Below are 107,636 nucleotides of genomic sequence, written 5' to 3'. Positions count from 1 at the left end.
TAATCCTCCTTGTGGATCGAATCCGCCCTGTTGACCGAATCCTCCTTGTGGATCGAATCCTCCCTGTTGACCGAATCCTCCTTGTGGATCGAATCCTCCCTGTTGACCGAATCCTCCTTGTTGGCCGAATCCTCCTTGTGGATTGAATCCTCCTTGTTGGCCGAATCCTCCTTGTGGATCGAATCCGCCCTGTTGACCGAATCCTCCTTGTGGATCGAATCCTCCCTGTTGACCGAATCCTCCTTGTGGATCGAATCCGCCCTGTTGACCGAATCCTCCTTGTGGATTAAATCCGCCCTGTTGACCGAATCCTCCCTGTTGACCAAACCCTCCCTGCGGGCCGAATCCTCCCTGCGGGCCGAATCCTCCTTGCGGGCCGAATCCTCCTTGCGGGCCGAATCCTCCTTGCGGGCCGAATCCTCCTTGCGGGCCGAATCCTCCTTGCGGGCCAAACCCTCCCTGCGGGCCAAACCCTCCCTGCGGGCCAAACCCTCCCTGCGGGCCAAACCCTCCCTGCGGGCCAAACCCTCCTTGCGGGCCGAATCCCATGTGCCCACCGTGTCCCATCTGCGGGCCAGCCAATCCTGGTCCGCAGCCACAGTCCTTTGGAGACTGAATCATCGGTGATACCATTTTCGGCATGAGCGGCATATTCATATTGTCCTCAGGTGATTCAAAATCTGCCATTGCCCCTTGAACCTGTGGAGCAGGCATTTGTCCTTGCGGCATCATGGGATGGGGCATTTGATGCTCCATAACCCCCTGGACTTGGGGGAATACACCATGGTGAAATCCATAAGGTTCACATAAGCCTGAACCAGGATAGACCGGAGAAATTGGAACAGGCTGCATTGGTGGACAAGGATGATGCATCGCTGGTGCTGTCTGCGGATATGGAAGCGGTGCTGGCATATTTTCCGCCCCTTTTACGGAATGAGGCATATTTCCCATTTCCGCCGCAGCTTGATTTGGCATATTTGGCATATTAGCAAAAGAAGGAGATTCCAGTCCATCCTGGTAAACAGGGCTGTCTCCCATTGGCATTTGATAACCTGGAAATGACTGAGCTCCCTGAACTTGGGGAGCCCCCCCCTGGTATGGATTTCCTGAACCTTGCATTCCAGGTGACATTGGATTAAAGCTATGTGGATAAGGAATCATGGATTGTTCAAAACCTCCCTGGTTGAATGGCATGGATGAGGATTCTTCCCCATAATCGGCCATTGGCTTGCTTTCGGATTTTACCGTTGGAAACATATTTACTGATTTTGGCGGCAGCTGTGGTTCTTTTGGAAGCGGCATTTGCTGCTGAGGCATCATATTGGCCATATTGTCCATGTAATAATTGTTCATATCACTTTCCTGGATGATAGGCTGGGGCATTTTAGGAGCAAAGGACTTAATCGGCAATTCGATATTTGCTGGCTCATTAGGCATTGGTTTTGCTTCTTGCTTTGGCATTTCCATAATCGGCTTTGGTGCCGGCATCTGCTGCTTTGCTTCTTGCTTCGGCATTTCTTTAATCGGTTTTGGCGCAGGCATCTGCTGCTTTGCTTCTTGCTTCGGCATTTCCTTAATCGGTTTTGGCGCAGGCATCTGCGGCAGCGGTTTTGGTACCGGCTTCGGCATTTCCATAATCGGCTTTGGTGCCGGCTTCGGCATTTCCATAATCGGCTTTGGCGCAGGCATCTGCGGCAGCGGTTTTGGCGCCGGCTTCGGCATTTCCATAATCGGTTTTGGCGCAGGCATCTGCGGCAGCGGTTTTGGCGCCGGCTTCGGCATTTCCATAATCGGCTTTGGCGCAGGCATCTGCGGCAGCGGTTTCGGCTCCTCCTTTGGCATTTCCTTTACTGGCAGAGGCTGCTGCTCTTCCTTTTTCGGCGGAACTATCTGCTTTTCTTTTATTATAGGCTGCTCTTTGATTGGCATTTCTTTTTTGCTTCCCATATTGATCTTTGCCTGCGGTCCCCCTCCAGGGATCGGCGCTTCTTTTTTTATGGTTCCCCCTGTGGTTGGGACCTTTATCTTCATTCCGGGCATAATCATATCAGGGTTGCTGAGCTGTGAGTTCATCTTTTTCAGCTCTTCAAAGTTCACGCCGTACTTTTTGGCGATCTTCCAAAGAGTATCCCCTTTCTGTACGATATGGATCTTCACTCTGATTTCCCTCCTATGGCATAAGTCCATATAGTGTATGACCGTGTAGGCATTTTGCTAATAAAGCTCAAAAAAACTTATGCTTCTCTAGCCATGTATATGTTTATTAAGATAAATTAAAGCTTTTCCAGGTAAATTCATCAATGATCCTAAAAAAAAATCCCTCCAAAGGAAGGATTTCTAAGATAATTCAAGCATCCTGTTCAATGCTTTTTTAGCGTTATCGGCAATGTGGCCATCCACTTCAATTCTATTATGTGAACTCCCTAGTTCAATTGCTTCCAGGCACCAAACCAGGTGCGGAAGATCAATCCGATTCATGGTCAGGCACGGGCACATATGAGGATTTAATGAGATAATTTGTTTATCAGGATGTTCCTGAATAATTCTGTTGACCAGATTCATTTCTGTTCCAACAGCCCAGGATGAACCCGAAGGCGAGCCATAAATGGCGTCAATAATATAATTAGTGGAACCAGCCATATCTGACAGGGCAACTACTTCACGTCTGCATTCGGGGTGAACTATAATCTTCATATCAGGGTACGTTTCTCTGACCTGACGAATATTTTCTACAGTAAAATTCTCATGGACAGAGCAATGCCCTTTCCATAAAATGACTTTTACCTCCTCGATCAAACCTGAAAATTCGAGCTCATTGGAAATTGGGTTCCACACCGCCATTTCATCGAGGCCAATCCCTATGTTATAGGCGGTATTCCGTCCAAGATGCTGGTCTGGCAGGAACAAAAGCCTTTCTTTCTTTTCAAAGGCCCACCTGACCATCTTCTCGGCATTCGAAGAAGTAACGGTAGCCCCTCCATGTTTTCCAACGAATGATTTTATTTCGGCAGTTGAATTTACATAAGTCAAAGGGAGAATGGTATCACCAAATAACTCAGTCAGTTTGTTCCAGGCCCTTTCCGTCTGAAAAATATCAGCCATATCCGCCATGGAGCAGCCTGCTCTCATATCAGGCAGGTAAACCTTTTGCTCCTTGGTTGTCAGGATATCGGCTATCTCTGCCATAAAATGAACACCGCAGAAAACAACATGTTCCGCATCTTTATTTTCTGCTGACAGCTGGGCAAGCTTTAGCGAATCCCCAGTGGCATCGGCAAATTGGATCACTTCATCCTTTTGATAATGATGGCCAGGGATAAAAAGCTTTTTGCCAAGCTTCCCTTTAATTTCCCTTACTCTTTCTTCAAGCTCTTCCGTTGTCATATTCCGGTATTTCTCAGGCAAACTAATAGGACGGGAGTCCAGTAAATCAAGCATATTCATTTTCAGCTATCCTTCCTTCCTATATATTTACTTTTACACTAATATCCAGTGCCTTTAGGGTGTGAGTCAGGAATCCCAGGGATATATAATCAACTCCCGTATCCCTGTAGGATGCCAAAGTATCAAGGGTAATCCCTCCGGAAGCCTCGGTAGCTGTTCCTTCCGGGACCAGTTTAATCAATTCCCTGATTTCCTCGGGGCTCCGATTATCAAACATGATGCAGTCGGCTCCGCATCCTACAGCTTCGAGTACTTGATCCTGTGTTTCCGTTTCCACTTCAATCTTCACCATATGACCCGCTTTTTCACGGACTGCTTCTACAGCCTTAGTGATGGATCCCGCAAAACTGATATGATTATCCTTGATCATCACGGCATCATAAAGGCCATAACGATGATTGTAGCCCCCGCCGCAGCGGACTGCGTATTTCTCCATCATTCTTAAGCCCGGAGATGTTTTCCTTGTATCACAAATCCTCGTTCGAGGGCTCCCAAGGACCTCCACTGCTTCCCTGGTTTGGGTCGCAATGCCGGACATCCTCTGAACAAGGTTAAGGATCACTCTCTCTCCCTTAAGAAGTTCGGAAATTTCCCCTGTTACATAGGCCAGTTTTTCACCTGTTTCTACTGGACGCCCCTCAGAAGCCAATATCTTGATTTCTGCGTCTGGATCCATAACCCGGAAGCCGGTTTTTATCACTTCTTCCCCACAAAATATACCTGGAGCTTTTGCAATAAAAACAATCTGGCCTTTTCCTGCTTTTCCAAATATCAGATCACTTGTAACATCCCTGTCCCCGATATCTTCAAGAAAGAATTGTTCAAGTTGTAATCGCAGTTTTAATTTGTTCACTGTTACCACCCTTTTTCCTTTTCCTTTTAAGTACGATCCTTTTTTTCATCCAGCTGGTATTGTCTTCACCGGGATAGTCGATCCGATAATGTCCCCCTCTGCTTTCTGTACGGGCTAATGCAGCTTCATTCACCAGCCAGGCGGTAATGATCATGAAAATCGTTGAAATTTTTTCAGGTTTATAGGCTTCGAGACAGACATCAAGCAATTCTTCCACCTGAAAGGACTCAAGCCATTCTTTCTGGAGGGTCAGCTTTTGCCTTTCGCGGACGATTCCTGTCCGTTCCATCATCTTTTGCCGTAGCTCCCATTTTTCAGGCAGCGACATAAGAGGACTGCGATGTGTTACTGCAAGAGGAACGGCTCCTAACCCATGGCTTTTACTGTACGGCTGCCGATTGATCCATTCACCCAGCCTTCTGCCAAAAACCATTCCTTCCAGCAGCGAATTGCTGGCAAGTCGGTTCGCTCCATGGACCCCCGTGCAGGCGGCCTCTCCTATGGCATATAAGCCCTCTATTGTTGTCCTTCCTATATCGTCAGTCCTGATTCCTCCCATTAGAAAATGGCTCCCTGGCGCAACTGGTATTCTACCGGAAGAAAGATCCAATCCTGAATTCATACAGAGTTCCGAAACAGTCGGAAATCGTCCCCGAAAGTTCGGTATTTGGGAAATATCAAGATAAACTTGTTCACCCCGATTTAAATATTCATAGATGGTTTGCGACACAATATGGCGCGGCGCTAAATCAGCGAGCGGATGAACGCCTTCCATAATAAAACGCCCATCTTCAGTCACAAGCTTTGCTCCTTCTCCGCGCACCGCTTCGGATACAAGTCCCTTCGTCTCCCCATCAACAAAAAGGAGGGTAGGATGAAACTGAATAAATTCCATGTCTTCCAGCTCTGCTCCCGCGATAAAGGCAAGCGCCAAACCATCACCTGTTACAGTCTCTGCATTGGAGGTGAAACTATATAGCTGCCCGCAGCCTCCTGTAGCTAATACAACATGATCACTTAAGAATATTTCAGTGGAGCCATCAGGCAGCATTCCTTTCGCCCCTATGCAGATCCCCTCATCACTTAAGATCAGTTCGTATACAAAAATCTCCTCTTTTACAGAGATATTGCTCCCTAGCTGTTCAGAAAGGAATTTTACGATTTCCCTGCCTGTAGCGTCACCGCCGCTGTGGACAATCCTTTTTTTCGAGTGTGCCCCTTCCATGCCTAAAAGCAGCTTACCGTCCTCATTTTTGTCAAATGGGCACCCCCCCTCCAAAAAACCTTTTATTAATTCAGGAGCCTCTCTGGTCATCTCCAGAGTTCTTTGAGACTCATTGTGAAACCTGCCTGCTTCGACCGTATCAATATAATGTAAGTAAGGATCATCATTTTTCCCAAGGGCTGCCGCAACGCCTCCCTGCGCTTTATGAGAATTGCTGTTTAAAAGCCCCGACTTTGTGAGAACCATCACATTCAAGTCACTTCTTAAGGTACTTGCCAGCTGTAAAGCAGCAATTCCGCTGCCTACAATCAACACATCTGATTGTTTCATAGTTTTATGGCCTCCTGATTTTACAGGTGTCTTGACACCTATATTTACATAGAATTAAACTAATGACAAGATATTTTTCTATATTAGGAGCGATTGGATGAAATATTTTGATTATGCTGCTACATGTCCCCTTGATCAGGAAGCGGCTGAGCTTTATGTTAAAGCGGCCACTGATTACTACGGAAACAGCCAGAGCCTGCATGATATTGGAAGCTCTTCCGCCGAGCTCCTGAAAACGTGCCGCCGGACAATGGCAAGTATTCTTGATGTAGAGCCTACAGGAGTATTTTTTACCTCTGGGGGATCTGAAAGCAACTTCTTGGCAATCCATGCACTATTATCGGCCAAGAGGAAATCCGGCAGGCATATAGTTACAGGAATGGCGGAGCATTCCTCCATTACAAATGTAATGAAGAAGCTTGAAGAGGACGGTTATGAGGTAACCTACCTTCCACTGAACTCAAACGGCCTAATTGAGACCAGGCTTTTGGAGGAGGCTCTCAGAGAGGATACTGTCCTTGTTTCTATTCAGCACGGAAATCCGGAAATTGGTACATTGCAGCCTCTTAACGAAATCGGCTCTATCTGCAGGGATAGAGAAATACTTTTCCATAGTGATTGTGTCCAGACCTTTGGAAAGACTAGGATAAAAGAAGCAGCATCCATGGTCGATGCCCTGTCCCTTTCAGGGCATAAAATATATGGGCCAAAAGGTACGGGGGCAGCTTACGTTAATCCGCGCATTGGCTGGAAGCCCTTCATTCCCGGCACCAGTCATGAAAGCGGGTTCCGGCCTGGAACGGTTAATGTGCCGGCCATCCTTGCGCTGACCGCCGCGGCTCAAAAAGCAGAGACAGTGCTTTGCGAAGCGATGGAACAACATTTGGTTTTAAGGAAACTTTTTATGAAGGGCTTGTCTCCTCTAAAAAATCAGGTAACCATCTATGGAACAGACGAGAAGCAGCAGCTCTCCGGGATTATCGGAATGAGGATTCATGGACTCGAAGGCCAATGGGTAATGCTTGAATGCAATCGACAGGGCTATGCCATTTCAACCGGTTCGGCTTGCCATACAGGGCTTCTTGCACCATCAAAGACGATGGCTGCCATGGGTATTGAAGGTAAACAGGCAAAAGAGTTTTTCAGGATTTCTTTTGGGAGACAGACACAAAAAGAGGATGTTTCGGGGCTTTCCGCCTTTCTTGCTAAAACGGCGGTTAAAAACAGATATAATTAACTTCGCTGAGGTATTATGGTAGAATAATAAGCAATGATTGGAAATAGGAGGAAGCCATGAGAGAACAAAAAGTACTAGGAGAAGAACGGCGATCCCTTATTCTGGATATACTGCAAAACACAAGGTCACCGGTCACAGGGAGTGAACTCGCAGCCAAAACCAATGTCAGCCGCCAGGTGATCGTAGGAGATATCACCTTGCTTAAGGCAAGGAACGAACCAATACTTGCGACCAGCCAAGGCTACCTTTATATGCCTTCCACGACCCAGAATGTTCTTGCTGAACGGACAATAGCCTGCTGCCATTCTCCCGAAAAGACAGAGGAAGAATTAAACTTACTCGTCGACCACGGTGTAACGGTAAAGAATGTCCGTATTGAACACCCTGTGTACGGGGATTTAACAGCTTCTATCATGGTTGCTAACCGAAAAGAAGTAAAACAGTTCATGGAAAAAATCAAATCGACAAAAGCAGGGTATCTTTCTGAGCTGACAGACGGAATCCACTTACATACCATTGCCGCACAATCCGAAACAATACTGGATGAGGCCGAAGCCGCAATGAGAGACGCGGATTTCCTTGTTGATCTGGCCTAAAAAAGAGGCTGACACCTGTCAGCCTCTTTTTTACTTGCCTGCATTTATACCTTATAGGAAGGGTAGCTTCCGAGTACCTTTACGGAGCAGCCTAATGCTTCGAGCTCAGCAATGGCCCCCGGGATCAGGACTTCATCCATTCCTCTTTCGATATCGATAATAAAAAAGTAATTCCCAAGTCCTGTCTTTGTAGGTCTTGATTCTATCTTCGACAAGTTGAGATTCCTCCATGAAAAAGCAGAAAGCACCTGATGCAGTGCCCCTGTCCGGTCAGAAGGCAATGTTACCACAAGTGTAGTCTTTTCCCCATGACTGCCCAGTGAAGTTCCCGCAGCCCCTTTTTCCATTTTGGATAAAATGATGAATCTGGTGTGATTATGGCTGTAATCATGAATGTTTTCTTTCACAATCTCCAGGCCATATTCTACCGCGGCAAGCCCATTCGCGATTGCAGCAGCATGGATATCCGGGTGCTCCATTACATACTTCGCCGCAGCAGCCGTTGAAGTCATCCGTTCACTTGCCACTCCCTTCAATTCCCGGTGAAGGAACTTATGACATTGCGCAAGCGCGTGAGAATGACTAAAAATTACTTCTGTTCGCTCCCATTTATCCTTATTATCCGGGTGGACCATCAAATGCTGTTTAATTGGAGTAGTAGCCTCTCCGACAATAAATAATGGCACTTCATGGATGAGGTAATCCAATGTAATGTTGACTGAGCCTTCAAGAGCATTTTCTACTGGCACTACAGCGAAATCGACATCCCCTGCCGCTGCCGCATCAATGCATTCAGGAATCGTAACAAAAGGTATTGCATCCTCTTTTGGAAACAATTGCCTGACAGCCAGATCCGTAAACGTAGCTACAGGCCCCAAAAAAGCTATCTTCACTATTTCTCCCTCCAATATGTACACAGCGACGGCTTCTATTTTTCTTATCCATTACGGTTATTGCCGTCCATTATATCTAAAGAGTTTTAAGCCCCTGTTCCCAGAACCTCTACTTTATCCACAAATTCGAGGCGTCTGAGCATGGCAAGCAGTTCATCCATTGCTACGCCCATATCAGAGACATTCAAGCTTAAAGTCACATTCGCCTTTCCTTGCAGCGGGATCGTCTGATGAATCGTCAGCACATTGCAGCCAGCCATTGCCACGATCCTCAGGAGTTCTGACAACGTGCCTGAACGATCTTCCAGGTGAAAAAACAAAGTAATGATCCGTTCGTTCACAACTGTATGGAAAGGGAAGACGGTATCGCGATATTTATAAAAAGCACTCCTGCTTAAATCAACTCGCTGTACCGCATCCCAAACCGATTCGGCTTTTCCGCGCTCAATCATTTCCTTGGCTTCAAGCGTTTTTTTCATAGCCTCCGGAAGCACATCTTCTCTAACGAGAAAGAATTTCTTATCGAAATGGTTCTGCTTCATTTCTCCACCCCGTAGTTATTCAACGAATTCAAATTCGTATTTAAGGATGCGGACTGTATCTCCGTCCTTGGCCCCTCTTTCCCTGAGAGCATCATCTATGCCCATGCCCCGCATTTGCCGGGCAAATTTCCTTGTTGATTCTTCACTGGCGAAATTCGTCATTTTGAAGAGCTTCTCAATTGTTTCTCCCGAGATGACAAAGGTACCATCAGGATCTCTGGTAATCGTAAACTTATCCTGATCTTCTTCATGGCGGTAGACTACCCTGTTAACTCCCAAATCCTCTTCAACTTCTTCAAACAACGGAAATTCCGCTGTATTCTCCAGCAGGTCTGCGGTGGCAAACAGCAGGTCACGGAGTCCTTCGCGTGTGAATGCCGAAATTGGAAACACAGGATAATCATCCGTCAATCTCTCTTTAAAAGCGGCAAGATTTTCCTCAGCATCCGGCATGTCCATCTTATTGGCCACGATTATTTGGGGCCTTTCCGATAACCTTAGATTATATTCCTTAAGTTCCTTATTGATCGTCAGGTAATCCTCATATGGATCACGGCCCTCTACTGCAGCCATATCAAGCACATGGACGATAACTCTTGTTCTTTCAATATGTCTAAGGAATTGATGGCCAAGGCCAACTCCTGAATGAGCCCCTTCAATCAAACCAGGCAGATCGGCCATGACAAAGCTTCGTCCGTCTTCGGTTTCAACCATGCCCAGGTTAGGAACAATGGTAGTAAAATGGTACTCCGCAATTTTCGGCCTCGCTGCTGAAACCACTGAAAGCAGCGTTGACTTTCCAACACTAGGGAAACCAACAAGACCCACATCTGCAAGCAGCTTTAGCTCAAGAACAACATCCCGTTCCTGGCCTGGTTCCCCGTTTTCGGAGAGCTCCGGAGCCGGATTTGCAGGTGTGGCAAAGCGGCTGTTGCCTCGGCCGCCACGGCCTCCTCTTGCAATTATCGCCTGCTGGCCATGTTCGGTCAGGTCCGCAATTACTTCGCTTGTAGCTGCGTCTGTTACGACAGTTCCAGGAGGAACCTTTACAATCATGTCCTTTGCATTTTTCCCGTGTTGATTCTTTGACATTCCGTGTTCACCGCGCGGAGCTTTAAAATGACGCTGGTAGCGGAAATCCATTAGTGTGCGGAGACCTTCCTCGACCTGGAAAACAACATTGGCTCCCCTTCCGCCATCTCCACCAGCGGGTCCCCCGTTCGGGACATACTTTTCACGGCGGAAAGCAACCATTCCATTGCCTCCATCTCCGCCCTTAACATATATTTTTACCTGATCGACAAACATGTATTTATTACCACCTGTCTTTATTGTTAATATGTGCCTTTGCATGCACTACTTTATTATCTTTCCCCCATTGGGGCTTTTGTAAAAACTTCAATCGAAAGCTCATCTTCAGTCATCCCTGTTAGATGGACTTCCATCGAAGAGCTGACTGGTTGTTCTAAAAAGCGTTTAAGGGATGACGTATCTGTTATTATTCCGCTAAAATCAAAAAAGAAACGGGTTCCCTCTTCATGGGGATGAATGGTCACGGACAGATGATTCTCCTGGAATTTTTCAATGGACGCATCAAAAACTTCAAACAGCTGGTTCGTCCATTTGGCTAACTGCACATCATCCATGCGATGGATGTAGGGACAATCGGCCACCTCATATTCAAGTTGGAAGAAATGATTTTCCCAATTGCAGGTTAACAACGAAGAGGCAAATTGAGGGAGGTTAAGATTCGTAAGTTTTGTTTCCTGCCTGGCTTCAATGATAATTTCTTCAATGATATCTTTTACCCTGTCCACTTTGTTCAAGGAAAGATTGCCCTTGATTAATTGTAACTTATTCAGCCAATCATGACGCGCATGGCGCAAAACCTCGATAGTGTCCCACTCTTTTCTCATATAATAACTCCTAATCCTATAAAACTGCTTTTTGTTAGTATAACAAAAAAGATTGCTAAGTAGAGAAAAATTAGGTTTAATTTGAAGTGTCTGGAAATCCTGATGAGTAAAAAAGAAACCCTAACCGCTCTGGTCAGGGTTTCTTTGCTTAAACTTAAGCTTCTTGCGCAGCTGGGTATACACTTACTTGTTTGCGGTCACGGCCAAGGCGTTCGAATTTAACAACGCCATCAACCTTAGCAAAAAGTGTGTCATCTCCACCTTTACCCACGTTTACACCTGGGTAGATTTTTGTTCCGCGCTGACGGTAAAGGATAGAACCACCGGATACGAACTGGCCATCTGCACGCTTAGCGCCTAGGCGTTTAGCTTGAGAATCACGTCCGTTCTTTGTAGAACCTACTCCCTTTTTGGATGCGAACAATTGAAGATCCAATTTTAGTAACATTTATTCCACCTCCTGCTTTTTGAAGGTAATTTTTATGTGTTTCCCATATTCTTCTTCAATCGTCTGCAATGATATGACCATTCCCTCAAGAAGAAGCTGAACTTTCTCATTTATTCCATCCGGAAGATCTTCCGGCAGTGAACAGAGGAGAAAGCCATCATCCCCCTGATCAATAATAGGAGTGACGCCTGTTATGGCATGCACTGCATTAATTGCCCCGATTGACACTGCCGATACGCCTGCACAGACGATATCCTTGCCTCTATCGGCGAAAAATGCATGGCCGCTTATTGCAAATGATTGAATGGTACCGGACTCTGTACGATAAATCGCAGCATGTATCATCCGTTATTCAGCCTTAAGCGTTGATTGCTTCAATCACTACTTTTGTATATGGCTGACGGTGACCTTGCTTCTTGCGGTTGTTCTTTTTCGCTTTGTATTTGAAAACGATGATTTTCTTTTGACGGCCCTGCTTTTCAACTTTAGCAGTAACAGTAGCGCCTTCAACAACCGGGCTTCCTACTTTAACGTTATCGCCACCAACGAAAAGAACTTTGTCAAAAGTAACAGTTTCGCCTGCTTCTGCGTTAAGCTTTTCGATGTAGATTGCTTGTCCAGCTTCTACCTTGATCTGCTTGCCGCCTGTTTCGATAATTGCGTACATTCCACGTGCACCTCCTCTTAAACTAAGACTCGCCATCTACAGGCGTTTGCAAACGCAAAGCTTACTACCTGTTCTGTGCGGTTGTAGCATGGTGCGCTACAAACAATAACATTAAAAATATTATCATACCATCTTATTAGTGTCAATATACTTTCCTGGTTTATTGGGAAGCTTTTTCCGACAGTTCTTTTATCGTTCCAAGCTGCCGAATTTGATATTCAGGTTTATCTGATTGCTGTACCGTAAAATAGATTTTAAGCCCAATTGTATCCTCCAGCCTCGATCTATGATGATTGTTTTCACCTGAAAATACGTCAATTACCGCCCGGGTTGCTGAAACTAAAACGGCATCGTGATCAGCATGCCGATGCTCCCACAGCTCCCTTTCCAGACGGAAAGCCATTGTTTCAGCGCTCAGCACTTTGCCGGTTCCTCCGCAGGTTTGGCATCGGTCGGTTAACGCCTCGGAAATGGAGTTTTTTGTTTTTTTCCTGGTCAGCTGCAGGATGCCCAGATCAGTGAACCCTGCAATTCTTGTTCTCCTTTGATCTTCAGCAAGCCCTTTCTCCACTCGCCTGAGCACCTTTTCCCTGTCCCGGGAATCTTTCATGTCAATGAAATCAATCAGGATCATCCCCGCCAAATCCCTCAGACGGATTTGGCGGCATACTTCCTCTGCTGCCAGCTTGTTTGTTTCCAGAACCGTTTCCGCCAAATCACCCTTGCCCGAGAACTTTCCAGTATTTACATCAATTATTGTGAGCGCTTCTGCTTCATCAAAAATCAGATAAGCCCCATTGTCCAGCCAGACCACCTTCTTTAGCGCTCGATCGACCTCTTTTTCAATTCCGTAATAGGAAAAAATACTGACATCCTGGTGATGATAATATAGTTCGACCTCTTTCTTACTTGCTGTGCAGAAAGTCTCCAGCTTTTTCTTCAGGCCCTGGTCGTCCAAAACGATTTCCGCCGTTTCCATCCTTTCAATTTCATCTGACAGTTCCTCATAAAATAAATCTTTTTCAACAACCAGACCGGGCTTCTTCATATTTTTAGCCTGCAGGAATATTTCTTTGTATTGTTGCCTAAGCAGTTTAAGCTCTGTCTCGAGAGCTGCTTCACTCGCAGTGATGGCGGAAGTCCGAAAAATGAGCCCTTCTTCCTCCGTTTTAATGGAATTTCCAAAATCACGCCATCTCTTCCTCAGAATGGGGTCCCCCACCTTTTTAGAAATCGCCACATATTTGCCGGATGGCATGTAAATTAAATGGTTCCCCTGCAGTTCAATAATCCCCGTCAGCCTTGCCCCTTTGGTACCCGCAGCATCCTTTTCAATCTGAACAAGCAATTTTTGACCCTGGTGCACATACCCTGAAATGCTTCGGTTCCGTTTTTCCTCTTTGCTGCCCCTATCCAGAACATAGGCAGGAATTTTATCCCGATACAAAAATCCATTCTTTTCCCCACCGAAATTGACGAAGGCAGCATTCATCCCCGGCACCACTTTTTCGACTGTCCCGAGGAATACATTGCCTACCAAGACCTCATGGCCAGGCTGTTCTATATAAAGCCGTTCAAGCCTCCCGTTTTTCAGGAGGGCAAACCGTTTTTCCCTAGTTAAAGAATTAATGATTAACTTATTCACAAAACTTCCCCGCTTTTTAAAAAGAAATAAGCAAGGACTGCGGCCCCTGCTTCCTCATTATCTATTTAAGGTTGTGTAAATGCAAATTAATAAAGGTAAAGCAATTCTCCGATTTTTGCTTTTGTTTGCTTCTCTGCAAAGTAAGCATGAAGGAGTTCATTTTCGTCCAGGGACGCTTCCACTCCATCCTTCTTCTTTACAATGACAGGGTGCTTGCAGCCCCGCTGGAATCGTTCCAGCACGGAAGAAAGCTCCTCGTCTTCAGAGACATTGAGTGGTTTCAGCAGCCTAAAATCACCCTGGTTTCCATAATATCTTTCCATCAGAAAGCGGATAAACACATAACGCCTATGCCTCCATTCATAATATAAAGAAAAGATCAGGAAGCCGATAATGATCCAGACATTAAGTGTGAATGGTCCAGTAAACATAATGGCAAGCATGAAAATTCCAAGTGCCGCGGCAGAAATGCAGATGGTCTGCATGTGTGCCTCCGGAAAAGCTTTCCGAAAACTCAACAGCAAAAATACCAGCTTTCCGCCATCAAGCGGCCATATTGGAAGAAGATTAAATAGCAGGACCATTAGGTTAAACTCCAGGAAACGATCATGCCAATACGCAGGTACGAGCCCTGCAGAAAATAACCCATACGAGACCCCCAGCATCCATATATGCTGTATGGGCCCTGCCAGTACAACCACTGTTTCCTGATAAAGCGAGCGATTCCCGTGTTCATCCATTTCGGCCACACCGCCGAATGGCAAAAGGGAGATTTTTTTAATTCGCCACGAAAAAAAAGAAGCTGCGGCTGCGTGTCCCATCTCATGGATAAAAATGACCAACAGCAGCAGCGACAGCTCGATAAAATGGGCAGTTGCAATTGCCAGTGCAACAACAACCCATAACAAAGGATGAAAGTGGATTTTAGTCAATAGACTTATGGTTTTATTCAAACTTGATCACCCCAATGGGATCAACAAAATCGTCACCTTTTTTTATGGCAAAATAAAAGGATGCTTTTTCACCATCATTTGCATTTGAAGCTTTTCCAACCTTGGCTCCTTTTTCAATATATTCATAAACATTTACATCAAAACCACTTAAGTTTCCGTACCATGACTCACTTTTATCTGCATGCTGGATAATAATCGTCTTTCCGAATCCTTCCTTTGTTCCTGCAAACCGGACAAGCCCCTCGCTCATCGCTTCAACCGATGCATCCTTGCCTGTCTCAATGGTGATTTTTTGACCATTATCTCCGAAATCTTCCAGTATTTTTCCCGAGGCAGGCAGGGCATATTGTGTACCCTGGGTTTCTGTATTGTTTTCTGCTTTATTTACTGGAAGAAGGGCCAGCGGCTTGCCAAACTGTTTTTCATACCAATCAGAAACAGCGGCAAATTGAAATTCAGTTTCCATTGTCGCCTTTACAAATGTTTTTACCGGTTGGGCCTTTTCAGCTTCACTGCGGAAGAGAATGGCCACTATTAATACTAAGCAGGCTGAAGCCAAAATTTTAAATAAAAATATTTCCTTTTTAAAAAGCGGATGGCCTCCTTCACCAGGACCAACATCATAAGACGGAAGTTTTTCAAAACCGTAAAGCTCCTCGGCCTGAGGCAGCGGCCGGGTCTGGATGCGGCCCTCCAGCCTCTCCTTATCTTTTTTGCGTTTTAAAATCCTTTTGCGGATATCATCAGCTCTTGACCCCATAAGTTTCCCCACCATTCCCTCTTGGACAGTTTGTACATGTCTATGAGGAATATGAGACAAGTATGACCGGGGAAACAAAAAAACCCGGAACGGATTCCGGGTTAAAATTATGTATCCTTAGCGGACACCAAAAAAACGTTTGATTTTCGAGAAGACGCCCTGATTGGTATCTTCCAATTGCTGAAGCGGAACCGCCTCCCCAAGGATTCTCCTGGCAATATTGCGATAGGCAATTGAAGCCTTGCTGTTGGGATTCAACGCAATCGGCTCTCCATGATTCGATGCTTTGATGACTTCATCATCATCTGCAACAATCCCAATTAAATCAATGGAAAGGTGGGTCGTTATTTCATCAACATCGAGCATATCGCCATTCTTCATCAGGTGGTTACGGATCCGATTGATGACAAGCTTTGGAGCTTCCACGTTTTCTTCCTTCTCCAGAAGCCCTATAATCCTGTCGGCGTCACGTACCGCCGAAACCTCAGGGGTAGTGACCACAATCGCTTTATCCGCACCGGCAACGGCATTTTTATACCCCTGTTCAATACCTGCTGGGCAATCGATAATGATATAGTCGTAATCCTGCTTAAGTTCATCGACCAGCTTCTTCATTTGTTCGGGCTGCACAGCTGTTTTATCTGTTGTCTGGGCAGCAGGCAATAAATAAAGCTTGTCTTCAAAACGTTTGTCCTTTACTAAAGCCTGATGAATCTTGCACCTTCCCTGAACCACGTCAACAAGATCATATATAATACGATTCTCAAGGCCCATAACCACGTCAAGATTACGCAACCCGATATCAGTATCGACGAGACAGACCTTTTTGCCTTGCAGAGCCAAAGCTGTCCCTATATTGGCTGATGTTGTTGTCTTGCCCACCCCGCCTTTTCCGGATGTAATTACGATTGCTTCTCCCACTCTAGCGGCCCCCTTCAAATCTCGTTAAATTAGGTCTTTGCTGTATTAATACTTGTAATCTATCAATAATGATCTGACGGTTTTCAGATATAAAAGCACATTCCATGACACGTGCTTCATCGTCGGAATTATGGTCAGGTGCACGATTAATGCAATCACCAATCCGCAGCTGGGAAGGTTTCATTACTGATGCAGCGATGACCGCCTCTTCGTTTCCACCCGAGCCTGCATGCGCGATTCCCTTTAATGTGCCCATAATGAAGATATTCCCGCTGGCTTTAACCGTCCCGCCCGGATTGACATCCCCAATCAGCAGCAAATCACCGGAAACCTCAATCACCTGTCCCGATCGGATAACGCGTGCTATAGACACAATTTCATTTTCATCTTTAAGCTGTTCCGCCTCTTCTCTTGTAAGCACATTCGTTTCAATTTCTTCGACAATAAGGTTCCGTTTTTGACGGATTAACTCCTTCAATTCCTCCTGCTGCTGTTCAGTCAAATATCGATTGCCGACTGTAACTTTTACAGATAAGAGCTTATCTTCCTCCTGTATCCGGCTGGAGTTGGATAGTTTTCGATCCAGCTCTTTTTTCAGCTCATCATAGGAACAGGTATCATCAAGATGGAGTGTTAGTCCATCTTTCGTTCCTTTTATTGTCACATTTTGCGATTTCTTCATACAGGATGTTCACCTCAATGGTAAAAGAAATTCGACATTAGCATTTCGAAATCCTTTATTAGAATGGCCAAGGAACTGAATTTTCTCTTGGCCAGCAGAAGTTGGTCTTAATCATTCCGCAATGAATCACTAAACTTTTCAAACAGCCTTTTAAGTGGATAAGCTGACAAAATGATAAAAACTAGGTTCAAAATCAATGTCGGAATCAGTCGTATTTTCGAAAAGCTGGAAAAATCCATATCAGTAATATGGATTAGCAGATTCATCTGGTACACGCCTGCCTCAAGCAAAGCCACACAAATAATTGAAACAAAGCTTACGACGAGGATGTTTGTCTGAAGTATCCTCATAAAGCCCGAGAAAATATAGGCACTCAACGGAAACATGAATAAGTAGATTCCGATGATTTCTGTATACACCATGTCGTAAAGCAGCCCAAAAATAAAGCCATAGATAAGTCCGTGCTTAACGCTTCCATACATTGTAAGGAAAAAGATGGATATAATTAAAAAGCGGGGCACAAAAACATATCCCTCTTTAAATAAATCACCTGGCACAAGCTGGACAAACAGGCTTTCAAAGACAAAGAGAAAAGTCAGGAGGAGCGGGACCCAGAAACGTTTCATAGATCTTCCTCCTCCTCAACCTCGTCATTTTCAATTTCTTTGGGAATCTCCATGCCTCTTTTCAGAACCATTACATGCTCGATATTATAAAAATCTGCTGATGGCTTAATATACGCGGTCTGATTCAATCCAAATTCATCCGGTACCACCTTCAGCACTTTCCCGATCGGAACGTCTCCCGGGAAAACGCCGCCCATGCCGGAGGTTACCACATTCTGGTCTTTTTTTATCTTCGCATCAACAGGGAGTCCTTTTAAAAGAAGCCATTCATTTTCTTTATCGTACCCTTCGATCGTTCCGTAGAGCTTCTTGTCTCCCTGGAGAGCAGCGGAAATTCGGTTAGTTGGATCAAGTGCACTCAATAATTGGACAGTCGAAGTAAAAGGAGTGGTACTTTTCACTTTCCCTATTAACCCTCGGGAAGTCATGACTGCCATATTCTTTTGAACACCATGAGATTTCCCTTTATTGATTATGATCATTTCATGCCAAAGGCGGTCTGGGCTTCGGGCAATCACTGTTGCCTGCAGGGGATCATAATCACGAAGGGAATCTTTTTTATCGAGGATTTCCTTTAGCTCGGTGTTCTCTTTTTCAAGGGAATAAACCTTCGCCTCAAGGCGGGCCATATCATCCAAATGCTTCTTTAATTCTTTGTTTTCGTCATATGTATTTTGCAAGTCTTTCAGGTTCTCAAAAAAGCCGGCAAAATAATGGGCCGGCCGAGACACCATGGACTGCACCCATCCGGTCGTATCTTTAATAAACTGCTCCGGCAAGGTCAACTGATCACGATCCCTTAAGGAAAACCCAATCAATGCCACGAGAATAATAATGCTGACAAGCAAAATAATCAGGCGTTTATTAAGAAAAAACTGTGGCATTACTTCTTACACCTCTAATCTAATATCTGGCATCAGGCACTTTCCTGCTTTCTAGCAAAAGCGGAAAAGTGCCCTGCCTCATTTATCTGGATTCTTTTGCCTTGTTTTTAAATAAGTCAATATGGTCGAGTGCTTTTCCGGTTCCAACAGCTACACAATCAAGCGGATCTTCGGCAATCAGTACAGGCATCTTTGTTTCTTCTGCAATCACTTTATCCAGATTGCGAAGCAAAGCCCCGCCGCCGGTTAGGACAATCCCGCGATCCATGATATCGGCTGCAAGCTCAGGCGGTGTATTTTCAAGGGTGAGCTTTACGGCATCGACAATAGCATAAACGGTATCATGCAGGGCTTTGGAGATTTCATCTGCGGTAATTTCAATGGTTTTCGGCAGACCCGTCAACAAATCACGGCCGCGGATTTCCATGTTCTCAATTCCCTCAGGTTCACCAGCAGCGCCAATTTCCATTTTAATGGCTTCTGCCGTACGTTCCCCAATCATCAGATTGTAGTTCTTGCGAATATAATTGATGATGGCATCGTCCATTTCATCTCCGGCAATGCGTATAGATTGAGAGGTTACAATTCCCCCAAGCGAGATAATCGCAACTTCGGTGGTCCCACCGCCGATATCCACTACCATGCTGCCTGTCGGTTCCCAAACTGGCAAATTTGCACCAATTGCAGCAGCAAAAGGCTCTTCAATTGTAAAAGCATCCCTGGCACCAGCCTGACGGGTTGCATCAATGACAGCTCTTTCCTCAACCGCTGTAATTCCGGATGGCACACATACCATTACATAAGGCTTGCCAGCGAACAGACCTTTGTTTTTAGTTGCTTGTTTAATATAGTACTTCATCATGGTTTCTGTTGTTTCATAATCAGCAATGACCCCGTCCTTCATCGGGCGTAGGGCAACAACATTCCCCGGTGTCCGGCCAATCATATTCTTGGCGTCGTTCCCAACAGCTACGATTGATTTCGTATCGGTTTGAAATGCCACAACTGACGGTTCTCTAACCACAATGCCTTTTCCTTTTACGTAAATAAGCGTATTAGCAGTCCCAAGGTCTATTCCCAGGTCTCTTGTCCCAATTCCTAGCATGCTTGTATCTCCCTTTCTCAACAAAAATGCAATTAAAGTTTCAGTATCTATGGTAGCAGCAATCTCATTATAAGCAGCTGAATGTTCCTGCAGGTCCTGTATGATGGCCTGCAAAAACCATAAAATATATTATATCGCAACGTTAGCTAAAATCATAGTATCAAACATACCCTTTTTCCTTCAGGCTGACATATTTATTGTCACCGATAATTAAATGATCAAGGAGCTCGATACCGATCATTTTCCCGCACTCAACGAGCCTTTTGGTCACTTCTATATCCTCGCGGCTTGGAGATGCGTCTCCGCTGGGGTGGTTATGGGCGCAGATGACGGAAGCAGCTGCCCGGCGGACTGCTTCACGAAACACTTCCCGTGGATGTACAATGGAAGCATTCAGACTTCCGATGAAGATGGTCTGACGGTGAATGACTTGGTTTTTTGTATTCAGATACAAACAAACGAAGTGCTCCTGAGATAGAAATCTCATATCATTCATCAAATATTTTGCTCCATCTTCCGGTGACCGGATGACATAGCGGTCATCGTGAGTATGTGTCGCCAGCCTTCTGCCAATTTCAATTGCCGCAAGCAGATGAATCGCTTTGGCGCTGCCAATGCCTTTTATGGCTGTCAGTTCTTCAAGCGTTGCATCCTTTAAAAGCCTTAGACCTTCAAATTCGGCGAGAAGCCGGTTTGAAAGCTGGAGGACAGATTCCTTTTTAGTTCCCGTTCCTAATATTAGGGCAATCAATTCGTGGTTGGAAAGGCTTTGGGGACCATTTTTTATAAATCGCTCCCTTGGCCGCTCATTTTGAGGATAATCCTTGATCATAATGGTTTCAGTGTGCATGAATAATACCTCCCTGCCGGTTGCCTACAGGGAGCAATAAGAAGAAGCTGAACTGGCGGCCTACATTTTATATGGGAGAATGAACCCGGCTTTCTGCAGTTCCCGAATGGTCCTTGATACAGGCAGCCCAACGACTGTATAATAATCACCTTTTATTTCCCTGACCAGGAAGCTGCCAAACCCCTGGATTCCATATCCCCCTGCCTTATCAAATGGTTCGCCGCTTCTGATGTAAGTTTCTATCTCTTCTAATGAAAGCTCCCAGAAAGTCACATCGGTTTTTTCATAGAATTGAATTTCTTTATTTGTAGAAGAAATGATTGAAACCCCTGTATAGACACTGTGGGTTTCTCCAGATAATCCTTTAAGCATATGAAAAGCTTCTTCCTTGCTGGCAGGTTTCCCCAGGATTTCCCCACCGAGAACAACTACTGTGTCTGATCCAATGACAAAAGCATCCTGATGGCGGTTTGATACGAAACGGGCTTTTCTGGCAGCCAGCTCCATTACTGCTTGTTTTGGACTTAAATCTGCATCGAAGCTCTCATCAACATTACTGCTGGAGATTTCAAATGTTAAGTGGAGATTTTCTAGAAGTTCTTTTCGCCGTGGAGAGGATGAGGCTAAAATGAGGCGTTGCATAACATCACCTTTCTTGATTTTTGTTTGGGAGATACAGTCTTATCGTAACAAACTTGGCAACTACTAACAATCATAACCGCCAAAACAGGACAAAAAAATCAAGGGTCTGTCGAAGAATACGACAGACCCTGTTATTTTGATGTATTTCCCAGAAAATATACTAAAAAAGACAAAGATTCAGAGTGAAATTGTGCTATTTAGCAATTTTCCCCCACTCAGCCAGCACCTTAAGATTTGCCTTTTGTACTTCGTCCTTTTTGTTTTCATCTTTTGTTTTTTGATAGCTTAAAAATGCCGTCGATGCAGACTCTAGATTTGCCTTCAACGCGATAACCTGTTTATTCTTTACTTTACCATTCGATATTTTGTTCAATTTTTCCAGTTCCGATTCCACAGCCTTTATTGAATCAGCGTCCGCCGAGTCAATTTTGGTCAATTCATGAAATAATCCCGGGGCTGCATTCAAAATGGCACCTTCTTCTTTTCCTATTTCGCTAATTTTTGTTCCTGGTATTTCCAGCTGTTTCGCAAATACATCAGCCCCCTTGGCTTTAAAGTCGCTTCCGTATGCTTTTGCCTGCTCAAGAGTATCTGCAGTCGCTAAATAGATGGCAAACTGTCCGTTAGTTGAAATAGACTGGGAATGGATTCCCTTGCCTTCCAATGCATTAATTGCAGCTTCGGCCGCCCCCTCCGACGAAAAGACTCCCCCCTGGACGACGTGAGCCGAGATGGCTGGAAGTTCTATTGTCTCTGTGGATTTTTCACCAGGATCAGCTGGAGCTTCGGAAGCTGGAGCAACAGGCGATGTTTGGGCTGGCTGAACTTTATTGGAAGGTTCCTCTTTTACTGTATTAAGAATCATAAGCCCAAAGCTTGTCCCTACCAAAATTGCAAGAAAAATATTCAGTGCAATACGCGGAAAGATGCCGCTTGGTTTTCTGTTCTTTAGTGCTGCAGTCTGCTTTATCCCTTTTGGCTTCTCCGAAATCTCGGTGATTTTATATTCTTTCAATTCATCCTTGTTGACAGGGTCTGGAAGAATCCAGTCAAAATCATCCTCTGCTGGTTCCTGGGAAGCCGCTGTTTCCACCCAGCTCATTTCCTTTTCGCCCGGTATTGCCTGTTTCTCCCGGTTAACATTTTCTTCTTTCCCCGGTTCCCCGTTACGCTGATGGCGGTCCTTGCCGTTAATCTTGATTGTGATCGTTTTCTGCTTGTCCAAGTCAGTCCCTCCTGCATTTGGCACATAAATTTGTTTCATCCTATCATATGAATTAAAAAAAAGAACAAGACTTTTGTCGTCTTGCCTACTAATGCTTTCGTCAAATTTTTTAATAGAACCGCTGCTATAGCCAGGAACCTATGAGATAAGGAAACCGCACTGTATAGCAGCAACGCAGCTTCTGAGTTTACCATTGGTATAGAAAAGCGCCCTGAAGAGCCTGTTGCTTCCTCTTAAAAATAACAGCCCTCTTCAGGCAGCAGACTGTACCAGGAAGCTACAGCATATTCAAATAAATCCCGGCAATTTCTTCACCAAAAAAATAGGCAGCGAGTGTGCCAAGCGCAATAAACGGTCCAAAGGGAACAGGCTGGTCCCTCCCAACAACCCTAAGCAGCATTCCCATCATCCCGAATACAGCCCCAAGGAATACGGAGAATAAAAAGGAAAGGAGCATGATTTTAAAACCAACAGCCAGTCCAATGACAGCAAACAGTTTAATATCTCCGCCCCCCATTCCTCCCCGGCTCACCACTGCTATTAACAGCAGGAGAAGCAGTCCTGATGGAGCTCCAATAAAAGGATCCCACCATGGAGTAAGGGGAATGAATACCCGCTCAACGAACAGGAAGCCTCCAAACACTAGCAGAACTTTATCGGGAATAATCATATAAGCAAGGTCAGACACGGTTATAATCATAAAAAGCGAAATGATTGTCAGAGCTGCGATAAGTTCCTGGTTCCAACCAATCATGATTCCAGCGCCAGCAAAAAGAAGACCTGTTATAAGCTCCATTACCGGGTATACAGGCGAAATCTGCGCCTTGCAGCGGCAGCAAGATCCCTTTAGAAATATGTATGAGAGGACGGGAACAAGCTCTTGTGGTGTCAGCTGATGCCCGCAGTTTGGGCACTCCGACCTCGGTGCTGCAATGGACATTCCTTTAGGAACGCGAAGGCCAATAACGTTAAAAAAAGAACCGAGGGCTGTTCCATATATAAATAGAATTAATTCCATCATCACCTGTAAATCCTGCACAGTGAGCGTAACATCTGAGAATGGGTAAGCTTTACAAGAGGGGGTAGGTAAATGGTTGGAAAAGAAGAAGATTTGTAAATGAAGCAGAAAATCGTGGGCACTTTGACTGAGACTCGGATAAGGAAATCGGCAAAACGATATAGAGCAATAGAAATGACCCGAGCCCCAACATCATAAGGGTTTTGAATGATTGGCATCTAGTAACTCCTTTCTATTTTCCTAGTGTTCTTTCACTCCCTATTATATGTCTTCTGCCTTTATTTGGCCTGCGCATTCTGCTCCCTGGATTAAAAAAAATGTGTGCAATAAAAAATCGCACACATTTTTGTCACTTCTTGTCAAGTAGTTCCTTTATGAAAGGCTTTGCCTCTGAAAGGAAATATAATGATCCGGTAATTAAAAGTAAATCCTTCTGATTGCGGTTTGTAATTGCCTGTTCTAAAAAGGACTTCCAATCTTCTTCCACCCGTTTATTGAGTGACTGACTTATGTCAAAAAGCTCTTCCGCCCCTGCTGCTCTAGGAAAGTCAAAGCTGGTAAATACAATATCATCGGACAGGCTGTCAAGCTTTGCTATCATTCCATCCAATTTCTTATCTTTCAGTGCCCCGAACAAAATTTCCTTGTGTTTATCACGGTAACGGGACTCCACTTCCTTCGCCAGTGCCTCGATTCCCTCTTCATTATGTGCTCCATCAATCACCACCAGGGGACTTTCCGATAAAACCTCGAACCGTCCCGGCCAATAGGCGTTATTCAAGCCGTCTCTTATATCCTGCTCCTCAATCAAAAAGGAATAATAGCTACTCAGGATTTGTGCTGCCATCACTGCAAGAGAAGCATTTGCTGCTTGATGTTCACCCATCATCCTTAATTCCAGTTTTCCATACGATCCAAACAAGCTCTGAAAGTCAAACCTTGTCCCCTTTTGCAGCGGTAGAGCGGAATCAACTGTAAAGTCCTTTCCTAACTGGTACAGAGGGGCTTTTATAGCTTCGGCCCGTTCTTTTATAACCGATAATGCCTCTGGCTGTCTGACTCCTGAAATGATGCTGACACCATTTTTAATAATACCTGCTTTTTCAAAAGCAATCTCTTCGATGGTGTCCCCAAGAATGCTCGTATGATCCATCCCGATACTCGTAATGATTGACAGCAGCGGATGAATGACATTGGTCGAGTCAAACCTTCCGCCAAGCCCGACTTCATAAATTACTACATCACTGGGCTGAATATGAGCAAAATAATACATCGACATTGCCGTGATGACCTCAAATTCAGTGGGTCCGCCAAGCTCTGTTGATTCCAGTTCATCGGCAAGCGGCTTGATGACATTGACCAGTTGAACGATTTCTTCGTCACTTGCTGCTTTTCCATTTATAGAAATACGCTCATTAAAATGTTCAAAATAGGGTGAAGTAAAGGTGCCAACGTGGTAGCCCGCTGCCTGGAGGATGGAGCTTAAGAATGTAACTGTGGACCCTTTGCCGTTTGTTCCTCCAATATGTATCGTCTTTAACTTTCTTTCTGGATGCTCAAGCCTTTCGAGCATCCATTCCATGCGCCTCAAGCCTGGTTTTATTCCGAGCCTTAACCGGGAATGGATCCAGTCTACGGCTTGTCCATAGGAAGTAAACATGTCTTCGCCCCCTTGGAAATACATAAGAATAGGAAGACGAACCAACCCTGGCACGCCTTCCCCTTTTCGTTTTTTATCCTTTTAACTCCTGGATGCGTGCCTCAACCGCTGCACGCTTTTCGGTATAATCCTTTTCTTTTGCACGTTCTTCTTCTATTACTTTTTCAGGAGCCTTTTTCACGAATCCTTCATTGCTAAGCTTTTTCTGAACGCGTTCCACTTCTTTATTTAATTTTTCCCTTTCCTTTTCAAGGCGGGCAATTTCTTCCTCGATATTAATTAACCCTTCAAGCGGAAGGATGATTTCAATTCCCGTAACGACCGCTGTCATGGCTTTTTCAGGGGCTTCCACAGCAAGGCCCATTTCAAGCTGTTCCGGATTGCAGAAGCGTTCAATGTAAGCACGGTTTTTTTCTACACTCTCAAGGATATTTTCATCCTTGGCTTTCAGGAACATATTGATTTTTTTGCTGAGCGGCGTGTTAACCTCCGCACGGATATTCCTAACGGAACGGATTATTTCAACCAGCAGCTTCATCTCAGCAGCTGCTGCTTCGTCGGTCAAGCTTTCATCCACTTTAGGCCATTGCGCTACTGTAATCGATTCCCCTGCGTGCGGCAGGTTTTGCCAGATTTCCTCTGTAATAAATGGCATGAATGGATGGAGCAGGCGCATAGTATGATCGAGTACATAAGCCAAAATAGATCTGGTTGTTCTTTTGGCTGCTTCATCTTCTCCGTAAAGCGGAAGCTTAGCCATTTCAATGTACCAGTCGCAGAAATCATCCCAAATGAAATTATAAAGGACACGGCCAACCTCTCCAAACTCATAGCGGTCAGAAAGCCTTGTTACAGTTTCAATCGTTTCATTGAGCCTTGTAAGAATCCATTTATCCGCAACCGACTTTTCTCCTGACAAGTCAATTTCTTCATACTTCAGACCGTTCATATTCATCAGGGCAAAGCGGGATGCATTCCAAATCTTATTGGCAAAGTTCCAGGTAGCTTCTACCTTTTCTATGGAGAAACGTAAATCCTGGCCAGGCGAACTTCCTGTTGAAAGGAAATAACGGAGCGAGTCCGCACCATACTTATCAATCACGTCCATAGGATCAACGCCGTTGCCGAGTGATTTACTCATTTTACGACCTTCGGCATCACGAACCAGTCCATGAATAAGAACATCCTTAAATGGGCGTTCCCCAGTGAATTCCAGCCCCTGGAAGATCATTCTGGATACCCAGAAGAAAATAATATCGTATCCAGTTACTAAAGCTGCAGTAGGATAATATCGTTTGAAATCCTCTGATTCACTCTCCGGCCAGCCCATCGTTGAAAAAGGCCAAAGTGCCGAGCTGAACCAAGTATCCAGAACGTCATTATCCTGGTTCCAGTTCTCGATGTCACTTGGCGGCTCATGATCCACATAAACCTCTCCTGTTTCTTTGTGATACCAGGCTGGGATGCGGTGGCCCCACCAAAGCTGTCTTGAGATGCACCAATCACGAATATTTTCCATCCAGTGAAGATACGTTTTTTCAAACCTGTCAGGAACAAAACTAACCTTGCCTTCCTTTTGCTGAAGGGCAATTGCTTCATCTGCCAATGGCTGCATTTTTACAAACCACTGTGTGGACAGGTATGGTTCAACAACAGCCCCGCTCCGTTCAGAGTGGCCTACTGAGTGCTGATGCTCTTCAATTTTAAAGAGGACATCCTGTTCCTGCAGGTCTTTCACAATTTGCTTGCGGCAATCGAAGCGGTCCATGCCTTGATACTTCCCGGCATTTTTGTTCATTGTTCCATCCTCATTCATGACAAGGACTCGTTCAAGCTCATGGCGGTTTCCAATTTCAAAGTCGTTAGGATCATGTGCAGGAGTAATTTTCACTGCTCCGGAGCCAAACTCCATATCCACATAGTCGTCCCCTACAATTGGAATTTCCCGTCCGACAATTGGGAGGAGGACCGTCTTTCCGATTAGATGCTTGTAGCGTTCGTCTTCCGGATGGACCGCAACCGCAGTATCACCAAGCATGGTTTCAGGACGTGTAGTGGCAACCTCTATATGGCCAGAACCATCTGCAAGCGGGTAGCGCATATGATAGAAGGCACCCTGTACATCTTTGTAAATGACCTCTATATCTGACAATGCCGTTTTCGTCGAAGGATCCCAGTTAATAATGTATTCACCACGATAGATCAAACCTTTTTTATAAAGAGAGACAAAGACTTCACGAACAGCCTTGGATAACCCTTCATCCAATGTAAAGCGCTCACGGCTGTAATCCAGTCCGAGTCCAAGCTTTGACCACTGCTGGCGGATATGCTGTGCATATTCATCTTTCCATTTCCAGGTTTCTTCCACAAATTTTTCGCGCCCAAGATCGTACCGGCTTTTTCCTTCATTCCGCAGCTTCTCTTCTACTTTCGCCTGTGTGGCAATTCCAGCATGATCCATGCCAGGAAGCCATAACACATCATAACCCTGCATGCGTTTCATCCTGGTTAAAATATCCTGAAGCGTCGTATCCCATGCATGGCCCAGATGCAGTTTTCCTGTTACATTCGGAGGCGGGATTACAATTGTGTACGGCTCCTTGTCTTTATCATCCTTCGCTTCAAAAAACTTCCCATTCAGCCACCAATCATATCTTCCCTGCTCAATCGATTGCGGATCATACTTTGTTGGCATCTTAATTTCTTCTGTTCCCATTCAAGTTCCTCCTTTTACCCGTTAACCCCAAAAATAAAAAAAACCCATTCGTCATAAAAGGACGAATGGAGTTGTTTCGCGGTACCACCTTTTTTCCAATCTAAAAACGATTGGCTCTTGAGCAGATAACGGATTCTATCCGTCCTCAACTACACAGACTGTTAAAGTCCTTTCCCCGAGGAAGCTCCAGGGTGACCTTCCGACAGCCTGCTTAGGAAATCTTCCAGCAAATGATTTCCCTCTCTTAAAAGCAGGATCTTAGTCGTACTCTTCCCTGTCAACGCTTTGATAATGAAATTATATTGTTATACTACCCAAAAAAGGTTCAATACGTCAATATTCATTTCCGTTTTTTCTTTATTTTATACAATATCAGCTTCTGTACCATTTCTAGCACTTTTTCTTATTTATAAACATATGATGATAAAAAGGATTTCAGGGAGGATAAAGTCTTGAAGAGAAGATATAGCCCGTATACGCTTCCGCGTTGGCTGAGAACGGTAAGAAGTGTCTGTGGACAGTTCGCAGTTCCCTTTTGCGTATTCCAGGGAATCAGAACCATTTTTTTTCCGACGACTTTCGATGTCCTGCTGCTGTCCATTTTTATCCTTATTGCTTTAGCTCTGCACTTTGAGGTGATTTAAAAGAGCCCAGTTGTTATCAACTCTGGGCTTCTTCCTGCTGAGCCTGTGCCTGCTGCTTTCTTTCTCTTTCGATTTCTTCAAGCCTCATGGCCACATATTCGATATTTTTTAAATGCCAGTATTGTTGCTGCAGCTTCTGTACAAGCTTGCGCTCATCAGCCAGTTTCTTCTTTAAATGGTAAGCCTCGGCGGTTCGGATCATTCCCGTTGGATAGGCAAGGTAGCTTAAAAACAGCAGTCTCTCTTCCTCCTTAAATGGAAAATATTTTAAATAGTTTTGAATCCATTCAACGCATTCCTCTGATCTTTTTGGACGAGTCTTTAGAGACCGTGCCAGGAAGGGAAGGAGGTCCTGGATGGGAGAACCAAGCCTTGCATTTTCAAAGTTGATAAAATAACCGTACCCTTTATCATCATAAAGAAAATGCTCTGTTGATACCCTTCCATGAAGGAGAACCATTCTCCCTTTTTTCTGGTCCTTTGTTTTTTCCTGCCAATTTGTGAGCTTTTCCTTCGCGAATCCCATGGCCTGGCGAATATTGTTATAGTAAAGGCAGAAAGTAAGCTGGAGGGGGGACATATACCATTCATTCTCACAGTCCTCGATAAACCCGGTCAGAAACTCCTCGTCCTTTTCCCACTGCTTTATCGTCTTTTCATAGTGATTTTTTCTGTCCTCCTGGCTGATCGCTACTTCCCTGGCCGAAAGGGTATGCATACGTGCTAATTCCCTTAAAAGCTGAAAGGGCCGTTCTGTGCGGTTTTCTTTTTCTTCATCGGAAAGCCAGGGCATTAAATAATATAAAGATTTTCCACTGAAAACAGCATATCGTCCATCCGAAGCAGGATATACGGGAACAATCCGGTTATATCCTTTTTGGTACAGCAACTGAATATGCCGGATAAAATCAATTCCAGAATGGGGGTCTATTTTTTTTAATGCAAAGGTTCCAGCACTTGAGTACACTTTTTTAATCCTGCCAAATTCTTCAATGAAAGCTGGGCGGATTCCATAGTGGCTCAAGATAGCTGCTTCTTCCTGATGCAATTGGCGATTGTCCATTGTTTTCACTCACCTTCATCGATTCCCACTTCAAGCTCAAAAAAAAGAGTTGAGCAGGTCTGTTAACCTGCCCATCCATTTCATTGTATTGTTACAGCAAAAGAAGCTTATTTTCCGCCTTTTGCCGCATATTCGGCAGGAACATACAAGACCTGGCCTTCTGCAACATCCTGATCCAGCCCAAGGTGATTGACATTTAAAAGCTGCTGTACACTTACCTCATAACGTTCTGCGATGTGCTGTAGTGTATCACCTTGCTGGACAATGCATACTCGGATCTTTGCAACCTCGGATTCCTCTTTGCGGGCCAAAAATTCTGCAATTGACAGTCCTTTTTTCTTCGAGATTTTCTTGCCGGTTGCTTTAGGTTCATCCTGAGACGGCGAACTGGAGCTTTCCTCCTGCTGCTGAGCCTTTTCATTAATGATTGGACCGCTCTGTTCCATAACCGGCTCTCCCTGGAGCTCTGGCCCTGTCTCAGGTTCACTTACAGATTCAGTTTCAGCTTCAGTTTCAGTTTCAGTTTCAAGCAGAGGTGCTTCCTCATCATCTTTTCCTTCATTCAACGGCGGTTCCTCCGGCTTTGGCTGCGCTAGCCCTTCATTCCGGTGGCTGACCATGTCAGGCTGTTTGGTTTGCTGCTCTTCCCCTCTTTCCTGGGAAGAAAAAGCTGATACTTTCTCTTCGTTTCGGACATTGTTCAATTCCGGGGTGTTTTCTTTTATCTGTTCCGCTTCAGGTTCTTTTCTCGCTTCCGCCTTAAAAGGGGCAAATAACTCATTAAGGCTCTCTGCTTCTTTTAAAGAAGCAGATTCTTCTTCTGCCACTGAATGATCAGTTAAATCCGAAAGCTCCGGAGGAACCTCCTGTTCTCTTTTCAAGTAATACGGCTCTAAGTCTTCTTCCGCTTCAACAGGCCCTTCCAGTTCTTCTTCGCGCTCATCACTCCCATGCTGCTGATCGCCATATAAGCCCGTTATTGCTAATTCGGCGGACAGTTTCAGGCTGCCGCGCTCAGGAAAGTCATAATCGAATGATTCCACAGAAATATCAATATCATAAATGCTCTCGATCCGGTTCTGCGGAATAGTAATGTCCACTGGAAACCGATGAAGAAATTCGAGATATCCTTCTTCTCTTTCCATGACCGAGTGTATCTGTCTGGTTCCCGCTTCCAGTTCCGTCCCGTCATCGTCTGTCTGATCAGATTTATATTCGCCTGTTAATTCCAGCGAACCTTTAATCGTTACATATTGATCATTTTCTTGGATGGTGATATTTGGGTCAAGCGAAATTGAAACAAGCTCTGCGACTTCCTGTCCTCTTTGGAACCAAACCGATTCCTCTAAGGAGAAACGCAGGCAAGATTGATTTCCCGTAGACAAAGCGACTCCTCCCTTCATTTCATAAGCATAAAATCACTATGTCATTAAACTGTATGATTAGTAGGCTTTTTTTATGATAAAAACGGACCGCGACAACAGTAAAAAACCCATATCCAAGAGGATATGGGCTTAAACCTGAGGGCAGCGACACTTTTAACCTTTAAGTTTTGAAAATGCATGTTCTGCAGCTTCAATGGTCTTCTGAATATCTCCTGCAGAATGTGCAGTTGAAAGGAATAGACCTTCAAATTGCGATGGAGGAAGGAATACCCCCTGATTCGCCATTTCACGATAATAGGCAGCAAAGTATTCCAGGTTAGAGGATTTTGCGCTTTCGTAATTGATGACATCCTCATTTGTAAAGAAAAAGCCAATCATGGAGCCTGCCCGATTAAAGGATATAGGTATATCATATTTTTTGGCAGCTGAGGAAATCCCGGCTTCCAGGGCATCTCCTTTTGACTGGAATTCATGATATGTTTCTGGTGTAAGCTGAGATAAAGTTTCATAACCGGCTGTCATGGCCAGCGGGTTACCGGACAAAGTGCCTGCCTGATAAATTGGGCCGCTTGGGGCAATTTGTTCCATGATTTCGGCTTTTCCTCCATATGCTCCAACAGGAAGCCCTCCACCAATCACTTTCCCAAGGCAGGTTATGTCGGGTGTTACATTGAAGTGACCCTGTGCACAATGATATCCAACCCGGAAGCCTGTCATGACTTCATCAAAGATAAGGAGAGCACCATTTTCCTTAGTCACCTCACGCAATCCTTCAAGGAAGCCTGGCAGCGGAGGCACTACACCCATATTCCCGGCGACAGGCTCAACAATCACACATGCGATGTCTTCGCCGAACTGCTCAAATGCAAACCTGACACTTTCAAGGTCATTGTAAGGAACGGTAATCGTATTGCTGGCAACTCCCTCTGGAACTCCCGGGCTGTCTGGAAGCCCTAGTGTTGCAACTCCCGACCCTGCCTTTATAAGCAATGAATCGCCATGTCCATGGTAACAGCCTTCAAACTTGATGATCTTGTTCCTGCCTGTATATCCGCGGGCAAGACGAAGGGCGCTCATAGTTGCCTCGGTTCCCGAGGAAACCATCCGCACGATTTCAATCGATGGCACGCGCTCAATCACAAGCTCTGCCAATTTATTTTCCATAACAGTGGGAGCACCAAAGCTTGTCCCCATTTCAGCCACTTTTTTGATTGCCTCGACCACTCGGTCGTTGGAATGACCTAGAATTAACGGCCCCCATGACAATACATAATCAATATATTCATTGCCATCAATATCATATATTTTTGAACCCTTGCCTCGTTCCATGAAGATCGGATCCATCTTGACCGATTTAAAAGCGCGGACAGGACTGTTGACCCCCCCAGGCATTAATGCTTTTGCCGTTTTAAAAGCTTCAATAGATTTCTCGTATGACCGCATCCAAAAAACTCCCTTCTGGGTTAAACAATATTACTGTTCCTTTAGCCAGCGGGCGGCATCTTTTGCATGATAAGTAATGATAAGGTCGGCACCCGCACGTTTCATGCCTGTAAGCATTTCCATCACAATGCCTCGTTCGTCTATCCAGCCGTTCTGAGCCGCAGCTTTTACCATCGAGTATTCTCCACTGACATTGTAGATGACAACAGGAAGATTAAAGTTGTTCTTTACATCCCGGACAATGTCCAAATATGGCATGCCTGGCTTTACAATAAGGAAATCAGCACCTTCAGCCACGTCGGATTCCGCTTCCCGCATGGCTTCCAGACGGTTCGCCGGATCCATTTGATAGCTTTTGCGGTCCCCGAATTGCGGTGTGCTTTCGGCTGCCTCACGGAAGGGGCCATAGAAAGCGGAAGCATATTTTACTGCATAGGACATCACCGGAATGTCCTCAAATCCAGCTTCATCCAGGCCAGCCCGAATGGCAGCGACAAAGCCATCCATCATGTTGGACGGCGCAATAATATCCGCTCCGGCCTGTGCCTGACTTACCGCTGTTTTAACCAGGAGCTCGAGGGAAGGGTCATTCTTCACGTTGCCATTTTCGATTACACCGCAGTGCCCGTGGCTTGTATATTCACAAAGGCATGTATCAGCAATAACCACAACCTCTGGAAAATGTTCCTTAATAAATCGGGTTGCCACTTGGACAATTCCATGTTCATGATAGGCTTGAGTGCCGCATTCATCCTTTTCGTCCGGGACACCGAACAACAAAACTGACTTAATGCCCAGCTGGACTACTTCATCCATTTCGGCTCTTAGGTTGTCTATTGACAAATGATAGACTCCCGGCATTGAAGAAACCTCGTTCCGTACACCCTCGCCTTCCACCACAAATAATGGATAAATTAAATCATCCGTCCGAAGGTGATTTTCCCTGACAAGGGATCGGATTGACGCCGTACTGCGAAGGCGACGATGACGAGAGAATTGTAAATCATTCATGTTTACTCCTCCAATTAGCATTACTTATTTAAGTATTCAATGATACTGTCGAGCATATCTGCTGCTGTATACCTTTTGGGACAAGCATGGACCGTAAGTCCATATTGCTCAGCTCTTTTTCTGGAAACCGGTCCAATACAAGCAATCACACATTGGTCGATAACCGATTCCAGCTGCTGTCCTTTCACTGTTTCAATGAAATGGTCGATGGTTGATGGACTTGTGAAAGCAAGGATATCCAGTTCTCCTTCTAAAAGGATGTTTGCAAGCCTGGATTTGCTTTCCTCAGGCATATAGGTTTCATAGATGATAAGTTCATCGACATGGGCCCCTTTTTCCACAAGTGATGAAGCAATGTATTCCCTTGCTAAATTCCCTTTGGGGATAAGGACCCTTGCCCCTTCGCTTACATGGTGCAAAAACTCTTTTACAAATCCTTCTGCCACAAATTCCTGCGGTGCAAACTCGACAGGAATATTTTCCCTTTCGGCAGCTTCCTTTGTTTTATCACCAATGACAGCAACCTTAGGAAGGCCTTTTCCGCTGCCATAAAAAGAAAAAAACGTCTCGACCGTTACAGAGCTAGTAAAAATTATCCAGTTATAGGTATGTATTTGCTCCAAAACACGCATTATAGTCTGAGACATTGGAACCGGCCTGAAAGCAATCAATGGAATTTCAACAGGGATGCCTCCCAATTTTCTAACCAGCGATGAAAAGGATGCAGCCTGTTTTGCTCCTCTTGGAACCATTATCCTTTTATTTTGCAGGGGAGCAGGACTCACTCAGAATCCAGCTCCCGCTTAACTTCATCGATCAGGTCCTTGGCCCCAAGCGCGGTCAGCTTTTCAGCAGCTAGCTCTCCAACTTTTAAAGGATCGGTGCCCGTTACCATCTCTTTTAATATAACCTTTCCATCAGGTGACCCAACCAGAACGGTTAAAATAATCTCTTCCTGTTGATTGACTGAGGCATACCCAGCAATCGGCACCTGGCAGCCGCCTTCCATTTTCCCAAGGAAAGTCCGTTCTGCCTGAACAGCTGCAGCCGTCCTGCCGGAGGTGAACCTACCTAGCCATTCCAGGAGCTCATCGTCATCCCCGCGGCATTCAATCGAAAGAGCTCCCTGTCCCACAGCAGGGATGCAAATATCAGGATCAATGAATTCTGTTATCGTTTCAGCTGCCCAGCCCATCCTCTTCAAACCGGCCGCAGCGAGGATAATGGCATCATACTCGCCAGTCTGCAGCTTGGCAATCCTCGTATCAATATTTCCTCTTATCCATTTGATTTCAAGGTCAGGGCGCCTTGCTAGAAGCTGTGCACTTCGGCGAAGACTGCTTGTTCCGACTACCGCTCCTTCTTTGAGCTGGTCAAAAGGGATATGGCCATTTGATATCAGCACATCACGATGGTCCTCACGATTTGGTACAGAGCCGATCACCAGTCCCTCCGGCAATACAGCAGGCATGTCTTTCATACTATGGACAGCCATATCTATATTTTTATCCAGCATCGCCTGCTCGATTTCTTTAACAAAAAGGCCCTTTCCCCCAACCTTCGAAAGTGTGACATCGAGGATTTTGTCGCCCTTTGTCACAATCTCCTCAACTCTAAAGTCAAACGGCGCGCCTAGTTCCTTTAATTGATTGATGACCCAGTTTGTCTGTGTTAAAGCCAGTTTGCTCCGTCTTGATCCTACAATGATTGTTCTCATGAAGATCCTCCTTAATTACTCGTACCATAAATGAAAAGATGATAATTGCCCAAATAAGAAAAAGTTGATTAATACTATTAAAAATGATGCCGCATTTAAAAGAGCCAGTGATTTTCCATACATGCCCCGTGCTACCCGCAGATACAAGTAGGCACTATATGCCGCCAAAACAACAAAGGAGCCAATTATTTTTGCATCATACCAAGCCATGTCCGGCAGTTTTATCCAGGCCCATTGCAGACCAAGGACGAGACTTAGCAGGAGCATGGGAACACCTATGACATTCAGTAAATATGACAATTGCTCCAATTTGGACAGATCTGCAATCCTTCGGAGAAGCCTTCCCCACTTTTTTCGCTTCAATAAATCGTATTGAATTAAATAAAGAAGTGAAAAAACAAAGGAAATGGAAAAAGCTCCATAGGACAGAATGGCCATTGTAATATGGATAAGAAGCAATTCTGAAATAAGCTGTTCTGACATGACGTTTGATCCGTAATCAGCCGGCGCAAAGGTATGTATGGCCATAATGATAAACCCTAGGACGTTGGTAAAAAAAACGATTAAATCTACCTTTAGCAAACGGTTGATTGCAAGTGATAAAGTAACCAGCACCCAGGAATAAAAGTACAATCCTTCAAAGAGGGTAAGTACAGGAAAACGCCTCACCTCAACCACATAAAAAAACAGGAAAAGCGTTTGCAAAACCCATACAAATGCAAGTAACCAGAAGGCAACTTGGTTTACCTTCCGGTTACTATTAAGGAAGTCGATAAAATACAGAAGCACGCTTGCTGCATAAACCACAATGGTCAGCTCATGAAGACGGGTCATGAAAATATCACTCATGCCGGAACCTCACTTATGATTGAAAAGAAGCCTGAGGCACCTGGCCAGCGGCCTGCTTTTTTTCAACAGTTTTCGCACCATGCTGTTCAGCAACAAGCTGCTCAATATTAAATATTTTCATAAACAGATCAAGGGCTTCCTCAGCATCTTTTCTGGCTGACAGCTCCTTCGCCTGAAGAATTGGATCTTTTAGCATCTGATTAATGATGCTTTTAGTATGTTTGTTCAAGACCTTAAGGTCCCGCGCCGTCAGATGGGGAAGCTTCCGTTCAATGCTTTCCATCGTTCCCTGCTGAATTTCAAGCGCCTTTACCCTAAGAGCTGATATGACAGGAACGACACCGAGTGTATTCAGCCATTGTTTGAAGAGAACAATTTCTTCTTCAATCAATAGCAGGATCTTTTCGGCAGCTATTTTGCGTTCCTGCAGATTGGCCTCCACGATTCCTTCGAGATCATCTATGTCATAGAGGAACACATCTTCTAATTCAGCAATGGCAGGGTCAAGGTCGCGCGGCACTGCAATGTCCACCATGAACAGCGGTTTGCCTTTTCTGGATTTTGCAACTGACTGCACCATATTTTTTGTAACAACAAAATCTTTTGCCCCAGTGGAACTGATCAGAATATCGGCCTCTGCCAGCCCTGTTTCCAATTCTTTGATTGTTTTGGCTTCGCCGGCAAAGCGACTGGCAAGATCCTCCGCTTTTTTGTAGGTCCTGTTTATGACAGTGACCTTCCTTGCACCATTGGCATGGAGATTCTGAATCGCCAATTCTCCCATTTTGCCAGCCCCAAGAATCAGGACATGCTTATTATTGAGAGAACCAAAAATCTTCTTGGCCAGCTCAACAGCAGCATAACTCACGGATACCGCATTGGCTCCGATCTCAGTCTCTGAATGGCCGCGTTTGGCGATCGTAACAGCCTGTTTAAATAGCTGGTTGAAAACGGTGCCGGTAGTCTTTTCTTCCTGGGCCATCAGAAAGCTCGAACGTACTTGTCCAAGAATCTGTGTTTCCCCGAGTACCATGGAGTTCAGACCGCAGGCGACTTTAAAGAGGTGTTCAATCGCGCCATCTTGCTCATATACGAACAAGAAAGGAGAAAATTCCCCCTGCTCTATCCCAAACCAATCGGATAAAAACTCTTTTATATAATATCGGCCAGTGTGGAGCTGATCCACAACTGCATAGATTTCCGTACGGTTACAAGTTGATAAAATAACATTTTCAAGAACGCTCTTTTTATTCTGAAGCTGCTTCATGGCATCCCGTAAATTTGCCTCGTTAAATGTCAGCTTTTCGCGGATTTCAACAGGGGCTGTTTTATAATTAAGACCAACAACTATGATATGCATTCTGAAATTGACACCCCCATACAAAAATGACAAAGCTATATTAATGATAGCATTCTTTCTTAGAATAATTTCTCTCTAATTGTGAACATCTAATGAAAGATTTTTAATCAATCTATTTATTTAAATCGATTGCAAGAGAACACTTGAATCTGGTTAAATAAAACAGTACGAATATCAAAATTATCTCCTTATGTACCGTACCAAAAATTCGACATAAATTCAAGTTAGCCTTACTGGAAGTGGTGAAGTATGAAAAATCAGAGGATTATCCCAGGAATCATATTAATTGGATTTGGAATTTACTATTATCTGCAGCAGGCTGAATACACGATGTTTTCAGATTTTCAAACCTGGCCGACCCTTATGGTCATTTCCGGTACTGCCTTCTTGGTTCAGGGCTATTGGGGAAAGGATTATGAAGCCATTTTCCCTGGAGTGATTCTATTTGGTTTCGGCATGCATCTTCACATCGTCGACAAGCTGGAGGTTTGGCCGGATCATATGGGAGCTTTTATATTAATTATGGCTCTGGGCTTCCTGCTCCGTTATCAAAAAACGGGAACCGGACTGTTTAACGGGATTCTCTTTCTTATTCTGGCCGGACTGCTGCTTTTTTATGATCGAATTTCCGCGTGGCTGGAAACAATGGAAAATGGTATCTCGACATTATGGAATTTTTGGCCGGCTGCACTGATCCTGATTGGAGTATATCTGTTGCTTATGAAAAGAAAATAGGTCACTAGAGACAGGGGCGGCAAAACCCTTGTCTTTTTTTACCAAAAATGATCTTCCTTCATTTGACTTAAAAGGCATTAAGCTTTTACTGAGACAATTTGAATAACTTCTGGACTAGGACTAACCTCCGTCTCAGCATCCACTTATTCCGCCCTGACACCCCCGCCTACCCTTATAAAGATGCTGTCCGGATTTATACCCGCATCCCGCGTAAAAAAACCCTACGATTGTTCTCATTTCTCTCCACATAATAATAATAAATGACACCGCCAAAGTTCGTTTTAACAGCTCTACCTCTCCTCTCCCTTACTCGGCTGCTCAGCGAAAAACCTGATGCTTATAAAAAAGCATCAGGTTTTCAGTCCTACTTATTCATATAAGCTTGAAGAATACTCCAGGCTTTATCCTTGCCCTCTCCGCTTTCAGAGGAGAATAGAACAATCGCATCCTCCGGGTCGAAATCAAGTGTTTCACGAGTGATTTTTAAATGCTTTTGCCATTTTGATTTGGGAATCTTATCGGCCTTTGTGGCAATGACAATGACAGGTATTTCATAGTGTTTAAGAAAATCATACATCATTTTGTCATCAGCAGTTGGGGGATGGCGCAAATCCACAATTAAAAGGACAGCTTTAAGCTGTTCCCTGGTTGTGATATATGTTTCAATCATTTTTCCCCATGCTTCCCGTTCTTTCTTTGACACTTTGGCATATCCATACCCCGGTACATCCACAAAATGAAGAATTTCATTTATCAGGTAAAAGTTTAGAGTCTGCGTTTTTCCCGGTTTGGAAGAAGTCCTTGCTAAACTCTTCCGATTCAGCATTTTATTGATAAAAGACGATTTCCCTACATTGGAACGTCCCGCTAAAGCAAATTCCGGCAAGGCCCCTTCCGGATACTGGCTGGGCCTTACCGCACTAATAACAATTTCTGCATTCGTCACTTTCATTGGCTGATTCCCTCAGCAAGGGCATGGCTAAGCACTTCATCTACATGAGAAACAAGCACAAACTCCAAATCATTGCGGACACTTTCAGGGATATCATCTATATCTTTTTCGTTATCTTTCGGGAGAATGATCTTTGTCAATCCTGCCCTGTGAGCACTTAAGGTTTTTTCCTTCAAACCGCCGATGGGCAATACACGGCCCCGTAGTGTAATTTCCCCTGTCATGCCGACCTCACGGCGTATTGGGCGTCCAGACAGAGCTGAAACGAGGGCTGTTGCAATCGTAATGCCCGCTGAAGGACCGTCTTTTGGTGTGGCTCCTTCAGGAACATGGATATGGATATCAAGCTTTTCATGAAAATCCTCTTCAATTCCAAGCTCTTTTGTTTTCGAACGCACATAGCTGAAGGCTGCTTGTGCGGATTCCTTCATGACGTCCCCTAATTTCCCGGTTAAAACTAATTTGCCTTTGCCAGGAGAAAGGGAAACTTCTATCTGAAGGGTATCTCCGCCAACAGTTGTATAAGCAAGTCCCGTAGCCACTCCAACCTGGTCTTCGAGTTCCGCCTGACCGTATCTGAATCGAGGCTTCCCTAGGAACTCTACCACATTCTCAGCGTTAACGGTCACCTGTTTTTCAGTGTCCGAAACAATGATTTTCGCTGTTTTCCGGCAAATCGCAGCCAGCTGTCGCTCCAAAGAACGCACTCCGGCTTCGCGGGTATAGTAACGGATGATTTGCTGGAAGCCCGATTCTTCAATTTGCAGCTGGGATTCTGATAAGCCATGGTCCTTTATTTGGCGGGGAAGCAGATGGTCTTTGGCAATATGAAGCTTTTCCAGCTCGGTATAGCCTGCAATATTGATAATTTCCATCCGGTCCAGCAAAGGTCCGGGAACAGTACCAAGATTATTGGCAGTTGCAATGAACATTACTTTGGATAGATCATAGGTTTCCTCAATATAATGGTCACTGAAGCTGTGGTTCTGTTCCGGATCCAGCACCTCAAGCATGGCAGACGATGGGTCGCCCCTGAAATCACTGGACATCTTGTCTATTTCATCTAAAAGGAAAACTGGATTAATGGTACTCGCCTTTTTCATCCCCTGGATAATTCTGCCTGGCATTGCACCGACATAAGTTCTCCGGTGGCCGCGAATTTCTGATTCATCACGTACACCTCCCAGGGAGATTCGTACAAAATTCCTGTTAAGCGATTTTGCAATGGACTTGGCAAGGCTGGTTTTCCCTACCCCCGGAGGCCCGGCCAGACAAAGAATCGGTCCCCTTAAAGAATTGGTCAGCTGCTGTACTGCCAAATATTCCAGCACCCGTTCTTTGACCTTCTCCAGTCCATAATGCTCTTCATTCAAGATTTTTGTGGCTTTGTGAATATCGAGATCATCCTCTGTTGCCTTTGTCCAAGGCAATGACACCAGCCACTCGATATAATTTCGAATGACAGCACTTTCTGCGGATGTCGAAGGAACTTTCTCATAACGATCCAGTTCTTTCAAAGCTGTTTCCTTTACATGGTCGGGCATGCCGGCAAGTTCAATCTTGTCGGTCAGCTCCTGTACTTCCCCTGTCTTTCCTTCTTTATCACCCAGCTCTTTCTGGATTGCTTTCATCTGTTCACGGAGATAGTATTCTTTTTGAGTACGCTCCATGGACCGCTTAACGCGCTGACCAATCTTCTTTTCCAGATTAAGCACTTCTTTTTCATTGTGAATAATCTCGATCACCCGGTTCATTCGTTCTTTTTCATCCAGGGTCTCGAGAATTTCTTGTTTCTCTTTGAGCTTCAGCGGCAAATGGGACGAAATGATATCGGCCATCCTGCCTGGTTCTTCAATATCCGCGACTGATGTATGTGTTTCGGCAGAAATTTTCTTTGACAGTTTTATGTACTGCTCGAAATACTCCAGCATTGTTCTCATCAATGCTTCATCTTCCACATCTTTCGTTTCACGGTCATCAAACGTTTTCAGGCTGGCAGCGAAATTATCTTTTTCATCAAAAAACTCAACGATTTCTGCACGCTTCAATCCTTCAACCAGTACCCGAATCGTTCCATTTGGCAGCTTCAGCATTTGCTTGACCTTTGTCAGAGTACCCATTCGATAAAGATCTTCTTCAGATGGCTCATCTATTGAAATGTCTTTTTGAGTTGTTAAAAAAATCAAATGGTCATCAACCATCGCCTTTTCAAGAGCCTGGACGGATTTTTCACGACCGACATCCAGGTGAAGGACCATTGTAGGATAGACCAAAAGACCACGAAGCGGCAATAGGGGAACAGTTCTCTCTTTGTTATCCGCCATTCATTACACCTCCATATGTAACATAAGTTGCATAGATTCTTTGTTCAATTCTATCGTATTTGCCTTCTAGTGTCTAATACCACGAGTTTGGCCTAATCATGTCCAAATTGAACAATTTCCTTTATTTATATTATCAAGATTCAGGCTTTAAAATATGTCCCGATAACTTATTTCCATTTGCATAAAAAAAGTTCCGATTATGAAATAATAACCGGAACCTTCCTTTCACTATTCAAGGTGTTATCCGCCTAGGTTGCTCTCCTTTTCATTCAAGTCAGATGCAGACAGAATTTGCTCTCTGTTATCATGCGTGGCTGAAATAATCGATTCTCTGCTGGCATCCTCTCTTACCAGAGCTATATCAAACACCTCGTCGAGATGGCTGACTGGAATAATTTCTATCCCCTTAATTTCCTGAAGAATAGACTGGACGTTATCCTTTGGAATGATCACCTTTTTTGCGCCTGCCTTCTTGGCAGCCTTCACTTTTGGATAAACCCCGCCAATTGGCTTAACATTTCCATGAATGCTGATTTCTCCCGTCATGGCTACAGTATGGTTTGTCGGAATTTTATAGATGGCTGAGTAAATTCCCGTTGCCATTGCAATTCCTGCGGATGGACCATCGATCGGAGTTCCGCCAGGGAAATTGACATGAATGTCATACTCGTCCGCTGGCACTCCCATCGAGCGGAGGACAGTAATGACATTTTCAATGGACCCTCTTGCCATACTTTTTCTTCTGATCGACTTCCCTTGTCCGCCGATGCTTTCTTCTTCAACTATGCCGGTAATATTGATGGACCCTTTTTCTTTTGCCGGGATGACTGTCACTTCAATTTCTAGCAGTGCTCCCGTGTTCGGCCCGTATACGGCCAATCCGTTTACAAGCCCCACGGCTGCTTTTTCATTTATCCTTCTCTCCATTCTTGGAGTCAGCTGGCTGGAATGGACCACCCATTCAACCTCTTCCTCTTTAATGAAGTTTCTGCCTTCTGTGATTGCCAGCCCAGCTGCAATCTGGACCATATTTACCGCTTCCCGTCCATTTCGGGCGTAATTTGATAAGATTTCAATCGCAGTGCTGCTCATTTCTAAGTTAATCTTCTCTGCAGCATTCCGTGCTACATCAGAGATTTCTTCTTGGGACAATTCTCTGAAGAATACTTCCATACATCTGGATCTAATAGCAGGAGGAATTTCACTGGGTGTCCTCGTTGTGGCTCCCACAAGCCGGAAATCAGCTGGAAGGCCATTTTTAAAAATATCATGTATATGTGTAGGGATTTGGGCATTTTCCTCACTGTAATAAGCGCTTTCAAGAAAAACCTTCCTGTCTTCAAGGACTTTTAAAAGCTTATTCATTTGAATCGGATGAAGCTCCCCAATTTCATCAATGAACAGGACTCCGCCGTGAGCATTGGTCACCGCACCTTGTTTAGGCTGTGGGATGCCAGCCTGTCCCATGGCTCCCGCCCCTTGATAAATAGGATCATGCACGGAACCAATCAATGGGTCTGCAATTCCCCGCTCATCGAACCTTGCTGTTGTTGCATCAAGCTCCACAAAAACGGATGAAGGCTTAAAAGGTGATCTTTGATTCTTTTTTGCTTCTTCAAGAACCAGCCTTGCTGCAGCTGTCTTCCCAACCCCCGGAGGCCCATAAATAATGACATGCTGAGGATTTGGTCCGCATAGTGCGGCCTTTAATGCTTTGATTCCATCTTCCTGGCCTACAATATCTTTGAAGCTTGACGGCCTGACTTTTTCAGAAAGCGGTTCACTCAGAGAGATGGATCTCATCTTTTTCAACTGTTCCATTTCTTTCTTTGATTCACGGTCTATAGAGACTTTTTGTGTACGCTGATTTTTCAATAAGTTCCAAAAATACAGCCCAATGACGATGCCAAAAAAAAGCTGTACGAATAAGGCGATCCCCGTCCAACTCAATTAGATTCCCTCCTGAAATAAATACTTTTCACTTTCCCCTAGTATCCCCTTCATAGAGTTGGAATAAACAAGAAATTCACTTAAATATCGAGCACCTCACTAAAATCCTGCTGCTGAGGTTTCAGGGACTTTTCAGCAATAAAAAAAACCCGGTTATGGAACCGGGCTTAATACATCTTCTGGACAATTAGGCGGAATTGCGTTCACTTTTTTCGACTGTGCCGTCAGAAAGGACGAGTTTTGGCGCACTGAGCTGTTCAACCGTTTCCTTCGTAATGACACATTTCACGATATCCTCACGTGACGGAAGGTCAAACATGACATCAAGCATGATTCCCTCAATAATAGAGCGAAGTCCGCGAGCGCCGGTTTTACGTTCAATTGCTTTTTTGGCAATTTCCGTGAGAGCTCCCTCTTCAAACTCCAGCTGAACATCATCAAGCTCCAGCATTTTTTGATACTGCTTCACCAATGCGTTCTTGGGTTTTGTTAAAATTTCTACTAAAGCTTCCTCATCAAGCTGAGCAAGGCTTGCGATGACTGGCAAACGCCCAATGAATTCAGGTATTAGACCAAATCTTAGCAAATCTTCAGGAAGAACTTTTGAAAGTAGTTCCTTTTGATCTATTTCATCCTGCTTGTTATCAGACCCAAAACCGATGACCTTTTGACCAAGACGGCGTTTGATAATGGATTCAATCCCGTCAAACGCACCGCCGCAAATAAAGAGAATATTGCCGGTATCAATTTGGATGAACTCTTGGTGAGGGTGCTTCCTTCCCCCTTGTGGCGGAACACTTGCAACAGTGCCTTCAAGGATTTTAAGAAGCGCCTGCTGAACCCCTTCACCTGAAACATCTCTGGTGATGGAAGGGTTTTCCGATTTCCTGGCAATTTTATCAATTTCATCGATGTAAATAATGCCTTTTTCTGCTTTTTCAACATCATAGTCTGCTGCCTGAATCAGTTTTAAGAGGATATTTTCTACATCCTCTCCAACATATCCTGCTTCGGTTAATGAAGTTGCATCAGCGATGGCAAACGGAACGTTCAGGATCCGCGCAAGTGTCTGGGCAAGGAGAGTCTTACCGCTACCAGTAGGTCCAATCATGACAATATTGCTCTTTGCTAGCTCAACATCATCAATCTTGCTGTTAGAGTTAATACGTTTGTAGTGATTGTACACAGCAACGGAAAGGTTCTTCTTGGCCTGTTCCTGACCAATTACATATTCATCCAGAATATCGCGGATTTCTCTTGGCTTTGGAACATCTTTAAATTCAACCTCTTCTTCAGTGCCAAGCTCTTCTTCGACAATCTCGGTGCATAACTCAATACATTCATCACAAATATATACTCCCGGTCCAGCTACGAGCTTACGGACCTGATCCTGTGTTTTGCCACAGAAAGAACATTTCAGTTGTCCTTTTTCATCATTAAATTTGAACAATTTTTTCACCCCTTGAATACTTCTAAGCGATATATATAGCCGCGGATCATTAGCAAACAATCATATTCTGGCAAAAGCCAAACCAAGGTAAAACAGGTATGTACTGCATTGTATCACATATTGCCAACGGACAGGAAATGAAAACCCTTGACTATTCAGATACAAAAAAGATCCGCTAAAAAGATATGTACTCAATTCAGCTTAACCAAAAATACGCTGCTTAAGTCTGCAGTTCATCATTTACCAAAGAAATCAGTAGCCAGACCTCCGCAAGTCCGGCCCTTATTATGTATTAAACAAGCTTAAAATGGTACAAAACAAGGCACGATAAGATCGCGCCTTGTTTCCTATTCTTGTTATTTATATTATGCAACAGTTTTGCTGTTTTCCACAAGGAATTCGACTGCTTTTTTTACTTGAAGATCACCTTTGATACCATCAACGTTTCCGCCAAGGGCAGTTTTAATTTGATCTACAGTCATATTATAAGATTTTGCCATATTTTCAAGCTCTGCATTTACATCTTCTTCTGATACTTCAATGTTTTCCGCTTTAGCAATGGCTTCAAGAGTCAAATTAACGCGGACACGGCTAGCCGCGTCTTCCTTCATTTGCTCACGCAGCGCAGCTTCGTCCTGTCCAGAGAACTGGAAGTAAAGCTCCAGGTTCATGCCTTGCATTTGAAGGCGCTGTTCGAATTCATTCATCATGCGGCCGATTTCATTTTCAATCATGACTTCAGGGACATCAATTTCAGCATTTGCTGCTGCCTTTTCAACAACAGAGTCTTGAATATGATGCTCTTTTTGATGCTCTTTATCGTGCTTTAGACGATTTTTTGTCTTTTCTTTCAGGGCTTCAAGTGTCTCAACTTCTTCGTCGACATCTTTTGCGAATTCGTCATCAAGCTCTGGAAGTTCTTTGCCCTTAATTTCATGAACCTTCACCTTGAAAACAGCAGGCTTTCCAGCAAGCTCAGCAGCATGGTACTCTTCCGGGAATGTAACTTCAACATCTTTTTCTTCGCCGGCTGCAGTACCTACGAGCTTCTCTTCAAAGCCTGGAATGAAGTTGCCGGAACCAAGTTCCAATGAGTAGCTTTCAGCTTTGCCGCCTTCAAAAGCTTCACCATCGACGAAACCTTCAAAATCAATGACAACTGTATCGCCATTTTCAGCCTTCCCGTCTTCTTTTACGACAAGCTCTGCCTGACGCTCCTGAAGCTTTTTAAGCTCAGCGTCCACTTCTTCATCAGTAACTTCTGTATCAAAAGCTTCTACTTCCAAGCCTTTATATTCGCCAAGCTTGACTTCAGGCTTAACTGTTACAGTTGCCTTGACGATCATGCTTTTGCCTTTTTCAATTTGCTCAATATCAATTTCAGGCCGATCTACTGGCTCGATACCAGCTTCTTCTACGGCATTAGAGTATACTTCTGGAAGCAGGATATCGATTGCATCCTGGTAAAGGGCTTCTACACCAAAGCGCTTTTCAAACATTTGGCGCGGCATTTTACCTTTACGGAACCCTGGTACATTAATAGTTTTTACCACTTTTTTAAATGCAGCATCCAGTCCTTCGTTCACCTTTTCTGCATCTACTTCGATTGTAAGAACTCCTTGGTTCCCTTCTAATTTTTCCCATTTTGCAGACATACAGTTCCCTCCAACAAATCTATTATCATGTCCATTCGGCGATGAATATCTCTTGAGCATGCAAGCAAATATTCCAGTTTAAATGTAAAATATAATTATTTTTACATAATACAACCACTACATTATAACACAGGATTATTTCGTTTCAACAGCTTGTACCTTTATTTCGGATAAGAAATTTCTTCAATCTTCCCAATAAAGGCTACTGCTTCCCGAATTTCTTCTTCTGAAGCCCTGTATTTACGTGCATAAGAATCAGCCGGCTCTGCCTTTCCAAGGTAAAGGTCCCCAAGATAGTGGTAGGCAGCAGCCCATGCACTTGAAGCCTCCGGGGACGGAGTAAAGGGATAGAGCAGGAAAAAATTTCGTTCTATCATGCTTTTTATGTTTTCAAATAAAACCGGGTCTTCGCTCTCCAGTTCTTCTTTGAGTAATTGTTTTACTTCCAGAGCCTTTTCAACCTCATGGATTTCAGGGAGCGAAACAGGAATAAACGTTTCTTTCATGCCAAATTTTTCAACTGTGACCTCTTTTTCGTATTCCTGTTCCTTGAGAATATTAAGGAGCATTGCTTTTTGAAAAGCATCACCTTCGTTCGATGCAAGATATTCCTTTATTTCGGTGATGTAGGACCTTATATTTTCGTTTGCCAGCCTGGCAGCCAGCATCATTTGCTCCTGAGGATCCAGACAATCGAAGAGGTTAAGCTTTGGGTGACCCATATCCCGAGCCAGGTCATGGTCATTGGCTGTTTCTTTTTTTCCTGCTGCCATCCTGCGGCTGAAATGCAGCATTTTTGAAAAGTGCTCCAGTTTTTCCTTCGGTACTTCCCTATCTTCCAAAAGGGCTTCTATAGCTGTAATGACTTCCTGATATTCATTTAGCTGGACCAAAATCATAATATAAAGGTCCATTACTTGAAAATAGTCCCCAATGCCTTTTTTCAGCATTTCTGCGGCCATTTTACGAGCTTGATTGATGTTTCCGGCTTCAAAATAAGCCAGTACCAATCCGGTATATATTTCACTGTTATCAGGTTCAAGTTTCCGAGCTTGTTCCAGAAGATCAGAGGCTTGCCGATATTGTTTTTGGTGCAGATTTTCCAGTCCTTTTTCCAACAGGCGCCTTTCTAGGCCTGGAAACAGAACAATATTATCCTTTTTTGAATCCCGTTTCTTCATGCCTGCTACCGCCCTAACGTGTTTTTTTATAGAAGTGTAGCATGAAAAGGCTGAAAAACAAAAAGATTTCACAGCCATTCGGCTGTGAAATCTTTATTGAACCGATTCCTCGTATTTTTTTATGCTGTCTTCCATCTGGAGCGTCAATTCAATTTCATCCCAGCCGTTCATCAGCATATTTTGCCAGTAGGGATGGATTTCAAAACTCGCAGAAAATCCATCTGCGTCCGTGACTGTTTTGCTTTCAATGGAGACTGTCAGCTCATGGGACTGATTTTTAGTCTTATCCAATAAATACTTGATTTCCTGCTCCTTTAGGACAACCGGAAGCATTCCATTTTTTAAGCAGTTCTGATGAAAAATATCTGCAAACGATGGAGCAATGATGACCTTGAACCCATAATCCAGCAATGCCCATGGCGCATGTTCGCGGGACGACCCGCAGCCAAAGTTTTCATTCGCAACAAGAATTGAAACTCCTTCATTTTCCGGACGGTTCAGTTCAAAGTCAGGATTTGGGGATCCGTCCTGCTTAAAGCGCCAATCATAAAACAGATATTGACCAAACCCAGTTTTTTCAATTCGCTTAAGAAACTGTTTCGGGATAATTTGGTCTGTATCGACATTTACTCTGTCCATGCCAGCCGCTTTTCCGCGAAAAGTAGTTAATCCAGCCATTAGTTAAGTCTCCTTTCCCTTGTTCTGTCGGCTTTAATGGACAGCTTCCGCACCTGTCATTCTTCTAACATCGACAAAACAGCCATTCACCGCTGCAGCCGCAGCCATAGCAGGGCTCACTAGATGTGTCCTTGCTCCTGAACCCTGTCTGCCTTCGAAGTTTCTGTTGGAAGTTGAAGCACAATGCTCGCCTGCAGGCACAATGTCTGCATTCATACTCAGGCACATGCTGCAGCCAGATTCTCGCCATTCAAAACCGGCATCAAGAAAAATTTTATGAAGCCCTTCCTGTTCAGCCATCATCTTGACTTTTTGTGATCCAGGAACAACAATTGCCTGAACATCCTCATGTACCTTCTGTCCCTTTGCAACTTCTGCAGCCATGCGCAAATCCTCGAGACGGGAATTCGTACAAGATCCAATAAATACTTTCTGAACCTTAATATCGGATATATTCTGGCCCTCTGACAGTCCCATGTAGGCAAGGGCACTTTCCACGGCACGCTGATCATTTTCACTGGTACACTCGCTTAAATACGGAATTCTTCCTGTAACCGGCGCTGTTTGCCCCGGGTTTGTCCCCCAGCTGACCATAGGTGCAATTTCGCTGCCATCTATATAGACTTCCTTATTATATTGTGCGTCCTCATCCGAAGCCAGCGCCTTCCACTTTTCAGCCAGCGCTTCAAGTTCAGCATCAGCAGGGGCATACTTGCGCCCGCGCAGATATTCAATCGTCGTATCGTCGGGAGCTATTAAACCAGCCTTTGCTCCGCCTTCAATGGACATATTGCATACTGTCATTCGTTCTTCCATTGACATTTGCCTGATTACATTGCCGCAAAATTCTATGATATGCCCTGTTCCGAAGTTTACTCCATATTTGGATAGAACATAAAGGATAACATCCTTGGCAAGAACTCCCTGTCCCAGCTCGCCATCAATCTGTACCTTCAGGGTTCTTGGCTTTGACTGCCATAAAGTCTGAGTCGCCAACACATGTTCTACTTCACTTGTTCCAATTCCAAATGCAAGGGACCCAAAAGCACCGTGCGTTGAAGTATGGCTGTCTCCGCAAACAATTGTCATCCCAGGCTGTGTCAAACCTAATTCAGGCCCGATTACGTGGACAATCCCCTGCTCAGGACTGTTAATATCCGCCAAAGTAATCCCGAATTCTTCACAGTTGTTCCTCAAGGTCTCCATTTGGTTATTCGCGATTGGATCTGTTATATTGAACCGATTTACAGTTGGTACATTGTGGTCCATGGTCGCAAAGGTCCTGTCCGGCCTCCTGACTGACCTGTTTTTTAGCCTTAATCCGGAAAAAGCCTGAGGCGAGGTGACTTCATGGACTAGATGAAGATCGATATAAAGCAAGTCAGGTTTCCCCTCTTCCCGGTGTACTACATGGTTTTCCCAAAGTTTTTCAATAATCGTTTTTCCCATCATTCACCCTCCTCGCTTTCAGGAATAAACGCCCATAATATTCATTACTGCTTGATTATCAAGAATAGTGGCCTTGATTTCTTCTATCATTTCGGCGGTACCGATAGTTTTTTGGCCAGGCAAAGCAATATCGCTCGTTTTAGATCCAGACTCCAGCACCTGCTTTACTGCATTTTCGACTGCTGCCGCTTCTTTATCCAAGTTAAAGGAGGTCCTTAACATCATTGCCGCCGATAGGATCATCGCAATTGGGTTTGCAATATTCTTTCCTTCGATATCTGGAGCCGAGCCATGAATGGGCTCGTAAAGATATGGACCGTTCTCAGAAATGCTGGCTGAAGGCAGCATTCCCAATGAACCCGTTAAAACGGACGCTTCGTCACTTAAAATATCCCCGAATAAATTCTCTGTAACAAGTACATCAAATTGTTTTGGATTCCTGATCAATTGCATCGCAGCATTGTCGACCAGCATATGCTCAAGCTTGACCGCAGGATGTTCCTTCGCAATTTCCTCTGCAGTTTCCCTCCACATGCGGCTAGATTCCAATACGTTCGCCTTGTCTACAGAGGTTACCTTTTTATCACGTTTTTCCGCCAGCTGGAAGGCTAGACGGATAACCCGTTCCATCTCGCTCTTTTTATAAAAAAGAGTGTCTACAACGGAGTCCTCTCCATTCTCTGCAGTGGACCTTTCGCTTGGTTTGCCAAAGTAAAGACCGCCTGTCAACTCCCTCACAACAAGCATGTCGGCCCCTTCAATCACTTCCTGACGCAAAGGGGATGTGGCTGCCGTACTGGAATAATAGCTCACTGGCCGTAAATTAGCATAGAGGTTCAACTCTTTCCTGATTCTCAACAGTCCTTTTTCGGGACGGAGATGTCCTGGAAGGGTTTCCCATTTAGGCCCACCTACTGCACCAAGGAGAACGGCATCACTTTTCTTGCAAACTTCTATAGTCTCCTCAGGAAGCGGGGTACCGTGTGCATCAATAGCCCCTCCTCCAATACTTCCATAAGTGAATTCAAACTGATGCCCAAACCGTTCACCCACTGCCTGCAGGACATTGATTGCCCCTTTGGTTACCTCCTTGCCAATCCCATCTCCGGGCAGGACTGCGATTCTCTTTTTCATGAGCTTCCCCTCCATTTGTTTGTAAAAAATTATCTGCTAACGATTGGCTCAGCACTCTCTTTCATATATAAAACACGGTTTACTGCATTCAAATAAGCTTTTGCCGATGCTTCAAGGACATCCTGTGCAAGTCCTCTCCCGCTTGTTTCTTTGCCTGCACATTTCATTTTCACATAGACCTGTGCGAGGGCGTCCCGGCCGGCGCCTACTGATTGAATACGGTAGTCTAGTAGATCAATTGTTTCATTCATGCATTTTTCCAATGTATTATAAAGAGCTTCTATACTGCCTGCACCGGTCCCTGCCTCCTGAATTTCTTCATTGGCTGAACCCGAAAGTGTTACAGTTGCTGTTGGAATCTGATTTGTACCGTATTGGACCTGGATCGATTTCAGTTCATAGAAGCTCTCCGTTTTGGATAGACCTTCCTCAAGCACTATAGCCACAAGGTCTTCGTCTGTCATTTCCTTTTTTCGGTCGGCCGTCTCCTTGAAAACACTGAACAAACGGTTGATTTCTTGATCCTGAACTTCTATTCCCAATTCTTTTAGGCGGTTCCGGAAAGCATGGCGGCCAGAGTGCTTTCCAAGAACCATTGAATTATTTTGATAGCCTACTAGTTCCGGAGAGATAATTTCATAGGTAGTCTTTTCTTTCAACACACCATCTTGGTGAATTCCAGACTCATGAGCAAAAGCATTTCGGCCAACAACCGCCTTATTTGCAGGAACCTCCATACCGGTAAGCTTTGAAACGAGAGTAGAAGTTCGGCTGATTTCCTGGAGATTCAGCCTCGTTTCTGCCTGGAAGTAATCCTTTCTGATATGAAGGGCAACTGCCAGTTCCTCGAGAGCCGTGTTCCCAGCCCTTTCCCCAATCCCATTGATTGTGCCTTCAACCTGTCTTGCACCATGCTGGACGGCAGCTAAAGAATTGGCTACAGCAAGACCCAAGTCATCATGGCAATGAGTGGAAAGTTCCACTTTATTAATAGAAGGAACGTGTTCGTATAAATATTTAAAAACATTCCCATATTCTTCAGGAGTGATATAGCCTACGGTATCCGGGATATTGATGACTTGTGCACCTGCCCGGATGACCTGTTCAATAATCTCCGCCAGGAACGGCAGCTCCGTCCGGCACGCATCCTCTGCCGACCACTGAACAACGGCAAATTTCGAAGCTGCATACCTGACCGAGCTTACTGCTGTTTCTATCACTTGTTCCTTGGATTGTTTAAGTTTAAATTCCCTGTGGATCGGTGAAGTGGCTATAAAAGTATGAAGTCTTGGTTCAGCCCCTTCTTTTAAAGCCTCCCAGGCTGCATCGATATCTGAAATGACCGCTCTCGCAAGCCCTGTGACCGAGCACCCCTTTATGGTTCTGGCTATCTCTCTGACCGACGCAAGGTCACCGGGAGAAGCAGCTGGAAACCCTGCTTCGATAATGTCAACGCTCAATCTTTCTAGCTGTCTCGCAATCTCCAGCTTTTCGGACATGTTCAAATTGACTCCAGCCGACTGCTCCCCATCCCTTAATGTCGTATCAAAAATCTTAACCTTTTGCACTAGCTGCCACTTCTTTCTTTTTATCCTTATTGACAAATGGCATCATAGCTCTAAGTTCCCTTCCCACAACCTCGATTGGATGCTGCTTTTCGTTTTCATTGATTGCATTGAATACTGGGCGGTTTGCCTGATTCTCCAGGATCCAGTCCTTAGCAAACTTACCTTCCTGAATATCTTTAAGCACAGCTTTCATTTCTTCTTTCGCCTGGGCTGTTACTACACGCGGCCCGCTTACAAAGTCACCCCATTGCGCTGTATCGGAAATGGAGTAGCGCATTCCTTCAAGTCCGCCTTCGTACATTAGGTCTACAATCAATTTCAGTTCATGCAGACATTCGAAATATGCAAGCTCAGGCTGGTAGCCAGCTTCTGTCAATGTTTCGAATCCTGCTTTTACTAATGAAGTCAATCCTCCGCAAAGAACTGCCTGCTCTCCGAAAAGATCTGTTTCTGTTTCTTCTTTAAATGATGTTTCCAAACCGCCTGCACGAAGTGATCCAATACCGTGTGCATATGCAAGGGCAAGCTCTCTGGCTTCTCCAGTTACATCTTGATAGATTGCGAACAATGCAGGTACCCCGGCACCTTCCGTATATGTTCTTCTTACTAGGTGTCCCGGGCCTTTTGGCGCAACAAGCAAGACATCAGATTCCTTAGGCGCAGTGATTTGGCTAAAGTGGATGTTGAAACCATGTGCAAACATTAAAGCCTGGTTTGTTAAGTTAGGCTTGATTTCATTATTGTAAACAGAAGGCTGAAGTTCATCTGGAAGCAGGATCATAACTACATCTGAATGAGCTGTAGCCTCTCCTACCGAAAATACCTTGAATCCATCTTCAACTGCTTTATCCCATGAACGGCCCTCTCTTAGACCGATTACCACTTCAACGCCGCTTTCACGAAGGTTTTGGGCATGTGCATGACCTTGAGAACCGTATCCGATGATTGCTACTTTCTTTCCTTGTAAGTACTGTGGGTTTGCGTCTCCGTTATAATACATTTTTGCCATTGTGATTTCTCTCCCTTTTCATAATTATTAGTATATTTTTTAAACTATTGAATAGTTTTTAGCCTGGTTTGTCCGCTGGCTGCTGCGCGGGAATGCTGTTGTTCCTGTCCGTGCCAGTTCCTTGATTCCATAAGGCTTAATCAGTTCAATGAAGGCTTCCACTTTGTCTGACTCCCCAGTAATCTGGATGATCAGGCTGTCTTTCCCTACATCAATTACAGAGGCACGGAATGGTTCGATTAAGGAATAAATTTCATTTCTTGTGTGCGGCAGTGATTGTACCTTAATAAGGGCCAACTCACGCGCGACTACCGCCTGGTCGCTGATGTCTGTTACTTTAATAACATCGATTTGTTTATTGAGCTGCTTTGTAATCTGTTCACATACCCCGCCATTTTCAACATTGACCACGCATGTAATCCTGGAAACTCCCTCTTGTTCGGTATGGCCTACCGAAATGCTTTCAATGTTATAGTTCCGCTTAGAAAACAGGTTTGTGATCCTGTTAAGGACGCCTGGTCGATTTAAGACGGTCAGCGTAATAATCCGTTTCATTTTTTCACACCCACCATTTCATGACTTCCTTTTCCAGGGGCTATCATTGGATATACATTTTCACTTTCAGCAACCCTGAAATCCAGCAGGACAGGCTCGTTAGCTTCCATGACTTCATTTAGGATGCTGTCTGCTTCAGACTCTGTTGTAATTTCGTAGGCTTTAATGCCATAGGCTTCAGCCAGTTTTACAAAGTTAGGCTGAACAGAAATCTTGCTGTGGGAGTACCTTTCTTCATAAAAGATTTCCTGCCACTGCCTTACCATTCCAAGAGAGCGATTGTTAAAGATTGCAATCTTTATAGGAAGGTTGAATTCTTTAATGACAGCAAGCTCCTGGGTTGACATTTGGAATCCAGCATCCCCGAGCACTGCAATCACACATGCTGAGCGATCCGCCAGCTGTGCACCTACCGCAGCAGGAAGGCCAAAGCCCATTGTGCCAAGACCGCCTGATGTGACCCAGCGATTCGGCTTTTTAAATGGATAGTACTGGGCGGCCCACATTTGGTGCTGTCCAACATCGGTAACAACAATGCCGTCCCCATTTGATTTTTCATACAGCATTTCCATTACTCTCTGCGGCTTGAGCGGCGATTCGGCATTTTCATACCAATACGGATATTCTTTCTTCCAGCTTTCAAGCTTCTTCATCCACTCCGAATGCTGCGGGGTTTTTCCATCCTGTTTGACAAGCATGCTCAGTGCTTCCCTGGCATCGCCTACAACCGGGATGGCTGTTGGGACATTCTTGCCGATTTCCGCAGGGTCTATATCAATGTGAGCCACCGTGGCTTTCGGAGCAAAGTGCTTAAGATTGCCCGTCAGCCTGTCATCGAATCTCGCTCCGATATTAATGAGCAAATCGCATTCGTATAACGCCATATTGGCTGTGTAACAGCCATGCATCCCTGCCATACCCAGTGATAAAGGGTGGTCCGCCGGAAAGCTTCCCAGTCCCAGCAGAGTATTAACAATCGGAAGCTGCTGCTGTTCGGCGTACTCCAGTAATAAATCGGAGGCTTTGGCAAAGAGGATGCCCGCTCCAGCTAGGATTACTGGCTTTTTCGCTGTACTGACCGCCTCTGCCAGCTTCCTTATCTGGAGGTAATTCGGCTCCAGAGTAGGCTGATATCCCGGAAGTGAAATCTCCGGATCTGTGGGAGCTTCTCCAATTAAAGCCGCAATGTCTTTCGGGAAGTCGATCAGTACAGGCCCGGGGCGGCCAGTGGTTGCAATATGGAAAGCCTCCTTAATGACTCTTGGAATTTCTTCAACGGATCGAATCTGACAGTTATGCTTAGTAATCGGTGTTGTGATGCCAAGGATATCTGCTTCCTGGAAAGCATCAGTCCCAATGACTCCCGTAGCAACCTGACCTGTAAAAACAACCAGCGGAAGGGAATCCATCATCGCATCAGCCAATCCGGTCACAATATTTGTGGCTCCCGGGCCCGAAGTGGCAATCACTACCCCAGCTTTCCCGCTGATTCTGGCATAGCCTTCAGCGGCATGTATTCCGCCCTGTTCATGGCGAGGAAGTACATGAGTAATCCCGCAGTCGTATATTTTGTCATATATCGGGAGCACTGCCCCGCCCGGGTATCCGAATATCACTTCCACCTTTTCCCTTTTCAAAGCCTCGATCAAAAGGTCTGCGCCGCTTCCGTTACTAGTTTCAGCTTTTACTTTTGTAAAAGCAGCTTCCTGTAACATTTATTTCAGCCCCCCATCATTTTTTTCGTTTTTTTACTGCCTTCTCTAACATTAACGGGTGTAAATCAAGCATTTTTCCCATAAAAAAAGCCTCATCATCTCCAAATGCCTTTTCTCCTAAGGCAAAGGGATGAAAAAGGCTCTAAAACCTGTTCCACGGTACCACCCTCATTCACACAGACACTTCTTTTTCTGTGTGCACTCTTGAACTGTTTCCAGTTCGTTTTGGTAACGGGTGGCAGGCACCCGACCGGCTTTACTTGAATTCGTTCAAGCCGGCGCTCCGAGGTGAGTTCATCCTATGCTGCCAACACCGGCTCTCAGCACTGCCGGTTCTCTGTAGATGGCTTCCGCATAAAATTACTTGTCCTCGTCTTTGCTTTTTCGAATATTCAGCTTACGCTTGGTTCAGTTTGGCTGTAGACCTTGACACCTTCAAGGACTACTCTTTTTCTGAATTCCTTTAAAATCTCTTTGGTGTGTTGACCCGGAACACCGTCTCCGATTACCCTGCCATCCACTTTCACTACTGCAATTACCTCTGCTGCAGTCCCAGTCAAGAATACCTCATCCGCTGTGTAGACATCATGCCTTGTGAAAGGCTCTTCCTTCATTTCGTAGCCAAGGTCCCCGGCGATTTCCATCACTGCGTTCCTTGTAATGCCTTCAAGTGCTCCTATATAGCCAGGAGGTGTATAAAATGTGTTTCCCTTAATGATAAACACATTATCTGCTGAACCTTCAGCAACATATCCTTGGTCGTTAAGCATCAGCGCTTCATTGACATTGGCCAGACGCGCTTCGATTTTTACCAGAATGTTGTTAAGGTAGTTTAATGATTTCACTTTCGGACTTAAAACATCCGGCCTGTTTCTTCTTGTTGCTACAGTAACAATTTCAAGCCCGGTTTCATATAGTTCTTTAGGAAAAATTGATAGTGGCTCAACGATAATGACGACATTTGCACTAGTGCAATTATTGGGATCCAGTCCCAGGTCGCCGGTGCCTCTTGATACCACTGCCCGGATATAAGCATTTTCAAGTTTATTTTTTTCCACTGTCTCCACAATCAAGTTTGTAAGTTCATTCTGACTGTGCGGGATTTCAAGCATAATGGATTTAGCTGACCTGTATAGCCGGTCCATATGCTCTTCCATCCTGAATATATTGCCCCCATAAACGCGAATTCCCTCAAAGACCCCGTCTCCGTACAGAAATCCATGGTCATAAACGGATATCTTTGCATTTTCCTTTGTGACGAATTCACCGTTTAGATAAATCCATTGTTCGGGCACTTGGAACACTCCTTTTACTGAATAAACGCTTTAAATAGATAAAACCCAAGATAAAAAAAATTCCGAAAATGATGTGCGGAAGGTGCCCTGAAATCCTTTGACCGTCCAGCTATCATGATCTAAACAAAATATATTTCTTTTATTTGAGGACTATCTTACGCTCAATTTCAGCCGGAGTCAACGGGTTTTTTAAAATTTTTAGATAATTTAGATTTATAGGTCGTGCTGTATCCGCTTACAACCCCGATTTTAAAACATTTTTCATTTTTTAAAAAATTTGGCGAACAACAAAAAAAACTCACCTGATGAGGTGAGTTTTTTCCTTTCATATAGCGTCCCAGGAGAGATTCGAACTCCCGACCGACGGCTTAGAAGGCCGTTGCTCTATCCTGCTGAGCTACTGGGACATATACTTTTCAAAGACAAGATTTATTATATTAGCCGGAACATCAAAAGTCAACCATTATTCTTAATTTTTTGTTCCAGAGGAAGAAGCCATCTCCCTCTGGTTATTATACAGCATCTAGCGCGGAGCAGGAAGTGTAAATTCCTGCGACAGGGAAGTTATTTCTCCCCGGTCATGGTCGTATACCCGAAGGTAAGCTCTCCCCTGTTTCAGCTCTAAAATTACATAGGTTCTCTCGCGTCTCCCCCTTGGCAGCCGGATACTGCCAGGATTGATGAAAAGGCTGCCTCCGATTATTTCCGCCCCCAGCAGGTGTGAATGGCCAAAACAAATAATGGATGCTCCAGCCTCTTCGGCTCTGTAGGAAAGACTGAGCAGATTGGATTTGACAGAATGCAAATGCCCGTGGGTCACAAATATTCTGTATCCATCTATCTCTAGCAAGGCCTCTTCGGGGAAGTCGCCAAAGAAATCACAATTTCCCTTTACAACAGTAAACCCTGCCAATGCTTCGTCTTCCTTTTCCAATTCCGAATCTCCGCAATGGATCATCATGTCGACTTCAGAAGCATGCCTGCTCTTCAGCTCTTCCAGCAGTTCAGTTGAGCCATGACTGTCACTTACAATCAGAATTTTGCTCATAGCCCCTCACCATTACCTAAATCCAGGCTTTTTTCCAGCTTCTTTAATGCATCGGCACGGTGGCTGATCTTGTTCTTTTCTTCAGGCGGGAGTTCAGCCATCGTCTTGCCTTTTCCCTCTACGAAAAAAACAGGATCATAGCCAAATCCATTTGTTCCTCTCGGCTCAGTCAGAATACGCCCTTCACATGTGCCTGAATAGACAACAGTCTTCTCACCCGGCGCCGCCACGGCGAGAACACACCTGAATCTTGCCGTGCGGTCTCTTTCCAGGACCCCCGCCAACTCTTGCAGCACCTTCTCCGTATTGGCACTGTCGTTCTTCTCGGCTCCAGCATAGCGGGCGGAATACACGCCCGGGCGTCCTTCGAGCGCATCGACTTCAAGGCCGGAATCATCAGCTATCACCATTTTCCCCATGAGTTTGGCAATGGCATCAGCCTTGATAATCGCATTTTCTTCAAAGGTTAAACCAGTTTCCTCTACGTCCGGGATTTCGGGAAAATCAAGCAGGGTCTTAACCTGTATTCCTTTTGAGCCAAAAATCCGTTCGAACTCCTTGGCTTTTCCCTTGTTTTTTGTTGCAATGATCACTTCGTTCATCTTTCCATGCCCCTATCCTTTTCTCGCATTGGCAATCGTAATGGCAAGACTTTCACCTAATGCCTGTTTTTGAAACTCGAAAAGTTCCATGATTCCTTCTTGCGCACCTTTCAATAGTTCCTGCAGCTGATTGTAGGAGAATGTGGCTTCTTCCCCGGTTCCCTGAAGCTCGACAAACTCTCCGCTTCCTGTCATGACGACATTCATGTCCACATGAGCGGCCGAATCCTCCACATAATTCAGGTCAACAACCACCTGTCCACTCTCAAGGATTCCTACACTGGTTGCGGCTAAAAAATCTGTTACTGGATGACTTTTTAATCTTTTTTCTTTTTGAAGCTTATCCAATGCCTGTGCCATCGCCACATAGGCACCCGTTATGGAAGCTGTGCGTGTGCCGCCATCCGCCTGGATCACATCACAGTCAATCCAGACTGTTCGCTCTCCAATCGCTTCAAGATTTACGACAGCCCTCAGTGCACGGCCGATCAGCCGCTGAATTTCCATCGTTCGCCCTGTGACCTTTCCTTTTGAAGACTCCCTGATATTCCGCTGCTCAGTAGCCCTTGGGAGCATTGAATATTCTGCGGTGATCCAGCCTTTTCCCGTACCGCGCATAAAATGCGGCACCCGATCCTCTATACTTGCGGAGCAAATCACTTTTGTGTCTCCAATAGAAATAAGCACTGAACCTTCCGGATGTTTCAGATAATCAGTCTCAATATGTACAGGCCTTAATTGTTGGGATTCACGTCCATCAAAACGCATTGCCTTTGTTCCTCCTTAATCTGTTTCCCGATGTATTTTGTCAGGAAACTGCCATTTCAGCTAAAACAATAAATAAGAGGCAGCAACAAGCCTGCCTCTTTATCTGTCATGTATTAGTATAACAAATTTACCCAATTAAAAACTACCAGTGTTCACTTTTTCCGGCCGTGTTACAGGCTCCGAGAGTTTTTCCCCTTTTTCAGTGACAAGCTCCGCCTTACCATTAACCGTTACGGCTACGCTTTCTATACCTTTTTGCTCCGTTAGGGAAAGGACCAAAGTGTTCAAGGCATGTTCGGAGACGATTTTTTCTTTGAAGCTCCCATAGATGGATTCGTTAAAATCAAGAGTCACCTTTCCATCATCAATCTTCGGATTCTCAAGCAGCTTTACATTTGCCTGGAATTCCGAATGCAGTCCCGATCCATATTCCGGTCCGGCTGCCAGTTCATTAATGATGGAAGAGATATCATCTGGCGCCTCATTATCCACCCGCTTGGTCACAGGCACATAATAATAGCTGTCTTCTTCCCCGCCTAAATAGTAGACCGTAAGAGCTTTTGTATTGGTAATGTCAACCGCGCTTTCTGTATCGATATTAATCCCGTCTGCCCGGCTGAGTCCTTCACTGATTGGCGTACCATTTACGGGCATGCTGTTCAGCTCTTTTCCGTTAAGCTGAAGCTTTACAGTCTCGATCGAATCAAATTGCGTCAGTGTCCAGGTTACTGCCTGCAGGATTTTTAGTTCATCCTCTTTTTTATAGTTTGCGAATTCCTTGGAAAAGTCGACCGTAGCAGTGCCGTCCTTAATATTGACTGTCATCTGGGTGTCGACAGGAAGAACGGCCCGGAAGCCATTAGGGAGCATTTCGGTGACCGGCCCATTTTGAACAAGATATTGCAGTGCTTGTGCCGCAATTCCTTCCTTTTTAGGAAGATTCATTGTTTGGGAGACAACGTACCCATTTTTATCAATCAGGTAAAGCTCCGTCGGGACAGTCGTTTCAACACCTTCTTCCTTCTGCTCCTCCGTTTTGATATCTGTTTCCTGTGATTCTTCCAGCACCTCTGTTTCACTTTCCTCCAGATAGGATGCATCCTGCGGAGGATCTATCTTCTTTTTTTCCTCTCCTCCCAGTAAGCCGCAGCCCGAAAGAAAAACGGTAGTAGCAAGAGTTGCTGCCGTCATAAAGGTAACCTTTTTATTTTTAGACATCGAATCCCTCCAAAGACAGTTTGTACTACCATTTATACGAGCCTATTTTAAAATTAGACCGGCTGGGAAAAGATTTTTGGAAGAAAAAAAGCCCCTTCCCGGAGCTTTTCATAGTTTTATGGTCTGTACATTTGTGATTGTCTTTCCAAGCCATTGTGAAGCGATGGCTGAAAAGATCTTTTTGGATCCAGTCGTAAAATATTCGTGGACAGGTGCTTCTTCCCCGCCGTTGAGCATTTTATTGTGATGGAGGATCGTACTCACTTCTCTTGCCGTTTCTTCCCCGGAGCTGATCACTTTTACTTCTTCTCCCATAAACCTTTTGATCAAAGGCTCCAGCAGCGGGTAATGAGTACAGCCTAGAATAAGTGTGTCCAGCTCCTTGTCTTTGAATGGCTGCAATGTATCGGCAACAACCTTTTTCGCTACCGGACCATCATACTCTCCACTTTCAACCAGCGGTACAAATTTAGGGCACGCCAGGCTCTGAACATCGGTCTGGCGGTTGATGGACTTCAGTGCATGCTCGTAGGCGGCACTTTTAATCGTTCCCTCTGTTCCAATGACACCAATATGATAATTGCTGGTAACTTTTATAGCTGTCCTCGCCCCTGGATGGATAACGCCTAATACAGGAATAGGGAGAGCTGCGCTGATTTCCTCAAGTGCAACTGCTGTGGCTGTATTACAGGCGATGACAAGCATTTTTATCTCTTTATTTAGCAGAAACCTGGTAATCTCCCATGTAAACCTTCGTACCTCTTCTGCTGATCTCGGTCCATAGGGACATCGGGCCGTATCCCCGAGGTAAATGATATGTTCATGAGGCAGCTGCCGCATAACTTCCTTTGCCACGGTCAAACCGCCCACACCCGAATCAATAATTCCAATCGGTCGTTTCAAAAATCTCGCCTCATTCTTCACGCATTTCTTGATGTAATTTCGTCAGGTTGTCCTTTAGTGAAAGAACTTCATTATCTGTAAAATTAACTAAGATCTCCTGCAAATACAGCTGTCTCTTTTTGATGACTTCATCGATGATCCGTTCTCCTTCTTCCAGAAGATGTATGCGGACAACCCTTCTGTCATTCGGATCTTTAACCCGGACAACCAGCTTGCTTTTTTCCATGCGGTCAACTAAATCAGTCGTCGTACTGCAAGCCAGGTACATTTTGTTGGAAAGTTCCCCAATTGTCATATCACCGTCTTCAAATAGCCACTGCAGGGCTACGAACTGAGGAGGTGTAATAGTATAATTACTTAACAATTCACGGCCTTTCTGTTTTATAATCCCCGCTATGTAGCGCAGTTCCTTTTCAATATCCGCCACCATTTCTGTATTTTTATTATTAGGCAGATTTAGATCTTCAAGCTTCATCTTTAACACTCCCATGTGAAAACATTCCATGCCAATTCAATTGATGCTCTCTATCAGTGTTCTTATTTTCTATGATTTCCGCAAGAATTTCAAGAAAAAATACAGCCGGCACACTGCCGGCTGCATTCTGTCCTTATTTGCATCGGAGAACTTTGGCATGCGAGTTCATCTGCCAAATTGATAACCGGCCTCCCCAAAAAAGGAAGGCCGGTCAAAATCAAAGTTCTAGTTCTCCCATCCGAAGGAGCTCTACAACCGCTTGGGAACGCCCCTTTACGCCTAGCTTTTGCATAGCGTTAGAAATATGATTCCGAACCGTTTTTTCGCTTATAAACAATTCACCAGCGATCTCTTTAGTTGTTTTGTCTTGTACTAACAGTTCGAATACTTCTCTTTCTCGTTTGGTGAGTAATGGCTTGTGAGTATATTCATTCTCCTTCAAGTATAGTAACCCTCCTTGCCTTCGCCAGCTGTGAACTGCGGGGTGGGTAATAGTTTTAGTCAACATATCCTATGTGCCGGCTACTTACGAAGTGACTATAATTCCTTGAAGGAGTGACGTTTTTGGTAAATATGGGCCACAATCCATTTTAATCAGCAAACAGACAGCCACCCAGTGAATGTTTATTTTGCTCCAGTTAATTCAAGTACATAGGTACTTAAAGGCGGAACCTTCATTTTTTCCCCTCTGATTGTGCCGAGAGTCCTGGTTCCTGCGCGCTCTCCATTCACCAGAACTTTCCAATTCCCTTTTGCCGGAAGCTCAATTTCCACCGTCGATCTGTTCGCATTATAGGCCACTACATATCGTTGAGTTCCTTTTCTTTTAACAGGATTTTCAAGTACAAAAGCAACCGTATTGGCAGGAGTCTGAAGGAATTCCAGATGATTCCTGATATCCTCTTCGGTCGTCATTCTAAAGGCTGGACTGCTTTTTCGCAGCGCTACTAAGCCTTTAAAATATTCTACCTCTTTATCGAAGTCACTGCGCCGATTCCAATCCAGCTGGTTTATGGAGTCAGGCGATTTATAGCTATTATGGTCTCCGCCTTTTGTCCGCATAAACTCCTGTCCTGCGTGGATGAATGATATTCCCTGGGAGGTGAGTACAACAGACGTCGCAAGCTTGTGCATTTTTTTCCATGTTTGTTCACTGTCATTGGGATTGGTCAATTGCAGTTTATCCCAGAGAGTGTGGTTATCATGTGCTTCAACGTACGTTACCGTTTGTTCAGGGTCTTCGGCAAAGGTTTTTATTTCTTGAGTATAGGAAATTCCGCCAGCTACTCCCTTTTTGATCCGAAGCTCCATGGAATCCTTTCCGTTAACGAATCCATTGTCCTGCTCATCAAAAACGCTTCCCTTCAATCCATCCCGGATATCGTCATTGAAATGGCCGATCCCCGGCATTTTATACGCATTCTTTTGATTTGCCTTTAATTCCGGAGGCAAATTGGTCCCGAGGTCCCATCCTTCGCCAATGACGATAATCGAGGGGTCAATTTTATCCAATGCCTTGCGGACTTCGTTCATCGTCTCAACATCATGGATGCCCATAAGGTCAAAGCGGAAACCATCAATGTGATATTCCCTCGCCCAATAAGTAACCGAATCAATAATAAACTTGCGCATCATTTTATGTTCGGATGCAGTATCGTTTCCAACACCTGTGCCGTTACTCAGTGTGCCATCATCGTTGTACCTGTAATAGTAGCCTGGCACAAGCTTATGGAAATTCGATTCGAAGGCACTGAACATATGATTGTACACTACATCCATCATGACACGGATATCATTTTCATGAATCGTCTGGATCATTTGTTTCATTTCTCTGATTCGCACAGCCGGTGTATATGGGTCCGTGGAATATGAGCCTTCTGGTACATTATAGTTCTTTGGATCATATCCCCAGTTGTACTGCGGGGTATCCAGTTTTGTTTCATCCACACTCGCCGTGTTGTAATCATACATCGGAATAAACTGCAAGTGGGTGATGCCTAAATCTTTCACATGGCTGAGCCCTGTTTTTACCTTATTGGGCCCAGCAGTCCCGGTTTCCGCAACCCCCAGGAATTTCCCTTTATACTTTTCGGGAATACCGCTGTCAGGATGAATGGTTAAATCTCGAATATGTGCCTCATAGATAATGGCATCCTCGGGATTCTCCATCTTTGGCCTATTCTTTTTCCACTTTTTCGGATCGGTAGCTTCAAGGTTTACGACTGCACCTTTATCCCCATTGACGGCAACCGCTCTAGCGTATGGGTCGACCGCTTCATTCCAGTCATCACCAATTTTCACCCTATAGGTGTAGAGTGTTCCGTTCTGGTCGCCCTGAAGCTCCGCGGTCCATGTTCCCTTTTCGCTCCGAGTCATGGGAAATTCCGTACCCGATAGGCTATTGTATTTTTCATAGGTTACAAGTTTCGCCTCACTTGCGGTTGGAGCCCATACCCGGAATTTAGTTTTTGCTTTGGCATAAGTGTTTCCCAGATCGTTTCCAGGATAGTAGAATTTTTCTTCAAAGCTCTTGCTGCCGATGACCTTCCCCATTTGGACTGTGGCCATGCCAAATCCTTCTTTGCTGACACGGTATGTTTTCGATAAATCCAGTTCACCCTTAGTGGTAATTATTACTCTATTAACCAGATTGCCAGAATCTGTGGAGTGACCTTCCACTTTAGCAATTTCGGCCCCGTCAAGCTGTATCCCCGCGTTCACCCCGTCAGACAGCAAGAATGGCAGATTGGTGTGCAGGGTGATTTTATTCAGCTCATCGATCACAGCCTTTGTAATTCTTGGAGTCCGGTCCACCTTTTCTGGCTGATCGAAAATCCGCTGTTGGTCCTGAGCCAGCCATATTTCCGCTTTTCCTTCCCCGGAAAATCTTGTAATGAACCGATCCTCCGCTACATCCTTTTCAGACCAGTCCGATTTCCGGACGATAAACCCTACTTTTGTTGCACCATTAAGCTTTTCCAGCTTGATGGTACCTCGCCTTCCAAAAGCCGTTTCCTTATCTAATTTCAACGCCTGACCATCCGTCTTATCTGTCCACACCCAGATATCCCAGTTATCATAAATCTGATCATAGCGATAATAGTTAAACTTAACTTCAAGAGAGTCATAGGTTTTAGGTGAAGTGCTTCCATCAGGGTTGCTGGTATAAACCTGATCATCCCCTGATTTTATCCATACTTCATCACTTCCAAGCCAGATGCCTTGAATAAAACGGTCGCCGCCATCCTTTTCCCAGCTGTCGGTACGGATAATGAAACCGACTCGGTCGTGGTCTCCATCTAATTCAACTTCCGCTACTTTCCCAAATGCATCCTCACCAGTAAAATCAAAGACCTGCCCGTCCCTGCCATCTGGCCATACCCATAGATTCCAGTCCTTCGTATCCCCGTTTTTCGGCTGGTAATGGATTTTTACCTTAGTGGTTATTTTTTTCCGGGCAGGTGTTACATTGATTTTCCGTTGGCCATGGGCATCAAAGGCAAATACATAGTTTTCCGTGGATTGAGGTGTAAAGGTAAGGTTTTCACCCTCCAGCCAATTCCCATCCATTACATATTTAAATTGGATTTCTTTCCCAGCCTGCAATTCGATTGGCTGGCTTTCCCATAATTTTTCATCCGTATTATAGGTTAATGGGGCATCGTCGCCATCCCACGAGAGAGGCTGTGATCCCCTTAGTACCACCTTGTCGTACATCTTGCCAGAATCTATTGGCTTGTCGCTGTAGACCAATGAACCAGTAATTTCAAAAATCGAAAAGGACCTGGCATTAGCCGTAAACTCCAAATCTCCGTGTTCATTGTTCTTGATCACTTCATTGTCCAAGGCATTGGCTAAGGTGACATCTGTAATTTTTGGCTGGTTATAAAGAGCGTTGACATCCACTTTTACTGCCTTCTCACCCTTGTTTATCACGATTAAGAATCTCCCGCTTTCATCTGAACGTTCGTAAGCGAGAAGATCTTGCTGAGCCGACAATGCCTGAAAAGCACCGGTAGAAAGTGCAGTCTTGCTTGTTCGGAGCTTGATGATTTTTTTATAAAACTCTTTTACTTCTAAATCCTGCTTTTCAGCCTCCCAAGGCATCATCTCCCTGAAATAGCGGTCCTTCCAGTCCGATACTGAATTATGGTCCCTGCTTTGGGATAATCCAACCTCATCCCCATAATATACAACAGGGGCACCAGGCAGCGTGAACTGTGCTGCAGCAGCCAATTTAAGCATATCTTTGTCACCGCCTGCTTCAAACAGGAATCGAGGCTGATCATGACTATCCAGGAAGGACGCTGTGACATATTCCTTCGAGTAAGTGGCAAGGTTTTTCCGAATCGTTTCTTCCAGCGGCTTCATGGATTGATTTTTAGCAAAAGCGTTTACGATTGCGTCCCTCAACCCGAAATCCAACGCCCCGTCAAGCTCTCCTTCATAAGTATCAATCTTTTCCCGGCTGTCCCAAACCTCGCCGAAAATAAACGCCTCCGGTTTCAGCTGCTTGACTTTATGCCGGAAATCCACCCAGAAGCTGTAGCTTGGCCCCTTGGCATAATCAAGGCGGAACCCATCAAAATCCAGGTCCATTAACCAATAGGGGACCACCTCATTCAGCATGTAGTTCCTTGCTTCTGCATGATCATTATTGAATTGGGGCAGCTCGGATATCCCCTGGAAGGTTTCATATTTATCCGGCCACTCTGTGAAGGTATACCAATCGTAATACGGGCTGCTTTCACCGTTTGTCAGGGCGTCCTGGAAAAAAGGGTGCCTGACTGATGTATGATTTGGCACAAAATCATAGACAACCTTTAACCCTTTTGCATGGGCTGTATCAATCACTTCTTTTATTAATTCCTTGCTTCCAAAATGATCTTCAACCGCTTTGAAGTCCGCTGGATGATAACCATGTGAGTATGGTCCTTCGAATATGGGCGACAGCCAGATTGTGTTGACACCTAAATCCTTGAGATAATCCAGTTTTTCGAGAACTCCCTGTAAATCTCCGCCCATCCAGCCTTTAAGCCGCTCATCATACTCAAGCTCTGTAGATCCCGGTTCATCATTCGCCGGGTCGCCATTGAGGAATCGATCCACAAATACATGATAAATAACTGCCTTTTTTGCCCAGTCAGGGGATTTAAATTCGTCTGAGTAATAGGCAAATTCGGTAGCTCCTTCATGATGGGGACTGTTTGTATCTGCAAATTGGGAAGAGGTTCCGGATTCCTCCCAGACATCAGCAATGTACTTCACCCTTGTCCTGTCTGCCTGTTTTGGAATCACCCCATTAAAAATGGTGATCGTGACTCCATTTTCGACATGCTCTGATTCCTTCACCATGTGTGCCACTTGCCCGTTGCCAGCTTCTCCCCGTGCACCTTCTGGCCTGGAGCCATCAGTAGTATAGTAGATTGCTCCCTTGGACACCGAACCATAATGTTTTACCGTAACTGAGGCTGTAACATCATCCTTAGAAGACGGAATCTCGGGTGAAATCGTAAAATTATGAGTTACACTTTTAGCCACAGGAACAGCCTTCCAGTCGGCAACAATGTCACTGTATACCATTCCGCCTTCTTTAAAAGCCGCTTTCCGCTTTGCCTGTGCGCTTTCCTGATATTGCCCGTCACCTAAAGCGTAAAGATATTCTATTTCCTCGCCTGAATTGCCTGCGAGTTCTATCTCCCATTTCATGTCTCCCGTTTTTCTTAATGCTGTGACTGCATAATTAAAATCATTTAAAGTTGAACCGATTGTTGGAATGGCCCATTCTGGGGTCTCTTCGGGGAGTGTGACCTCAAGTTTAAGGGATCCAGTAAATTGAGATAAATCAATTTGAACATTCACTTTCCTTTGATCACCAGGATGGAAAATGAAGATGTAAGCGCCTGTCTGTGGTGGGGTAAAACGAAGATTTTCTCCTTCCAGCCAATTTCCGTCCATGACGAATTTGTATTCGACTTCCTTTCCGCCTTGAAGATGAACCGGGGCGCTTTTCCAGACCCCTTCCTCTTCTGCAAACTGTAAAGGATTGTTATCTGAAGACCAATCTAAACCAGCTGCATTTCCCCTGAGCACAACCTTTTGGTAAGAAGCTGTCTGTGTATTCGCCGCAAGTCCGTACGGAGCTGCACTCGCTGGAAATAAAAGTGCGAAAGCCAGTATCGAAGAAAATAGCCGTCTCATAAAAGTCCCCCCTCCAAAGATAATAAAAACGTTTGCGCACCCAAAAGTGACGGGAAGTTGCAAACGCTTTCATTGTACTTAATAGATTAGCACGGGTGATAATAGGAATTCAACAATAATTTTTCCATTGCTTCATATAATTGGAAGAAACCTTTAGTTACCATATTCATAGAAGCAGGATTGATTTCAGCACATGCATGCCAAGTTAAACTCCGGCTGCCAGGGATTCTCCCTGGTCTTTGCTTTTACAGGCCCTTGCACCATAGTCGATCACTAGAGTCTTAAAGAGCAAACGGAGGAGTAAAAAACCTCGTTCGATATTCGATCGAGGTTCAGAAGTTAATGATTACATCCTGGCACGGCATGCAGCCCGATCGACGGCCCTTAAAATACCGCCATATCCCGTACAGCGGCAAATGTTTCCCGAGAGTGCCTCCCTTACCTGCTCCTGACTTGGCTGTGGAGTTTCATCCAGCAGGGATTTAACAGCCATCACCATCCCTGAAGTACAATATCCGCACTGGAAGCCTCCTTCTTCGAGGAAAGCCTCTTGAATGGGATGCAGTCCATCCCGCCCCTTCCCAAGTCCTTCTATTGTTGTGAGGGAAGCTCCCTCAATTTGATAGGCCAGTACAAGACACGAATTGACAAGCCGGCCATTCATTAAGACGGAACAAGCCCCGCACCGGCCAATTCCACAGGATAATTTGGTTCCGGTCAACATCAGTTTATCTCGTAAAATATCCACCAGTCGAAGGGCCGGGGATAAGGCAGCTGTCACACGCTCCCCATTTACCATAAAAGAAATGGTTGAATCTTTTACAGTCGTCTGCTCTGCTAGGTGGTTTTCATCCATTTGTTCATCCCCCTTTCGCCGCATGCTGTTATGATTTCCTCCGCTGAGACAGGCAATGTCTGTACCCAATGACCCAGTGCATCATGGATGGCTTTAGTGATCGCCGGAGCAACGGCTACCGTTCCGATTTCCCCGACACCCCTCGGTCCATATTGGTCACCCTCAGCCAGGGTTTCAACCGGCATCACCTTTAACTCTGGAACGTCGCAAATACTTGGCACGAGATAGGAATCCAGATTCTCAGCAGCATATCTTCCCTCAACCATTACCGCTTCTTCCATGAGAGCATACCCAATGCCCATGACTCCACCGCCTTCAATTTGGCCGGTATATCCCGCAGGATTGACCACTGGACCAGCGGAGATCGTTTGATCTAAATGAACCATCTTAATTTGCCCTGTCAGGATGTCCACTTCCACTTGAACAAGGACACCTGAAAAGGAATATAAAAAATGTCCGGAATCAATTTTATCCGGGGTTGTCGGAAAATCAAACCGACTCGAGACTATTAAAGGAGCATCCTTGGAAAGGAATTGAGCAAGTTCCCTGTACGTAACGATTGGATGAGTTCCTTTTCTCCTGAAAATGCCGCCATTTCCCAGCCTTAAATTGGCCTCAGGAATGTTTGTCATCCTGCTGGCGCCAGTAAGGAGCCCATCAGCAAAATCCTTTTTCATCCTCTGGACAGCCAGCCATACCATACTGGTTCCGCGGGAAGCAGTCGTCGAGCCGCTGTGTGGAACAACAGCAGTATCCCCAATTACAATTTCCAAATCCTCTACTCCACAGCTTAATTCTTCTACCATGATGGTTTCAATCACAGCAAGAATTCCCTGGCCGCATTCTTCAAAGCCGAAGGCCGCCTGTATTTTACCGGCATTCGTTAGGGAAAGTCTTCCTCCAGCCGGATCAAGGCGCCCATATCCCAGGCCGCCCCCATGCATCGCAATCGCTGCGCCTACGCCTCTCCTCTTCCACTTATGCTCGAGGTTCCACTTTTCAGCTTCTGCTTTCCTCTTTTCAAAAGCCGGGGAAATTCCTTCAAGAACTTCTGAAGCCCCATTTGTTTCTGCAATTCTTTGTCCCAAAGGACCAGCATCTGCCGCCTTTCTAATATTCCGCCTCCGGAATTCCAGCGGGTCCATTCCAAGCTTTTCGGCAAGGCGGTCTATTTGGGATTCAAGAGCAAAGGTAATCTGATTTCCTCCGAAACCTCTGAACTCCCCGGCCACCCCATTATTGGTAAAAACAGAAACCCCTTCCACATCAACATTCGGCACCATGTATGGACCTGCAGCGTGTTCGACGGCAAAATCCAGTATAGCTGGCCCTAATGTGGCATATGCACCTGTATCAGCTAGGATCTCAACCTTATGGGCCAGGAGTTTTCCCTCTTTGCTGGCTCCTGTTTTCATAATTATTTTCATCGGGTGTCTTTTCAGCCCCGAAATCACAGATTCTTTTCTCGTTTGATGGATTTTAACAGGACATCCCGTTATGAGGGCGAGCATCGCTCCATAAGGCTGGATATTTAATTCATCCTTTCCCCCAAAGGATCCGCCTATAGGGCTTGAAATAATCCGTATCTGTTCTTCGGGCATCCCAAGTATGCGCGCTAATTGAAAACGGTCTTTATACCCATGCTGAGTCCCGACATACACGGTTAACGTTCCATTTTTCTCAGGAACAATCACTCCGCCTTCTGTTTCCATATAGACGTGCATCTGCCTTGGAACCCGATAGGTTTCCTCTACTATGAATGAACATTGTTCAAATCCTTTTCCGACATCCCCCTTTTTATGTCCCGCCCTGTGCATAACATTTCCATTGTCATGAAGCTGCGGAGCATCCGGCGCCATCGCTTTCTCTGGAGTATCGATTACAGGCAAGGGCTCATACTCCACCTCAATAAGCTTTAATGCTTTTTCAGCTGTCTCGATTGTGTCAGCTGCAACGGCTGCAATCGCATCGCCAACGTATCGGGCTATTTCCATGCACAGTACCGGCTGATCCGGAACAATAAGGCCAAATCCATTCAGTCCAGGTACATCTTTGTGGGTAATGACAGCTTTCACCCCTGGCAGCTGTCTGGCTTTTTCAGTACAGATCGAAAGGATTCTCGCATGTGGAAATGAACTTCTCAGGATCTTGCCAAAAAGCATATCAGGAAAATATAAATCTGTTAAATATTGTAGGCTGCCACTTACTTTCCCTGCCCCATCTGGCCTGACACGAGATTGTTTCCTGGCATTTTCCTCGTGCTCCATCATTTTCCCTCCCTGTCTGCAATGAGCTGTTCAAGTTCTGATACGATTACATTCGCAGCAGCGAGTTTCCGGTACCTTGTGCCTAAAAATGCATCAGGAGTTGGGGTATATTCCTTGCAAATATCTGAGTATATCTCTTTTAGAGTGACAGAATTCAGATGCGCTCCAAGCAATTTGTCTTCACATCGAACCAATCTTTGCGGAGCAGAGGCGCCACCGCCTGCGGCAATCCGAATATCAGCTATTCTGCCATCCTCTCTAATCGAGCATCTTCCCGAAACCGTCACGACTGAGGGGATAAAAGCTTCCCTCCGCCCGATTTTCCGGTAAAATGTTCTTTCTGTGTCCAACAGCGTTCGGACCGGTATCTTGATCGAAGCCAGGATGAAGCTTTTCATTTCCTCTCGGTTTTTTATAAACTCCCACAAGTTTATTTCACGAAATCCACCCTGCTCATATACCGTCAGTTCAGCATCCAATGACAGCAGGGCCGGAATGAGATCGCCGACTCCATAGATAATATTTCCGCCAATAGTAGCACGGTTTCGAATCGCAGGAGACCCTACACCCTTTGCAGCCACTATCAAGAGACCGCAGCCCTTTACAATTGCGTAATGCAGCCTGAGATCTGCCAATGGAGTAAGAGCCCCTATTACGACACCGCCGGCCTCGTCCGCCACTCCTCCTTTTAACTCTGTTGCTTTTTCCAGACTAATTAAATAACGCGGCAGCTCTATTCCTTGCTCCCGCTGAAGCTGGATCAGCGTCCCTCCTGCAATAAAAATAGCCTCTCCCCCAAATTTTTCTTTTAACTCCAATGCTTCCGGCAATCCTCTCGGCTGAAAAATTTCGTGCTCCGATGCGATATGTTCATCCCTTAATGCTTGTTTCCCATTATCCACAAATAATCATCCTCGGTATCAATATCATAGAACGGTCTCCAATCCTGATAATCTATTGATCGACACAGGTTTTTTGGCATTCCCTGAATGATTTTCCTCGCTCCTGTATCTCCCCTCAATTTCAATAGTTTCGAAAACTGGCTCTCTGAAAATAACAAAGGGGGCTGCTGCCTTCCCTCATGACGTGATGCAATAACTCCAACTTCTTCCCCATCTTCCATTATGGTTCTAAATATTGATAAAAGATGATTAATCATGGCAGACTGTACGAATGGCTGATCCGCGAGCAAAACAACAATGCCGTCACTCTTGCACTCGATTGCAGCCTGCACTCCCCTTCGCAAAGAATAGGCTTGGCCTGCTGCTGCTTCCTCGCATTCCGCCTGGGTCCAACGCGATGACGGGCAGATCGGCGGTTCCATCCAACCCAGTGTATCTCCCTTTTGAGTGACAACAATTATTTGATCCAGATTTGATTGAAATGCTGCATGGAAAGCCATGCCTCCTATCGTCCCTCCGCCAACCCTCATACCAAGCTTGTTCCGGCCCATGCGGCTGCTTCCTCCTGCAGCAAGCAAAATTCCTGAAACCTTCGCTGTTTTCATATTCCCATTACCTTTTGTTCAGGCTGTCTCCTCATGATTTGAATCAGTTCGGCAGCAATTGAAACTGCAATTTCTTCTGGACCTTCAGCACCAATGGGGAGACCAACAGGTGTAGCAATATACCCGGGGACCTCCCTCAGGCCAAGAAGCCGGGCCGTTCTTTTGACCGAACCCAGCACCCCAAGATACCTGAGTTCCTTATCAACAAGGCAGGAAAGCAGCTGTCTGTCCCTTTTAAAATTATGGGTAAGAAGGAGAACAAAATCCTTGCTGTTAAAATGTAGATCTTCCATGATTTCATGCGGAAAACCAACGACCACCCTTTTCGCATCAGGAAAATTAGCTTTTGTACACAGAGCAGGCCTCCAGTCCGCAACGGTTACATCAAAACCGATACTCGATAGAACGGATACAATTGGAATTGCATCAGGACCTGCTCCATAAAGAAAGATTCTTGGTTTTGGGTCAATCTGGTGTATGAAATAATCATCCATAGGGTCTGATAGAACTCGCATTCCGCTGGAAATCCTTTTTGACGGATCGCTTGCCCACGCTTTACATTCAGGAGGAACAGGACTGTTCCATTCTCCAAATTTTTCTTGATCTTCTGTTATATATAAATACTCGTAATCCTTTTTTACGGAAGGCATTTTCTTTACCATCAAGACAGATTTTCCCATGTCTAACAATGTCTTAAGCCTGCAAAGATGATAATAAAAATGGTCGTCTGCTGGTTCAAGTAAAACCCGGATAGAACCATTGCATCCAGCCCCCTCCCCCCATGAGAACGCCTCATTGCTTCGCATATCATAATCGATTGAAATGGCTGTATTGCCGCCTTCGCTTGCTCTCGCCGCCAAATCTTCTTCAAGGCAGCCTGCACTGAGCGTTCCAATCCGGCTGCCATCCCTCTTTAAAAGCATGCATGATCCTTCTTTTTTATAAGCGGAGCCCTCCACATGAACTATCGTTGCCAGGAAACTCCCGGCAGAAGAACAATGTACGGTTTCAAGAATTTGATGCATATCCTCCATATTGATTCCTCCTGAATAACACGCCACAAGGGATAGAGGCCTAAGGAAAGAGCCTCATTGATTGTTAAAGCAAGAAAGACGGATTACCTAAATCCAAATTTTGAAAGCATCCTTAATTTACTTCACAGAGATTCATCGTTTACGTTCGTACAGCCAAGGCTTGAAAACAGGACTTTTTGGCCTGATCTGCCCTCCATATACCGCCGAGAGACTCCTTGATTTAGATCAGCCCAAGAATTTAAGGAAAATGGGCTTTGATGGCCTTACTCATTTTTATTTAGGAGCCTTTCTAGTTATTCCAGCCTCCAGTAGAAGATGACCGTTTTTCTGGTCCACTCCTGTAATCCAAGTAACTTGAATGAAAGCAATCACTGATGATCCGTTTTCTTCCTGAAAAAATGCCCATTTTACAGCCTTTCCCGTTAGGTGCAATTGTCCGGCTAAATACTTAATTTAATATTCAGACATTTCCTTTGTTAAATCAATTAGAATGGGAGGGAATCTAACAGACAATATAAAAAGAAAAAAGCACCAAAATACTGCTTGGCGCTTTTCAATCAGATTTGCACATCTTCGGATTATTATCATTGTTTCATCTTTGGATCAAGAACATCCCGAAGACCGTCCCCCATAAGGTTAAAGCCAAGAACAGTGAGCATAATGGCGAGGCCAGGAAAGAAAAGGGTCCAAGGAGCCTGAACAAGATACTGTTTGCTGTCTGCGAGCATCTTTCCCCATTCAGGTGACGGTGCCTGAGCACCTAGTCCAAGAAAGCCGAGGGCCGCAGCCTCAATGATTGCAGTGGCAATTGCCAGTGTGGACTGGACAATGATTGGCGTCATGCTGTTGGGGAGTATATGGTGGATTAAGATTCTTGAGTCTTTCATTCCGACCGCACGGGCTGCCATGATGTATTCCTCCTGTTTTACACTAAGAACCTTCGATCTGACGAGACGGCCAAAGTTAGGGATGTTGATAATCGCGATTGCAATTAATGCATTTTGAAGGGAAGGTCCCAGGATAGCAACCACTGCAATCGCCAGCAGGATGCTCGGAAACGCAAGCATGATATCAAACGTACGGGAGATGACCGTGTCCAGCCAACGCCCATAATAACCCGCAATAACCCCCAGAATAGTTCCAAGGACAGCCGACCCCAATACCGCAAAAAATCCAACCCATAAAGAGATCCGGGCACCGTAAACGATTCGCGAGAAGATATCGCGCCCAAAATCATCGGTCCCGAACCAGTGCTCACTGGAAGGAGCGAGCAGTCTTTTCGTCAATTCCTGCTCTTTAAAGCTGTACGGGGCAATGACAGGAGCAAGGATGGCGATGATGATAAAAAAGATAACAATACCCAGGCCTGCCAGTGCGAGTCTATTCTTGCAAAAAGCCCGCCAGGCTTCCTTCAAGGGCGATGCCGTATCTTCTGGATGAACTTTAGACATTTCTGCTGCATTCTTTGCTAACTCAGCCACTTTGAAACCTCCCTATCATTGGTTATACTTGATCCTCGGGTCGACCAGGGCATATAACAGGTCAACGATCAGATTAATGAATACAAAGATGGCGGCGATGATCAGAATGCCTGACTGGATGACTGGATAGTCACGATAACCAATAGCATCGTACAAATACCGGCCGATTCCAGGCCAGCCGAAAATGGTCTCGGTCAGGATGGCACCGCCCAGCAGCAGTCCGGTCTGGAGTCCAATGACGGTCAGGACAGGAATAATCGCATTTTTTAATGAGTGTTTATACACAACCCAAAACATCCCCAGCCCCTTAGCCCGAGCCGTCCGGATATAATCTGCCTTCATGACCTCTAGCATGGTGGAACGAGTCATTCTGGCGATAATGGCCATTGGGATTGTGGCCAATGCAACGCTGGGCAGAATCAAATGCTTTAATGCTGTAATAAATTGATCAGGCCGTCCCTGAATCAGGGTGTCGACCAAATATAAATTGGTTATTGCCGTTATGGGATCCCTGACATCCTCACGCCCGGTGGTCGGAAGCCAGCCGAGCTGGATGGAAAACGCCCATTGCTCCATGAGGCCAAGCCAAAAGATCGGCATGGATACACCAATTAGAGCAAGAATCATTGCAGTGTAGTCAAACCATGAGTTTGAGTACCACGCACTGATGATTCCGGCATTAACACCAATGAGAACAGCGATGAACATTGCTGCCCCCGTTAATTCCAGGGTGGCCGCAAGATATGGCCATATTTCTTGATTAATTGGCCCCCGGGTCCTAAGGGAAGTTCCAAGATCACCCGTGAACAAAGACTTAATGTAATCGAAATATTGTATGTACCAGGGCCTGTCCAGCCCTAATTCCCTTGTTAAGGTTTCGATGGCCTCTTTCGTAGCCCTCTGGCCCAGGATGACTTGGGCAGGATCCCCGGGAATGGCATGAATTATGGCGAATACAACAAGTGTCATTCCAAACAGGACCGGAATTAAAGATAACAGACGTCGGGCTGTATACGTTAACAAGCTTTCTCACCCCTTTTACTCTGGAAGGTTTTCTTCTTTGTAAGCAAAAGGGGAGAACCAGCTCCCCTTTCGGCAGTCCTGCTTACTTAAATTCAACATGTGTCAAGGCTTCCGAACCGGTCGGATGCGGCTTGTAGCCCTGTAAATCCTTGGTTGCCGCAATGAGAGGGGTTGAGTGGACAAGCGGAACCCACGGCGCGTCTTCCTTAATGATTTCCTGGGCTTTTTTGTATAGTTCATTTCGTTTTGTCTGATCCGATTCAGTCTGTGCTTCAATCAAAATATCATGCAATTCATCGCTGCTGTAATAGGAATAATTGTTGCTTCCAATACTGTCTTTATCCAGCAATGTGTATAAGAAGTTATCAGGATCCCCATTATCCCCTGTCCATCCAAGCATATAGGCATCAAAATCACCTTTTGCCGCTTTTTCAAGATAAGTTGCCCAATCAACGGACTGGATGTTGGCCTTTACGCCAATTTTGCTGAAACTCTCCTGGATGACTTCGGCCACTTTCATTCCCTCTGGCATATAAGGGCGTGCAACAGGCATGGCCCATAAGTCCATTTCAAAACCATCTTCATAGCCAGCCTCGGCCAGCAATTCTTTTGCTTTTTCTAAATCGTAAGGATAATCCTCAATTGACTCATTATAGCCTTCAATGGAAGGAGGCATTGGGTTAATGGCAGCGTCAGCCTTGCCACCGTAAAAAGAGTCAATGATTGATTTCTTGTCGATTGCATGGCTTAACGCCTGGCGGACCAGCTTGTTGTCAAATGGCTTCCGGTTTACGGTAAAGCCTATATATCCAACATTCATGGATGGGCGTTCGATTACCTGAAGGCTTGAATTTCCGGTTACGCTTGCTTCATCCGAATTGTTTAATCCATCCATTAAATCAATTTCACCATTGGAAAGAGCATTTAACCGGGCTGTATTTTCCGGAATAACGCGGAAAATAATTTTATTCAGCTTCGGAAGTCCATCTTGCCAATACTCCTGATTCTTTTCCAGAACAATCCTGTCATTTTGTTTCCACTCAACAAATTTGAAAGGTCCTGTCCCTACGGGATTGGAGCGGAAATTATCACCTTGCTCTTCTACTGCTTCAGGACTGGCAATGCCGAATGGAGACATAGCCAGGTTTTTCAGGAATGGTGCCTGAGGACGATTCAGGACAAACTCGACAGTATGTTCATCAACTGCCTTCACTTCTTTAATGACGTGTCCTTCTTCTCCCTTAAAACCGCCAAACATCGTGTAATAAGGGAATTTATCGGCATCCCCGTTCATCCACCGCTCGAAGTTATAGACAACTGCATCAGCATTAAAGTCGGTGCCATCATGGAATTTAACGCCCTCACGAAGCTTAAAGGTGTAAGTAAGGTTATCAGGAGACACTTTCCATTCTTCAGCAAGCCCAGGGTGGATGGTGGTATCCTGTTCCCCATACTCAAGCAATGTTTCAAAAATGTTTTCTGTCACTTTAAAGGTTTCCCCTTCTGTTGTTGTGATAGGATCCAGTGAAGTGGAATCCCCGCCCCGCGCAAATACTAAAGTATCTTTTTTGCTTCCGCCTTCGGAAGCAGAGCCGTTTTCTCCCTCGGTTGCCGTATTTGTTTTCCCGCTGCAGCCCACAAGGAACATGCTTATGGCCAGGATCGAGACCAGCAGCATTCTCATTGATTTGTTCATGTAATCGTGTTCCCCCCATTTAATTATTATCATTAATGCAGCACATCACTTGCTGTACAAGTGGCATGCTGCAAGATGACCATTGATTTCAAACGCCTTTGGCCTCGTTGTTCTGCAAATATCCATGCATTCCGGACACCGGGTATGGAATGCACACCCAGTTGGCGGATTTGCCGGGCTGGGCAATTCGCCCACAATGGGAACAGGCACCCTCTTTAAATCTGGATCTGGAACTGGTACGGCGGATAAGAGAGCTTTTGTATAAGGGTGCAAAGGGTTTTCATACAGATCTTCACCGTCGGCCAGTTCAATCAGCCTTCCTAAATACATAACACCAACACGGTCGCTGATATGGCGGACTACACCTAAATCATGTGCAATAAATATGTATGTAAGGCCAAATTCCTGCTGGATATCCTTCATAAGGTTCAAAACCTGGGCCTGGATTGAAACGTCAAGCGCTGAAACGGGTTCATCGGCAATGATGAGCTTGGGCTTAGTCATCAATGCCTTCGCGATGCCAATACGCTGACGCTGGCCTCCTGAAAACTGGTGTGGGTATCTCCTCGCATGATAACTGCTTAACCCAACTACTTCGAGCATTTCCCTGACCCGTTTTTTACGTTCCTCTTTTGAACCTATTCCATGAACAATAAGTGGTTCTTCTAAAATTTGCTGGATGGAGTGTCTCGGATTTAATGAGGCATAAGGATCCTGAAAGACCATCTGGATATCCCGCCTGGTTTTACGAAGCTCATTCTTACTCAAACTGGTCATCTCTTTGTCTTCAAAAACAATGCTGCCATCACTTGCTTCAATGAGGCGCATCAATAGACGCCCTGTTGTGGATTTGCCGCAGCCGCTTTCTCCAACAATTCCTAAAGTTTCACCTTTCTTTACATAAAAGGAAACATCATCAACCGCCTTCACCTGGCCCTGTACTTTGCCAAAAAGACCCCCGGTAATCGGAAAGTATTTTTTAAGTCCCCTCACCTCAAGAAGGAAGCCCGACATGCTCGCCACTCTCCTCTCCTACTTTATGCAGGAAGCATCTTACACCATGTCCATCACTGCCAGTTTTGTATATTGGCGGAGCTGCTTCATGACACTTGCCGAATGCCGAATCACACCTGGGTGCAAACCTGCAGCCTTTCGGAATGCTGCCCGGGGCAGGAACATTGCCTGGTATGCTGTATAAACGTTCTCTCTTGCCCCTAAGATCCGGAACGGACCTTAACAATCCCTCAGTGTAGGGATGCTTTGGAGTCTTCAGGATTGTTCGGACATCTCCCTGTTCGACAATCTGGCCCGCATACATGACAATAACACGATCGCATATTTCAGCGACGATCCCTAAATCATGCGTTATCAAAATGATTGATGTATGTGTTTTACGATTCAAGTCTTTCATTAGAGAAAGTATTTGGGCCTGGATTGTCACGTCTAGTGCCGTCGTTGGCTCGTCCGCAATCAAAACTCTTGGATTGCATGCCATTGCCATTGCAATCATGACCCTCTGTCTCATTCCTCCCGAAAGCTGATGGGGATACTCCTGTAATATTCCTTCAGCTCTTGGAATTCCAACAAGGCGAAGCAATTCGGTACATCTTTTTACACCCTCTGCCTTTGACTGTTTAGTATGCAGGGCAATTGCTTCTGCGAGTTGGTTTCCAATTGTAAAAAGAGGATTCAAGGAAGTCATCGGTTCCTGAAAAATCATGGAAATTTGATTTCCGCGGACTTTTCTCCATTCTTTTTCCCTTAAAGTGGTTAAATCCTTCCCCTCAAAGAGAATACAACCTTCCTCTACTTTCCCAGGCGGTGAAGGAATTAGTCCCATTGCTGCAAGCGAAGTGACACTCTTACCACTTCCAGATTCCCCCACTATTCCAAGTATTTCTCCGTCCTTCAATTCAAACGTAATACCATCAACAGCGGGGATATACCTTTCCCCGGAGTAAAAAGATACCTTTAAATCATTGATTTGTAGTATGGATTGTGAATCCATGTTATCACCTGCCTCCCTTTTTATGATGCTTTTAATTTTAAATTATCAAAATATATTAAATTCACACACTATTATGACATATAAGAATAATAATAGGCTGTCAAAATTCGTCGAAAGACTTTATTTTTTTCATAGTGTTTAAAAAGTCGTTTTCTATTTTTCTCGCTAGATAGATGCCGGATTCGCTTTTTCATTTACATTGAACAGCGTTAAAGCTTTAATACGTGCCTCTGTTAACAATTGGAATGCTTCCGCTGATATTTTCTCAGTATAGAATCTTTTTATCCCAGCTATAATCAAAAAAAAACAAAGCCCCTTTCCGTGAATGGAAAGGGGCTTTGTTTTTTTATACTTGATCGCTTCCAAAGAAATTTTTGAACGCTTGAATGCTCGTATCGCGGTTTAATGCAGCAATGGAAGTTGTTAATGGGATGCCTTTCGGGCAAGATTGCACACAGTTTTGTGAGTTACCGCAGTTTGCAAGTCCGCCGTCTCCCATGATGGCTTCCAGACGTTCTGCCTTATTCATTTCACCCGTTGGATGAGCATTGAATAAACGCACCTGGGATAGAGGGGCAGGTCCAATGAAATCCGATTTGCTGTTTACATTTGGACATGCTTCCAGACAAACGCCGCAGGTCATGCATTTTGAAAGTTCGTATGCCCATTGGCGCTTCTTTTCAGGCATGCGGGGCCCTGGTCCTAAGTCATATGTCCCGTCAATTGGAATCCATGCTTTAACCCTTTTTAAAGAGTCAAACATTCTGCTTCTATCAACCTGTAAATCACGGACAACAGTGAACGTCTTCATCGGAGCCAGCCTGATCGGCTGCTCGAGCTGGTCAACAAGAGCTGTACAGGACTGGCGCGGTTTACCGTTAATAACCATTGAGCAGGCACCGCAAACTTCTTCAAGGCAGTTCATGTCCCAGGAAATGGGCACTGTCTTTTCTCCTTTAGCATTGACAGGGTTACGCCTGATTTCCATCAAAGCGGAAATCACATTCATATTTGTCCGATAAGGCAAAACAAATTCTTCCTCATAAGGGGCTGAGTCAGGAGTATCCTGACGGGTGATAATAAAACGGACTGTTTTGTTTTCAGCCATACCTTCTTACTCCCCCTTCTTCTTTGAATAATCGCGTTTACGCGGTTTAATTAACGATGTATCAACATCTTCATAATGGAAAGCCGGTGCGGACTGCTCATCGACAAATTTAGCCATTGTGGTTTTTAGGAACTGTTCATCATCGCGTTCCGGGAATTCAGGTTTATAATGCGCTCCGCGGCTTTCATTACGGTTATAGGCACCAATGGTGATGACCCTGGCCAGCTGAAGCATATTTTGGAGCTGGCGAGTGAAGACTGCTCCCTGATTGCTCCACTTTGCCGTATCATTGATATTAATATTTTTGAAGCGTTCCATAAGTTCGACAATCTTTTCGTCTGTTTTCAACAGCCTGTCGTTATGGCGCACCACGGTAACATTATCAGTCATCCATTCTCCAAGCTCTTTATGAAGGACATAGGCGTTCTCGCTGCCGTCCAGGGTCAGGATGCTATTCCACTTATCTTCTTCCTGTTTGACAGCACGTTCAAAGACAGAGGAGGAAATGGAATCAGTGCTCTTTTCCAATCCTGAAATGTATCTGACAGCATTAGGACCTGCAACCATTCCCCCATACATAGCAGACAGCAATGAGTTAGCTCCAAGACGGTTTGCCCCATGCTGGGAGTAATCGCACTCACCAGCTGCGAACAGTCCAGGAATATTGGTCATCTGATCATAATCCACCCATAGTCCACCCATAGAATAGTGAACGGCAGGGAAAATTTTCATTGGCAGTTTACGAGGGTCCTCACCGGTGAATTTTTCATAGATTTCGATGATCCCGCCAAGCTTAATATCCAGTTCTTTTGGATCTTTATGGGAAAGGTCCAGGAAGACCATGTTTTCTCCGTTAATGCCAAGTTTTTGATTTACACACACATCAAAGATTTCACGCGTAGCGATATCACGCGGAACAAGGTTTCCATATGCAGGATACTTTTCCTCCAGGAAGTACCATGGCTTTCCGTCTTTATACGTCCAGACACGGCCACCCTCCCCACGAGCTGACTCGCTCATCAGCCGAAGTTTGTCATCCCCGGGGATTGCAGTTGGATGAATCTGGATCATCTCTCCATTTGCATAGTGAACACCCTGCTGATAAACGATGGACGCAGCGGATCCAGTATTGATAATAGAGTTGGTTGATTTACCAAATATAATCCCCGGACCTCCAGTTGCCATAATGACAGCATCTGCTGAAAATGATTTGATTTCCATCGTCTTTAAGTCCTGGGCCACGATCCCTCGGCATACACCATCATCATCGACTACTGCCCCAAGAAACTCCCAGCCTTCATATTTCGTAACAACGCCTGCGACTTCATGGCGGCGAACCTGCTCATCCAAGGCATAAAGCAACTGCTGTCCTGTTGTCGCACCGGCGAATGCAGTACGGTGATGCTGTGTTCCGCCAAAGCGGCGGAAATCAAGCAATCCTTCAGGAGTACGATTGAACATAACCCCCATACGGTCCATCAAGTGAATGATTCCCGGCGCAGCTTCACACATAGCTTTAACTGGGGGCTGATTAGCCAGGAAATCTCCGCCATAGACTGTATCATCAAAATGAATCAACGGGGAGTCGCCTTCACCCTTCGTATTCACCGCTCCATTGATGCCGCCCTGGGCACAAACAGAGTGGGAACGCTTTACGGGTACAAGGGAAAACAATTCGACTTGGGTACCTGTCTCTGCCGTTTTTATGGCAGCCATCAAGCCGGCAAGTCCCCCACCTACTATGATAACCTTACCTTTACTCATCGTGACTCTCACTCCTCAATCCTAAGTCTGACTTCTTGTTTAGTATTTTTATAGATTCATATTAGATAAACGCAACGAGCGCACGAATGCCAATAATAGACAGGACTACAAACAATCCAATTGTCACGTATGTAGAGATAAGTTGGGATCGTGGCGTGACAGTGATTCCCCAGCTGACAAAGAAAGACCATAGTCCGTTTGCAAAATGGAAAATGGCGGATATAACCCCAATTACATAGAACGCAAACATAAAGGGAGAACCAAGGATTTCTTCCATCATCTGAAAATTAACTTCGGCTCCGAACGCTGCTGCCAAACGTGTTTCCCAGACATGCCAGGCTACAAAAACTAGAGTAATAACCCCTGAAATACGCTGCAGCATGAACATCCAGTTCCGGAAAAATCCGAACCTTGATGTATTGTTCTTCGCAGTGAAAGCAATGTAAAGACCGTAAATCGCGTGGAATAATAATGGTAAATAAATAACGAAAACTTCCAAAAAGATCCTGAATGGAAGACTTTCCATAAAATGAGCGGCATCGTTAAATGCCTGTTCTCCTTTTGTGGCAAAATGGTTTACCACCAGATGCTGGGTTAAAAATAGCCCTACGGGAATAACCCCAAGCAATGAATGAAGCCTGCGCCAATAAAACTCTTGATTTCCTGCCATATGTATACCCCCCTGATATTTTAAAATGATGGCATGCGACAATCTTCACTGTATTCCAACAATTTTGATTAGATGGCTCGCCATCGGGTAAAAAATAATAAATCATTTCTTACAATAATGTGACATGTTCATTTTACTCCCAACACATAAGACCGTCAAGAAAACGGATACAGAAAATTATTTATATAAGTAACATTTCACTAAATATTCAGGCATTGATATATAAGGAAAAACATAAGTTTTTCCTACTAAAAAAGATATTTTAATATAGATATTTTATTATTTTAAATTTTTTCTTTTTATAAGAAAGAAACATTGTTCCGGGATTTGAATCATAAAAATAGTAAAAAATAAACAGAACAAGATGAAGCCCAAACAAATTTTTACAAAAAAACATTACCAATACAATATTTGCTTTTCAAATAATTTGTTTATAATAGAGTAATAGAAAGAGGGGAAAGCACTTGAGTGAATTATCATCTTCCGAAAACCATCCAGATAACCAGGAGCCTTCCACTTCTCTATTTGGTTACGAGCTGATAAGAGATGTCCTGCTTCCTGAACTTTTGGGGAAGGATGCCCCAGAAATCCTTTATTGGGCAGGAAAGCGGCTTGCCCGCAAATTCCCCCTTGGCACAATGGAGGAAATAAAGCATTTTTTCCTTAACGCTGAATGGGGCCATCTCAACATCAAGGAAGAAAAGAGAAGTGAAATGGTACTTGAACTTACTGGAGAAATAATTTCAGCCCGGCTGAAAAACAACAGCAATTTATCCTTCCAGCTGGAAGCCGGCTTTTTGGCCCAGCAGCTTGAGTCGCAAAAAAAACTGGCCGCAGAGACTTTTGAGCACCCGACTAAACGCTCAGGTAAAATCCAGTTCACGGTTAAATGGGATAAATCAGATATCCTTAATGTCAGTAAATAAAAAAGTGGACAAAAAGCTTTCTCAAAGAAAGCTTTTTGTCTTATTAAATTAGAGACATTAAGATCTTACTGCAGCCTCCGATAAGTCGAAAGCATCATGCAGGGCTTCGACCGCCTGGACCATCTGCTTGTCAACAAGAACTGTCGAGACTTTAATCTCGGAAGTGCTGACCATTTTCACCTGAATCTCCTGGGAGGCCAATACTTCAAACATTTTGGCAGCTACTCCCGGGTTGGAAACCATGCCCGAGCCAACAATGGATACCTTCGACAAACCCGTTTCTGATTCAATAGACTGATAGTTCAAAAGATCCTTATTTCTTTCGAGAACCTCGAGTGTTTCAGCCAGATCACTGCTTTTAATTGAGAATGAAATGTTCGCTTTATCCGTTCCTGTCCCGTTTTGTACAATGATATCCACATTAATATGGTTTTCCGCCAGTGTTGAAAAGATGGTTGGCAAGCTCTTCAATGTATTATCCAGACCAATGACCGACACTCTTGTAATCTGATCTTCAAACGCGATTCCCCGCACTACTAAATTTTGTTCCATTTCAACTTCCTCCTCAATGACAGTTCCACTTACTCTTTCCATGCTTGATCGCACCTCAAGGGCAACGCCGTAATTCTTCGCAAATTCCACAGCTCTTGGATGAAGTACACCGGCTCCAAGATTGGCAAGCTCCAGCATCTCATCATATGATACGCCCAGAAGCTTTCTTGCCCCTTTTACATAACGGGGGTCCGTCGTAAATACTCCAGTTACATCTGTGTATATATCACACTTATCCGCACCGAGTGCCGCCGCCAAAGCTACAGCCGTTGTATCAGAGCCGCCACGGCCCAATGTCGTAATTTGGCTCTCTTCGGTTATTCCCTGGAAGCCTGCTACAACTACAACCTTGCCTTCAGCGAGATCCCGTTTGATTGTATCAGTCTTAATATCAAGGATTCTTGCGTTTCCGTGTACAGGTTCGGTCATCATTCCCGCCTGCCATCCTGTATACGAAACGGCATCAAAGCCTTTTTCTATAAGAGCCATAGCAAGCAACGAGATGGTCACTTGCTCACCTGTCGTAAGAAGCATATCCATTTCACGCTTTGATGGAGATGAAGAAATATCCCTCGCCATCTCAACAAGCTTGTCTGTAGTTTTTCCCATCGCGGATACTACAACAACAACATCGTTTCCATTTTGTTTTTCTTCTGCGACACGGCCGGCGACATTCAGTATTTTTTCTACACTGCCAACCGAAGTCCCGCCAAACTTTTGTACAATCAATCCCATTTGTATCCCTTCTTCCTGTTGTATATGAAGCTTACGTCTATTATGTAGGACTGCTTTTTTCCGGTTAAATAGAAAAAAGCAATGAGAGATGATCTCATTGCTGTGATTACGTAAAAATAGATTGATACGCTCGCACAGTGAGATAGCTCTCCAAGACGCATCCATCTTGACAATCCTGCATTTATTCAACACAGAACCAGCAAGGAAAGCTATGAGTCTTCCCTCACTTCGGCGGACAACCCTTTCTGAACCCTTCATCGAATCCCATTCTTCTCCAGGTCTTACTCTTGAGGTCCGCACCTCTATCTTCACTTTAACGCTCTAAAGTGACGGTATATTGAATTGCCCTCATTATAGCACAGGCTATTCCATCTGCCAATACTATTCCTGCAATTTCTCTTGCAATTCTGCCGCCACATTGGCAGGTATTCCCGCAGCTGTCAGTTCTTCAAGGCTTGCTTCCCGCATCTTTTTTACGGAACCAAACTGTTTCAGCAACAGCTTTTTTCTTTTCTCACCGATTCCCGAAATATCATCAAGCAGCGACTGAAAAGCATTTTTCCCCCTAAGCTGCCGGTGAAACGTAATGGCAAAACGGTGAACTTCATCCTGAATCCGCTGCAGCAGATAAAACTCCTGGCTGTTTCTCTGCAGACTGATGATTTCAAGAGGATTTCCATAGAGCAGCTGGGAAGTCCTGTGTTTTTCATCCTTTGCCAAACCTGCAATCGGGATATCCAGACCAAGTTCATTTTCCAGAACATCCCTGGCGGCCTCGATATGGCCCTTCCCTCCATCAATGATAATTAAGTCTGCAAGAGGGAGACCTTCCTTCAAGACTCTTGTATATCTTCTCCTGACGACCTCCCGCATGGATTCATAATCATCCGGGCCCTGGACAGATTTAATTTTATACTTCCGGTATTCCTTCTTTTCCGGTTTTCCGTCAATAAACACAATCATTGCTGAAACCGGATCTGTCCCCTGTATATTGGAATTATCATATGCTTCAATCCTGTGGGGAGTAAAAATCCCCATTTGTTTCCCCAGGTTTTCTACTGCTTTTATCGTTCTTTCTTCATCCCGCTCAATTAATGAGAATTTTTCTTTCAAAGCGATAGCGGCATTTTTACAGGCAAGCTTCACCAGGTCTTTTTTCTGGCCACGCTGCGGCTTAAGCACCTTTACCATTAACAATTGCTCGGCCATCTCCGAGTTCACGCTGTCAGGAACAAAAATTTCTTTTGGTTTAAAATGCTCGGGTACAGAATAGAATTGGCCCAGGAACGTCAGGATTTCTTCATCAGGCTCATCATGAATGGGGAACATGGACACTTCCCGTTCAATTAATTTGCCTTGCCGGATAAAAAATACCTGTACACACATCCACCCTTTATCTACAGCATAGCCAAATACATCCCTGTCCGTGAAGTCAGTCATCGTCATTTTCTGTTTTTCCATTGTGGCTTCTATATGGACAATTTTATCGCGGTATTCTTTTGCACGCTCAAAATCAAGCTCTTCTGCAGCAGACGTCATCTTTGCCGCAAGCTCCTTCTTTATCTCTTTATATCCACCGTTTAAAAATCGGGCGATTTCATCCGTAATTTTCTTGTATTCTTTAACTTCCACACCGTTCACACAAGGAGCCAGACACTGCCCTATGTGATAGTATAAACACACCCTGTCAGGCAGGGTTACACATTTTCTGAGGGGATAGATCCTGTCCAGGAGTTTTTTTGTTTCATTTGCTGCCTGGACATTTGGATAGGGCCCGAAATATTTTCCGCTGTCCTTTTTAACCTTGCGGGTGATAATCAGGCGCGGATGCCTCTCTGCCGTCAGCTTAATGAACGGATAGCTCTTGTCATCCTTTAGCATCACATTATATTTCGGGTCATATTTCTTGATCAGGTTCATTTCGAGTATTAAAGCTTCCATATCGGAGGATGTTACAATATACTCAAAATCCTCAATCTCATTTACGAGCCTTAAAGTTTTTCCATCATGCGAACCTGTAAAATAGGAACGCACTCTATTTTTAAGGACTTTTGCCTTTCCAACATAGATGATGGTCCCCTGCCTGTCCTTCATTAAGTAACAGCCAGGCTGGTCAGGCAATAAAGCCAATTTATTTTTAATGGTATCATTCATTTATATTGTTCACCCCCTGTTGCCATAAATATATTATACAACGTTTCTGCCTAAACAGGCATACCCGGATATTTGGTAAGTTATTATAATAAAGACCGGCGGGATGCCCCGCCGGCCTGTAAAAGATGGGTATTCAGATTCACGAAAGTGCTCTTTTGGTTGTCCTTCTCCGTTAAATATTAAACGTGTTTTCCAAGAAGCCCAGCTAGAGCTTCTTTAGGCTGGAATCCAACCACTTTGTCGACAACCTCTCCGTCTTTTAAGACAAGGAGAGTCGGAATGCTCATGATTCCAAACTTTGCAGCTGTCTCCTGATTTTCATCCACATCCACTTTTACAATTTTAACTTGTTCACCCATATCGGAATCCAGTTCTTCCAGAACAGGTGCAATCATCTTACAAGGTCCGCACCATGGAGCCCAAAAGTCAACAAGAACTGTACCAGACCCTGTTTCAGAAGTGAAATTTTGATCTGTAGCATGTGTGATAGCCATTTTAAATCCTCCTATAATGAAAACTCGAATACTAACGACAGTATATCACCGTTTACAAAGTGATGCTAATTATTTGTTTCTGTATGTAATGTACCCTTTCGGCCAAAGTTTATGCCTGAAACAATAAGAAGGGGGAGACCTGAAAAAAGCGTCCGCCCCAGCCTGGTTTTATTGATGTACCTTCAGCTTTTTGAATTCTTCAGTCAGCATTGGTACTACTTCAAATAGGTCCCCGACAATGCCGTAATCGGCCACTTTAAATATGTTCGCTTCTGGATCTTTATTTATGGCTACTATCACTTTTGAATTGGACATTCCGGCAAGATGCTGAATGGCTCCGGAAATTCCACAGGCAATATACAGGTCGGGAGTGACTACTTTCCCGGTTTGACCGATTTGAAGGGAATAATCGCAGTAGTCTGCATCGCATGCACCCCGGGAAGCACCGACCGCGCCCCCTAAAACGCTAGCCAGTTCCTTAAGAGGTTCAAAGCCTTCTTCACTCCTGACCCCTCGGCCCCCTGATACCACCACTTTCGCTTCGGAGAGGTCTACACCTTCTGTTGCCTTTCGGACTACTTCTTTGATGACGGTGCGAAGGTCCTTAATATCAACTGAAAGAGTGGAAACGTCCCCGGTCCGGTTCTCGTCCTTTTCAAGAGAAGCGATATTATTCGGACGGATTGTAGCAAAGATTATACCTTCACTAACGATTTTCTTTTCGAAAGCCTTCCCTGAATAGATCGGCCGAGTAAAGACAAGGTTGCCTCCTGCTTCTTCAACCTGTACAGCATCCGATATTAGTCCGGAATTCAGCTTGCTGGCAATTTTCGGGGACAGGTCTTTTCCAAGTGCCGTGTGCCCAATTATTAAGCCTCCCGGTTTTTCTTCCTTGATAACGGACATCAGTGCCTGGCTGTACCCATCTGGTGTGTATTGTGCAAGCTTCTCATTTTCCACCGCTATTACCCGTTCTGCACCATAGCTGATTAGCTCCTGCCCCAGAGCACTGACAGAATCCCCAATCAGCACCCCGACAACTTCTCCTCCTTCTGCGACTGTTCTGGCAGCAGCCACCGCTTCGAAGGAAACATTCCTAAGTGAACCTTCACGAATTTCTCCCAGCACCAATACTTTCCTGCCCATATCTATTTACCTCCCGCATGTTTCGAATTGAATTAAACTCTTTCGTCTTTATTAGACCACTTTAGCCTCTGAATGGAGAAGACTGACAAGTTCTTTAACCTGCGCTTCCAATTCACCCTCCAGTACCTTGCCGGCTTCCTTCTTGGGAGGAAGATAAATCTCTATAGTTTTGGTTTTTGCTTCCACTTCATCTTCTTCGAGATCAAGATCGTCCAGTTCAAGCTCATCCAGAGGCTTCTTCTTCGCTTTCATAATTCCGGGCAGAGAAGGGTAGCGCGGTTCATTCAATCCTTGCTGGGCTGTCACCAACAGAGGGAGACTTGTTTCAATGACTTCGGAATCACCTTCTACATCTCTCGTTACTGTTACAGAACTTCCGTTAATCTCAAGCTTTGTAATTGTTGTGACATAAGGTATGTCAAGCGCATCTGCTACACGGGGACCAACCTGACCTGACCCTCCATCGATTGCCACATTGCCTGCAAGTATTAAATCGACATCTTTATCCTTTAAGTATTGAGAAATCACCTTAGCGGTAGTGAACTGGTCCCCGCCCTCGACATCCTCTTCAATATTAATCAGGACAGCCTTGTCTGCTCCCATTGCCAGTGCTGTGCGGAGCTGCTTTTCTGCCTCATCAGTTCCTACTGACAGCACCGTTACTTCCCCGCCGTTCGCGTCACGTACCTGGATCGCTTCTTCAATCGCATATTCGTCATACGGGTTAATAATAAACTCAGCCCCATCCTCGTTGATCTTCCCCCCGGAGATGGTGATCTTTTCTTCTGTATCAAATGTCCTTTTCATCAAAACGTAGATATTCATACTTCCGCCTCCTAATACCCTAAGATTCCTTCAGTTTTAAAATCCCAAAAACTATAGGTAAAAAAATATATACACTTTTACAATAAGATAGCCCAACATTATTTCCCTTTAAAATGGGGAGGTCTTTTTTCAAGAAAAGCTGCGATACCCTCCTTGGCGTCATCTGAAACAAATACTTCGCCGAAGGTTTGTGCTTCCTTTTTTACACCATTATAAAATTGTTCAGTTTTTGAAAACTTTAAAAGACTTAGTGCAGCCCTTACAGAGACCGGACTTTTCTGTGCTATTTTCCGCGCAATGATGTAGGCGCTTTCAATTAACTCGTCAACTGAATATGCATGGTTTGCCAATCCATACTCAACCGCTTCAAGGCCTGAAATTGGTTCACTTGTCAGCATCATTTCCGCCGCGCGCGCTGTTCCAATATACCTTGGAAGTCTCTGGGTTCCTGCAAAGCCGGGTATCAACCCGAGCTGAAGTTCAGGCAGTCCAAGCTTGGCTGTTTCCGTGACCAGCCTGATATGACAAGCCATCGCCAGTTCCAGCCCCCCGCCTAACGCTGCCCCATGAATGGCCGCGATGATCGGCTTTGAAAAGGACTCGATCCTTTCAAATACCTGTTGTCCATGCAGCGCCAGTTTAGTAAAGTCTTCTCCGTTTTGGACAGCCGTAAATTCCTTGATATCCGCCCCGGCGGAAAAGAACTTCCCTTCACCATGAATTAACACTGCTCGAATTTCATCGTTTGCTTCGATTTGGTCCATGACGGAATCAAGTTCTTTTATTAAGCCTGAAGATAAAGCATTCGCAGGGGGGCGAGAAATCAGAATGACTGCAATGTTTTCATCTTGGGAAAATTTAAGATAGTCCACATAATCCCTCCACTCTTCCAATCCTTTGACTATAAAAAAGGCTAAGACGATTGCACGGCCGTTTTATTTCCCGCAGCCGCAAATCAATAGGCGATGCACTTTTTCAGCCTGTGACGGAAGGTCAAATTTCAAGTCATTCATAACCCAGGAAGTAACAGTTTCGTCGATTGTTCCAAAAATCATTTGCCTTGCCAGCCGAATGTCTAGCGAACCTGAAAATTCCCCTTTCTCAATTCCTTCAATAAGAATCCGGTCAATCAGCATCAGGTACCCTTTAAGGACCTCGTTAATTTTCAGCCTTAACTCCTTGTTTGACTGCCTTAATTCCAGCTGGGTCACAATTGCCAGGTGATGGTCCTCCGACAGGAGTTTAAAATGATTTTCTACTAACATTAATAACTTCTCTGCAGCAGAGTCTTTTCCTTCAATTTTCTCTTCTATAATCTCAATAAAGACACCCATTTTTTCCTGGAAGAGAGAGATTAAGATATCTTCTTTGTTCTTAAAATATAAATAAATAGTGCCATCTGCAACACCGGCCTGCTTCGCAATCTTTGATACCTGCGCCTGATGATATCCATTTTCTGCAATGACCACAACAGCCGCATCTATAATTTGCCGGAATTTTGGTTTATTCCTTTTCATTATTCGTCACCCTTCTCATACCAGGAACATGCTGCTCAATGCCAGGGCAGATTGGTCTTTCCCTAACATTGTTTCAAAGCTGGTTCTTGTAAACTGAATGAATCATCATTCATATTTTTATAATAGTGTTTATAACCATTTCTGTCAAGGAAAGCTTATCCAATTTTTTTGGGTGAAAAGCCATGACTGGCTTTCCTTAAGCATGTTTTGATTCTTCATCTCTCAATCTTGCTTTCTCTTCTTCGATTAAAGCTCTTCTTAAAATTTTTCCTACAGCCGTTTTAGGCAGTTCAGCCCTGAATTCATAAATTCTTGGTGCCTTATAGGCCGCCAGGTGCCTGCGTGCAAACTCATTTAATTCCTCTTCTGATACACTCATCCCTTCTTTGCAGACAATATAGGCTTTTACTGTCTCCCCCCTGTAAGGATCAGGAACCCCTGCTGCTACCACTTCCTGGACTGCCGGATGTTCGTAGAGAACCTCCTCAATTTCACGAGGATAGATATTAAATCCTCCTGCGATAATCATATCTTTTTTACGGTCGACAATATAGAAGTAGCCTTCTTCATCCATATATCCCAGGTCTCCCGTAAACAGCCAGCCCTCTCGAAGAACCTCTGCAGTCTCTTCCGGACGGTTCCAATACCCTTTCATGACTTGCGGCCCTTTCACTCCCACCTCACCAACTTCTCCCGGAGGAAGAGGTTCGCCATTTTGCAGGGAAAATATAGCGGCATCTGTGTCAGGATAAGGGACGCCAATACTCCCCGGAACCCGTTTTTGATCCCATAAAAAATTGGAATGTGTGACAGGTGAAGATTCCGTCAGGCCATATCCTTCCACAAGCTTTCCTCCTGTAACTTCCTCAAACTTCTGCTGTACTTCCAAAGGCAACGGTGCCGAGCCGCTAATACAGGCTTCAATGGACGATAAGTTGTATTTTCCTAAATCCGGATGATTCAGCAGACCAATATAGATGGTCGGTGCCCCTGGAAATAATGAAGGGCGTTGTTTTTGAATTGTCTTTAAAGTCGTTTTTACATCGAATTTTGGCAGCAGCACCATTTTTTGGCCCTGCATGACAGAAAGGACCAAGACCGTTGTCATCCCGTAAACGTGAAAGAATGGCAAGATTCCCAGAATGGTTTCCTCTCCCCTTTTGCACTTATATAACCAAGCTTCACACATAGACGTATTAGCAACAAGATTATGGTGCGTGAGCATGACACCCTTTGGAAAGCCGGTCGTTCCCCCAGTATATTGAAGGAGTGCTAAGTCGTCTTTGACATTGAATTCGTACTCAGTGAGGGTGCCCATTGGGAGTTTGAGGATCTCAGGTAATAAATGGTTGCTTCCTTCATGTTCGATATTTACGATGATCCCAGATTGTTTCCTCTGGATGAATGGGTAAATTAAATTTTTTGGAAAAGGCAGATAATCTTTGATGGCGGTTACAATTACATGCTCCAGATTTGTCTGCGCTTTCACTTTGGCTACACGGGGAAAAAGGATATCGAGTGTAATAATCACCTTTGCTCCTGAATCCTTCATCTGATATTCAAGTTCACGCTCTGTGTAAAGAGGATTCGTTTGGACAACTACGCCTCCTGCCATTAAAATGCCAAAATAGCTGATTACGGACGCAGGAGTGTTTGGAAGCATAACGGCAGCTCTGTCCCCTTTTTTTATACCCAGCGACTGGAGATAGCCTGCCAGTTTTCTGGCCGATTCATATACCTGCCTGTAAGTAAGTTCTTTGCCCATAAAATGGATGGCTGTCTTGCTGGGAAATTCCTTCGCTGTCATCATTAAATAATTTTGGACAGGCACATCCTTATAATCTAAAGTTCGAGGGATTTCTGGAGGATATTGATCTAACCAGGGCCTTTGCACCAAGAATAACGCCTCCTCATTTTTCCGAAAATTCTATTCTTTCAGTCTTATTATAATATAATGACCTTATCTATACAATTAGAATTAGAAATACCAGTTGTACATGCAGTGGGGGAGAAATAAAAATAGACCCCTGCAAAGGAGTCCATTTTTATTATTTTATAAAAATAAGTAAACAAGACCAATTACAATAAAAACAAGGCAAAGGGCCATCAAAACTTTCGCTAATGTTTCCAATACTTTCTCCCCTTACTAGATTCCTGCCCCGATTACATAACTCAGCCCTACGGAAATTACCATTGAAATGAATCCGACAGCACGATTATCATTTTGAATTTCTAGATCAATATTAAACTTTGGTGTCATAAACTCAAATATGAAGTATCCAACAAGCAGAAGCATGAATCCAAATATTCCCCAGCTGATCATATTGATCAAGGAATCATGCTCACTTATTGAATGGCGAAAGATATTGGATACACCAAAAATCTTCCCCCCAGTTGCCATTGCCACCGATATATTGCCATTTTTGATTTCCTCCCAGTTGCGGTATTTGGTCACCAGTTCAAAGAGAGCTAAAAAGACAATTGTACAGAGAATGGCAACACTGTAATAACCCGCTGTCTGAACAAAATCATTTTCCCAGAATTGATTCATAGAATCCCGCCAATCATTTAAATTCGACGACTGTTACTCCCGTTCCGCCTTCGCCAGCCTCTCCAAATCGGATTTTCTTAACAGAACGGTGATTTTTCAAATATTCCTGGACCCCTCTCATCAAGGCACCTGTTCCTTTTCCATGAATGATGGAAACACGTGGGTAGCTGGCAAGCAAAGCGTCGTCAATATACTTTTCAACGCGCCTTAATGCATCTTCATACCGTTCCCCCCGAAGGTCCAGTTCAAGTCCGACATGGGAGTCCCGCCCTTTTACGACAGCCACCTGCCTTACGTCTTTCTGTTTCGGCGTTTCTATAAACTCCATATCGCGTTCTTTGACTTTCATTTTCAGAATTCCGATCTGAACCTGCCACTCGTTGTCAGAAACTCTATCAACCAGATGTCCTTTTTGTCCAAAAGTAGTAACCATGACTTCATCACCCGCACTAAAATCATGCCTGGTTCCTGTTTTTTTGTTTTCCTTGTTTGCCTGCTTTCGCTCCGGAGCAGCCTCTGCTAGCCTCCTCCTTGCATCAATCAGCTCATGCTCTTTTACTTCCGCGCTCTTTTCGAGCCTCATCTGCCTCAAATCACGGATAACCTCTTCCGCATCCTGCCTTGCCTTCTCGACTATTCCCGCCGCTTTCTCTTTTGCTTTTTCGACCAGCTCATCTTTTCGATCATAATAAGCCATCATTTGTTTTTGGAGATCCTTATGAAGCCTTTCAGCGTCTTTGAGGAGTTCATGAGCTTCCTCTGCTTCTTTCTCTGCCAGCCTCTTGCTGGCTTCAAGAGAGGCAATCATGTTTTCCACTTGATTGCTGTCAGCGCTGATATAGGTTTTTGCTTTTTCTATGACCGATTCTCTCAGGCCCAGCCGTTTGGATATTTCAAACGCATTGCTCCGGCCTGGGACTCCAATCAGCAATTTGTAGGTAGGACTTAATGTTTCAACATTAAATTCCACGCTCGCATTGATGACACCTTCCCTATTATAGCCATATGCCTTCAATTCGGGGTAGTGAGTGGTCGCAATAACTCTTGCTCCGCGCCGGTACACCTCATCAAGAATCGAAATGGCCAGTGCCGCCCCTTCCTGAGGATCCGTGCCCGCACCAAGCTCATCAAATAAGACAAGACTGTTAAAATCGACTCGTTCAAGAATATCAACAATGTTGACCATATGGGACGAAAAGGTGCTTAAGCTTTGCTCTATGGACTGCTCGTCGCCAATATCTGCATAAACCGCATCAAAAACCGCGATTTCAGAACCGTCAAGTGCAGGAACCTGCAGGCCAGCCTGGGCCATCAGCGTACATAGTCCCAAGGTTTTAAGTGTTACGGTCTTTCCGCCCGTATTTGGGCCGGTTATGACAATTGTAGAATAGTCCTTGCCAAGCACAATCGTATTCGGCACAACTTCGTCAATCGGGATCAGTGGATGACGGGCCTGATAGAGCGAAATAATCCCCTTATTATTGACCGCCGGCTTTGAACCTTTTATTTTATTACCGTACCTGGCCTTTGCAAACATGAAATCCAGATCGGCAAGGATTTCAACAATCGAAAGGAGGTCCTCATGATTTTCTCCTACGAGGACTGACAGCTCGATGAGGATTCTCTCGATTTCCAGCTGCTCTCTTACGCGTATTCCCTGAAGTTCATTGTTCAGCTGCACCACGGATTGAGGCTCTATAAACAATGTCTGTCCCGATGAACTTTGATCATGGACAATCCCGCCATAATGCCCCCTGTATTCCTGTTTGACAGGAATGACAAAACGGTCGTTTCGAATCGTGATAATCGCATCAGAAAGCATCTTCTGGGCATTGGATGAGCGGATCATGCTTTCCAGCCGTTCGCGGACTCTTGCTTCTCTGGAACGAAGCTGCTGCCGCAGCGACCTTAACGTATCGCTGGCACTGTCCAGGACCTCTCCATTCTCCTCAATGGCATGCTTTATCTTTTCCTCAACCTCTGCAAGGACTATGATCCCTTCCGCATATCCTTCCAGGATCGGGATCTCCGTTTCTTCTGCCATATCCGTAATAAATTTTTTCATTTGTCTGCTGGCATGAACTGTGCTTGCGACCTGTACAAGTTCCAAAGGGCTCAGCATTCCGCCGATAATTGCCCTCTTTACATGGGCACGGATATCCGAAATTCCTCCAAGCGGGACATTCCCTTTTAATCGCAGCACCTTAACTGCTTCATCTGTCTCCTCCTGAAGCCTGATCACTTCCTCATAGTCAACGGAAGGCATCAGGTTGAGGGCTTTTTCACGGCCCAGCGATGAGGAAACATGGTCCAGCATTTGCTCTTTAATTTTAGTAAATTCAAGTGTTTTCAGCACTCTTTCCTGCAAAATAGCATTCTCCTTCCAACGAAGGTATTCGGCTTAGCTGTCTCGGTTGTGGAGGTAGTCCAGCAATGCTTCCAGGCTCATCGCATTTAAAACGGAAGATTCCTTAATCCACCCTTTTCGAGCCGCCGAAACCCCAATCTCCATATCTGTAAGTGTATCCATTTTATGTGCATCTGTATTAATGACCAGCTTAACCCCCGCTTCCTGGACTTTTCTAAGATGAACAGAAGCGAGATCGAGACGGTGAGGATTGGCGTTAAGCTCCAACGCTGTGTTTGTTTCTTTTGCCAGCTGAACCAGCATGTCGATGTCAACATCATAGCCGTCCCTGCGGCCGATGACTCTCCCTGTAGGATGAGCGATAATATCGACATGTGGATTCATCAGTGCATTCTTCAATCGTTCCATAATCTTTTCCCGAGGCTGTGAAAATGATGAGTGAATGGAAGCAATCACGAGATCCAGTTCAGAAAGGAGGTCATCATCATAGTCAAGGCGCCCGTCAGGAAGGATATCCATTTCAATACCCGCAAGGATTGTAAAATCGGTGTACTTCTGATTCAGCCTGCGGACCTCTTCAATTTGTTTTCTGAGACGGTCGGGAGTAAGCCCATTCGCCACCTTTAAAAACTGGGAGTGATCCGTGATTGCCATATAACGGTAACCCCGTGCCCTGCATGCTTCGGCCATTTCTTCAATCGAATGAGCTCCATCACTCCATGCCGAGTGCATATGCAAATCACCCTGGATGGATGCTAACGTAACCAGCCCCAAGTCACCTCGGTAATGCTCGACTTCGCTCCCATCCTCCCTTAGTTCAGGAGGGATAAAAGGGAGGCCGAAATGCCCGTAAAATCCTTCTTCAGAATCAAAGGTGCGAACCTCCCCCGTTTCGATATGCTCTACTCCGTATTCACTGATTTTTTCCCCTCTATCCTTTGCCAGCTGTCTCATTCGGACATTATGGTCTTTTGAACCAGTAAAATGATGAAGAGCGGTCGCAAATTCCGCAGGACTTACTAGGCGGAAATCCACATTGACCTCATAATCCAGTCCAAATGTCAGCGACACCTTCGTATCACCCGCAGCAATGGTCTCTTTAATATTCGGCAATGCTGCCAGCTGGTTTTTCACCTGTTCCGCATTTTTGACTGCAATGATAAAATCCAGATCTCTAACTGTTTCACGCACTCTTCGGAGACTCCCAGCCCTTGAAAACCTCTCGATTCCTTCGAATTTCTCCAAGCGGGACTCGATCATTTCTGCCACAGGCAGCATATAGGAAAGCGGCAGCCTTTCTGGACGTGTCCCAAAGCTTTCAAGTGCGGCCAGGATTTTTTCCTCGGACTTTTTGCCGAACCCCGCAAGTTCACGGATTTCCCCCTGCCTGCATGCTTCTTCAAGGCCTTCAGCATCTTCAATCCCAAGCTCTTTATGAAGCTTTGAAATTTTCTTTCCGCCAAGCCCCGGAAGCTGGAGCAAGGCTACCAGGCCGCTTGGAACCTCTGTCTGCAGTTCCTGAAGAACAGAAGAAGAACCTTCTGAAATGTACTCTTCAATCACACCAGCCGTTCCTTTGCCGATTCCCGGAAGTGCAGTGAGATCCCCCATATCTGTAAGGCTTCTGTCATCTGACTCCAAAGCACCAGCGGCTTTTCTGAAGGCTCCAATTTTAAAGGGGTTGTCCCCTTTTAATTCCATATAGATAGCTATAGTTTCCAATAGCCTGACAACATCTTTTTTATTAGCCGACATCTTTTGGCACCTGCCTTATCGCATATTTGTCATGAAGGCATCCCAGCCTTAAAACGCAAACTAGATATTTTTATTTTATAGAATTTTGTACATTAAAGGAAATCAAAAGAAAAACTCCTCCGTCACAGAGAAGTCAGGCTGCCATATATTCAAACCACCATTGTTTAATTTGTTCAGAAAACACCGGGGTATGCTTGATAATGCCTTCAGCAAGCACTGAGTTATGCAGCGGATCCTGAACAGCACCAATTGGCAAAAGTGCAACTATGTATAATACAATAAATAGTAGCAGGTAAACTTCCAAAAATCCAAGAAAACCGCCTGCCCACACATTGAGCCCCCGTAATATCGGAAGATTGGCAACAAAATCAAACATTGAACCAATAATTTGAAGCAGGATTTTGGCAGCAAAAAAAATCGCGACAAATGCGATTGCACGGTAGTAGGCTGTTTCAATGTCACCGTCCGCAAATAGTAAGTTCAAGTCACTGTTTCCGAAGCTGGGATACGGTATCCACAGCGTCAGATTCGGGGCGAGCTGGTCATAAAAAATATAAGCAAAGATAAATGCAATGATAAAGCCGGTCAAATGGATGGACTGGAGGATAAAACCTCTTTTCAGCCCTATGAAAAACCCAATCAACAGCAGTATCAGAACAATAAGATCTAACATGTCATTCAGTCCTTTATCCTTTGAATTTCTGCTTCAAGCTTTTCAGCGCGGTCTTTTATTTTAAGATAGTCATTGACTGCATTTACGGCTGTCAAAACGGCTAATTTATTTATATCGAGGGAAGGATTCATCGAGCTGATTTCCCGCATTTTATCATCAACCATAGAGGCGATCAGCCGGATATGGCTAGTGCTTTCCGTTCCGACTATAGTATACTGCTGTCCGTATATGTCCACTGTTGTGCGAATTTTTTTTGTGTCTGACAACATCCTTGCCTCCATTCCTGAGAATCCTATTCTATACTATAACATGAAGAAAAAACACAGGGAAGTCAGAGACTGTCATTTGAACCAAGATTTTAGGGAAACCTGCAAGAATCATCATTTTACAAAGGAAGTGCTTTTATATTGGGGAATACAGTGCTAACGACCAGTTTAAGCGAGATAAAAAAAATGGAGGCTCACTACAGCCCTTTTCTTAGTCCGAAGGTTCCTGCCGGCGGAGTGTTTGCTGCAAAAACACCGGGGTGTGCCATTACCGCTTACAAATCTGGCAAGGTTTTGTTTCAAGGGAGAGACGGAGAGTCAGAGGCCGCCAAATGGGGACAGCCTTCCTCCTCTGCCGGTCCATCGCCTAAGCAGCAACCGATTTCTGCAAAACTTCCTGCCCAGATCAGCTCGATGTCCATTATTGGATCTGATGAGGTCGGGACCGGCGATTATTTCGGGCCCATCACAGTAGTTGCCGCGTACGTGAAAAAGCAGGACCTTGAACTCCTAAAAGAGCTGGGTGTCCAGGATTCCAAGAACCTTAAAGATGATAAAATTATCGCCATTGCCAAGCAGCTAGTCGAGTTTGTTCCTTACAGCCTGCTCACACTGCATAATCAGAAGTATAATCAGATGCAGGGATCCGGCATGTCCCAGGGTAAACTAAAGGCACTCCTCCATAATCAGGCGATAGGCCATGTATTGAATAAAATCGCTCCAGAAAAGCCTGAAGCTATTCTAATCGACCAATTTGCGAAGGAAGAAATCTACTATTCCCACTTAAAGGGCAAGCAAAATATCATAAGGGATAACGTTTACTTCAGCACAAAAGCAGAGGGAATTCACCTCGCTGTTGCCGCAGCATCCATGATTGCAAGGTATGCTTTTGTGAAGCACTTTGAAAAGCTGGGAGAAAAAGCAGGATTCACTCTGCCTAAAGGGGCCGGCTCCCAAGTCGACCTGGCAGCAGCTAGACTGATTAAAAGCAAAGGGACCGAGTGTCTTCCCGAATTCGTCAAACTCCATTTTGCCAATACAGACAAAGCCATGAGACTGGCAAGGAAAGACTGATCATATGCCATGCAGGGTGTCCTATTCCTATAGGACGCCTTTTTAATTTCAGCTTCTTTTTGGGAAGGCTGTCTCCCCGCCTTTTTACATTTCAAACAAAAGCTTATACTACCGTGGAGCGGACCGCAGTTAGGGGAAGCAAAGTGTATTCTGATCTTGGTACCACACCCTATCCTGGTTTGGCCGGATATTCCGGACACGCCTTTTCTTTTTGTGTTCCCACCCAATCCCTTTTCCCTCGGAATAGGGCACGCCCTTTCTCTTTGTCATGTTTAGCGTTCTTTTTAACTAAACCCCCTCAGCTCCTTTATGTACGAGTACAGAACCTCCCTGCCTTCCCCTCTTCCTCCACTCCCCTTTTCATAAGATAAGGGTGAGCTCTAGTCCCTACTGTCTCTTCCCATTTTTCAAAAATCCAATAAATCACATTCCCAATAAAAAAAGGCTGCACCAATTTAAATATGGTGTCAGCCTCTTTCTTCGTTATCCCCTGAGCACAGCTCCTGCTTTTTCCTTAACAGCATTTAGTACTTTATCATGGGCTTTTGTGATATCTTCGTCAGTCAGCGTTCTTTCAGGATCGAAATATTTTAAAGAGAATGCAATGGATTTCTTCCCTTGCTCCATGCGCTCTCCCTCGTATAAATCAAATACATGGACCTCTTTCAGCAATTTGCCGCCGGCTTCTGCAATGATCCCTTCCAGTTCTCCTGCCGCCTTTTCCCTGTCGACCACTAGGGCAATATCCCTTGTAATAGAGGGATACCTAGGGATTGATTGATATTGAAGAGTTTCTGAAGGAGCCTCCAACAATGACTTTAAACTGATTTCGAAAACATAGGTTTCCTTTAAATCCATTGCTTTTTCAACTGTTGGGTGCACCTGGCCGACAAACCCGATGACTTTTCCGTCAAGGGTTAATTCTGCGGTACGGCCAGGATGCATGCCTTCTCTTTGTGATGCACTGAATTGTACTTTTCCTTCCAGGCCAAGCTTTGCGAACAGGCCTTCAAGGATTCCTTTTATGACATAAAAATCAACCTGTGTCTTCTGCCCCTGCCATTGATGGTTCTCCCACAAGCCGGTGATTGCTCCTGCAAGATGCTCCCTTTCTTCCGGTAAATCGCCAGCATTGTTTTTAAGGAAGACAGCACCCGTTTCATAGACAGCAAGACTGTCGTTCTGACGGGCCAAATTGTATTTCAGCACTTCGAGCAGCTGTGGTATGATGCTCAAGCGAAGCAGGCTTCGATCCTCACTCATCGGCATGGCAAGTGCAACCGGCTCCCGTTTTTCAAGGGCATATTGAGAAGCCTTTTCCTTGCTGGTCAGCGAGTAGGTAATGGCCTGATACAGACCAGCCCCTTCTAAAAAGCGGCGGACAATCCTGCGTTTTTGCTGGTACTCGCTCAGATGGCCAGGAGTAGACGCCCCTACCGGCAGTGTTTTTGGCACATTGTCATATCCGTAAAGGCGAGCCACTTCTTCAATCAAATCTTCTTCAATTGTTATATCTCCTCGGCGTGTTGGAACAGTAACCGTGATTGTATCGTTATCGACTGAAGCACCAAACTTCAATCTGGAGAAAATATCCTGGACTTCAGGCATGCTTAGTTCGGACCCGATGACTGAATTAATTTTATCGAGTGTTACAGAAACAACCGCAGGCTCTGCTGTAAGATGATCGGCTTCAACCGACCCTTCCAGCACTTCTCCCCCCGCATATCTGGCCAGTAATTCAACCGCTCTTTCAGCCGCTGCCCTGGCCCTTTTTGGATCTACACCTTTTTCATAACGGGCGCTTGCCTCACTTCGCAAACCATGGTCTTTGGAAGCCTTTCGGATTGCAGGACCGGTAAAATAAGCAGATTCAAGCAAAACGGTCGTGGTGTCGGAGCTGACTTCGGAATTCGCTCCTCCCATTACCCCCGCCAGAGCAACCGGTTCATTTCCATTGGTAATGACTAAATGGTCCTCAGTTAGCTTGCGCTTTGCCTCGTCAAGAGTGACAATTTCTTCCCCTTGCTTTGCCCTGCGAACAAGAATTTCTTTTGAACCAAGACGGTCATAATCAAAAGCATGCAGTGGCTGGCCGTATTCGAGAAGGATGTAGTTGGTAATGTCGACCACATTGTTATGCGGACGAATACCGGAAGCCATCAATCTTGTCTGCATCCATAATGGAGATGGACCTACCTTGATGTTTTTGATGACTTTGGCAACGTAAAGAGGATTATCTTCTTTTGCCTCCACTGTCACCTTGATATAATCCTCAGCCTTTTCGGCTGCGGTTTCAGATTTTGGTTCAGGCCATTTCACTTCTTTATTAAGGATTGCCCCTACTTCATAGGCCACTCCCAGCATGCTTAGGCAATCTGCACGGTTCGGCGTCAGGCCAAGTTCAAGCACCTGGTCTGCTCTCCCAAGGGTAGCAAGGGCATCCTGGCCAACCTCCGTATCTTCCGGGAATACAAAGATTCCTTCAGAAAATTCCTTGGCAACCAGCTTTGCTTCAATGCCCAGCTCTTGCAAAGAACAAATCATTCCGTTTGATTCCTCGCCGCGCAGCTTTGCTTTCTTTATTTTGAAATTACCTGGCAGCACTGCTCCAACGGTTGCAACAGCTACTTTCTGGCCTTTGGCGACATTAGGTGCACCACAAATGATTTGCACTGGTTCTTCCTGCCCAAGGTCGACGAGTGTTTTGTTCAGTTTTTCAGCATTTGGATGTTTTTCGCATTCCAGGACGTGGCCGACTACAACTCCGCTCAGCCCTTCGTTTAGGGTATCTACCCCCTCAACCTCAATGCCGCTTTTCGTAATTTTTTCTGCGAGCTCTTCTGCAGAAACTCCTGTTACATCTACATATTCCTGCAGCCATTTATATGATACAAGCATGATTTTTCCTCCTAATCCCTATTCAGTTACCGAAAATTGCTTTAAGAAACGGATGTCATTTGTATAAAAATGGCGAATATCATCAATGCCGTATTTCAGCATGGCAATCCGCTCTGGTCCCATTCCAAAGGCAAATCCTGTATATCTCTTTGAATCGTAACCGGCCATTTCCAATACATTCGGATGAACCATCCCAGCCCCAAGAATTTCGATCCAACCTGTTCCTTTACATGTGCTGCAGCCATGTCCCCCGCACATTTTACAGGAAATATCCATTTCAACAGACGGCTCTGTAAAAGGGAAGAAGCTTGGGCGAAGACGGATTTCCCGGTCTGCACCGAACATTTTTTTTGCAAATACATCAAGTGTCCCTTTAAGGTCGCTTAAACGAATATTTTCGTCAATTACCAGACCCTCTATTTGAGTGAACTGGTGGGAGTGGGTTGCATCATCATTGTCACGGCGGTAAACCTTTCCTGGACAGATGATCTTGACCGGCCCCTTGCCCTGTCGCTTTTCCATAGTCCTTGCCTGCACAGGCGAGGTATGAGTACGAAGCAGAATCTCCTCGGTAATATAGAATGAATCCTGCATATCACGCGCTGGATGGCCTTTTGGCAGGTTCAGGGCTTCAAAATTATAATAGTCCTGTTCAACCTCTGGACCTTCTGCGACTGTATAGCCCATACCGATAAACAAATCCTCGATTTCCTCGATAATCCTCGTCAGCGGATGGTGATTGCCAGCTTTAACAGGACGGCCGGGGAGTGTGACGTCAATTTTCTCGGCAGCAAGCTTAAGTTCGACAGCTGCAGCTTCAAGTTCAGTTTGCCTGGCTTCGATTTGACTGGAGATTGCATCCCTGACTTCATTGGCAAGGGCTCCCATTTTGGGTCTTTCCTCTGCCGATAGTTTCCCCATGCCCTTTAATACTTCTGTAATCGGGCCTTTTTTTCCAAGAAAAGCAACACGGATATCATTTAATTCCTTTAGGTCCGCAGCTTGCGCTATTTTATCAAGCGCTTCTGCCTGCAGTTCTTTTAATCGTTCCTGCATTTAGTAAATCCTCCTTCATATAAAAAGACAAAATAAAAAGACTCCATCCCTATAAAGGGACGAAGTCTGGTTTCGCGGTACCACCCTTTTTAACAGGCAATACAAATATGTATCACTGTTCACTTCATTCGGATAACGGCATATGCCGGGGCACCTTTACACCCATTCGGATGGTCCCGATGCCAGCTCGGGAGGTGAACTTCACTTGCCTTTCCATGAAAATGCTCCCAGTCTTTGGCATTTTCTCCCTGGATGGACTCTGGCCAGCTACTCTTCTCCGTCAATGCTTTTATTAATGGTATTTTTGCTGTTTATTATAGTATAACTATTCAACAGTATCAAACAATTTTATAAAAAATAAACTTATTTGGGCGTTTTAAAATAATATAGGAGGATTCCTGCTGCTACCGCCACATTCAATGATTCACTTTTGCCATAAATCGGGATATAGAGATTTTTCGCCGTTTTCGCCAGTAATCCTGGATCTACTCCACTGCCTTCGTTGCCGACCAGCAGTGCAAACGGCCCCCCGGCAGGAACCTCGCTGAAAATGGAGGCATTCTCAAGCGCCGTACCGTAGACAGGGATTTCCTGTTGATTCAAATTATCTACCCATTCGTGAAGATCGCCAGCGATTACAGGCAAGTGAAAATGGCTTCCCTGTGCCGATCGAAGCACTTTTGGGTTGTAGATATCCACACTTCCCATCCCTATGACCACACTATCAAGACCGGCTGCATCCGCAGTCCTGATCATGGTCCCCAGATTGCCTGGATCCTGAACAGAATCGATAAGCAAAAATGACTCTCCGGATTTGATGTCAAAAGCCGGCTGGCGGCAAATGGCAAATATCCCCTGAGTCGTTTCAGTATCAGCCAGCATGCCGGCAATCTCTTCAGTTACCGTTACGACAGGGACTGCTCCATAATCGAAGGTTTGAGGCATCTCAATCGTCTCGCTAACGATGATTGTTTCAACGTCCGCTTCGCTCTTGAGGGCTTCTTCAACTAGGTGAAAACCTTCTATGATAAATGTTTTTGACTTGTTTCTTTCTTTTCTGGACAGCAGTTTTTTCCACTGCTTGACCATCGGGTTCGCCGCAGATTGAATATATTTCAACAAGGACACTCCTTCTAGTGAATGATCAATTTTCTTATTATAACGCAAAATAAATACATAATAAAACCAATATTGTTTATCCTAACGGTAGTTAACAAAAGAAAGGAGTTTGTATTGATGAATCTGAACCTTCGCCATGCTATTATTCAAAATGTTTCCGGGAATACACAGGATGAACTCAAGGATACCATAGTGGACGCAATCCAGAATGGAGAGGAAAAGATGCTTCCTGGTCTCGGTGTCCTTTTTGAAGTTATCTGGCAAAATGCTTCTGCCAGTGATCAGCAGGAAATGCTTCAAATGCTCCAAGACGGGCTTAAAAATAAGTAAGGACGAATCCTCCATTGCTGGAGGATTTTTCATTTCCGCGATATGGTATTAAAAAATGGAGCCGCACTTGCGGCTCCATTCCCTATTCATACGTAATTCTGTCTACAGTTTCTTTATCAAGACGTTTAATCACTTCAACAATCAGCTTTACCGCATTCTCATAATCGTCACGATGGAGCATCGCTGCATGGGAATGGATATAACGAGTGGCAATGGTAATGGAAAGGGATGGCACTCCTCTGTTTGATGTATGGATTGCTCCTGAATCCGTTCCGCCTCCTGGCAGGGCATCGAACTGGTACGGAATCTTTAATTCATCCGCCACATCTGTTACAAATTCGCGCAGCCCTTTATGGGAAACCATACTGGCATCATATAAAATGATTTGCGGGCCATCGCCCATTTTACCCATTGCTTCTTTATTGGAAACACCCGGGGTATCTCCCGCAATTCCAACATCCACTCCAAAGGCGATGTCAGGCTGAATCAACTGTGCAGAAGTACGGGCACCGCGAAGGCCTACCTCTTCCTGGATGGTTCCAACGCCATAAACAATATTCTCATGCTTCTCATTCTTCAGCTGCCTCATGACATCAATGGCTATGGCACAGCCAATCCGGTTATCCCAGGCTTTGGCAAGGAGCATTTTTTCATTGTTCATGACGGTAAATTCAAAATAAGGGACCACCATGTCTCCCGGCCGAACTCCCCACTCTTCAGCTTCTTCTTTGCTTACCGCTCCAATATCAATGAACATGTCTTTAATTTCAACAGGCTTTTTCCTTGCCTCTGGGGAAAGGATGTGAGGGGGCTTGGAACCAATAACGCCTGTCACGTCCCCTTTGCGGGTTACAACTGTTACTCTTTGGGCCAGCATAACCTGGGACCACCAGCCACCAACTGTCTGAAAACGAAGGAATCCTTTCTCATCAATGTTCGTAACCATGAATCCAACTTCATCCAGATGGCCGGCCACCATGATTTTAGGACCGTTTTCTCCCTGTTTCGCAATCAGGCTTCCAAGGCCGTCTGTTGTAACTTCATCTGCATATGGAGCTATGTATTTCGTCATTACTTCGCGCACTTCTCGTTCATTGCCAGGAATTCCTCTGGCATCTGTCAAATCTTTCAGCATTGTCAGGGTTTCATCCAATTTCGCCATTATTTCGACTCCCTTAATAATTAGTAGTGACTTCATTATACAAAAACAGATTCCGAAAGTACAAAGTTACCTTAATACCCTTTTCTCTGTCTTTCATAATTTACTTCATTTTTCTCTATATATGCCTGTTCAATATCCTCAGGAGTAAAACCTAACATTTTTCCAAGCTCCATATAGGAGGAAAACAAGTAATGGTACTGTTTCTCTGCTTTAGTCAATTGAAAGCTCGTTACAGCTCCATAAACGACGAGAAACTGTTCATATACGGAATGGTTTGACAGTGTCACGCCGTTCCCGTATTCCGGTGCGGTAAAACTGCACTCTATTCCCAGTGATAAAATAAAATGAATTCCATCCACAAATTCTTCTAAAATGATCTGTCTTTCCGAGGGTGCTTTCGTACTCCAGAATTTAAAGCATCTTGTTTCATTCGCAAGTTCCCCCAG

General features: G+C 44.8%; 93 protein-coding genes, 1 tRNA gene, 1 pseudogene, 1 riboswitch and 4 other annotated features (1 of these 100 cut by a window edge). Of the genes and pseudogenes, 7 read left to right on the top strand and 88 right to left on the bottom strand.

Annotated features, from left to right (window positions below; genetic code table 11):
• From safA to nadB, 4 genes are all read right to left on the bottom strand, one after another.
• On the bottom strand, nt 1-2,157 hold a 2,157-nt coding region (gene safA / locus EV146_RS28390; protein ID WP_199232687.1), incomplete at its 3' end, for a SafA/ExsA family spore coat assembly protein.
• A 180-nt stretch (nt 2,158-2,337) separates the two neighbouring features.
• Entirely contained in the window at nt 2,338-3,444 is a 1,107-nt protein-coding gene (nadA, locus tag EV146_RS14535; RefSeq protein ID WP_132007472.1) for a quinolinate synthase NadA, read from the bottom strand.
• Nucleotides 3,445-3,463: 19 nt separating this feature from the next.
• Nucleotides 3,464-4,297 carry a carboxylating nicotinate-nucleotide diphosphorylase gene (gene nadC, locus EV146_RS14530; protein ID WP_132007469.1) on the bottom strand — a complete coding sequence of 278 codons (834 nt, stop codon included), beginning with the start codon at nt 4,295-4,297 and terminating at the stop codon, nt 3,464-3,466.
• Nucleotides 4,266-5,852 carry an L-aspartate oxidase gene (nadB, locus tag EV146_RS14525; RefSeq protein WP_132007466.1) on the bottom strand — a complete coding sequence of 529 codons (1,587 nt, stop codon included), beginning with the start codon at nt 5,850-5,852 and terminating at the stop codon, nt 4,266-4,268. Before nadB ends, nadC begins: the two co-directional genes overlap by 32 nt.
• A 97-nt stretch (nt 5,853-5,949) precedes the next feature.
• Between nadB and EV146_RS14520 the strand changes: the two genes are divergently transcribed.
• Complete coding sequence (locus EV146_RS14520; RefSeq protein WP_132007463.1) at nt 5,950-7,089, top strand: IscS subfamily cysteine desulfurase; 1,140 nt, start codon at nt 5,950-5,952, stop codon at nt 7,087-7,089.
• A gap of 56 nt (nt 7,090-7,145) precedes the next feature.
• Nucleotides 7,146-7,685: a transcription repressor NadR gene (locus EV146_RS14515; RefSeq protein ID WP_132007460.1), complete on the top strand. Its 540-nt coding sequence runs from the start codon at nt 7,146-7,148 to the stop codon at nt 7,683-7,685.
• A gap of 44 nt (nt 7,686-7,729) precedes the next feature.
• On the opposite strand, the gene pheA is transcribed toward EV146_RS14515, so the two are convergent.
• The 21 genes from pheA to EV146_RS14410 all read right to left on the bottom strand — a co-directional run bounded on the left by pheA (nt 7,730) and on the right by EV146_RS14410 (nt 27,838).
• Complete coding sequence (gene pheA / locus EV146_RS14510) at nt 7,730-8,578, bottom strand: prephenate dehydratase (protein WP_132007457.1); 849 nt, start codon at nt 8,576-8,578, stop codon at nt 7,730-7,732.
• An 86-nt stretch (nt 8,579-8,664) separates the two neighbouring features.
• Nucleotides 8,665-9,120, bottom strand: coding sequence for an ACT domain-containing protein (locus EV146_RS14505; protein WP_121611559.1), 456 nt, complete (start codon nt 9,118-9,120; stop codon nt 8,665-8,667).
• A 15-nt stretch (nt 9,121-9,135) separates the two neighbouring features.
• The gene (gene obgE, locus EV146_RS14500; RefSeq protein ID WP_121611558.1) at nt 9,136-10,428 is read right to left on the bottom strand and encodes a GTPase ObgE; all 1,293 of its coding nucleotides are present in this window, start codon (nt 10,426-10,428) and stop codon (nt 9,136-9,138) included.
• Between the two features lie 56 nt (nt 10,429-10,484).
• The gene (locus tag EV146_RS14495; protein ID WP_132007454.1) at nt 10,485-11,036 is read right to left on the bottom strand and encodes a Spo0B C-terminal domain-containing protein; all 552 of its coding nucleotides are present in this window, start codon (nt 11,034-11,036) and stop codon (nt 10,485-10,487) included.
• A 154-nt stretch (nt 11,037-11,190) separates the two neighbouring features.
• Complete coding sequence (gene rpmA, locus EV146_RS14490; protein WP_121611556.1) at nt 11,191-11,484, bottom strand: 50S ribosomal protein L27; 294 nt, start codon at nt 11,482-11,484, stop codon at nt 11,191-11,193.
• Nucleotides 11,485-11,829, bottom strand: a complete 345-nt coding sequence (locus tag EV146_RS14485; RefSeq protein ID WP_121611555.1) for a ribosomal-processing cysteine protease Prp — start codon at nt 11,827-11,829, stop codon at nt 11,485-11,487. It abuts the gene before it with no gap.
• 13 nt (nt 11,830-11,842) lie between these two features.
• A complete protein-coding gene (gene rplU, locus EV146_RS14480; RefSeq protein ID WP_121611554.1) occupies nt 11,843-12,151 on the bottom strand; it encodes a 50S ribosomal protein L21 in 309 nt (102 codons plus the stop codon).
• Between the two features lie 15 nt (nt 12,152-12,166).
• Nucleotides 12,167-12,244: a sequence feature (ribosomal protein L21 leader region), on the bottom strand.
• 67 nt (nt 12,245-12,311) lie between these two features.
• Nucleotides 12,312-13,796 (bottom strand): Rne/Rng family ribonuclease, encoded by a 1,485-nt coding sequence (locus EV146_RS14475; RefSeq protein WP_132007451.1) that lies wholly within the window; start codon nt 13,794-13,796, stop codon nt 12,312-12,314.
• 86 nt (nt 13,797-13,882) lie between these two features.
• Nucleotides 13,883-14,749 carry a M50 family metallopeptidase gene (locus EV146_RS14470; RefSeq protein WP_132007448.1) on the bottom strand — a complete coding sequence of 289 codons (867 nt, stop codon included), beginning with the start codon at nt 14,747-14,749 and terminating at the stop codon, nt 13,883-13,885.
• Nucleotides 14,742-15,509 carry a M23 family metallopeptidase gene (locus tag EV146_RS14465; protein ID WP_132007445.1) on the bottom strand — a complete coding sequence of 256 codons (768 nt, stop codon included), beginning with the start codon at nt 15,507-15,509 and terminating at the stop codon, nt 14,742-14,744. The genes EV146_RS14470 and EV146_RS14465 overlap by 8 nt, the downstream gene beginning before the upstream one ends.
• A gap of 117 nt (nt 15,510-15,626) precedes the next feature.
• Nucleotides 15,627-16,430, bottom strand: coding sequence for a septum site-determining protein MinD (gene minD / locus EV146_RS14460; protein ID WP_121611550.1), 804 nt, complete (start codon nt 16,428-16,430; stop codon nt 15,627-15,629).
• Between the two features lies 1 nt (nt 16,431).
• Nucleotides 16,432-17,112: a septum site-determining protein MinC gene (gene minC / locus EV146_RS14455; protein WP_132007442.1), complete on the bottom strand. Its 681-nt coding sequence runs from the start codon at nt 17,110-17,112 to the stop codon at nt 16,432-16,434.
• A 107-nt stretch (nt 17,113-17,219) separates the two neighbouring features.
• The gene (gene mreD, locus EV146_RS14450) at nt 17,220-17,738 is read right to left on the bottom strand and encodes a rod shape-determining protein MreD (RefSeq protein WP_132007439.1); all 519 of its coding nucleotides are present in this window, start codon (nt 17,736-17,738) and stop codon (nt 17,220-17,222) included.
• Nucleotides 17,735-18,622: a rod shape-determining protein MreC gene (mreC, locus tag EV146_RS14445; protein WP_132007436.1), complete on the bottom strand. Its 888-nt coding sequence runs from the start codon at nt 18,620-18,622 to the stop codon at nt 17,735-17,737. The genes mreD and mreC overlap by 4 nt, the downstream gene beginning before the upstream one ends.
• 82 nt (nt 18,623-18,704) lie before the next feature.
• Entirely contained in the window at nt 18,705-19,727 is a 1,023-nt protein-coding gene (locus EV146_RS14440; protein WP_121613935.1) for a rod shape-determining protein, read from the bottom strand.
• A gap of 160 nt (nt 19,728-19,887) precedes the next feature.
• Nucleotides 19,888-20,577 carry a RadC family protein gene (radC, locus tag EV146_RS14435; protein WP_132007433.1) on the bottom strand — a complete coding sequence of 230 codons (690 nt, stop codon included), beginning with the start codon at nt 20,575-20,577 and terminating at the stop codon, nt 19,888-19,890.
• Between the two features lie 60 nt (nt 20,578-20,637).
• Nucleotides 20,638-21,219, bottom strand: coding sequence for a Maf family protein (locus EV146_RS14430; RefSeq protein ID WP_121613934.1), 582 nt, complete (start codon nt 21,217-21,219; stop codon nt 20,638-20,640).
• A 193-nt stretch (nt 21,220-21,412) separates the two neighbouring features.
• Nucleotides 21,413-22,444, bottom strand: coding sequence for an SPOR domain-containing protein (locus tag EV146_RS14425; RefSeq protein ID WP_158287104.1), 1,032 nt, complete (start codon nt 22,442-22,444; stop codon nt 21,413-21,415).
• 277 nt (nt 22,445-22,721) lie between these two features.
• Nucleotides 22,722-23,465, bottom strand: a complete 744-nt coding sequence (locus EV146_RS14420) for a prepilin peptidase (protein ID WP_181215881.1) — start codon at nt 23,463-23,465, stop codon at nt 22,722-22,724.
• Nucleotides 23,466-23,811: 346 nt separating this feature from the next.
• Nucleotides 23,812-25,122 (bottom strand): bifunctional folylpolyglutamate synthase/dihydrofolate synthase, encoded by a 1,311-nt coding sequence (locus tag EV146_RS14415; protein ID WP_132007427.1) that lies wholly within the window; start codon nt 25,120-25,122, stop codon nt 23,812-23,814.
• Between the two features lie 73 nt (nt 25,123-25,195).
• On the bottom strand, nt 25,196-27,838 hold the full coding sequence (locus tag EV146_RS14410) for a valine--tRNA ligase (protein WP_132007424.1): 2,643 nt from the start codon (nt 27,836-27,838) through the stop codon (nt 25,196-25,198).
• Nucleotides 27,839-27,892: 54 nt separating this feature from the next.
• Nucleotides 27,893-28,128, bottom strand: a binding site (T-box leader).
• A 162-nt stretch (nt 28,129-28,290) separates the two neighbouring features.
• Between EV146_RS14410 and EV146_RS14405 the strand changes: the two genes are divergently transcribed.
• A complete protein-coding gene (locus EV146_RS14405; RefSeq protein WP_121611542.1) occupies nt 28,291-28,482 on the top strand; it encodes a hypothetical protein in 192 nt (63 codons plus the stop codon).
• Between the two features lie 16 nt (nt 28,483-28,498).
• Here EV146_RS14405 and ysxE read toward each other — a convergent pair whose 3' ends face one another.
• The 8 genes from ysxE to hemA form a co-directional block, all read right to left on the bottom strand.
• Nucleotides 28,499-29,545 carry a spore coat protein YsxE gene (ysxE, locus tag EV146_RS14400; RefSeq protein ID WP_132007421.1) on the bottom strand — a complete coding sequence of 349 codons (1,047 nt, stop codon included), beginning with the start codon at nt 29,543-29,545 and terminating at the stop codon, nt 28,499-28,501.
• 107 nt (nt 29,546-29,652) lie between these two features.
• Nucleotides 29,653-30,930 carry a stage VI sporulation protein D gene (gene spoVID / locus EV146_RS14395; RefSeq protein WP_132007418.1) on the bottom strand — a complete coding sequence of 426 codons (1,278 nt, stop codon included), beginning with the start codon at nt 30,928-30,930 and terminating at the stop codon, nt 29,653-29,655.
• A 153-nt stretch (nt 30,931-31,083) separates the two neighbouring features.
• Nucleotides 31,084-32,373 carry a glutamate-1-semialdehyde 2,1-aminomutase gene (hemL, locus tag EV146_RS14390; protein WP_121611539.1) on the bottom strand — a complete coding sequence of 430 codons (1,290 nt, stop codon included), beginning with the start codon at nt 32,371-32,373 and terminating at the stop codon, nt 31,084-31,086.
• A gap of 30 nt (nt 32,374-32,403) precedes the next feature.
• Nucleotides 32,404-33,384 carry a porphobilinogen synthase gene (gene hemB / locus EV146_RS14385; RefSeq protein WP_132007415.1) on the bottom strand — a complete coding sequence of 327 codons (981 nt, stop codon included), beginning with the start codon at nt 33,382-33,384 and terminating at the stop codon, nt 32,404-32,406.
• A gap of 20 nt (nt 33,385-33,404) precedes the next feature.
• Nucleotides 33,405-34,169, bottom strand: coding sequence for a uroporphyrinogen-III synthase (locus tag EV146_RS14380; protein ID WP_241993920.1), 765 nt, complete (start codon nt 34,167-34,169; stop codon nt 33,405-33,407).
• A complete protein-coding gene (gene hemC, locus EV146_RS14375; protein ID WP_132007412.1) occupies nt 34,166-35,101 on the bottom strand; it encodes a hydroxymethylbilane synthase in 936 nt (311 codons plus the stop codon). Before hemC ends, EV146_RS14380 begins: the two co-directional genes overlap by 4 nt.
• Nucleotides 35,102-35,116: 15 nt before the next feature.
• A complete protein-coding gene (locus tag EV146_RS14370) occupies nt 35,117-35,950 on the bottom strand; it encodes a cytochrome C assembly family protein (protein ID WP_121611536.1) in 834 nt (277 codons plus the stop codon).
• 13 nt (nt 35,951-35,963) lie between these two features.
• Nucleotides 35,964-37,310, bottom strand: coding sequence for a glutamyl-tRNA reductase (hemA, locus tag EV146_RS14365; protein ID WP_132007409.1), 1,347 nt, complete (start codon nt 37,308-37,310; stop codon nt 35,964-35,966).
• A 249-nt stretch (nt 37,311-37,559) separates the two neighbouring features.
• Here hemA and EV146_RS14360 point away from each other — a divergent pair, with 249 nt between their 5' ends.
• Nucleotides 37,560-38,045, top strand: coding sequence for a LiaI-LiaF-like domain-containing protein (locus EV146_RS14360; protein WP_132007406.1), 486 nt, complete (start codon nt 37,560-37,562; stop codon nt 38,043-38,045).
• Nucleotides 38,046-38,409: 364 nt separating this feature from the next.
• Here the strand turns inward: EV146_RS14360 and yihA are convergent, their stop codons facing one another.
• The 37 genes and pseudogenes from yihA to EV146_RS14175 all read right to left on the bottom strand — a co-directional run bounded on the left by yihA (nt 38,410) and on the right by EV146_RS14175 (nt 83,589).
• Nucleotides 38,410-38,997, bottom strand: coding sequence for a ribosome biogenesis GTP-binding protein YihA/YsxC (gene yihA / locus EV146_RS14355; protein ID WP_132007403.1), 588 nt, complete (start codon nt 38,995-38,997; stop codon nt 38,410-38,412).
• Entirely contained in the window at nt 38,994-41,321 is a 2,328-nt protein-coding gene (gene lon, locus EV146_RS14350; RefSeq protein WP_121611532.1) for an endopeptidase La, read from the bottom strand. Before lon ends, yihA begins: the two co-directional genes overlap by 4 nt.
• A gap of 240 nt (nt 41,322-41,561) precedes the next feature.
• Complete coding sequence (lonB, locus tag EV146_RS14345) at nt 41,562-43,271, bottom strand: ATP-dependent protease LonB (RefSeq protein WP_132007400.1); 1,710 nt, start codon at nt 43,269-43,271, stop codon at nt 41,562-41,564.
• A 187-nt stretch (nt 43,272-43,458) separates the two neighbouring features.
• Nucleotides 43,459-44,721, bottom strand: a complete 1,263-nt coding sequence (gene clpX / locus EV146_RS14340; RefSeq protein ID WP_121611530.1) for an ATP-dependent protease ATP-binding subunit ClpX — start codon at nt 44,719-44,721, stop codon at nt 43,459-43,461.
• Between the two features lie 365 nt (nt 44,722-45,086).
• Nucleotides 45,087-46,376 carry a trigger factor gene (gene tig / locus EV146_RS14335; protein ID WP_132007397.1) on the bottom strand — a complete coding sequence of 430 codons (1,290 nt, stop codon included), beginning with the start codon at nt 46,374-46,376 and terminating at the stop codon, nt 45,087-45,089.
• Nucleotides 46,377-46,537: 161 nt separating this feature from the next.
• The gene (locus EV146_RS14330; RefSeq protein ID WP_132007394.1) at nt 46,538-47,557 is read right to left on the bottom strand and encodes a tetratricopeptide repeat protein; all 1,020 of its coding nucleotides are present in this window, start codon (nt 47,555-47,557) and stop codon (nt 46,538-46,540) included.
• A 93-nt stretch (nt 47,558-47,650) separates the two neighbouring features.
• Nucleotides 47,651-48,235 carry a 3-isopropylmalate dehydratase small subunit gene (gene leuD, locus EV146_RS14325; protein WP_132007391.1) on the bottom strand — a complete coding sequence of 195 codons (585 nt, stop codon included), beginning with the start codon at nt 48,233-48,235 and terminating at the stop codon, nt 47,651-47,653.
• Between the two features lie 33 nt (nt 48,236-48,268).
• A complete protein-coding gene (leuC, locus tag EV146_RS14320; RefSeq protein WP_132007702.1) occupies nt 48,269-49,684 on the bottom strand; it encodes a 3-isopropylmalate dehydratase large subunit in 1,416 nt (471 codons plus the stop codon).
• A gap of 18 nt (nt 49,685-49,702) precedes the next feature.
• Nucleotides 49,703-50,818 (bottom strand): 3-isopropylmalate dehydrogenase, encoded by a 1,116-nt coding sequence (gene leuB, locus EV146_RS14315; protein WP_132007388.1) that lies wholly within the window; start codon nt 50,816-50,818, stop codon nt 49,703-49,705.
• 29 nt (nt 50,819-50,847) lie between these two features.
• Entirely contained in the window at nt 50,848-52,386 is a 1,539-nt protein-coding gene (locus tag EV146_RS14310) for a 2-isopropylmalate synthase (protein WP_132007385.1), read from the bottom strand.
• Complete coding sequence (ilvC, locus tag EV146_RS14305; protein ID WP_132007382.1) at nt 52,373-53,395, bottom strand: ketol-acid reductoisomerase; 1,023 nt, start codon at nt 53,393-53,395, stop codon at nt 52,373-52,375. The genes EV146_RS14310 and ilvC overlap by 14 nt, the downstream gene beginning before the upstream one ends.
• A gap of 39 nt (nt 53,396-53,434) precedes the next feature.
• The gene (gene ilvN / locus EV146_RS14300; protein ID WP_121611522.1) at nt 53,435-53,950 is read right to left on the bottom strand and encodes an acetolactate synthase small subunit; all 516 of its coding nucleotides are present in this window, start codon (nt 53,948-53,950) and stop codon (nt 53,435-53,437) included.
• The gene (gene ilvB, locus EV146_RS14295) at nt 53,947-55,665 is read right to left on the bottom strand and encodes an acetolactate synthase large subunit (protein ID WP_132007379.1); all 1,719 of its coding nucleotides are present in this window, start codon (nt 55,663-55,665) and stop codon (nt 53,947-53,949) included. The genes ilvN and ilvB overlap by 4 nt, the downstream gene beginning before the upstream one ends.
• Nucleotides 55,666-55,788: 123 nt before the next feature.
• Nucleotides 55,789-56,051 (bottom strand) — a binding site (T-box leader).
• Between the two features lie 6 nt (nt 56,052-56,057).
• Entirely contained in the window at nt 56,058-56,960 is a 903-nt protein-coding gene (gene ilvE, locus EV146_RS14290) for a branched-chain-amino-acid transaminase (protein ID WP_132007376.1), read from the bottom strand.
• Between the two features lie 333 nt (nt 56,961-57,293).
• Nucleotides 57,294-57,367, bottom strand: a tRNA-Arg gene (locus EV146_RS14285).
• Between the two features lie 116 nt (nt 57,368-57,483).
• Entirely contained in the window at nt 57,484-58,008 is a 525-nt protein-coding gene (locus EV146_RS14280) for a metallophosphoesterase family protein (protein ID WP_132007373.1), read from the bottom strand.
• Nucleotides 58,005-58,610, bottom strand: coding sequence for an XTP/dITP diphosphatase (locus EV146_RS14275; RefSeq protein WP_132007370.1), 606 nt, complete (start codon nt 58,608-58,610; stop codon nt 58,005-58,007). Before EV146_RS14275 ends, EV146_RS14280 begins: the two co-directional genes overlap by 4 nt.
• Before the next feature lie 12 nt (nt 58,611-58,622).
• Nucleotides 58,623-59,378 (bottom strand): ribonuclease PH, encoded by a 756-nt coding sequence (gene rph, locus EV146_RS14270; RefSeq protein ID WP_132007367.1) that lies wholly within the window; start codon nt 59,376-59,378, stop codon nt 58,623-58,625.
• Nucleotides 59,379-59,513: 135 nt separating this feature from the next.
• Nucleotides 59,514-60,596: a GerMN domain-containing protein gene (locus EV146_RS14265; protein ID WP_132007365.1), complete on the bottom strand. Its 1,083-nt coding sequence runs from the start codon at nt 60,594-60,596 to the stop codon at nt 59,514-59,516.
• A 108-nt stretch (nt 60,597-60,704) separates the two neighbouring features.
• A complete protein-coding gene (gene racE / locus EV146_RS14260) occupies nt 60,705-61,499 on the bottom strand; it encodes a glutamate racemase (RefSeq protein ID WP_121611514.1) in 795 nt (264 codons plus the stop codon).
• Nucleotides 61,500-61,509: 10 nt separating this feature from the next.
• Nucleotides 61,510-61,974 carry a MarR family winged helix-turn-helix transcriptional regulator gene (locus tag EV146_RS14255; RefSeq protein ID WP_132007362.1) on the bottom strand — a complete coding sequence of 155 codons (465 nt, stop codon included), beginning with the start codon at nt 61,972-61,974 and terminating at the stop codon, nt 61,510-61,512.
• A 217-nt stretch (nt 61,975-62,191) separates the two neighbouring features.
• Nucleotides 62,192-62,416 (bottom strand): spore germination transcription factor GerE, encoded by a 225-nt coding sequence (gene gerE, locus EV146_RS14250; protein WP_009796032.1) that lies wholly within the window; start codon nt 62,414-62,416, stop codon nt 62,192-62,194.
• 182 nt (nt 62,417-62,598) lie between these two features.
• Nucleotides 62,599-65,448 (bottom strand): type I pullulanase, encoded by a 2,850-nt coding sequence (gene pulA, locus EV146_RS27900; protein WP_241993923.1) that lies wholly within the window; start codon nt 65,446-65,448, stop codon nt 62,599-62,601.
• 624 nt (nt 65,449-66,072) lie between these two features.
• Nucleotides 66,073-67,329 (bottom strand): annotated as a pseudogene (locus tag EV146_RS27895) (alpha-amylase family glycosyl hydrolase); the annotation flags it as partial.
• A gap of 1,192 nt (nt 67,330-68,521) precedes the next feature.
• Complete coding sequence (locus EV146_RS14240) at nt 68,522-69,031, bottom strand: (2Fe-2S)-binding protein (RefSeq protein WP_132007356.1); 510 nt, start codon at nt 69,029-69,031, stop codon at nt 68,522-68,524.
• Nucleotides 69,013-71,301, bottom strand: a complete 2,289-nt coding sequence (gene pucD / locus EV146_RS14235; RefSeq protein WP_373566065.1) for a xanthine dehydrogenase subunit D — start codon at nt 71,299-71,301, stop codon at nt 69,013-69,015. The genes EV146_RS14240 and pucD overlap by 19 nt, the downstream gene beginning before the upstream one ends.
• Entirely contained in the window at nt 71,298-72,200 is a 903-nt protein-coding gene (locus EV146_RS14230; protein ID WP_132007353.1) for an FAD binding domain-containing protein, read from the bottom strand. The genes pucD and EV146_RS14230 overlap by 4 nt, the downstream gene beginning before the upstream one ends.
• Nucleotides 72,176-72,805: a nucleotidyltransferase family protein gene (locus tag EV146_RS14225; protein WP_132007350.1), complete on the bottom strand. Its 630-nt coding sequence runs from the start codon at nt 72,803-72,805 to the stop codon at nt 72,176-72,178. The genes EV146_RS14230 and EV146_RS14225 overlap by 25 nt, the downstream gene beginning before the upstream one ends.
• Nucleotides 72,802-73,839 (bottom strand): XdhC family protein, encoded by a 1,038-nt coding sequence (locus EV146_RS14220; RefSeq protein WP_132007347.1) that lies wholly within the window; start codon nt 73,837-73,839, stop codon nt 72,802-72,804. Before EV146_RS14220 ends, EV146_RS14225 begins: the two co-directional genes overlap by 4 nt.
• Nucleotides 73,840-74,423: 584 nt before the next feature.
• On the bottom strand, nt 74,424-75,320 hold the full coding sequence (locus EV146_RS14215; protein ID WP_181215880.1) for an ABC transporter permease: 897 nt from the start codon (nt 75,318-75,320) through the stop codon (nt 74,424-74,426).
• 15 nt (nt 75,321-75,335) lie between these two features.
• Nucleotides 75,336-76,343 (bottom strand): ABC transporter permease, encoded by a 1,008-nt coding sequence (locus EV146_RS14210; RefSeq protein WP_121611505.1) that lies wholly within the window; start codon nt 76,341-76,343, stop codon nt 75,336-75,338.
• Between the two features lie 82 nt (nt 76,344-76,425).
• Complete coding sequence (locus tag EV146_RS14205) at nt 76,426-78,039, bottom strand: ABC transporter substrate-binding protein (protein ID WP_132007344.1); 1,614 nt, start codon at nt 78,037-78,039, stop codon at nt 76,426-76,428.
• 45 nt (nt 78,040-78,084) lie between these two features.
• Entirely contained in the window at nt 78,085-79,053 is a 969-nt protein-coding gene (locus EV146_RS14200; RefSeq protein ID WP_132007693.1) for an ABC transporter ATP-binding protein, read from the bottom strand.
• Nucleotides 79,034-80,047, bottom strand: coding sequence for an ABC transporter ATP-binding protein (locus EV146_RS14195; RefSeq protein ID WP_132007341.1), 1,014 nt, complete (start codon nt 80,045-80,047; stop codon nt 79,034-79,036). The genes EV146_RS14200 and EV146_RS14195 overlap by 20 nt, the downstream gene beginning before the upstream one ends.
• A 346-nt stretch (nt 80,048-80,393) precedes the next feature.
• Nucleotides 80,394-81,155 carry a succinate dehydrogenase iron-sulfur subunit gene (sdhB, locus tag EV146_RS14185; protein WP_121611500.1) on the bottom strand — a complete coding sequence of 254 codons (762 nt, stop codon included), beginning with the start codon at nt 81,153-81,155 and terminating at the stop codon, nt 80,394-80,396.
• 6 nt (nt 81,156-81,161) lie between these two features.
• On the bottom strand, nt 81,162-82,919 hold the full coding sequence (gene sdhA / locus EV146_RS14180) for a succinate dehydrogenase flavoprotein subunit (protein WP_121611499.1): 1,758 nt from the start codon (nt 82,917-82,919) through the stop codon (nt 81,162-81,164).
• Nucleotides 82,920-82,980: 61 nt separating this feature from the next.
• On the bottom strand, nt 82,981-83,589 hold the full coding sequence (locus tag EV146_RS14175) for a succinate dehydrogenase cytochrome b558 subunit (RefSeq protein WP_121611498.1): 609 nt from the start codon (nt 83,587-83,589) through the stop codon (nt 82,981-82,983).
• A 464-nt stretch (nt 83,590-84,053) separates the two neighbouring features.
• Here EV146_RS14175 and EV146_RS14170 point away from each other — a divergent pair, with 464 nt between their 5' ends.
• Nucleotides 84,054-84,515 carry a YslB family protein gene (locus EV146_RS14170; RefSeq protein WP_132007338.1) on the top strand — a complete coding sequence of 154 codons (462 nt, stop codon included), beginning with the start codon at nt 84,054-84,056 and terminating at the stop codon, nt 84,513-84,515.
• Nucleotides 84,516-84,572: 57 nt separating this feature from the next.
• Here EV146_RS14170 and EV146_RS14165 read toward each other — a convergent pair whose 3' ends face one another.
• From EV146_RS14165 to zapA, 13 genes are all read right to left on the bottom strand, one after another.
• Complete coding sequence (locus EV146_RS14165) at nt 84,573-85,802, bottom strand: aspartate kinase (RefSeq protein WP_132007335.1); 1,230 nt, start codon at nt 85,800-85,802, stop codon at nt 84,573-84,575.
• A gap of 135 nt (nt 85,803-85,937) precedes the next feature.
• Nucleotides 85,938-86,115: riboswitch (Lysine riboswitch) on the bottom strand.
• A 68-nt stretch (nt 86,116-86,183) separates the two neighbouring features.
• Nucleotides 86,184-87,956, bottom strand: a complete 1,773-nt coding sequence (gene uvrC, locus EV146_RS14160; RefSeq protein WP_132007332.1) for an excinuclease ABC subunit UvrC — start codon at nt 87,954-87,956, stop codon at nt 86,184-86,186.
• Nucleotides 87,957-88,135: 179 nt separating this feature from the next.
• On the bottom strand, nt 88,136-88,450 hold the full coding sequence (gene trxA / locus EV146_RS14155; RefSeq protein WP_121611494.1) for a thioredoxin: 315 nt from the start codon (nt 88,448-88,450) through the stop codon (nt 88,136-88,138).
• Nucleotides 88,451-88,618: 168 nt separating this feature from the next.
• Complete coding sequence (locus EV146_RS14150) at nt 88,619-89,596, bottom strand: electron transfer flavoprotein subunit alpha/FixB family protein (RefSeq protein WP_132007329.1); 978 nt, start codon at nt 89,594-89,596, stop codon at nt 88,619-88,621.
• A gap of 51 nt (nt 89,597-89,647) precedes the next feature.
• Complete coding sequence (locus EV146_RS14145) at nt 89,648-90,421, bottom strand: electron transfer flavoprotein subunit beta/FixA family protein (RefSeq protein ID WP_132007326.1); 774 nt, start codon at nt 90,419-90,421, stop codon at nt 89,648-89,650.
• 98 nt (nt 90,422-90,519) lie between these two features.
• Nucleotides 90,520-91,293, bottom strand: a complete 774-nt coding sequence (locus EV146_RS14140) for an enoyl-CoA hydratase (protein ID WP_132007323.1) — start codon at nt 91,291-91,293, stop codon at nt 90,520-90,522.
• 63 nt (nt 91,294-91,356) lie between these two features.
• Nucleotides 91,357-91,938, bottom strand: coding sequence for a TetR/AcrR family transcriptional regulator (locus EV146_RS14135; protein WP_121611490.1), 582 nt, complete (start codon nt 91,936-91,938; stop codon nt 91,357-91,359).
• Between the two features lie 196 nt (nt 91,939-92,134).
• A complete protein-coding gene (locus tag EV146_RS14130; RefSeq protein ID WP_241993919.1) occupies nt 92,135-93,835 on the bottom strand; it encodes an AMP-binding protein in 1,701 nt (566 codons plus the stop codon).
• Nucleotides 93,836-94,084: 249 nt separating this feature from the next.
• Nucleotides 94,085-94,489: a DUF350 domain-containing protein gene (locus EV146_RS14125; RefSeq protein ID WP_121611489.1), complete on the bottom strand. Its 405-nt coding sequence runs from the start codon at nt 94,487-94,489 to the stop codon at nt 94,085-94,087.
• Between the two features lie 13 nt (nt 94,490-94,502).
• Nucleotides 94,503-96,857 carry an endonuclease MutS2 gene (locus EV146_RS14120; RefSeq protein WP_132007320.1) on the bottom strand — a complete coding sequence of 785 codons (2,355 nt, stop codon included), beginning with the start codon at nt 96,855-96,857 and terminating at the stop codon, nt 94,503-94,505.
• Between the two features lie 33 nt (nt 96,858-96,890).
• Nucleotides 96,891-98,612 (bottom strand): DNA polymerase/3'-5' exonuclease PolX, encoded by a 1,722-nt coding sequence (polX, locus tag EV146_RS14115; RefSeq protein WP_132007317.1) that lies wholly within the window; start codon nt 98,610-98,612, stop codon nt 96,891-96,893.
• A 133-nt stretch (nt 98,613-98,745) separates the two neighbouring features.
• Entirely contained in the window at nt 98,746-99,285 is a 540-nt protein-coding gene (locus EV146_RS14110) for a CvpA family protein (protein ID WP_132007314.1), read from the bottom strand.
• A gap of 5 nt (nt 99,286-99,290) precedes the next feature.
• The gene (gene zapA, locus EV146_RS14105; RefSeq protein WP_371862443.1) at nt 99,291-99,554 is read right to left on the bottom strand and encodes a cell division protein ZapA; all 264 of its coding nucleotides are present in this window, start codon (nt 99,552-99,554) and stop codon (nt 99,291-99,293) included.
• A gap of 138 nt (nt 99,555-99,692) precedes the next feature.
• On the opposite strand from zapA, the gene rnhC reads away from it, so the two are divergent.
• Complete coding sequence (rnhC, locus tag EV146_RS14100) at nt 99,693-100,625, top strand: ribonuclease HIII (protein ID WP_219916319.1); 933 nt, start codon at nt 99,693-99,695, stop codon at nt 100,623-100,625.
• Nucleotides 100,626-101,108: 483 nt separating this feature from the next.
• Here the strand turns inward: rnhC and pheT are convergent, their stop codons facing one another.
• The 3 genes from pheT to EV146_RS14085 all read right to left on the bottom strand — a co-directional run bounded on the left by pheT (nt 101,109) and on the right by EV146_RS14085 (nt 105,698).
• Nucleotides 101,109-103,523: a phenylalanine--tRNA ligase subunit beta gene (gene pheT, locus EV146_RS14095; RefSeq protein ID WP_132007308.1), complete on the bottom strand. Its 2,415-nt coding sequence runs from the start codon at nt 103,521-103,523 to the stop codon at nt 101,109-101,111.
• Nucleotides 103,524-103,541: 18 nt separating this feature from the next.
• Nucleotides 103,542-104,579, bottom strand: coding sequence for a phenylalanine--tRNA ligase subunit alpha (pheS, locus tag EV146_RS14090; protein WP_132007305.1), 1,038 nt, complete (start codon nt 104,577-104,579; stop codon nt 103,542-103,544).
• A gap of 52 nt (nt 104,580-104,631) precedes the next feature.
• Nucleotides 104,632-104,872, bottom strand: a binding site (T-box leader).
• A 70-nt stretch (nt 104,873-104,942) separates the two neighbouring features.
• A complete protein-coding gene (locus EV146_RS14085; RefSeq protein ID WP_132007302.1) occupies nt 104,943-105,698 on the bottom strand; it encodes a TrmH family RNA methyltransferase in 756 nt (251 codons plus the stop codon).
• A gap of 117 nt (nt 105,699-105,815) precedes the next feature.
• On the opposite strand from EV146_RS14085, the gene sspI reads away from it, so the two are divergent.
• A complete protein-coding gene (gene sspI, locus EV146_RS14080) occupies nt 105,816-106,028 on the top strand; it encodes a small acid-soluble spore protein SspI (protein WP_132007299.1) in 213 nt (70 codons plus the stop codon).
• An 82-nt stretch (nt 106,029-106,110) separates the two neighbouring features.
• Here the strand turns inward: sspI and EV146_RS14075 are convergent, their stop codons facing one another.
• Both EV146_RS14075 and EV146_RS14070 read right to left on the bottom strand, forming a co-directional pair.
• Nucleotides 106,111-107,190, bottom strand: coding sequence for a M42 family metallopeptidase (locus EV146_RS14075; protein ID WP_132007296.1), 1,080 nt, complete (start codon nt 107,188-107,190; stop codon nt 106,111-106,113).
• A gap of 71 nt (nt 107,191-107,261) precedes the next feature.
• On the bottom strand, nt 107,262-107,636 hold the 3' portion of the coding sequence (locus tag EV146_RS14070) for a dUTP diphosphatase (RefSeq protein WP_132007684.1). Its footprint extends 117 nt past the window's final position; the window shows 375 of its 492 coding nt (coding positions 118-492); its start codon lies beyond the right edge, outside the window — the gene reads right to left on this strand; the stop codon is at nt 107,262-107,264.

This window comes from Mesobacillus foraminis (assembly GCF_004340465.1).
In the GTDB taxonomy this organism is placed as follows: Bacteria; Bacillota; Bacilli; order Bacillales; family Cytobacillaceae; genus Mesobacillus_B; species Mesobacillus_B foraminis.
The sequence above is the reverse complement of the archived record's forward strand: the minus strand, read 5'-3'. Positions and strand labels throughout refer to the sequence as shown.

What these genes read in the sequence shown, in the direction of transcription:
- nadA (WP_132007472.1), bottom strand. Translation starts at nt 3,444, where the DNA reads ATGAATATGCTTGATTTACTGGACTCCCGTCCTATTAGTTTGCCTGAG.
- nadB (WP_132007466.1), bottom strand. Translation starts at nt 5,852, where the DNA reads ATGAAACAATCAGATGTGTTGATTGTAGGCAGCGGAATTGCTGCTTTA.
- EV146_RS14520 (WP_132007463.1), top strand. Translation starts at nt 5,950, where the DNA reads ATGAAATATTTTGATTATGCTGCTACATGTCCCCTTGATCAGGAAGCG.
- EV146_RS14515 (WP_132007460.1), top strand. Translation starts at nt 7,146, where the DNA reads ATGAGAGAACAAAAAGTACTAGGAGAAGAACGGCGATCCCTTATTCTG.
- EV146_RS14505 (WP_121611559.1), bottom strand. Translation starts at nt 9,120, where the DNA reads ATGAAGCAGAACCATTTCGATAAGAAATTCTTTCTCGTTAGAGAAGAT.
- obgE (WP_121611558.1), bottom strand. Translation starts at nt 10,428, where the DNA reads ATGTTTGTCGATCAGGTAAAAATATATGTTAAGGGCGGAGATGGAGGC.
- EV146_RS14495 (WP_132007454.1), bottom strand. Translation starts at nt 11,036, where the DNA reads ATGAGAAAAGAGTGGGACACTATCGAGGTTTTGCGCCATGCGCGTCAT.
- rpmA (WP_121611556.1), bottom strand. Translation starts at nt 11,484, where the DNA reads ATGTTACTAAAATTGGATCTTCAATTGTTCGCATCCAAAAAGGGAGTA.
- EV146_RS14485 (WP_121611555.1), bottom strand. Translation starts at nt 11,829, where the DNA reads ATGATACATGCTGCGATTTATCGTACAGAGTCCGGTACCATTCAATCA.
- rplU (WP_121611554.1), bottom strand. Translation starts at nt 12,151, where the DNA reads ATGTACGCAATTATCGAAACAGGCGGCAAGCAGATCAAGGTAGAAGCT.
- EV146_RS14465 (WP_132007445.1), bottom strand. Translation starts at nt 15,509, where the DNA reads ATGGGGTCAAGAGCTGATGATATCCGCAAAAGGATTTTAAAACGCAAA.
- minC (WP_132007442.1), bottom strand. Translation starts at nt 17,112, where the DNA reads ATGAAGAAATCGCAAAATGTGACAATAAAAGGAACGAAAGATGGACTA.
- mreD (WP_132007439.1), bottom strand. Translation starts at nt 17,738, where the DNA reads ATGAAACGTTTCTGGGTCCCGCTCCTCCTGACTTTTCTCTTTGTCTTT.
- mreC (WP_132007436.1), bottom strand. Translation starts at nt 18,622, where the DNA reads ATGCCACAGTTTTTTCTTAATAAACGCCTGATTATTTTGCTTGTCAGC.
- EV146_RS14440 (WP_121613935.1), bottom strand. Translation starts at nt 19,727, where the DNA reads ATGCTAGGAATTGGGACAAGAGACCTGGGAATAGACCTTGGGACTGCT.
- radC (WP_132007433.1), bottom strand. Translation starts at nt 20,577, where the DNA reads ATGCACACTGAAACCATTATGATCAAGGATTATCCTCAAAATGAGCGG.
- EV146_RS14430 (WP_121613934.1), bottom strand. Translation starts at nt 21,219, where the DNA reads ATGCAACGCCTCATTTTAGCCTCATCCTCTCCACGGCGAAAAGAACTT.
- EV146_RS14420 (WP_181215881.1), bottom strand. Translation starts at nt 23,465, where the DNA reads ATGATGGAATTAATTCTATTTATATATGGAACAGCCCTCGGTTCTTTT.
- EV146_RS14415 (WP_132007427.1), bottom strand. Translation starts at nt 25,122, where the DNA reads ATGTTTACTTCCTATGGACAAGCCGTAGACTGGATCCATTCCCGGTTA.
- EV146_RS14410 (WP_132007424.1), bottom strand. Translation starts at nt 27,838, where the DNA reads ATGGGAACAGAAGAAATTAAGATGCCAACAAAGTATGATCCGCAATCG.
- ysxE (WP_132007421.1), bottom strand. Translation starts at nt 29,545, where the DNA reads ATGGACAATCGCCAATTGCATCAGGAAGAAGCAGCTATCTTGAGCCAC.
- hemL (WP_121611539.1), bottom strand. Translation starts at nt 32,373, where the DNA reads ATGCGGTCATACGAGAAATCTATTGAAGCTTTTAAAACGGCAAAAGCA.
- hemB (WP_132007415.1), bottom strand. Translation starts at nt 33,384, where the DNA reads ATGAATGATTTACAATTCTCTCGTCATCGTCGCCTTCGCAGTACGGCG.
- hemC (WP_132007412.1), bottom strand. Translation starts at nt 35,101, where the DNA reads ATGAGAACAATCATTGTAGGATCAAGACGGAGCAAACTGGCTTTAACA.
- EV146_RS14370 (WP_121611536.1), bottom strand. Translation starts at nt 35,950, where the DNA reads ATGAGTGATATTTTCATGACCCGTCTTCATGAGCTGACCATTGTGGTT.
- hemA (WP_132007409.1), bottom strand. Translation starts at nt 37,310, where the DNA reads ATGCATATCATAGTTGTTGGTCTTAATTATAAAACAGCCCCTGTTGAA.
- EV146_RS14360 (WP_132007406.1), top strand. Translation starts at nt 37,560, where the DNA reads ATGAAAAATCAGAGGATTATCCCAGGAATCATATTAATTGGATTTGGA.
- yihA (WP_132007403.1), bottom strand. Translation starts at nt 38,997, where the DNA reads ATGAAAGTGACGAATGCAGAAATTGTTATTAGTGCGGTAAGGCCCAGC.
- lon (WP_121611532.1), bottom strand. Translation starts at nt 41,321, where the DNA reads ATGGCGGATAACAAAGAGAGAACTGTTCCCCTATTGCCGCTTCGTGGT.
- tig (WP_132007397.1), bottom strand. Translation starts at nt 46,376, where the DNA reads ATGTCTGCAAAATGGGAAAAATTAGAAGGGAACCAAGGAGTTCTTACA.
- EV146_RS14330 (WP_132007394.1), bottom strand. Translation starts at nt 47,557, where the DNA reads ATGAAGAAACGGGATTCAAAAAAGGATAATATTGTTCTGTTTCCAGGC.
- leuD (WP_132007391.1), bottom strand. Translation starts at nt 48,235, where the DNA reads ATGGCTGGATTAACTACTTTTCGCGGAAAAGCGGCTGGCATGGACAGA.
- leuC (WP_132007702.1), bottom strand. Translation starts at nt 49,684, where the DNA reads ATGGGAAAAACGATTATTGAAAAACTTTGGGAAAACCATGTAGTACAC.
- leuB (WP_132007388.1), bottom strand. Translation starts at nt 50,818, where the DNA reads ATGAAAAAGAGAATCGCAGTCCTGCCCGGAGATGGGATTGGCAAGGAG.
- ilvC (WP_132007382.1), bottom strand. Translation starts at nt 53,395, where the DNA reads ATGGCAAAAATGTATTATAACGGAGACGCAAACCCACAGTACTTACAA.
- ilvN (WP_121611522.1), bottom strand. Translation starts at nt 53,950, where the DNA reads ATGAAACGGATTATTACGCTGACCGTCTTAAATCGACCAGGCGTCCTT.
- ilvB (WP_132007379.1), bottom strand. Translation starts at nt 55,665, where the DNA reads ATGTTACAGGAAGCTGCTTTTACAAAAGTAAAAGCTGAAACTAGTAAC.
- EV146_RS14280 (WP_132007373.1), bottom strand. Translation starts at nt 58,008, where the DNA reads ATGAGCAAAATTCTGATTGTAAGTGACAGTCATGGCTCAACTGAACTG.
- EV146_RS14275 (WP_132007370.1), bottom strand. Translation starts at nt 58,610, where the DNA reads ATGAACGAAGTGATCATTGCAACAAAAAACAAGGGAAAAGCCAAGGAG.
- rph (WP_132007367.1), bottom strand. Translation starts at nt 59,378, where the DNA reads ATGCGTTTTGATGGACGTGAATCCCAACAATTAAGGCCTGTACATATT.
- EV146_RS14265 (WP_132007365.1), bottom strand. Translation starts at nt 60,596, where the DNA reads ATGTCTAAAAATAAAAAGGTTACCTTTATGACGGCAGCAACTCTTGCT.
- EV146_RS14255 (WP_132007362.1), bottom strand. Translation starts at nt 61,974, where the DNA reads ATGAAGCTTGAAGATCTAAATCTGCCTAATAATAAAAATACAGAAATG.
- EV146_RS14240 (WP_132007356.1), bottom strand. Translation starts at nt 69,031, where the DNA reads ATGGATGAAAACCACCTAGCAGAGCAGACGACTGTAAAAGATTCAACC.
- pucD (WP_373566065.1), bottom strand. Translation starts at nt 71,301, where the DNA reads ATGATGGAGCACGAGGAAAATGCCAGGAAACAATCTCGTGTCAGGCCA.
- EV146_RS14225 (WP_132007350.1), bottom strand. Translation starts at nt 72,805, where the DNA reads ATGAAAACAGCGAAGGTTTCAGGAATTTTGCTTGCTGCAGGAGGAAGC.
- EV146_RS14220 (WP_132007347.1), bottom strand. Translation starts at nt 73,839, where the DNA reads ATGGAGGATATGCATCAAATTCTTGAAACCGTACATTGTTCTTCTGCC.
- EV146_RS14205 (WP_132007344.1), bottom strand. Translation starts at nt 78,039, where the DNA reads ATGAACAAATCAATGAGAATGCTGCTGGTCTCGATCCTGGCCATAAGC.
- EV146_RS14200 (WP_132007693.1), bottom strand. Translation starts at nt 79,053, where the DNA reads ATGTCGGGCTTCCTTCTTGAGGTGAGGGGACTTAAAAAATACTTTCCG.
- EV146_RS14195 (WP_132007341.1), bottom strand. Translation starts at nt 80,047, where the DNA reads ATGGATTCACAATCCATACTACAAATCAATGATTTAAAGGTATCTTTT.
- sdhB (WP_121611500.1), bottom strand. Translation starts at nt 81,155, where the DNA reads ATGGCTGAAAACAAAACAGTCCGTTTTATTATCACCCGTCAGGATACT.
- sdhA (WP_121611499.1), bottom strand. Translation starts at nt 82,919, where the DNA reads ATGAGTAAAGGTAAGGTTATCATAGTAGGTGGGGGACTTGCCGGCTTG.
- EV146_RS14175 (WP_121611498.1), bottom strand. Translation starts at nt 83,589, where the DNA reads ATGGCAGGAAATCAAGAGTTTTATTGGCGCAGGCTTCATTCATTGCTT.
- EV146_RS14165 (WP_132007335.1), bottom strand. Translation starts at nt 85,802, where the DNA reads ATGGGATTGATTGTACAAAAGTTTGGCGGGACTTCGGTTGGCAGTGTA.
- uvrC (WP_132007332.1), bottom strand. Translation starts at nt 87,956, where the DNA reads ATGAATGATACCATTAAAAATAAATTGGCTTTATTGCCTGACCAGCCT.
- trxA (WP_121611494.1), bottom strand. Translation starts at nt 88,450, where the DNA reads ATGGCTATCACACATGCTACAGATCAAAATTTCACTTCTGAAACAGGG.
- EV146_RS14150 (WP_132007329.1), bottom strand. Translation starts at nt 89,596, where the DNA reads ATGGGCAGGAAAGTATTGGTGCTGGGAGAAATTCGTGAAGGTTCACTT.
- EV146_RS14145 (WP_132007326.1), bottom strand. Translation starts at nt 90,421, where the DNA reads ATGAATATCTACGTTTTGATGAAAAGGACATTTGATACAGAAGAAAAG.
- EV146_RS14135 (WP_121611490.1), bottom strand. Translation starts at nt 91,938, where the DNA reads ATGAAAAGGAATAAACCAAAATTCCGGCAAATTATAGATGCGGCTGTT.
- EV146_RS14125 (WP_121611489.1), bottom strand. Translation starts at nt 94,489, where the DNA reads ATGAATCAATTCTGGGAAAATGATTTTGTTCAGACAGCGGGTTATTAC.
- polX (WP_132007317.1), bottom strand. Translation starts at nt 98,612, where the DNA reads ATGTCGGCTAATAAAAAAGATGTTGTCAGGCTATTGGAAACTATAGCT.
- EV146_RS14110 (WP_132007314.1), bottom strand. Translation starts at nt 99,285, where the DNA reads ATGTTAGATCTTATTGTTCTGATACTGCTGTTGATTGGGTTTTTCATA.
- zapA (WP_371862443.1), bottom strand. Translation starts at nt 99,554, where the DNA reads ATGTTGTCAGACACAAAAAAAATTCGCACAACAGTGGACATATACGGA.
- pheT (WP_132007308.1), bottom strand. Translation starts at nt 103,523, where the DNA reads ATGCTTGTATCATATAAATGGCTGCAGGAATATGTAGATGTAACAGGA.
- pheS (WP_132007305.1), bottom strand. Translation starts at nt 104,579, where the DNA reads ATGCAGGAACGATTAAAAGAACTGCAGGCAGAAGCGCTTGATAAAATA.
- sspI (WP_132007299.1), top strand. Translation starts at nt 105,816, where the DNA reads ATGAATCTGAACCTTCGCCATGCTATTATTCAAAATGTTTCCGGGAAT.
- EV146_RS14075 (WP_132007296.1), bottom strand. Translation starts at nt 107,190, where the DNA reads ATGGCGAAATTGGATGAAACCCTGACAATGCTGAAAGATTTGACAGAT.